Origin of the sequence: Salmonella sp. 741265116_PST, assembly GCF_046567715.1 — a bacterium.
In the GTDB taxonomy this organism is placed as follows: Bacteria; Pseudomonadota; Gammaproteobacteria; order Enterobacterales; family Enterobacteriaceae; genus Salmonella; species Salmonella enterica.
Map to the genome: position 1 here is coordinate 57672 of NZ_JBKFPH010000005.1, position 115343 is coordinate 173014.

The following is a 115343-nucleotide window of genomic DNA, read 5'->3' on the forward strand; positions in this document are numbered from 1 at the left end:
GGAGCGATACATCGCTCCCCCTTTCCTTCGTACTGGTTATGCCGGCGCGTTCAAACGCGCGCGCAACCAGCTATACCCCACCACTGCGGAGAGCAATGAACCAATCAAAATGCCCAATTTCGCCCAGTTAATCAGTTCCGGATCGACATTGCCAAATGCCAGGCTGGCGATAAAGATGGACATCGTAAAGCCAATGCCACACAAAATGCCGACCGCCATGATTTGCTGATAAGTGGTCCCCTGCGGCAGATGCGCCAGCTTGAAACGCAGCGCCAGCCAGCAAAACAGGCTAATCCCCAGCGGCTTACCAATCAGCAGACCGGCAATAATTCCCAGCGGCAGCATGGAGGTCAGACCGTCAATCGTGACGCCCTGAAGAGAAACGCCGGCATTCGCAAAAGCGAAGAGCGGCAGGATCAGGTACGCGACCCACGGGTGCAGAACATGCTCCAGACGCTTCGCCGGCGAGCGACCGTGTTTTTCTTTCAGAGGAATAAAGAAACCGACAATGACGCCTGCCAGCGTCGCGTGAACGCCGGACTTCAGTACCGCCGTCCACAGCACTGCCCCGACCAGAATATATACCCCTGTCCGCCTGACGCCGCACAGGTTCAGCAGCGCCAGCACGGCAATCGCGAACGCCGCCACGCCCAGCGAGACGATAGAAAGATCGCTGGTATAAAACAGTGCGATAATAACGATGGCGCCGAGGTCATCGATGATCGCCAGCGCCATCAGGAAAATTTTCAGCGCCAGCGGAACCCGGCTGCCCAACAGCGCCAGCACGCCCAGCGCAAAGGCGATATCCGTCGCGGCAGGAATAGCCCAGCCCTCGCGAGTGACCGGATCGGAGTAGTTAAAGGCCAGATAGAGCAATGCCGGTACAATCATCCCGCCGATGGCGGCAATCACCGGAAAAGCGGCCTGGCGCAGACTGGCTAACGAGCCTTGCATCAGTTCACGCTTAACTTCCAGACCAATCAACAGGAAAAACACGGCCATCAGCGCATCGTTGATCCACAACAGCATGTTTTTGTTGATTTCAAGCGCCCCAACCCGTAGCTGAACCGGCGTCTCCAGAAAATCATGATACCATCCACTGGTCGCGCCCATATTGGCCATCAGCATAGCCAGCGCAGCAGCGATGATGAGAATGATGCCCCCAGAGGCATCGCTGCTAAAAAATCGGTGCAGATGTTTCACTTTTTATTCTCTCAATCAGGTGAATTCTTCGAATCCACTATCTTACCTCGCCTGACTCATCGTTAAAATTAGATTATATATGATGAATAGCTCGTTTTTTACGAAATAAAGTCCGACTTACGCCGGACCTTTTTAGTGCAGTCAGTCATTGATGATAGACCGCTACGCGTACAGATCCATTTTATACACCCGGAAACTGGTAATATCGTAGCGATAGCCTTCCCCGTTCGTTTCCGCGTTTTTGTAGTAACCTGACGTCATGGTCGCTTCAAAAAGCACGGTTTTCTCCGTAGGCGCAATCTCCTGTAAAATTAGCAGCCCCATCGCCTCGCTGCCCGCCTGCGGATCGATAATATCGCTCTCGCCAGGCTGGCAAGAGATGGCGCGGCCATTTTCATCAAACGTGCAGTCGGCAAAATGCACCACAATATTGCCATTCTGCTGGATCGCTTTCGCGCTAACGCAGCTACTGTAGCCACGCGCGCCCAGCTCCTTGCCGTATTCAAATGGCCGCATAACGGTCATCTCATTCATATTCACCAAAAAATGGACAATGCGGCTGTAGTTATCCGGCGGTAACAGGCTTTTGCTGTCATCACGCGAACGGTAGTTACCGTTATCAAATACCATAAACTCCACTATACCCGGCGTATTATTGGCGATTTCAACGACGTTATGCTGGCCCCACGTCCAAAAGTCACGGTCGGCCGCGTCGATATCCTCCTGTTTGCTAAAGTCGTAAAGCGCCACACCTTCACTGTCGACCGGGGTTAAAAGATAAGGCTGATAAGCGTCGTCCCAGTCTTCATGCGTTGACAAAATAAAGCGTAACGCTTGCGTTTGCAGATCGACGCCAAACACCGCGCTCTGATGACGCCCGGACGCAATTAATAACTGATTCGTCTCATTCACGTAGCTCTGGTTTATATGCAGCCAGTCTTTAACCGTCGGGTCTTCTCCCGGTGCCGTACCTGAAGGACGGGAAACCCGCGTCGTATCCAGTACCTTCGCCATATCGTAGTAAGCGGTCTCCAGCCCGGTAGTCAGATCGACAACCGACACGCCGTCTTCATTGGTTTTCAAATCGTCGGGCCGACCCGAGGTATATTCAGAGGGCGCAACAATGGTATTGCTGTCCCACGGCCAGATAGAATGGTGAAATTGATTATCGAGATTATAGAATGTGTGAAGACGCCCCATCATGTCGAACTCATACATATCCAGATAGGTATTTTTCGCTTCTGAAGTGGTGAGGAAATGGCCATTATCAATTCGAACAAAATTATAAGATGGATAATCCTGAGTGACGTACCAGCGCACCAGACCATTCTGATCTAATGCATAATTATAGCGATCGAAATGCGTAATAAAATAAAACCCTGGCGCCATCTTGTCCGCATCGGTAGCAGGTTGCGTCACGTTGATAATCGGAAAACCTAATACGACCTCCGCGGAATCTACCGGCGGTAACGGCTGTGTGGTGAGCGTATAGACGGCAATTGGCGTATCTGCCTGAGAAAAGACAATATGGTTTTCAGTCTCCGCTACCAGCCCCAGAACCGGCAACAGATTTGCGCCTGGCGTAAGGGTGTAAAGATGTTCTATCGGCATCGCCGTTTTTGCCGCATCCTGGACCGTGACCATGATCTCAGCCGGTTCCAGACTCCAGACCCCGGCATAAGCGCTTAAAGGCGCCGTGCCGTAAGGGTCTAACAACATCAGCGCATTTTCTACCGTATTCTCTTGCGTGACCTGCGCAAGGCTATTTTCATAAATAGCAGTATGGTTAAGCACCATTTCATTATTGATATCGATACCCTGATTAATTGCCGGACGCGGCGCAGGAAGGACAACAGACGTTGCAGTCAACGTATTCATGATAAATCTCCAGTGTATTAATCTCATCGCCCCTCATGGGGATCACGAAAATTAATACTCTGGATTTTTAAGCCGTCCGAATAAAATACCGCAACAACACCTCATCACACCTTTTATTTTAGCAACTCAGTTACGTGAAGCGTTATATTCAAATTTTAGGTAATCCAGTACGGCAACAACATTGCCAGGAGACATCCGGTTAAGATGCGGCAGGAAGGGATGGTTGTGAACATAGCGAATAAACGCCGTCGCGCTATTTAACGTCGCATGGCGTAACAAACTCACCTTTTTATTTCCTGTGAGATTGCATACTGCCATCGCATAATCCCGTGTGGAAAATGTACGCCAGACGTTGTTGCGAATTCCTCCGCTCAAAAACAACCGCGGAGGAAGATCGCGTTTGGGCGGCGTAACGCCTCTTTCACGCACAAACGAAATATGGCAGCGACCCTGACGAAGATAGCTAAAATTCGCCATCATACAGCCGCCCAGAATGAAGCATTCGTGATCGAGATAATGCTGGACATTCAGGGAGCGCTCATCCGTCAACGCCTGAACCAACTCAAAATGGCGATAAGCAGGTAATACGGGTTTTACTAACATCCCCGGATCGTTTTTATATAAAATGGCGGGGCCGTAATCCACATCAAATAATACATTACGGCGCATGGTCATCGCCTCTTTTCGCTGCACCAGATGCGCCAGCGTGCCGGACGGGAGTCGTTCTTCGTAATCAGAATGATATTGATAATCCGCTTCCACCGGTTGGGCGGAGTAATTCGTTGAGATCGCGACGACCTTACCGCTCTCTTCTTCCGCCGTCACCAACACGTATAAGCTGCTGTCGCCGCCGTTAAATTTCACGCGAAACGCCCGCGTGCTCATAGCGATGTCAAACGCGGGAAACTCAAAATCGCGTTCCGCTTGATTAGCGCTACGGGACAGTTTTTGTAATTCGCGGCTAAAACCCGTGCTGTCTATCGCCAGCGCCGCGCGTATTTCAACTAGCGACGCTCCTTCGCCAATCAACGTGGCAAGGTTCTCTTGTCTGGCGTCGCTTCTGATAGCGGTATAGGAGATGAACGTTTTATTACACTGGCGGCAATACATACGCCGTTCACCTTTAGTGGAAAAACCATATTTTTTCAGCGACGTCCCGCCACAATGCGGACAGGACTTCACCAGACCTTTCCAGGATTGATTCGCCGCCTGGCGAAAAAGATTAAGCGATCTGGCTGATATAATGGGGAACAAAAAGCCGCACGCTCGACAGAGAACATTTTTCCCTTGCGGTAGATAGTCTGGACTCTCCAGAATCCCCAGATTTTTACAGCCGGGCGTTTTGCAAGCATCGACATTAATGTGAGAAAACATATTCACTCCCTGCGAATACTACCTTCAAACAAATATTGACTTTATTTCTGCAGGTGAGATGCCTTTTTCATACAGGGTTCGCATGGCACTCATCGCCGTCGCGGTATGCGAGAAAAAAGCCTGATAACCTGCACACAGATAGTTATGATTGGTTGCGCCTGACGCGGAGGGTAAAAAACGATGTTTCGGACAGCCGCCATAGCAGGCGAACTTCCATTGACAGCGATGGCACTCCTGCGCCATTGAACGCTGTTTATCGCTGCCGAACTGGCGATTTTGTTCGCCCTGATTCATTTGACGCAGCGTCTTCTGGTGGATATTCCCCAGTTTAAATTGCGGATAGACGAAGTGATCGCAGTTATAAACATCACCGTTCATTTCCATCGCAAACGCGCTGCCGCAGGTAGGAGCAAAAACGCAAACCTGCGGCGGCAGGCCGCACCAGGCCGCCAGCGTCTGTTCAAATAGCTGGATGCCGATATCGCCGATATCCTCACGGATCCAGATATCAAATACCGCATTCAGAAACTGACCAAATTGCAGGCTATCGACCGACCATGGCGTCATCGCGATGTGTTTATCCTGCGGCTGCGCCAGTCCATTTTCCCCGCAGCGTTCAACTAAAGGGATAAATTGCATATAGCGACTACCAATGCTTTTCAGGTAGCGATAGACCTGAACAGGATGATGCATATTGGTACGGTTAACTACCGTGAGGGTATTAAATTCTACGTCGTGTTGCGCCAGACAACGCACCGCATTTTCTACTTTTTCATGCGTCGGCTTTCCGGAGCGCGTCACTCGCCATTCATCGTGTAACGCGGCATCGCCATCAATAGAGACGCCAACCAGAAAATCATGCTCCCGGAAAAAGGTCGCCCAGTCGTCGTTGATCAGGATGCCGTTGGTCTGGAAGGTATTGACGATGGTTTTGCCGCCACAATAGCGCTGCTGAAATTCAACGGCTTTACGATAAAACGGGATGCCCATTAATGTGGGTTCCCCGCCCTGCCACGCAAAAATGACCTCATCAATATCCTGTGCGGCAATCTGCTGCCTGATGAAGAGTTCGAGGGTCTCTTCCGACATTTTGTAATGGTTTTTTCGATCCGGATAGAGCTTTTCTTTCTCCAGATAAAAACAGTACTTACAGTCAAGGTTACACACCGATCCGGTTGGTTTAACCATGACCTGACAACTTTTCCCAAACATCATTACCTTCCCTGAAATAAAAGAACCTGATCCGGCACAGAGTGACCGGATCAGGTGGGCATCGCCCTAAGTGGCATACTTAATTTTTTATAATTATTCCATTAGCCCCAGGTGACAGGCGTCGGCTTATCGCCACGGGCTTTCATCAGCGAATCGTTATCAATATCCTTTTTATACTTCAGGAACTTACCGTAAAGCTGTTTCTCAATCTGCGGCTGTTTACCAATTTGATTGAGCGTCTCGAAACGATCGGTTTTCAGGTTATAGAGATATTTAGGTTTATTCTGGCGATCGATGATCATCTTCCAGTCGCCGTCGCGGATCGCCCACTCATCCGTCGGATCGTCCTGGAACGGCATATCGATACCGAAGATCAGCGGTTTCTGGCGTTTTAAAGTCTTGTCCTTCAGGAGCGGAACTAAAGACTGACCATCGTAGGTACGATCGGTCGGGAGTTTAAAGTCCATCATGTTGGCCAGCGTCGGCAACCAGTCAAGACCATATACCGGCGTGTCCGTTACCATCCCCTGTGGAATGTGCTTGCCGTATTTGATAATTGCCGGTACACGAATGCCGCCTTCCCACAGATTGTCTTTACGTCCGCGCAGACCGTCGGTTTCCCCGGCCAGGTTCAGCTCGTACACTTTACGCGCTTCACGTGTGACAGGGCCGTTGTCGCTGGTAAAGATGACGATGGTGTTATCTTCTTCGCCCATCGCCTTAATTTTATCCAGCACTTTACCGACCTGCTCATCCATGTAGCTGATATTGGCGTAATATTCGCCGGTGCCGCGCCACGGTTTGTCTGCCCAGTCGCCGTAGAACAGATCCGGATGCTGCTTCTGGTAGTCGGTCATGTACTGCGAATACATATCAAGGTATTTTTTCGGCGACGCCAGCGGGCTATGGACTTCGGTAAAGGCGACATATAAGAAGAACGGATTATCGTCTTTTTTATTATCCAGCCAGTTCACCACTTCAGAGCTCACAAACTCGCCGCTCATCTTATCTGCGCGGCCAATATGTTGGCCATTACGAATCCACCCCGTAGGATGCACCACGCCATAGCGCGGGCGCTCCTTGGCGTTGTCCAGCGTAGCATCGGTGACAAATCCCGCCGGATTAACCAACGTATAGTCAAAGCCCATGTCTTTCGCCTGCGGCTGATCGGTGCGATCGCCGCCCGCATTCAGGTGTAATTTCCCCATCATCGCCGTATCGTAGCCCTGCTGTTTTAGCAGATTGGCGATAGTCAGTTCATTACGCCCCAGCGCAACATCTTTGCCTTCCGGTATCCAGGAACGGATTCCGGTACGGAACGGCATACGACCGGTTAACAGGCCCGCGCGGGAAGGAGAACACAGAGGCGCTGGCGCATAATAGTCGGTAAATTTCACCCCCTCCTGCGCCAGTTTGTCTATGTTAGGTGTTTTAACGATGCGGTGCCCGTAGGTGGCGAGATCGCCATACCCTAAATCATCCGCCAGAATAATGACTAAGTTAGGGCGCTTTGCGCTTGCCGCTTGTGCGGTTGATAATACGCTTCCAGCGCATAGCGCCAACCCTATCATACTGGCAACGACTGTTCTTTTCATTTCAACTCCTTTGAGTTATCGCACGGTCTGATTACGATATATTTGCCGATAGACCCGGCTGTGGAATACAGCCTAAATTAATTGCACTATATATATTCGATTTATCTTATATTTCTTCCATCAACATCGTTTTATCGCAGATAATTATTCACATGTATTATAATATTAATACCATAAATATACTTCGTGCTAAAGAAAACACGCCTGAAGCAGTCTATAAAAAAAGGAATCACGAACGAGTGACGCAGATCTCAAATATGGTCCATGTGTCAGAACCGCTATTATGATGTCAATATATGTTGCTACTTCAACGGTAACACCCTCATTTACTGGCAGTAAGTTGTCTTTGTGAGAAATTATCCCCATTCGAAGTTTCATTAATTTCATGCTATCCGGTGTGACTTTTACAACAGAGACATAAACTATAAATCAAATAGTTATCACACAACAAACAACATTATCTGACACGAATATTTGACGATTATATATCGCTGATATTTTTGAGACATCTATCACCTACGTATAAAAAGACACTCCTTAGAATTCGCTTCTTTACACAACATTTCACTGTGTTTTTACCTCATGGAGTTGAGCATGAAAAATAAGAAATATATTAATAGTCTACTCGCCGCATGTGTTCTTTTCTCTTGCTTTAATGGCCAGGCAGCGGAATTGAAACGCGTATACGGTAAACTTAGCTTCGGATATGGCGACTGGAATAAAGGCTTTGTCAATGTCGATCGCGGCGAAGTGTGGAAAGCGGTAGCCGATTTCGGCGCCGTGTTTGACAGGGGCGAATTTGCATCATTTTATGAAATGAACGTGCTCAACCATCCTGTAGAAGGCCGTAACCATGTTACCCAATTTCTGGGACATTATAGGGTGGTAGAAGGCTCTAACTTTACCGCAATGATGAAACTCTATATGTCGATGGAGAATAAATTCGGTGATGAATTAAACATGATGTACGGGGTAGGTTATCTGGGTTTAACCAGCCCATCAGGCTTTATTAAGCCCTATTTCGCTGTTCATAACTTATCGAACGATTATACCTCTAAAAAGTATGGACAGGCGACAGGCTTTAACGGTTATGTTCTCGGTTGGGTCGCGGCTTATAACTTCGATATGTTTAATGAAAAGTTCGTCATTTCAAACTGGAACGAAGTTGAAATGGATCGTAATGATGCCTACGCCGAACAACAGGGTGGGACGACCGGCCTGAACGGCGCGGTAACGTTTACATGGAAATTTATGCCGCGATGGACCGCCTCCGTCTCTTACCGTTACTTCAATAATAAATTGGGGTATGACGGCTACGGCGACCGTATGAATTACCTGATCGGCTTCGAGTTTTAATAATTAATAAACTTGATGAATATTACTTAATTTCCCCGGTTTGTAGTTGTGAATGACACGACTACAGACATCGTTTTTCTTTAATGTAGCGTAAATGGATGGTTTATATGAACAAAAAGTTTTCGATATCCCTATTGTCGCTGTGCATTGGTTTGACTTCAGCCATTTCCTTTTCAGCCGATGCGCGTGATATCACAATTTATTATACAAACGATTTACATGCCCATGTAACCCCAGAAATTATCCCCTATGTATCCAAGACACGTCCGGTAGGGGGCTTTGCACCCATCTCGAAAATTGTCAAAGATGCAAAAGCGAAAGAGAAAGATGTCTTTTTCTTTGATGCTGGCGACTATTTCACCGGACCTTTTATCAGTACGCTGACCAAAGGTGAGGCTATTATTGATATTTTAAATACCATGCCTTACGACGCCGTCTCTGTCGGTAACCATGAATTTGACCATGGCCATGAGAATCTGGTTAAACAACTCAGCAAATTGCAATTCCCGGTATTGTTGGATAATGTTTTTTACAGCGGCACAGATACGCCATTAATTAAAGAACCGTATACTATCGTGGAAAAAGATGGATTCAAGATCGGCGTCATCGGTATGCACGGCGTTTCCGCATTCTATGAAGCGATTGCCGCAGGCGTGCGTGAAGGCGTTGACTGCCGCGATCCGATTCCTTATGTGAAAAAACAGCTGGAAGAGTTAAAAGGGAAAGTTGACCTGACCGTGCTGCTCGCCCACGAAGGCGTGCCGGGTATGCAATCCAGCGCGGGCGAGGCTGATGTCGCACGCGCGCTGAAAACCGACGTTGATATGGCGAAATCGCTGGAAGGCTATGGACTTAACGTCCTGATTACCGGCCATGCGCATAAAGGTACGCCAGAACCGATTAAAGTGGGCGATACCCTTGTCGTTTCCACGGATGCGTACACCATCGAATTAGGTAAACTGGTGCTTGACTGGAACCCGGAAACCAAAAAAGTGGACAGCTACAATGGTAAGTTGATCACCATGTATGCGGATACTTATAAGCCAGATCCGGTCACGCAGGCCAAAATTGATGAATGGGATAATAAGGTTAAGAAAATTACCGATGAGGTGGTCGCGCACTCTCCGGAAGTGCTGACCCGTTCTTACGGTGAATCCGCGCCAACCGGCAACTTAATCACCGATGCCCTGATGGCTACCGTTCCTGGCGCCGACGCATCCTTCTATAATGCTGGCGGCATCCGTACCGAATTGCCTAAAGGTAATATCACCTATGGTGATGTGCTGAGTATGTATCCGTTCACCAACGATGTCATGAGCATGGAAATCAGCGGTAAGGACCTGAAATCCATCATGTCACACGCTGCCGATCTGAAAAACGGTATGCTGCACGTATCGAAAACCGTCCAGTTTAAATATGACAGCACCAAACCGCTGGGCCAGCGTATTGTTGAATTTGATATCAAAGGCAAACCGGTAGAAGACAATAAACTCTATACCGTCGCGCTGGATTCCTTTATCGGTAAAGGTGGTGGCGGATTTACCTTCACTAAAGGTAAAAATATCAAATATATAGGGATACAAACCGCACCGGCGTTGGTTAACTATATGAAGCAGGTTAACAATATTCAACCTGACCACACCATGCGCGTGGATGATATTAGCAAATAAGCCATAATGTTATGCGGTCGATAACCGGCCGCATAACATACTTAGTTATGCAAACAGCGGCATTTTGTATACCCGAAATGCAGAAATATCATAACGATAATTCGTGCCATTCGTCTCTTCGTTCTTGAAATAGCCCGACGTCACCATCGCTTCGAATAAGACCTCTTTCGTCTCTTTATTGATTTCTTGTAATACCAGTCGGCCTAACGCCTGTTGCCCTTCATCCGGATCGACAAGATCGCTGGAGCCTGGTTGCGCGGTAATGGTATGTTCAAACTCATCAACCGTCGTCGCGCCGAAGTGAATAACCAGGTGACCATTAGTCAATAAATGCTTAGCGCTCACAAAACTGCTATAGCCCCGGTTCCCGACTTCCGTTTTTCCATACTCATACGGACGCGTTACGGTCATCGTGTTTAGGTTTATTTTAAACTGAACCACCCGGCTGAAGTTATCGAGCGGTAACAGGCTGTTCGCATCTTCGCGTGAACGATAGTTACCATTATCAAAGACCATAAACTCCAGAATACCTGGCTCATCATTTGGAATTTCAACAATGTTATGCTGCCCCCAGGTCCAGAAATTCTTATCTGCCGCATCAATCCCTCCCGGCGAGGTAAGATCATACAGCGGGATACCATCATCATCGACAGGGGTTAATAAGTATTGCCTGAATTCGTCAGACCAATTCTCATGGTTCGCCATAATAAAGCGCAGTTCGCCGGAATCCACATTTACGCCAAAAATCGCGCTCTGATGTCGACCGGAACAGATCAGCAAATTGTTGGGTTCATTAATATAACTTTGGTTGATGTGCAGCCAGTCATCCATTGATACGTCCTGACCTGGCGCGCTTCCGGAAGGACGCGGCGATCTGGAATAATCCATCACATACAGCATATCGTAATAGGCGACTTCAAGCCCGGTAGATAAGTTAATAATAGAAACGCCATCTTTCCCGGTTGAGTAACCATCTGGCCGTCCATTGCTATATTCTGAAGGCGCAATCACCAGATTATTCTCAATGGGAAGAATGGAGTGATGGAACTCATTGTCGAGGAGATAAACCGTATAAACCCGTCCCATAATGTCAAATTCATACATATTCAGACAATGGTTTATTCCCTGTGACGTCGCCAGGAAATGGCCATTATCCATTCTGACAAAATTATAAGAAGGGATTTCCTGACTTACATACCACCGGACAATCCCGTTATGATCAAAAGCCAGATTATACCGATCAAAATAGGTGGAGAAATAAAGCCCTTCCTCCATCAGCGAGGCCTGCTGCGCAGGACAGGAGACGCTAATAATGGGGAAACCGAGGCTCACGTTAGCCGAATCCGTGGGCGGTAATGCGTCTGTCATGACTGTATATTGCCCGACAATTTGCGAGGCAAGGCGCAGGGTAATCTGATTATTCACCGCGGATACCATCCCACACACAGGAATAAGGTTAGCGCCCGGATGTACATCATATTGATAACGCACTGCCTCTGTCGTCGCTTCGCTGTCAACAACATTGATCTCAAGCGCGGCAGCTTCATCAATCCAAACCCCCAGGTAGAGACTCAACGGGGCGGTCCCATAGGGATTTGCGGTTACAATGGCCTTGTCACAGGTATTAGATTGTGTGATCTCCGCTAATCGTTGTTCATGTATAGCGTTATGGTTTAACACCAATGCGTTATTGGTGTCGATTTTCTGGTTAATCGGCTCACGCGGTGCAGGCAAGTTAACCATTGACGGATTTTTCTTATTCATACGTTTCTCCTGATTAATTCAGATACAGACAACGAACGGCCACAACATGCCAGCCAGTTGCGTAGCAAATAACCCTACTTAAACAAGAGAAATCGGTTTAGTAATTTAAAATAAAACATCCATAAAATAAAACCCAGACTAAAATTATTCTTTATCATCCGGTATTTTTATTTCCCCCGGCACTACTATAAAAGCATAACAATTATGTAGCATTAATGCATTGTGACCAATAGCCTATACCTTTTTAATGGTTGACATAGGCCTTGCGTCATAATTCAAATTATTTAACACCAACAATAAATCAATCAAAATACATCAATCTACTGATAAAAATTAACACTACTATCATTTTATTTTTAGAGTGACTAAAAATAAAATTTTAGCTTTTCTAAAAAACCATCATTTTTGTGACGCGATACGATTTTCTCTGGAAAAAAGACGCTATTACAGTCACGCCAGTTGATCCCTAAATTTAATATGCATATTATTATCGCCACCCCAATTAAACCCATAAAATAACATCATGACTATTTATTTAATTAACAGCACACACACTTACAATGATAAGACCAATGAGCTAAAAAACATAAAAACGGGAAAAATGATAAAAATTGCCGCAATGCGTATAAAGTGCCTGGAATATATGCTGAATCACGCGCAACAAGAGATTATTTATAAAAAACAACTCACTGATGAACTTTGGGGGGAAAGAAGTCAATTTATCAGCGACGCCAACCTGACCCAAGTATTATATCTACTACGGCGCGACCTTAAAGGCTTTGGCCTGAGCCAGTTTTTTTCCACGGTGCCCCGAACTGGTATTAAAGTTGATGCTAACATTATTATCAGCAATGAAAACAAAAACCTCCCATTTTCTTTAAAAAAAGAAGGAGATAAATATATGACATTATTTTTCGCTTTACTGACCATGGTCACAATGGTTATTTATTTAATACGATAATTTGTTACTAAACCGACAGACCGCATAAGGACGTGCTCCCTTCAACCAAAGCATCAGGCTGCTTTTCCTGGCTAAAAAGAAAGGTCGACTGAAATGTTGATATCAGTTTTTTGGCATTTTTATAATGGGTGTTGTTTGTAGCCAGATAAGCATAAACGGGTAATGTACGAAAAATTATTTCATCCGGCATACGTAGTATTTTTATATTATAACGTCGCACATCTTTAAAATAAGTAGCAATCTTCCCTGGCAAAATCGCAACCATATCGCTTTTTTCAACAACACCTATCACTCCAAATAGTGAATCACTATAATAACATATTTCCCTGCGCCCCGCATAAGGCGTACTGTTCTTGAATAAATCAATGCTATCAGCGGTGAAAGAAGAGAGCATATCTGAATGATAGACAGCATGTCTGGCAGCATAAAAATTATATAAAGAAATTTTTTCAAGCCCAACCAATGGACTTTTTTCACCACAAACACAAACAAAATCAGATAAATTATCAATAAGATAACTTTCGATCATCTCATTCTTAATTTCCAGAGTTCCCATGATGACATCCGCATAGCCATGCGTCAGCATGGAGGCTGGTGAGTATTCCCCTGTTTTTTTAATCGCATAGTGTTTAATAACATATCGGTTCACCAACATAATATCCAGCAATGCCGGAAAATAATAATTTTCAGTTATATCACTCCCCAGAACAATGAGTTCATTACTCTCCTGAGCATATGTGTTATCGCAAAGTGTGCTTTCTATAGATTCAATTGCCTGGCGAAATACCTTGTGGAGCGATTTACCTTTGCTGGACGGGACTAATCCTTTGCGGGTTCTGATAAATAACTCTTCACCATAAAGATTTTGTAAGCGAAGAAGAGCCTGAGAGATCGCCGCAGGCGTGACATCCAGCTTCCTGGCCGCCCTGGTTGCATTTCCTTCAGTAATAACCATATCGAATACTTTGATCAGATTGTAGTCAATTTTTTTAGCATTTTTTATTGGCCGCATATAGGTTATCCTGGCTGGTATAATCTGGCACCATCATTTAAGGCGCAGATTAACCTTACACCACATTTATTTCAATAAGTAAATCATTTCTTCTACCTGTTTGTTATTAAATTATAATTTTATTGGCATCATTTCAGTCTGTGTGAAATAAAAACATATAATACTATTTTATAAAAAAACATCAAAAACATCTGGCATACTTTATAAAAAAGTAAAAAAATATAATGTTATCCTATTTAATCACAAATGATTCTCTTATTTCTTTGAGGTTCTCTACGCTTATCCGTGCTGATGTAAGGAGTACTTTACCGCCAGTGAACACACTGACAGTGTCAAACTTACCTTATGAATATCAAAATGGAGTGAATTCATGAGACAATACACTATTAATAACGAATTTATTTATAATGAGTCGTTAAGAGAAATAATATCATTACATGATAAAAAAGTGCTAAAGATGACGCTAATGCGTGCGCGCTGTTTAAGCTACCTTATTGAAAATGCGTACAGAAAGTTGATTACGCGAGAAATGATTTCACACGCAGTTTGGGGAGAGCGAAGCCAATTTGTTAGCGATGCTAATCTGACGCAACTGCTTTATCTGCTGCGACGAGATTTACAACAAATCGGGCTTTTCGAACTGTTCGTCACGCTCCCCAGGCAGGGGATAAAAATCGATGAAAGATTTATCATAGACTCTGCTGACATGCCGCCACAAGCTATTCAACATCATACTCACCGATGTAATAAGATTATATCTATTGGTATTCCCACTCTTTTTTTATTGATCGTACTTTTCTTTTTAGCGCCGTTTATCTGAAGATAAAATCTGTAGACCGTGTCCCGGGAAGGTGAGAACATTTTTCATAATATCCTCACACGACACTGACGGGACACCATCTGCGGTCTGCTACGCGGTTCAGTCATAGACAATGCGTAGCACTGTTAATTGCTTATCTTCATCCAAATAATCGCGTTTTACCGTTGCATGAGGAGACGATATCGGCGTGATAATATTCTCGACAATAATATAACGTTCAATCCCCTCTTTATTATGGCATTGAATTTCTAAGGTTCCCACGTCATTCCAGCAGCCTGCCTCAACAACCGATCCCATAAAATGAATCTGAGCGGTCGGTTTCGCTGTCCCTTCATGAACGATAAAGGAAAGTAAAATCACCGGTATGACGCAACGCATAGACTTCATTTTACTTTCACTCCTGTGCGTTCTCCACTGAGCGAATATCACCCCTTCGCTTTCTGAATCGCCATTTGCAACATATCCTGAGTCGTGCTTCCCGGGATCACGGTCACCCGTTTTACATCACCGTTTTGCGTCTGAGGCATGACGACAAAAGCAGGCGTGCCGCTAAAGTCCATATGCTGCGCCAGTGCCTGGTTAGTGAGGAGCGCATCATGTACTGCACCGCTGCTTTGCGCTTCTTTTACGGCGGCCAACTGCGTTGGCGTTAGATAATGGTGCGCGAGCGTGTAGACATCCTGTTCGTTAAGCTGCCCTTCCACTTTGCCGGTAGCATACAGGGCATTATGCCAGTCGAGATATTTCGCCCCGCCCTGGGTGAGCCACACCTGCTCGCCGACTCTTGCCGCCAGTCCGGATACCGGCCAGCGGGAGGAAAAAATAGGAAACTCTTTGAAAATAAACCGAGTATCCGGGTTCGCCTTAATCAGGTTTTCGACCACAGGCGCCATTTTGCTACACCACGAGCACTGGTAATCAAAGAACATCACCACCGCCGCTTTTGCATCGTCGGGTCCAACGGAAGGACTGTTGCTACTGAGCAACTCAGCACGATACTGTAATGCCAGTTGAACATACGCCTGTTGTTGCGCAATCTGCTGACGCTGATGCAACGTCTCGCTGGCGGCGACCAAAAATTCAGGATGTTCGGCCAAATACGTTGCCACCACCTCTCCCACTTTATCCGGATGACTGACGATGTAGGCTTCCGCCGTCGGGCCAATTTGCGACGTCGGGACAGAATCGGCAGCGATTGCCGAGGCGGATACGGCAACGCCTGCCAACGTCAATATCGCCAGTCGGGAAAGTTTTAACGCGTGATAATACATAATAAAAGTCTCGCTCGATAAGTTCGGAAAGCCTCCCGCTATCGGGAGACGCCTGAAAAATAGGTTAATGCATACGCGTCAGATCCACGGTTTGCGCTGGCATTACCCGCCCATAGTCATTAATACTTTGCCAGCGCACAGTGCAGCGAACCGTATGCCGACACCAGTGCGTTTGGCGCGTTGCAAAGGGTGCCACGACCCCGGCGTTGTCCTGGGCGCGCTCGTTAGCGCGTAATAAAAAGAGCGTAACGTAATAGGGTGTAGGATTTCGTACCGTCGCGCCATCGGGGGTAAGCGACCAGACCAGATGCCGGTAGGCCTGCTGCGGATCGCCGGCGAGTCCCTCCGGGCGATAAATCAGCTTTAATGCAGAGCGGAACGCCATTTGTACACGGTTCACTTCCGGTTTACCGGAGGGAATAGCGGCGATACTCAAGGTAAACAGACTTTCCCTGTCCGCAGGTAGCGGTTCACCGGTATAAACCACCCGCAACGTGTTTTCCTGGCGCGCTGAAAGCATAAATAATGGCGGCGTGACCACGAAGGGCGTGATATTCCCTTCGTTTTGGGTTCCTGGCCAGCGACCGCCGGATAAAATATGCGTATCAATTAACCATGACGCGTCTGAATGGTTACTTACCGGTACGCTTAATGCCGGGGCGCCCGTATGATAGATAAAGCGAGTACCGCCAATCACCACGCCAGCCTGCGCCCATGATATGGGAAGCAAGCACCAACATATCGCGCAGCGTAAAAAGAACTTATTCATAGGCAAGAATGAAGGTTGCGGAGGCATTGGCGTCCCCAGGCGTTACCGTGCCGCCATCGGCAAGATAACGCGCGTAAAATTGCAGATGCGCCGACGCCTGGCCCGGGCTGAGCGTGACTACATCACTCTCCTGCCCCAGTGGGATTAAGGTTTTATTTTGGTCATAAAGCGCAATCCCAATGCCTGAAGCGTCGCTTTCCCCCGCTGTAAGCGCCAGTAAATCCGTATTACGACTGTCCGCCGCACCGCTAAAACTGACCGTTACACCGCTGGCAGTGCTGCCGCAGTTCTGTAAATCGATAGCAAAAAGTTGCCAGGCGGAACCGTCGCCCGCGCGATAAAACTGCCGTTGAGAAACCGCGCCCATCGCCACGTTGATATTTTCCGAGCCTGGAGAGAGCGAACACGTATTGTCCGTGATGGTTCCGGAGACATAGACCCGGCCATCGTGTGCCTGGACGCCGAATGCCGCCAGCAGCATCCCGATGCCGTACAGGATATCGTTACGCATAATTACGATGGCTCCTCATTCATACTGCATATCGAAATACATGACCGCCGTCGCGTTCCCGGACGTGACCGTCGGCCGGGTCGATTTATAGCGAATATAAAAAGACAGCGTGTTGCGTCCGGCTTTCAACGGATAGACCACCGAGTCGGCATTATTGATACTGACGGTATCCTGATCATCATTCAGAATTTCCACCCCTACACCGCTTGCTAACATACTTCCGCTTCCCATTCCGGTATCGGTGATCGCTAATAGCGCGGGATTGTCTGGATCGGGTTCGCCGGTAAACCAGATCTTCGCCCCGGCAATTCCTCGGGAACAATTTTTGAGGTTGATATTAAAGGGCTTAAATTTTGTTGTTGTTCCCGTCGAAGGAAAATCGCCGACCGCAAACTGTCCTAAATCAATACTTTGACTGAGACTGGAAATATCTATGTCGCAGGTTTGCGCCACAATAGTGCCGGTAAATTCGAGGTTATAAGCGAGGTCGTCAGCGCTGGCATTGATTTGTGGACACAGCATCAGTCCCATGGCAAAAAGAGCGCAGTGTGATCTGTTCATTTAGTCAAAGTCCACTCGCAGGCTGGCCAGCGCGGTAAACGCCCCTTCCGCTGGCGTTTCTCCTGTTGTACTCACCGGGTAGGCTTGCAATGTGATGTTAGCGCGTCCGGCGCTATCGGTGACAAAAGGCGCGACGCTCTGCACATCATTGGGGATAAGCGCGTTTCCTTCATCGGTTTCGACCACTACACCGACATCGGCATTATCCGAAGCGATAGCCTGGGGAACGTGGCTATCCGGCGTAGCGATAAGACGCATCGTTAAATTGACCTGCGAATCCAGGCCGCTACACTTTACCGGTACGCTGAATTTTTTCGCTCGTACCCCCTCCGGCTTTTGGCCTGCGTGGCTGAAATTGCCGCTGTATAATGCGCCGAAATTCACCAGAATCGTTTGTCCGGCGTTAATTTCGCAGCTTTGCGGTACGGTCACCGTTCCACTATAAAGAATGCTGTACACGACATCTGTCAGCGGATCGCCTGCGGCGGTCATGACATAAACATTGAACATAGTCTTTGGACTAATATTCACCGTGCCGACGAACGGTTTAACAATTTTGAGCTGAAACTCCAGATTTGAGTCACGAACGTAAAACGGTTGACCCGCTTTCACATTTTCATCATATCCCATCAGGACATTGTTTATTGGCGGATAAATATCACCCACCGCAGAATCCTCAATTCGCATTCCGCCTTCAAGATAGTCCGGGTCCAGCTTTAAATATTTCCAGTTACCGCTCGTTTCTACGACCGGATATTGCGACACATAGGAGCGATAAGTCTGGCTATAGGTCGCCGCGCCGGCGGGACATACCGCCTGTACATTGACTTCCTGGCTTTTTTCCAGTTGAACCGTCGTTCCCACCTGGTTTTGTTCTGCCGTCAGAGTGGTCGTTAAATCGTAATTAATACTGGAAGGTACACCGTTAACGTTTTTACACACGTCTGCGAATGCGTACTGCGATACGACACTTCCCACCAGCAGAGCAAATAAAAGAGGTATTTTCATTTAATGACACTCCGCATGTTGTCGACTCAGAATCTGACGGGAGGAAGAGAGATGATAGGACGCGACACACTGTTGATCCGGCAGGTTCCCCCAGCGAACGTGCAGAATGCCTTGCGCTGACAACCCGGAAAGATAGACTTCCCCGGCCTCGTCAACAATCGCCTCCGCATGGCGATCATTCACCGTCACCGTTGCGCCAAAGGGTACAGGCTTACCGTTATGATTCAGCGTTACCAGGGCACGCTCGCCGACTCGCGCTTTAAAGCTGGCCAGAACCAGCGCACCTTCGGTCGGCACAACGCGAGTCACCGCGTCATCAATATCGACATCATCAGCCATGGCGTTAACGTCCAGCGCCATACGGTTTTGGCGATATGTTGTCGCATACGGCACCACCGCATAGCCACGCGCGTCCGTATGAATACCCGGCTGGTCGACAACGCCGACATTAGCTGCGCCCGGCGCGGCAATCAAAATATTGGTATTGCCCAGCGGCTGGCTTAGCGTCACTCCATGCGCGTGCGCCACCAGGCCGCCGCTCAGGCCATAATTCACCTGCCGGTAATCGCCGTTATCGCTAACGTTATAGCCAATGTTGGCATTGCCTTTCGCCCCATCGTATTCCAGGCTGGCGGTACCGCTTTCGCCAATACCGTGATTCTGATAACCTTGCTGTATGTTGTAACTAAGATTGTTTTCGTCCAGCAGTGTGCCGCTAAGGCCCGCATTCTGCGTAACGTTATGCTGTTTATCCGTACTGGTGCTAAAGGTAGCGTAAACATTGTGATGGCGCGTAACCTCATCATCGTGTTGCAACCATTGACTTAGCGGCACCGAGATATTCAGCGCGAAAATTTGATCGCGCTCCGCATCGCCTGCGGATTTGTTATTGTTATACGAAACGCTCCACGCAATACCCGCCAGCGTATCGCTGTATCCCACCTGCAACAAAGAATCCTTTTCATCAGTGTGCCAGTAACTTTGCTGACTGCCAGTAATAAAAAGCGATCCCAACCCGCCTAGCTGTTGATTGATATCGAGTTGTACTTTCCCCCTCCTGGTATAATAAAGATTGTAATAATCCGCCCATTCCGGCCTGCTTTTATCGCTGTCAGTTCGATTGTCCTCGTCATAGCCGCTCATCCGTTTCCACGCGGTATCATCCAGCGTATAAAAGCCCGAGGTTGAATAGCGATAGCCCATAAGCTGTAAATTGGTTCCTGACTGTGCAAGCGATTTGGCATACAGGAAACGCAGCGATTGCCCCTGGTAGGTGTTATTATCCGCCAGCGTACTGGCGGCCTGGGTGACATCCAGCGACACCGCGCCCCAGTCGCCCAGATTTGCGCCGCTGCCGATCGCCAGCGCGTGATAATGACTGGAAAGCTGTGTTCCGCCATACAGCGTAAAACCATGCGGTAACCCCCATATCAAGGTCGCCTGACTGAATTTCACCTTCTCTTTTTGACTACTATCGCTGCGATACTCCGCCACCGTCGCCGCATACTTCAGCCGCCCTTCTCGTTGTAGAATCGGCACGGCGGAATAGGGCACGTTGTAGCGATTAATAGAACCGTCGGACTCTTTGACTTCAACAGTCAAATCGCCGCTGGCGGCGGTGGGATAGAGATCATTAATGGTAAATGCCCCAGGCGGCACATAGCGCTGATTGATGATGTAGCCGTTTTGCCGAATGGTCACTTGCGCGTTGCTTCTGGCAATGCCGTGAATGGTCGGCGCGAAGCCCTTCATGCTGTCTGGCAACATATTGTCGTCAGACGCCAGTTGTAGCCCGCGAAAAGGAAGGCTGTCGAATAATGCGGAGGGGGTATAACTATCGCCTGCCGTCAGTTCTCCCTGCAAAAAGTCCACATCACGTTCCAGATAAGTACTGATGTGCTGCCAGTCGCTGTCGCTATTCTGATCGCCGCTATTCGCGTTCCATGTGGAATAGTCGCGTAACCGCCAGGCCCCCAGATTAAGGCCGCTATTCAACCCAAGAAAATAGCTGTTCTCCGCACTGCCGCCTGCGCTCCGATCCTGACTATTCGCGCCGGTAAAGGTGTAATTCAATAGCAACGCGTTAATTCCTTCATCCCAGTATTGTGGCGGGATATAGCCTCTGGCGCTGGCAACCATCGCCGCCTGCGGGATGCTAATGTCGAGACGTTGCTGCGCAAAATCAAAGCGGGTCCGGGCGGCCGGTATCGCACTGGCAAGATCCGGGCAACTTCCCGCCGCCTTCGCCAACAGTGGAAACGCCCCGGTGTTTACCCCCATATTTTTAAGCATTTCAGGCGTCAGGCAGGCGCGTAATCCGCTGTCATCGGTGGGCGCGCTTTTTCCCGTCGTTTTCACCGCCTGGAAGGTAATGTCTCTGGTCGTGAGAAACGTATTGTTCAGGTAAACGTCAACGCGATACATTCCCGCCGCCTGGGCATTACGGGAAAAGGTCGATAAGTCGGCCACCGCAGACGGGTCGTCAGACAGAAATGCCGGGTTGAAATAGTTTTCCGCCCACCCCGGCACAGGCGTCAATGCGATAGCCAACGCCAGCGGGGTTAATACAGGTTTAGCTACGCTGGAGTAATATCGCGTCATGAAAAGCTGATTACGCATAACATCATGAAGCTGAACAAACGCGTGCTGGCGTCGTTGCGCCAAAATCATTTACCGTGCGCAAAGATACCTGGCCGGGCGACGCCGGGAGAGTGATCGCGCCTTTCGGCGGTACCATAGTATTCGGCAGTTTTTTCCCCGCGCTGTACAGTTCAACCATCGAAACGTAGTACGGCGAAGGGTTAGTAATCGTTAGCTGGCCGCGCTCGTTACGGCAGCGAAGCGTCGACGGGGCATGGGTTGGCGCCTCCGCCAGATTTTTCGGGCGGATAAATAGCTTAATCACACTTTGCGTCGCAATTTGCAGGGAGTTGCCGGTCAGTTTATTTTTATCGACAGAGGGTATCGCTTTACTGTTTAAATAAAATACGCTTTCGCGATCGGTCGGTAATGACGGCCCGACATACATAATACGTAATATATTTTCTTTTTTAGGCTGGATCACAAAGAGAGGCGGCGTAATGATAAAGTCCGTCGAGCGTGAACCATCGGCATTGGCGACCCATGACTGAATTAAAAAAACATTGCTGGCAGAAGAATTAATAATCGGCAAGGAGGTTTGCTTACTTCCCTGCGGATAAATCACCCTGGTCGCGCCCAGCGCAATGCCTCCCGCCTGCGCGGCAAACGACAGGCCGGCCGCCGACAGCAGTAGCAATAATCGAAGGAAAATCGGTACGTTTTTTTTCATCTGCGTAATATCCTGATGCCGTCGGTTTGTTACGCGCAGTAACGCGCGTAACGCCCCTTTCTCGCCTCCCAACAGACGAGAAAAAAATCCCGATAAGGAATCAGGAATAAACCATGCTAAATGTCGCCGTCGCGGTAACATTACCGGCAGTCGCCGTACCGGTAGCGATATAATCCACGCTAAGCGGAATAACGTTTTCGCCATCGTTCAACGTAACAGTACTGGACGATTCACCGATATTCAGCGCCTGGCCATCTGGTCCATAAAGTTGTAATGCCACATTCGTCGCCGAACCTGCCCCAGCGGTATTCGCCAGCGACCCCGGCTGGTTTGCGTCCTGCTGGCCATTAAAAATCACCGCCGCATTCTGGCTGGTCTGAGTATCGCAGTCTTCCAGTTTAATGGTGAAATCTTCTTTTTGATTCGCCACCATACCGGCCTCGGTTAATTTACTGGCGCGAACCTGGCCTAATGTCACGGTCTGATCGACAGAGTCAGCGGAAACAGAACAGGCGGCGTCAACGACCTGTCCGACAAAATTTACCGTACCGCCAGTGACGGTTGTAGTATCCGCTTGCGCGGTGGACAACATTCCGCCAAAGGCAATCGCAGAGACCATTAATGCTAGTACAGGCTTTTTCATTCAAGCTCCTTTTAAATATAAAAATGAGGGTAATCAGATTTTTTAACGAAACGGCTGCTGATATTTCTTCACAGCAATATCACGACTTTTTCTTATGCGAAAAAAAGCGTCTTCTTGTTCTGACATAAATGTCAGAAGCAATAAAACAGCCACTCAACGTCGTGAGTTAATCTTTACGTTATAATGAGATAACGATGTTATTAATTATTAGCAAGCCAACGGCAAGTTGCAATCATCGACATTTGGTTTTATAGGACCAGATATAACCTGTTGTTTTATATTAACTTTACACCAGTCGTTCGACTTATACCCTTTAGCCATGTTGACTTTTTAAAAACAGCCTTTACAACAACTTTCAATAGAACATTTTATTAACAATAATAGATAAATTCAATCGAGATATGTAAATATATCGTTGCATATAGTGCATTAATACGCCACTGGCAGTTTTCCGAGCGCCGTCAGCCGCCCATTATCAATATGGATATACCCGCCTTTTTTTAGTTCAGACAGAATCTTCATGGTCCGACTGCGCGATATCCCGGTACGTCGTTGAATAAAATTCAACACGATAATGTTTTCCCGGTAGTCCTGTGGATAAGCCCAGACTTCAGTCAGCAGCGCCCGAACTTTCAGGTAAGAATCGACGCCGACTAATTCACGATCGCGCGCGCTCATCACCATCAGACGGTAAGCCAGACAACGGGCCACGTCGTGCCACAAATCGCATTCATTGGCGATTTTTATAAAATCCGGCAGGCGAACAAATCTACCGGTACAAACCGTTTCTGCGAGCAAAAAGTGTTCCGGTCGCGCGGGGGCGTTATAGGTAGCGCCATAGCTGTCAACCATACCCACGACCGATGGCGCAAACGATGAAGATATATGGAGTCGGTTGTCATCACGACAGAAAGAAACAACGCCTGATTCCAGTAATACAATGTAGTTTTCATCATTTGCCTGTAAATAAAACTCATCGCCGATACCCAGCGTAAACGGTTGACCAAATGGCAACAACGCCGAAAATAAGGCATCAATCGCCGCGTGAGGTTTAGCCTGCTGAGAAAAAAGAAAAGAGTGTAATAAATTCTCATTATTATCTTTAGCAAAAGCGTCGTTCATCATTTTTTTCATTAACGATTGTCTACTCAATGTAGCGCCACAGTATAACCTCTAAAAAAGCGCTTAAATTAATAATAAATAACATCGCTATACAGTATTTCTGTATTCAAAAAGCACTAATACGCAATATTTTTAAAATTAAGATAATTCTTAATACAAAATAATTACAGAAAAGTAATAACGAATTACGCATAAAGAATGAGAGTTCAGGGGGCCGCAGGAAAAGAGATTCGAAAGAACGCACCTTCGAATCTCAAACTAATAGTCCAGATTAATGCAAATAAATAGTGATATTATCTAAAATAGCGAGGGGCAGCATAATACTCTACCATTTTATCCGCCAGCCAGCCGCCGTCTTCACCGTTAGAATGGATTGTCGTAATACTGATAGTGGAACCACCGCCCCATAAGATCGAAAAGACGTTAAAGTCCGGTAGGTTCAGCGCCTGCATCTGGCTCCAGTCATACCCTTTATCTTTACGTAAAAAGTCGCCGACGGTCGGGACGCCGTAAGTCGCGCTATTTAAGGCCGTATTGAGTAGCTGCAAAGAGAGCGTGTCAGGATCGCTGCCAATGCGGGCGTCACCCATAAAAAAGGTTCCGCCGGATGCAAAGTGCGCAGCGCTGATTTTACTGACGCCCTCTTCTACTGTAGGCATATGGCCGCCAGGGATTTGCCACAGCATGGCGGGCGTCAGCAGCACTTTCGTCACCTGTTTGACCATCGCCAGGTAATTAAGCCAGCATGTCGCATTCCAGCCATAGTGGGCAAGCGCATCAGGACTGAAACAGTCACGCTCAAATTTATCAAACGCAATAAAGTCCGGCGCATATTCTCCGCTATAAACCCCCAGTTCATGAATAAATCCGGCGATCGCCTGCCCTTCAGCTACCGGATCAGCGGTATCGCGCAGCACCCAGTCCGCCGTTCCTGTCGCCCAGACATTCGTCTGCCAGCCAAAAGCCACATCCGGGGCAAACTGACGAACAAGATAGTTCACCGCCTGAATATAGCCGTAGAGATCGTCGCTAAACGTCGGCAACGAAGGCGCGATAAAGCCAGCCATCGCCGGTAATGCTTGTATCGCCGCCGCCAGTTGGGCATTCACCGGCACACTGTTTTTTTGTCGCACTACGGTGTAGCCATACGGTCCTTGCTGTAGCGCCCCCAGAAAATCCGGGTTAAGCACAAAGGTGGCCGGGACAGGATGCGTCTCATCTTTGTATGACTGCGCCGCCAGACACTGGGTAATAAAGTTACCAAAATGGTTACGTAGCTTTTGCGCATCCTGTAAATCCGCCAGGGCGCTACCACCGCTGGCATTCGCGGTATAAATAACCATTACCGGCATAACGCTACGCCCGGCTTCTTTTTCTATCTGGCGCACCAACGCAACGGTTTTATGGATCGGTAACGTCGCGTAATCCAGAAAACCGTCCCCGTTCACGTCAACCTCTGCGGCCGGAACCGGATCGCCGCCGCCGTCAAAACCATCGTATTTAAACAACGCGCTAAACGGTATATCGCGATAAAGAGAAACCGTCTCTGGCGCGTTAACCGTCACGCCGCCATGAGCAAGGTAATCAGGCCAACCTTTTACCTGTAGCGTCACGCCGGGCAGAAACTCCAGCGCCACATGGTTGACCTTTTGCAACAACCGTAGCGGCCCGGCCTGTTCACAACGCCACGGCACGCTGTCGATGAAAATATCGTCCGTCTGAACATCATACAGCCCGGGCGCAAAACGTAATGCCAACGTCTGCCGATCGCTACCGCTCTCCAGCATTAATGAGTATTGATATTTACCGCTGCTGAACAGATAACGCTGCGGCGCAACGCCATCAGGCAGGCCCAGTAGAGTGGCATCCACCGTCACGAAACTCGCCGTATCGATCGCTGCCTGCTGGTAAGCGACAGCAACCTCGGCAACCTGCGCCGCGGCAGGGATAAAACTCGTAAGCTGTATGGGTGCCGATATAAAGCGGTTATTAATCATCGCAGGCTGCAGATTGACCGTATAATGATGCCCCGCCAGTAGCCGGGTGATTAACTGCGGTTGGTTGGCGATAAGCGTGACAGTACGCTCATCCGCTTGCGTAGCATCGGCGATCTCAACGGTCAATTTCGCATTACCAAGCACAGGGGCGTCAATCATCAGACGCGCGCTGGCATAACGGACAATCGGCAGACAGGATACCTGGACCTGCGCGACGGCATCGCCGGATTGCAGCGTAACGGTAAAAGAGGACTCGACTGGCGCGATTTGCATCTCATCATTCGCCAGTACCGGTACGGTAAGCCGATACGTTCCTGCGCTAAGATCGCCTATTGTCAGCACCTCTCCCCACTCACCGACAACGCGCCGGGTTTCGCCGGCAGGAAACAGCAGCTCAATCGCCGGTTTAAGCGCCACGGTCTGCGTCATGGCAGGAAAGTGAACGCAAATTTTTCCCTGACGGGCAGGGTCATGGGCCAACGTCGCGCTCAAATCGCTGATGGCAACTGGCGTCTGCGTGGCGGCCAGATAGCACTGTAATTCGGCGGTATCCCCCGCCGCCAGCATCAGCGCGCCGTCATGATTAATGGTGATGGTATTCTTCTCGATGGGCCATCCCCCATCGCTGGCCAGCGTTACGGCCTGATTCCCCAGCATTGTTCCCTGAAACGGACTGTAGGGATCGGGGTGCGCGCTGGCCGTAAAATTCAGTTGAAGCTGATTGAGATCTATCGCCTGGGCGTAGAGGTTGGTCAGCGTAAAGGTGACGCGTTGATACCAACTCGCGGTATTCAACTCGCTAACGTTAAGCGTAAGGCCGTGTTCCTGAAGGTCGTTATCCTTTTCCGGCACATCGGGTTCAGCGGGTTGTTCATCTGCGGCGGGTATCGCTGGCGCCTCCTCATCGGATAGGGTTTCAGACTCTGCGTCTTCGGATGAAGATGACGCCAGCGTCAAGGTAATGGCGGACATTTTTACCGGCACCTGCGTCGCCGCGAGGCTGAAAGAAAGCGTCCCACGTTCGCCCGGCTGAAGAAGTAATGCATCGCTGTTATTAATGATGATGTTGTTAGTTTCCAGCGTGCCATACGAACTATCATTCAGCGTAAGCGGCAGGTTCCCTTTGAGCGTACCGCCGCTATTTCCCCATGGATCGATGTGCCCGGAAGCCGTGAATGATATTGCGGCATGGTTCATATCGACCGGATTACCGCTCTCATTGATGAAGGTTAAGGTGATTTTTTGATACCAGCTGTTGACGTCAAATGCGCTGGCATGAATGGAAATGGTCATGGTCTACTCTTCCTCTGTCCCTGGTGGAGAAAAGCCCCGGAAAACCGGGGCTTGAATCATGAAGCCCAATACATCGTGTTTAATACCGTGTATTAGTAAGCGCCAAGATCGGTCCATGCACCGCCGGCACCGCAGTTCAGGTCAGGCTGGTTGCCCATAGACCACCATTTCACCTGATAGTTATGGCCTTTCCAGCTAACGATTTCGAAAGAACCCCAGTTTGCGCCATAAACGGTCAAAGCATCCCACTGCGCGTAAGGTGACGTTTTGTCATCTGCTGGCGTATCATCCTCAGCCGGCGTGGTATCTTCTTCCTCGTCCGGTACAGGAACGATAATCTCTTCTTCTTCCTCCTCCGGTTCCGGTTGAACCTGAGATAGCGCAGGCACAGCCGTCAGAACAAAGCGCTGTTGAGAGGACGGTTCGTTGTAGCAGTCGCGTACAAACAGGGTGAACTGAAAGGCTGTTTTTTCGCTAACTTCCGGTACCACAACCTCAATGATTTCTGCAGTTTTGTCTGCCACAGCGATTTGCGAAGGCACGCCCCAGCTAAAGGACAGCTCATCGTTATCTTCATCAGAAGAACCTGCGCCAGACAGCTGTACCGTAGATCCGCCTACGACCATCAGTTCAATCGCCGCTTTCGGCGCGTGGTTGACCTTCTGCTCGTCGTCGCTATCGCTCTGCTCTTCATCATTTTCTACATTGATACCTTCGAAGTAGAACGGTTCCATATCGATAACTTCAGATTCGATTTCATAACCCAGACCTTCACGCACGGCGTTAACCAGCACGCCATTGTCCTGATCGATAGTCCAGGTAAACACGCCACCCAGGCCCAGTTTCGCTGCATATTCGCCTTTTGCTTTGACAGTACGCGGCGTATCCAGGGATAAAAACAGTTTAGATTCCGGGCTATACAGGTAGTCAGCGTCAGCGACCTGGTCGGTGTAAACATTGAAACCATTACGGCCTTTCTGGTTTTCCAGATCCAGGTAGCTATAAATGACGTCATACCATTCGCTGGTGCCGGATTCGAAAGAACCTGTAGTGTCACCTGTTCCTGGGTTATAAGAACCTTTCAGCGGCGACAGGGATTCAATTTCTACCTGACGAGCGTTACGGGTATAGCCGGCATAACCGATGTTGATACGGTCAGCGGAGAAGCCTTCCGCCAGCAGGTGATCAACGATGGTTTCGACAGCCCAGCCGCCCTCTTCCAGCGCTTTGCGGTTGGTGTGGTGGCCCAGCGTTTCCGCCCACGGCGTACCGAAGAAGTCATAGGTCATCAGGTTGATGCCATACAGGCCGGCAGCCAACAGATCTTTTACTTTCGCATAGTCAAAAATGGTAGTGACAGCAGAAGCGGCAATAGAGATCTTCACATTGCTCAGACCAGCGGAATCCAGCTGTTTACGCAGTTCGGCAATCAGCAGCGCGTAGTTAGCGCCATCTTCCGGACCAAACGGGTTGCCCGCCCCTTCATCGTTCGGGTATTCCCAGTCAATATCCACTTCGCTGAACATCGGGAACTGTTTGAACAGTTTCACCACGCCTTTGGCGAAGGTTTTACGAGAGGAGTCAGAAGCGGCGGTTTCGTGGAACCCGTTACTCATGCTCCAGCCGCCGATACTCATGGAGAGCGCCAGCGTGTGACCTGCGGCTTTCGCTTTTGCCTGCATATCACGCAGCGCGCCCAGCATACCTTTGGCGTTAGCCTGGGTCACGGTTTTCGGATCAACATCCCAGCCACTGGTTTCAAAACCCAGGTTGATATAAGACTGGAAATCGCCCCATGGATCGAGGAAGGTCGGCTCATATTTCACTTTGCCACACAGCGCTGCCGCTTCTGCTACGACGTCGCGGTTTTCTTTATCAATTTTTCTGAAACCGGTGATACCAACAAAGCCAAAAATCAGTTTGTCATAAGCCGTCGGTGACACATTGGTTAAATCATAACCACGGCCCGGTTGGGACATATTGCCTTGCAGACGGCTGTCATACTGTGACCAGTCGGTGTAATAACCGAATACCTTCGGTTTAGTCGTGGAGTTTTTATATTTATTGTATACCGGTTTCGCAACACGAGCGGAAGTATAGCTTATTTTATCATCGCTTGTTGCAGGGTCAAAACCATTCGCTGCATGGGTAGTTTCAGTAAGCGTATCGCCTTGAATCAGTTTGCTTGTAGCCATTTTCAAATTTCCTTTTACGTTTCAAAATTGTCGCAGCTCGTTCTGCGGGGTCCATAATCGTGACAGACATAAAAAATAGCTAATCACAAAACATCATCTTTTTAGATGACATAAAAATCATAAAAATGAGGTTAACAACGCCGTCTGCCGAAGAGAAAACAACACCTCTCAACGCCCGCTTACTCCGTTCTGGTGAGAACATAGTAAATATCATTTATCATGTAATTAAATATCATTTAATTACAATGAAATAATGTGATTACACTCGCTATAGACAATGACAATACAATAAAACCAGTGACATTTATTGGATTAAGACATTTCTCATACAATATAGTCACCACAGACAACCAGGATGTACATTTCTAAAGGAAGACGTTATGAAAACTTATATCATTAATAGCAACTGCATTTACAATGAAGGTAAATATGAACTGAGAACGGTCTCAAATTCACAGGTTATTAAAATGACTGCGATGAGAGCCAAATGTCTCAGTTTCATCATCGAGAATGCTCATCTGGAGATTATCGAGCGACAAAAAATAACCACCGCGTTATGGGGAAGTCGAAGCCACTATGTTAATGATGCAAATCTAACGCAGATTCTCTATTTAATCAGACGTGACCTTAAAGCGCTTGGTATTAACGATCTTCTTATTACCATTCCAAGACAAGGCCTCAAAGTGAATAGTGATATCGCCATTATCGCGACGGATAGCGAAACAAAGGGAAGAAAAAAACAGATTGTACGGCAAACCATCGCCGCCCTGACGACCGTATTTTCAGTAACGTTAGGTTCTCTCATGTATCTGCATATTCACTAAGCGAAGGAAAGGGAAGATGAATCCAATTATAGATGGAATTATTGCGCTTGAAGGCGGTTACGTATTTAACCCTAAAGATAAAGGCGGCGCCACCCATTGGGGCATTACCGAAGCCACGGCGCGAGCGCATGGCTATGCTGGCGATATGCGGGATCTGACCCGCGCTGAAGCCTACGCGATTCTCGAAGAGGATTACTGGATAAAACCAGGCTTTGATGTCATCTCGACGCTATCGTGGCCAGTCTCCTTCGAGCTGTGCGATGCGGCAGTCAACATAGGCGCTTACCACCCCAGTGCGTGGCTGCAACGCTGGTTGAACGTCTTTAATCACCAAGGTAAACGCTACCCGGATGTTCATGTGGATGGCAATATTGGCCCGCGGACGCTTGCCGCTCTCGAACATTATTTGGCCTGGCGAGGCCAGGAAGGAGAAGCCGTTTTGGTGAAAGCCCTCAATTGCAGTCAGGGCACGTACTACTTAAACGTTGCTGAGAAAAACCACAATAACGAACAATTTATTTATGGCTGGATCAAGAATAGAGTGACCTGAATCAGGCTTAAAAAAGACGCGTAAAAGGCTCACGGATGAGCCTGATATTGCGAATGATAATTAATCTGAACTATTTCCTTCGATAATTTTTTTAATCCGCCGCCCAAGAATTTTTAAGATCGGACTCGCGAAAACACCGCCTAAGCCTGCCGCCAACAGAACAATGTTGAAACTGCATTCTTTTTCGATCGCAATCGCGCTTAACAAGAAGCTGGTGAAGCAGGAAATCACGATCTGCGTTAAGCAATATTTAATACTTTCATGAGAACTATTATATTCTGTCTTATCTTTGCGTAAAAGATAGCTGACAAAGCCTCCCCACGCGCCAATCGAAATAATAGTGAGTAAGATCTCTAGCTCCAATAGCACAACTTCCGTTGTCGACACATGGTTGGGAATAGACATTTTAACACTCCGAAATCATTATAAATGAATAATTAACACAAGGAGTGTAAGCGCCCTGTCAGGAGGGTGAAAATCAAAGCACATCATTTAAAACCATATTAAATCAAAGCGTAAAAATGAGGTGTATTAGCGACGAAATGAGGAAAGCGTTTGTAACATACTTACCATCTCATTAATCGTCGATATATTTCTACTATTTTTATTCCAGGATGCATAGACCTGAACTGACTTAAAAGCCAGTTCGGGCGGAGGCTGAATAAATTTAATGTCATATTTACGATGATTTTTATAAAAAAGCGCTAATTTCAAAGGCATCAATGCAATCAATGAGGTTCTTTCGATCATGCTCACCAAACCGTTAAGCGAATCACTGCGGTAGCCGACAATACGCCTGCCAGTATAGTAAAGCTCATCCTTAAATAACTCGCTATCATGATATATCACTGAAGCCCCCATCCCCGGCTGATATAACGCATGACGCGAAGAATAAAAATGATGTAGCGACAGTTGTGACAGAGTACTCAGCATGTGTTTACTGCTACAGATACAAACAAATGATTTAAAACTATCAATAATTTGATTCTCTATGCCGGACTCCAGCAAAGGTTCGGCACCAATCAACAGATCGCCTTGCGCAGTAAACAGAAGTTCGCTGATACGCTCCCGACTCATATTTCTGACAGTAAAATGATTTATCAAAATACGGTCAAATATATCGCTGTTATAGAGCTGAGAAAGATAATAGCTTTCAACAATATCACTGCCTAATAACGTTATCTGGAACGCTTCATCTTTTTTGCTATTACAGAGAAATGTGTCATCCACCAGTTTCATCACCTGACTGAAATTTTGGTGAATGTCGACAGCCTTGGCTGTGGGGATGAGCCCGCCTTTCCCTCTGCTAAACAGTTCTTCCGGGTAATAACTCTGCAGGCGCTTTAACGCCAGAGAGACGGCAGCCGGTGTAATGCCTAACTTTTTTGCCGCCATAGCCGCATTTCCTGACAAAATAACAGCGTCAAGAATTTTGATTAAATTATAATCAAAGCTCTTGTTGGCACCTTTCGATCCCATTCGCTGTCTGCCTCCGGAAACTAAAAAAAGCAATATAGATAATACTCAAGATAAATCAATTCACAGCATCTAAAAAAGCAATCGTTAATGTCATCACATCACGTTTTTTTAAAGAATGAGCGTATACAAACCTGCTGATTAACATCAATTTGTTTATCAGTAAAACAAAATACCAACAAATGAGAGGATACGATGCGTTTAGCAGAAGCCTGGGCGCGTACAGGCAGAAAAAAGCCCGGATAAACACCCGGGCTGAAGAAAAATACAACGGGAAAAAGGCTAGCGAGTCAAATCGTCAAAGAATTTTTTCACGCCGTCAAAGAAGCTTTTTGAACGCGGGCTGTTTTTCTCTCCCGTCGGGCCGCCAAAACTTTCCTGAAGATCTTTTAGCAATTGCTTCTGTTTTTCGCTCAGACCGACCGGCGTTTCAACCACCACACGGCACAGCAAATCGCCCTGCGCGCCACCGCGTACGGACTTCACGCCTTTGCCGCGCATACGGAACAGCTTGCCCGTTTGTGTTTCGCTCGGCACTTTCAGCATCACGCGACCATCTAACGTCGGCACTTCAATTTCACCGCCGAGCGCCGCCATCGCAAAGTTGATCGGCACTTCGCAATAAAGATTATTGCCTTCACGCTCGAAAATAGGGTGTTGTTTCACCTGGACCTGAACGTACAAGTCGCCTGCCGGTGCGCCATGCTCGCCCGCTTCGCCCTCGCCTGCCAGACGAATACGATCTCCGGTATCCACGCCCGCCGGGATTTTAACGGACAGAGTTTTGCTCTTTTCCACACGCCCATGACCGTGACATTTATGACACGGATCTTTGATCAGCGTACCGCGTCCCTGACAGTGTGGGCAGGTCTGCTGTACAGCAAAGAATCCCTGGCGCATCTGTACCTGACCAGAACCATGACAGGTCGGACAGGTTTGCGGTTGCGTGCCCGCTTTCGCGCCGCTGCCGTGGCAAACGTCGCACTCCTCCAGCGTCGGAATACGGATCTCTTTGGTCACGCCACGCACCGCTTCTTCCAGGGTGAGATCCATGTTATAACGCAAATCAGCCCCACGCGCCGCACGTTGGCGACCACGCCCGCCGCCAAAGATATCGCCAAAAACGTCACCAAAGATATCACTGAAATCAGCGCCGCCATTAAAGCCGCCGCCAAATCCGCCGCCCATACCGCCTTGTTCAAACGCGGCGTGACCATACTGATCGTAGGCTGCGCGTTTTTGCGCATCGGTCAGCACTTCATAGGCTTCTTTAATCTCTTTAAATTTAGCTTCGGCCTCTTTATCACCCTGATTGCGGTCCGGATGATATTTCATGGCCAGGCGCTTATACGCCTTTTTGATTTCACGCTCTTCCGCTGTTTTGGAAACGCCTAAAATCTCGTAGTAATCTCTTTTCGCCATCTCTTTTTATCTGCCCTTAACATGCATGCACGGGCGGAGAGGAAACCTCTTCGCCCGTGCCAGTAATTACCCGTTCAAAGGGCGATTATTTTTTATCTTTTACTTCTTCAAACTCAGCGTCGACAACGTCGTCATCTTTCGCGTTGTTTGCAGAAGCGTCAGCGGAGCCAGCCTGCTGCTGCGCATGTTGCTGCTGAGCGATTTCCATCAGTTTCTGGGAAACCTGCGCCAGTTCCTGCATTTTCGCTTCGATAGCGGCTTTATCTTCGCCTTTCAGGGCAGTTTCTAGCGCGCTCAGCGCAGACTCGATAGCGGTTTTGTCATCAGCCGGCAGTTTATCGCCTGCTTCTTCAACCTGCTTACGGGTGCTGTGTAGCAGATGGTCGCCCTGGTTACGGGTCTGAACCAGCTCTTCGAACTTGCGGTCGGATTCAGCGTTCGCTTCTGCATCGCGAACCATTTTCTGAATTTCTTCTTCGTTCAGACCGGAAGACGCCTTAATGGTGATCTTCTGCTCTTTACCGCTGTTTTTGTCTTTCGCGGAAACGTGCAGGATACCATCAGCATCGATATCGAAGGTGACTTCGATCTGCGGCATACCGCGCGGTGCCGGGCTGATACCGTCCAGGTTGAACTGACCCAGTGATTTGTTATCAGACGCACGTTTACGCTCACCCTGCAGCACATGGATGGTTACCGCAGACTGGTTGTCTTCCGCAGTAGAGAACACCTGGCTGTGCTTGGTCGGGATGGTGGTGTTTTTGGTGATAAGCGGAGTCATCACGCCACCCATCGTTTCGATACCCAGAGACAGCGGGGTAACGTCCAGCAGCAGTACGTCTTTCACGTCGCCGGTCAATACGCCGCCCTGTACCGCTGCGCCGATAGCCACAGCTTCGTCCGGGTTAACGTCTTTACGCGGCTCTTTACCAAAGAACTCAGCCACTTTTTTCTGCACCATTGGCATACGGGTCTGACCGCCGACGAGGATCACGTCGTTGATATCAGACACGGACAGGCCAGCGTCCTGCAGTGCGACTTTCAGCGGCTCGATAGAACGGTTCACCAGATCTTCAACCAGGCTTTCCAGTTTCGCACGAGTCACTTTGATGTTCATGTGTTTCGGACCGGTGGCATCTGCGGTAATGTACGGCAGGTTCACGTCGGTCTGCTGCGCAGAAGACAGCTCGATTTTGGCTTTTTCTGCGGCTTCTTTCAGGCGCTGCATGGCCAGCGGATCGTTACGCAGGTCAATGCCCTGATCTTTCTTAAACTCGTCAACGAGGTAGTTGATCAGGCGGGTATCGAAGTCTTCGCCACCCAGGTGGGTATCACCGTTGGTTGCCAGAACTTCAAAGGTTTTTTCGCCATCAACTTCGTCGATTTCGATAATAGAGATATCGAAAGTACCACCACCGAGGTCGTAAACCGCGATAGTACGGTTGCCGACTTCTTTATCCAGACCGTAAGCCAGCGCTGCGGCAGTCGGTTCGTTGATGATACGTTTAACTTCCAGCCCCGCGATACGACCAGCATCTTTGGTAGCCTGACGCTGCGCATCGTTAAAGTAAGCCGGTACGGTGATAACCGCTTCAGTTACCGGTTCGCCCAGATAATCTTCAGCCGTTTTCTTCATTTTCTTCAGCACTTCGGCAGAAATCTGCGGCGGTGCCATTTTCTGACCTTTCACATCAAGCCATGCGTCGCCGTTGTCGGCGCCGATGATTTTGTACGGCATGATAGAAACGTCACGTTGAACTTCTTCGTCCTGGAAGCGGCGGCCAATCAGGCGTTTAATCGCAAACAGGGTGTTTTGCGGGTTTGTCACTGCCTGACGTTTAGCCGGCTGACCAACCAGAGTTTCACCATCCTGGGTATAAGCAATGATAGAAGGCGTAGTGCGATCGCCCTCGGCGTTCTCCAGCACGCGTGCCTGCGTTCCATCCATAATCGCTACACAAGAGTTGGTAGTACCCAGGTCGATACCAATAATTTTACCCATCTAAACGTCTCCACTAAAAATTCGGTCATCATGTGGTTGTGAATCTGTAATAAGGGCGAAACGTGCGGTTTCAACTACCCTGAATCGTTTTTTTTCAGACTCACCACTGCGGTTGACTACAAGATGGGGTCGTAACCCACGTCATCAAGGGGGAGATGAAAAAATTTTTTAGTGACGAGAGGGCGCGATGGAAAACCAGACAGATAACCATTCATGAAATAAATTAAACAACGAATACTATTCACAGAAAAATTGTAATAAAAAGAAAAGATTACAAAACTGAATCGTTGTCATGAGCAGAGTATGATAGACGGTAATTGCTTATTGAACCCGTCAAAGAGAAATTCCATGCGATCTGTGTTAACGATTTCCGCCGGCCTGCTTTTCGGCCTGGCGTTAAGTAGCGTCGCGCACGCGAACGACCATAAAATACTGGGTGTTATTGCCATGCCCAGAAATGAAACGAACGATCTCGCGCTGAAAATTCCCGTCTGCCGCATCGTGAAGCGCATTCAACTCACGGCGGATCACGGCGACATCGAACTTAGCGGCGCATCCGTCTATTTTAAAACTGCGCGTAGCGCCAGCCAAAGCCTGAACGTCCCTTCCTCAATCAAAGAGGGCCAGACGACAGGCTGGATCAATATTAATAGCGATAACGACAACAAACGCTGCGTATCAAAGATTACTTTCTCAGGCCATACGGTAAATTCTTCCGATATGGCGAGACTTAAAGTCATTGGCGACGATTAATCGCTGTTATTTCTATTCCAAAAGCCAGACTGAAAATGAACGTCACCTATTTACACGACGAGGATTTAGACTTTCTTCAGCATTGTAGCGAAGAACAACTCGCCGATTTCGCCCGTTTGCTGACGCATAACGAAAAGGGCAAAGCTCGCTTGTCGAGCGTCCTTAGTCATAACGAGCTGTTCAAAGCGATGGAAGGTCACCCGGAGCAACATCGCCGTAACTGGCAGCTCATTGCCGGCGAGTTTCAGCATTACGGCGGTGACAGTATCGCCAACAAATTGCGCGGGCACGGAAAACAGTACCGCGCGATTCTGCTGGATGTCGCAAAACGGCTAAAACTCAAAGCAGATAAAAGCATGTCGACGTTTGAAATAGAACAGCAACTGCTGGAGCATTTTTTACGTCATACCTGGCAAAAGATGGACGCGGCGCATAAGCAGGAATTTCTGCAAGCCGTAGACGCCAAAGTTTCTGAACTGGAAGAACTGCTGCCGCTGCTCATGAAAGATCGCAGTTTGGCAAAAGGGGTCTCTCACCTGCTTTCCACCCAGCTTACCCGCATTTTGCGTACCCATGCCGCAATGAGCATCCTGGGTCACGGATTGCTGCGCGGCGCAGGTCTTGGCGGCCCGGTCGGCGCGGCGTTAAACGGCGTCAAAGCGATGAGCGGCAGCGCGTATCGCGTGACTATTCCGGCGGTGTTGCAAATAGCCTGCCTGCGACGAATGATGGCAGCCGTTCAGGCGTGAATGCCCTCACAGGGGGAAATATTTTCTTTTCCCCCTTATTAGATCATAGACAGTCCTCTTCCCCCTGATTATTATGCCGCGCCCAGAATACGGAACTCGTTATTTTGGGAAACTATTTCACCATTCAATTATGATGATTTTGAGGAATTATGGGCAACACTAAGTTGGCTAATCCGGCACCGCTGGGCCTGATGGGCTTCGGCATGACCACCATTCTGCTTAACCTGCACAATGCCGGTTTTTTCGCCCTGGACGGTATTATTCTGGCGATGGGGATTTTCTACGGCGGTATCGCGCAAATTTTTGCCGGTCTGCTGGAGTATAAAAAAGGCAATACCTTTGGTTTAACGGCCTTTACCTCTTACGGTTCGTTCTGGCTGACGCTGGTCGCTATCCTGCTGATGCCGAAAATGGGCCTGACGGATGCGCCTGACGCTCAGCTACTCGGCGCTTATTTAGGTCTGTGGGGCGTGTTCACGCTGTTTATGTTCTTCGGTACGCTGAAAGCCGCCCGCGCGCTGCAATTTGTTTTCCTGAGCCTGACCGTACTGTTCGCTCTGCTGGCGGTCGGCAATATCACCGGCAACGAAGCCATTATCCATATCGCAGGCTGGGTTGGTCTGGTTTGTGGCGCCAGCGCTATTTATCTGGCGATGGGTGAAGTGCTAAACGAGCAATTTGGCCGCACTATTCTGCCAATCGGCGAGGCGCACTAAGTCTCTTTTATTCCTCCCGCACCGGGAGGAATAACCCTACTATCAGTATCTTCCGGTCAGGATGACATATTCTCACGTCTGGCGCTCTTCGGACGGAAAGCGGCAACCACTTCCGGCGCGGTTTCGACATACGGCCCGTCAAGCAGCTGTATGCAATACGGCACGCTCGCAAAAATGCCCGGCACGCTAACGCTGCCATCGTCCGCTTTTACGCCTTCCAGCGTTTCTTTGATCGATTTTGGCTGTCCAGGCAGATTAAGAATTAACGCCTGTTTACGGATAACACCCACCTGGCGGGAAAGAATGGCGGTCGGCACAAAGCGCAGGCTGATCTGGCGCATCTGTTCGCCAAAACCTGGCATTTCACGGTCGGCGATGGCAAGGGTCGCGTCCGGCGTGACGTCGCGACGCGCCGGACCGGTACCGCCAGTGGTCAGCACCAGATGACAGCTCATCTCATCGACCAGTTCACACAACGTTTGCTCGATAATTTCCTGTTCATCAGGAATTAAGCGCCGTTGGACCTCGAAAGGCGTGGTCAGCGCAGAAGCGAGCCACTCCTCAAGCGCAGGAATGCCTTTATCCTGGTAAACGCCGCTTGAAGCGCGGTCGGAGATAGAAACTAAGCCAATACGTAAGGTATCCATAATTATTCCGTTTAAACAGTCTCGTTAAACAGAATGATACACTGCGAAGGGAAGGACAGACAGGTTTCAGAAGAGGTAGCGTGACCCATATCAGGGCCACGCGTTAATGATTACAGCAGATCGCCGATCATTTTTTCCAGTTTTTCCTGGTCTACCGCAAACTTACGGATACCGTCCGCCAGTTTGTCCACCGCCATGGGGTCCTGGTGATGCTGCCACAGGAACTCGGCTTCGGTAATGCGTTCCGGACGCGCTTTGACTTCGCCGGAGAAAGAGAGCTTACGCTCAATCGCCCCTTCGCTTTCCGCCAGTTCTTTCAGCAATGCCGGCGCGATAGTCAGACGGTCGCAGCCCGCCAGCTCCAGAATTTCGCCTACGTTACGGAAGCTTGCGCCCATAACGACGGTTTCGTAACCATGCTGTTTGTAGTACTCGTAGATTTCCGTTACGGAAACCACGCCCGGATCTTCAGCTGGCGCATAGTCTTTCTTGTCGGTATTGGCTTTATACCAGTCAAGAATACGACCTACGAACGGCGAGATCAGGTAGACGCCCGCTTCGGCGCACGCACGCGCCTGCGCGAAGGAGAACAGCAGCGTCAGGTTACAGTTGATGCCTTCTTTTTCGAGCTGTTCGGCTGCGCGAATGCCCTGCCAGGTGGACGCCAGCTTGATCAGGATACGATCGTTGCTGATACCCGCATCATTGTAGAGTTTAATGATACGTTTTGCTTTGGCGATAGACGCTCCAGTGTCATAAGACAGACGCGCGTCAACTTCGGTAGAAATACGCCCCGGCACCAGCTTCAGGATTTCCAGGCCAATATTCACCGCCAGCTTATCGGTCGCGTCAACAACCTGCTGCGCGCGGTCGCTGCTCTGCTGCTTCGCCCAGGCGACAGCATCGTCAATCAGCTTACGATATTCCGGGATTTGCGCTGCGTTAAGAATGAGAGAAGGGTTAGTTGTAGCATCCTGCGGCTGGTACAGCTTCATTGCCGCGATATCTCCGGTATCAGCCACTACGGTGGTGAACTGACGAAGGGAGGTCAATTTGTCCGTCATGATAGAGTTTCTCTTTAAACAGCTTGTTAGGGGATGTAACCGGTCTACCCTGATGATAACACGACGCACTCACAGCGCAACCGCCTACATGCACCTGGCTGCCCTTGTGGATTGTTTGCGTATCTGCCAATGGTTGATGCGCAATTAAAGGATGCCGCCGTATTTATGGTAAACTGCCGTCAATATTAGCCTGACAAGGTCATCTACATCATGGGTCACGCTTATACAGGATCATCAAAGCGTGCCGGCATCAACAAGAGGGACGTTAATGCCTGAGTTTTTCAGTTTTATTAACGAAATACTCTGGGGCTCGGTAATGATTTACCTGCTGCTCGGCGCAGGATGTTGGTTTACCTGGCGTACCGGATTCATTCAGTTTCGTTATATTCGCCAATTTGGCCGCAGTCTGAAAGGCAGCTTTAGCCCGCAGCCAGGCGGCCTGACGTCATTTCAGGCACTGTGTACCAGCCTCGCGGCGCGGATTGGCAGCGGTAATCTGGCCGGCGTGGCGCTGGCTATCGCCGCAGGCGGTCCCGGCGCGGTATTCTGGATGTGGGTCTCGGCCATCATTGGTATGGCGACCTCCTTCGCCGAGTGTTCGCTTGCCCAGCTTTATAAAGAACGTGACCCGACAGGCCAGTTCCGCGGCGGCCCGGCGTGGTATATGGCGCGCGGGCTGGGAATGCGCTGGATGGGCGTGGTTTTCGCCCTCTTTCTGCTCGTCGCCTACGGGTTGATTTTTAATAGCGTGCAGGCGAATGCCGTCTCACGCGCGCTCCATTTCGCCTTCAACATTCCGCCGCTTATCTCCGGCATTGCTCTGGCGTTCTGTGCCCTGTTAATTATCATTCGCGGCATAAAAGGTGTCGCCCGCCTGATGCAATGGCTGATTCCCATCATCGCGTTATTGTGGGTCGCCGGCAGCGTGTTCATTTGCCTCTGGCATATTGAGCAAATGCCTGGCGTTATCGCCTCGATAGTCAAAAGCGCATTTGGCTGGCAGGAAGCCGCGGCAGGCGCAGCCGGGTATACGCTCACTCAGGCTATTACCAGCGGTTTTCAGCGTGGGATGTTCTCTAATGAAGCGGGAATGGGGTCAACGCCTAATGCGGCCGCAGCGGCAACGTCGTATCCCCCTCACCCTGTCGCGCAGGGGATTGTGCAAATGATTGGCGTATTCAGCGACACCATTATCATCTGTACCGCCAGCGCGATGATTATCCTGCTGGCGGGGAATCACACGTCCCATTCGTCAACAGAAGGCATTCAGCTTCTCCAACATGCAATGGTTTCGTTGACCGGTGAATGGGGCGCCAGTTTTGTCGCGCTTATCGTCATTCTGTTCGCGTTCAGTTCTATCGTCGCCAACTATATTTACGCCGAGAACAATCTGTTTTTTCTGCGGTTACATAACGCAAAGGCCATCTGGCTATTACGCCTTGCGACGCTTGGCATGGTTATTGCCGGTACGCTTATCAGTTTTCCGCTGATATGGCAGCTCGCAGACATGATCATGGCCTGTATGGCCATTACCAATCTGACGGCGATTTTGTTGCTCTCACCGGTGGTGTATACCCTCGCCAGCGATTATCTGCGACAACGGAAACTGGGCGTAAGACCGCAGTTCGATCCGCGGCGCTTCCCGGATATCGAACCACAACTGGCGCCAGATACCTGGGATGCGGCATCGCGCGATTAAGCCGACAATCGCAACCATCGGTCAACTCTGCGGCGTTTTTTTGCTAAAGTCGCAGAAAATTCCCTGCAAGGACTGGATATGCTGATTCTGATTTCACCTGCAAAAACGCTTGATTATCAAAGCCCGCTGGCCACGACCCGCTATACCCAGCCGGAGCTATTGGATCACAGCCAGCAGCTTATTCAACAGGCCCGCCAGCTTTCGGCGCCGCAAATTTCCAGGCTGATGGGAATTAGCGACAAACTGGCGGATCTCAACGCCACGCGTTTTCATGACTGGCAGCCTCATTTTACGCCGGATAATGCACGCCAGGCGATTCTGGCGTTCAAAGGCGATGTTTATACCGGTCTACAGGCGGAAACGTTCAACGACGCGGATTTTGATTTTGCTCAACAACATCTGCGTATGCTCTCTGGCTTGTATGGCGTATTGCGCCCGCTGGATTTAATGCAGCCTTATCGTCTGGAGATGGGGATTCGCCTGGAGAATCCGCGCGGCAAAGATCTTTATCAATTCTGGGGCGATATCATTACCGATAAGCTCAACGAAGCGCTTGAGGCGCAGGGCGATCGGGTGGTGGTGAATCTGGCCTCCGAGGAATATTTTAAATCGGTTAAGCCGAAGAAACTGAATGCCGAACTGATTAAGCCCGTGTTCCTTGATGAGAAAAACGGCAAGTTTAAGGTGGTAAGCTTCTACGCCAAAAAAGCGCGCGGACTGATGAGCCGTTTTATTATTGAAAACCGCTTAACGAAGCCGGAACAGCTTACCGCGTTTGACCGTGAAGGGTATTTCTTTGATGAAGAAACCTCCACACAAGACGAGCTGGTCTTTAAACGCTACGAGCAGTAACGGCATCGCCGGATGGCGGCTACGCCTTATCCGGCCTACAAATCGACACCACCCCATAGGCCCGGTAAGCGACAGCGCCACCGGGCGCAATGGTTACTGGCGGGTCATCATCAGCTTACGCAGGGCGGCAAAATCCGCAGGCAGATGATGTGAAAGTAGCGGCAGATCGGCGCGTTCGGCGAGCGCTTCAGGCAAGGCCAGCGTTTCTCCCAGAATGGACTCCACGCTTTCTTTAAACTTCGCCGGATGCGCCGTGCCGAGAAACAAGCCATGCTCGCCAGGGTTTAACTGGTCGCGTAATGCCCGATACGCTACCGCCGCATGAGGTTCCGAGATATAACCTTTCGCTTTCAGCTCGCGCATCGTCTGCTGTGTCGTAGTGTCATCCACCGCCGCATAGCCCAACTCAGTCAGACGCCAGATTTTACGGCGGAACAGCTCCTCCACGCGCGGCCAGTTATTCGGCTGGCTGACATCCATCGCATTCGACAGGGTCGCCTGCGTCGCTTTCGGCGCCCACTTTCCGTCATGCAGAAAACGCGGCACCGTATCGTTAATGTTGGTAGCGGCGATAAAGCGTTTCACCGGTAGGCCTAACGACTTCGCCAGCAGCCCTGCAGTCAAATCGCCAAAGTTGCCGCTGGGGACGGAGATCACCAGTTGGTTACGCGCCTCCTGCGGCAGTTGCGCCACGGCTTCAAAGTAGTAGCAAATTTGCGCCAACAGGCGGCTGATATTAATCGAATTAGCTGAATTCAGCCCCAGCGCCGTTTTCAGATCTTCGTCATCAAATGCCTGTTTCACCAGCGCCTGGCAAGCGTCGAAATCGCCGTCGATCGCCACGGTTTCAATGTTGCCGCCCAGCGTACAGAACAGTTTTTCCTGCAACGGACTGATTTTACCGCGCGGGTAGAGAATGACGACCCGCACATTTTCCAGGCCATAGAACGCGTGAGCCACCGCCGCGCCGGTATCGCCTGACGTTGCGGTCAGAATCGTCACCGGTTTGTCGCCGCTGATATGCGTCAGCATTTGCGCCATAAAACGCCCGCCGAAGTCTTTAAAGGCCAGCGTCGGACCATGGAACAGCTCCAGGCAGCCGACATCGCTTTCTACCTGCGCTACCGGTGCCGGGAACGCAAACGCCGCGCGGACGCGCTCTTCCAGAATGTGCTGCGGTATTTCATCGCCAATAAATGCCGAGAGGATCTTTGCGCTACGGCTGACAAAGTCCTGGTTGAGCATCTCATCAATTTCCGTCAGGCTAAACTCCGGCAGTTCGTGCGGAAAAAAAAGTCCCTGCTGTTTGCCCAGTCCTTGCGTGACGGCCTGCGCAAAGCTGACCTGCTCATTATGGTCTTTCAGATTATAGAGTTTCATTGATTATCCCACTACTCGTGCGCCCGCCGTATCCAGCCGGCAAATATGAACGAAGCCTTCCTGATTTTGCAGATAATGTTTGCTCAGCCAGTCCGCGACGCGCTGTGCCGTCTCCGGTTTATCGCATAGCGCAAACAGCGTCGGCCCCGATCCAGAAATCCCGCTCGCCAGCGCGCCGATCTCCGACACCGCCTGCCGCGCCTGGCTAAAGCCCGGCAGTAAACGCGCGCGGTATGGTTCGGCAATAACATCTTTCATCAGCGCGGCGGCAAGCTGCGGCTGCCGCGAGTAACAGGCGTGAATAAAACCGGCCAGATGCCGTCCATGCGCAATGCAATCCTGACGGCGATACTGCGCGGGCAAAATAGCCCGCGCTTCTGCGGTGGAAACTTTAATGCCCGGATAAGCCAGTACCCATAGCCACTCATCAAAGCCCGGCACCTGCTGACTAATAATGCCGTTTTCTTCAATCATCAACTGCATACCGCCAAGAAAGCACGGCGCGACGTTATCGTAATGGATGCTGCCGGAGATACGGCCTTCCAGCTCGCCCATCAGCGCCAACAGACGCGTGTCGTTTAACGGTTTGCCGCAGTGCTCATTCATCGCGACCAGCGCAGCGACGACGGAGCAGGCGCTGGACCCTAACCCGGAACCAATCGGCATATTTTTTTCCAGCGTCATCGCCACCGGGATGGATTTCCCCAATGCCTGGCAAAAACGTTCCCAGCACTGATAAACAATATTTTCACGCGGCTCCGGCGGCAATTTATCGGCAAATCGCCCCAGGTTATGCAGACGGAAATGGTCCGCTGCTTCAACGGATACCACATCGCCCAGCAACGTGCCGTCAACGGGTGTGACGGCCGCGCCCAACACGTCGAAACCGACGCTCATGTTCGCGCTGGAAGCCGGGGCATACACTTTCACCATGTTAAACTCCTAACTTCCATGAGAGGGTCCGTAACAGATCGGCAAACACGCCCGCCGCCGTCACATCATTGCCTGCGCCGTAGCCGCGCAGCACCAACGGCAAGGGCTGATAATAGTGGCTGTAGAACGCCAGTGCGTTTTCACCGTTTTTCACTTTGAAGAGCGGATCGTTACCATCAACTTCGGCAATCTTCACGCGGCACACGCCATCCTCTTCGATATTGCCCACATAGCGCAATACCTTACCTTCATCACGAGCTTTTGCCACACGGGCGGCAAACGCATCGTCAAGCTGCGGCAGATGCGCCATAAAGGTGGTCACATCGCCGGAGGCGTCAAACTCGTCCGGCAACACCGGTTCAATCACGATATCGGAAAGCTCCAGCTCGCGACCCGTCTCGCGGGCAAGGATCAACAGTTTCCGCGCCACATCCATACCGGAAAGATCGTCGCGCGGATCGGGTTCGGTATAGCCCATCTCGCGCGCCAGCGCGGTCGCCTGTGAGAGACTCATCCCCTCTTCCAGTTTACCGAAAATAAAAGAGAGCGACCCGGAAAGAATGCCGGAAAATTTTTGCAGTTCATCACCCGCATTCAGCAGGTTTTGCAGGTTTTCGATCACCGGCAAACCGGCACCGACGTTGGTGTCATACAAGAATTTGCGCCGTGATTGCGCGGCGGCGAAACGTAGCTGATGGTAGTAGTCCATCGACGAGGTGTTCGCTTTCTTGTTTGGCGTCACCACATGGAATCCTTCACGCAGGAAGTCGGCATACTGGTCGGCCACCGCCTGACTGGAGGTACAATCAACAATCACCGGATTGAGTAGATGATATTCTTTCACCAGGCGAATTAAGCGTCCCAGATTGAACGGCGCGTTCGCTTGCGCCAGTTCCGCCTGCCAGTTGTCCAGATTCAGGCCATGCACATTGGTTAGCAACGCCTTTGAGTTCGCCACGCCGCACACGCGTAGATCGATGTGCTTGTTCTTCAGCCAGGTTTGCTGACGTTTAAGCTGTTCCAGTAGCGCACCGCCGACGCCGCCGACGCCAATGACAAACACTTCAATCACCTGATCGGTATTGAACAGCATCTGGTGCGTTACCCGCACGCCGGTGGTGGCATCGTCGTTATTCACCACCACAGAAATGGAACGCTCAGAAGATCCCTGAGCGATCGCCACGATATTGATATTGGCCCGCGCCAGCGCGGCGAAGAATTTCGCTGAAATGCCGCGTAGCGTGCGCATACCGTCGCCGACAACAGAGATAATCGCCAACCGCTCAGTAACCGCCAGCGGCTCCAGCAGCCCCTCTTTCAGCTCCAGATAGAACTCATCCTGCATCGCACGGCGGGCACGCGCGCAGTCACTCTGCGGCACACAGAAGCTGATGCTGTACTCAGAGGAGGACTGGGTAATGAGCACCACCGAGATCCCGGCGCGAGACATGGCGGCGAAAACACGCGCCGCCATCCCAATCATCCCTTTCATTCCCGGGCCGGAGACGCTAAACATCGCCATGTTGTTAAGGTTAGAGATCCCTTTAACCGGCAGATTATCATCGTCGCTGGACGCGCCGATCAGCGTTCCTGGCGCCTGCGGATTGCCGGTATTTTTAATCAGACAGGGGATCTGGAACTGGGCGATAGGCGTTATGGTGCGAGGGTGAAGGACTTTGGCGCCGAAGTAAGAGAGTTCCATAGCTTCCTGGTAGGACATCGATTTCAGCAGCCTGGCGTCCGGCACCTGACGCGGGTCACAGGTATACACGCCATCGACGTCAGTCCAGATTTCACAGCAGTCAGCGCGTAAACAGGCGGCCAGCACGGCGGCGGAATAGTCGGAACCATTACGGCCCAGCACCACCAGTTCACCCTTTTCATTACCGGCGGTAAAGCCCGCCATCAGGATCATGTGATCAGCTGGGATCTGGCTGGCGGCGATACGGCGAGTCGATTCCGCGATATCGACGGTAGATTCAAGGTAATGGCCCACCGCCAACAGTTTTTCTACCGGATCGATCACCGTGACGCGATGTCCACGCGCCTCCAGGAGGCCCGCCATAATCGCGATCGACATTTTTTCGCCACGGCAAATCAGCGCGGCGTTGATGCTGTCCGGGCACTGACCCAGCAAGCTGATACCATGCAAAACATGTTTGATCTGAGCGAATTCTTGTTCGACAACCATTTTCAACCGTGCAAGCGGGAATCCCGGCTGCGCGTTGGCAAGTCCTGCGAGCAGGTCAGAAAAAATACGTTCGGCATCACTGATATTCGGCAAAGCATCCTGGCCGCCGATAGTTTTTTCAATCATTGCCACCAGATGGTTGGTAATTTTCGCGGGGGCGGAAAGTACGGTCGCTACCTGCCCTTGCCTGGCATTGCTTTCCAGAATATCGGCAACACGCAGAAAACGTTCTGCATTTGCCACTGATGTACCGCCGAACTTCAACACTCGCATGGTTGTTACCTCGTGATCTCTGGTCAAAAAAAAAGCCCGCACTGTTCAGGTGCGGGCTTTTTTCTGTGTTTCCTGTACGCGTCAGCCCGCACCGTTACCTGTGGTAATGGTGATGGTGGTAATGGTGGTGGTGCTGATGCGGTTCATGGATGTTGTGTACTCTGTCATTTTTATTTGTCTGTCTTGTATTCCTATATTGGTTAAAGTATCTGCCCGCCTAAGTCAATAAATTTTTAAATTGATCACATTCCGAAACTTGTTCATGTGCTGCTGGCGATATATTTATTTTCGACCAATTCCCCTGTCACGGTCTCTTGCAACCAGACGTAATCTCTTATTATTTTAAAAATTACAGCACGTTATTTTGTTAGTTTTTTTTCAATATCATGGACCAAACGGTGCAACATTACCGTATCTCGCTGTCCCAGCAGGCCGATTCGCTGTTGTAGCCAGTCGGTTAATTTGTGGTCATCGGCCGCCTCCAGAGTCGTTAGCAGGCGTAAAAGGCGCGCGCGTAACGCCTGTAACTGCGATTCATCAGCAATATCAACGGATTCTGTGGTCTGTTGCATTAAACCTGCTAATTGATAGCAATACACCATGACTGCCTGACCCAGATTGAGCGAAGGGTAATCCGCCGCCATCGGCACGCCGGTCAATACATCCGCCAGCGCCAGCTCGTCATTGGTCAGACCGGAATCCTCACGGCCAAAAACCAGCGCGGCATGACGCATCCAGCGTGATTTTTCCTGTAATAAGGGAACCAGTTCAGCGGGCGAAGCGTAGTAATGAAATTTTGCCCGGCTGCGGGCTGTCGTCGCTACGGTAAAATCAACATCGTGGAGTGCGTCGGCAAGGGTGTGGAAAACCTCAATATTATCAATAATATCTCCAGATCCATGTGCGACCCAACGGGTGGCGGGCTCCAGGTGTGCCTGGCTGTCGACAATACGCAGGTCAGTAAATCCCATGGTCTTCATAGCCCGGGCGGCTGCGCCGATATTTTCCGCTCTGGCGGGAGCGACAAGAACGATTGTTACACGCATTTCATTACTCTTTTTTGACTAATTTACAGGAAATTAGCTGGCGTTTGTAAGCATATTACGCTTCGCAAATTTACAAAATTTTAACGGATATCACTGAAAAAGCATTTTTGATTTCGTAAAAGACGCTACACTATTGCGTATCTGTACTATTGCTGTTTATGTTAACAGAACATCGTTATCCTGCTGTTTATTTAGGATAATTTAATTTAAAATAGATCCTGCTCTTTGGATTCATCGCATTTATTAGTTGGCTTACGTAACTAGTTGGAATATTGCAAATTTGTGATGAAAGCTAGCATTTAGCTACGATGATTTCATCAAACTGTTAACGTGCTACAATTGAACTTGATATATGTCAACGAAGCGTAGTTTTATTAGGTGTCCGGTACGTCTTAGCCTGTTATGTTGCTGTTAAAATGGTTAGGATGACAGCCGTTTTTGACACTGTCGGGTCCAGAGGGAAAGTACCCACGACCAAGCTAATGATGTTGTTGACGTTGATGGAAAGTGCATCAAGAACGCAATTACGTACTTTAGTCATGTTACGCCGATCATGTTAATTTGCGACATGCATCAGGCAGGTCAGGGACTTTTGTACTTCCTGTTTCGATTTAGTTGGCAATTTAGGTAGCAAACATGCAGACCCCGCACATTCTTATCGTTGAAGACGAGTTGGTAACACGCAACACGTTGAAAAGTATTTTCGAAGCGGAAGGCTATGATGTATTCGAAGCGACAGATGGCGCGGAAATGCATCAGATCCTCTCTGAATATGACATCAACCTGGTGATCATGGATATCAATCTGCCAGGGAAAAACGGTCTCCTGTTAGCGCGTGAACTGCGTGAACAGGCTAACGTTGCGCTGATGTTCCTGACGGGCCGCGATAACGAAGTCGACAAAATTCTCGGCCTCGAAATCGGCGCGGATGATTACATCACCAAACCGTTTAACCCACGCGAATTGACCATCCGTGCCCGCAACCTGCTGTCCCGTACCATGAACCTGGGTACCGTCAGCGAAGAGCGTCGTAGCGTTGAAAGCTACAAGTTCAACGGTTGGGAACTGGATATCAACAGTCGTTCACTGATCGGCCCGGACGGCGAGCAGTATAAACTACCGCGCAGCGAGTTCCGCGCGATGCTTCACTTCTGCGAAAACCCTGGCAAAATTCAGTCGCGCGCAGAGCTGTTGAAGAAAATGACCGGCCGCGAGCTGAAGCCGCATGACCGTACTGTTGACGTTACCATTCGTCGTATTCGTAAGCATTTCGAATCCACGCCGGATACGCCGGAAATCATCGCCACCATTCACGGCGAAGGTTATCGCTTCTGCGGCGACCTGCAGGATTAATTCGGCCCAGGCGCCAAACCGTAAAAACAGTCGGTAAGTTATTCTTACTGGCTGTTTCTTATGCCCCCCTCCGCTAAGCGGCTTCGCTTTCCCTCCTGACCTGCCGTTATGACGTACTCTTTTACATAAAAATTGTCGTATAGCTCTGTTTATCTCAGCTTGCGAAAGTTAAGGTAGTTTGTGTATTTACATTAAAGAGTAATACACGGGATTTGTTGGTCCCCAAAAAATAAGGGGATGCTCACAGGACGTGAGGTTTCACAGGATGAAAAAATCACCATTATGCTGCTACCTGTTTTGTGCAGCGATGTCAGCTTCATCAGCCGCGCTGGCTGCTACCGCGCCGGTCTCCGCAGGCGTTATTCATTTCAAAGGCCAGATTGTCGAATATGGTTGTAATCTTGCGCCTCACGATCGCAATATCGAGGTATCATGTTTGCGGAATAATATCCCCCATTTGCAGACAGTCGCCACACCGTCTGGAAACGCTATTTCGTTGATGAATGGAATCGCCACGGTACGGCACGTGTCGTTAAAAGATCATCCGGAGATTCAAAGTTTGATCGTCCAGTACCGCTAACCGCTTATGGCTCCCGCCGGGAGGAATTTCGGCAGGCGACGATTTCGCTCAGTAAAGCGCCGCCCGCCTGCATTTTGTACTTTTCTCTCATTCGTATCCTCCAACAGCGATGTTCATCGCTTCGCTATCCTGTACGCTATACGCGCTTGTTAAGCACTGTACCTATGATAGCTGTCATAAAATGATTGCAAATAAAATCATCATATTTACTATGGTTAACCTTAAAAACAGCGTTATCGCTCATACATTGATAAGGTGAATGCATTGACTTAAATATTCTTGTTGGCTATTTCAATCTACTTAATTATAATTTAAGTGAATATTAAATTTATGTTTACCTTTTAATAGTCAACCACTTTATCATTCATATAATGGGGAAGATATGAAGCAATTAAACGGCGGGAATGCGTATCGTCCCACAGGGAAAGAAAAAAACCTGGAAGCTATTTTAAATATTCATCGGCACGTTATTCAAGACATTTCCCCTGTCACTATTACGGCCGGTAAAACACTGGATATCAAGATTGATAATCAATCCCACATCCTGTTAATCACTAAAGGTGCTATTAAAGTATGTCGGCGTATCGACAGCATTGTAATGGGCAGCGGTGTCTCACCAATGATTTTAGGCCTTGTAGATGCCTATGCTGACTTATACCAGTTAGAAGAGAATTCAGACGTCTTTTTTATCGCCGAAACCACCTGTGAATATTATCCTGTCCCAGTAAAAGATTTTGTGAAAATAGCCGATGAAAAGCATCTCTGGCGTGACATTTCGAACATCCTGATGTATCGCATTGCCTTCATGACTAACCGTGACAGAAACCTTATCGGGCAGGACGCCTATAGCCAGATAAAAGCGCTGTTACTTGAACTGTGGTCGTATCCTGAAAGCTCACGATTTGAGATCAACGCACAGAACTTCATACAGCAGAGAACCGGGCTTTCACGCAGCCGTATCATGCAGGTACTTTCAGAACTAAAAGCGGGGGACTATATAAAAATACTGCATGGAAGACTGTTAGAGCTTCGAAACCTGCCGGTTTCATTTTAAACAGACAAGCGTCGTATATTATTAGAAATAAAGCCATGTAGAGTTAAATAAATTCCCCCAGAAATAATAACCATTATCAAAAAAAAGATCTTGTTCTATAAATCCAGTCATCAATCGTACTTCTTTAGTAGTATTTTATTAAACTTTGTTACCGGGTCCGAAACTGGACTGCCGTTCAATATTGCATCAGAATTTCTATTGAGTTCATAGTTGTTATACGTAGAATAGCCGCCTGCTTATCTACAGAACAGAAAGAAGCGCATACAGAGTAAAATATAATATATTATTTTATATGGCTATCTTTATTTTCCAGCAAATAGAATCAGGCAACAATTAATATGTTTAATAAGAAAATTATCATCCTGGCAATGTTAACTGCCGTAGCATCCACACCGGTATTTGCCCAGAACACGATTACGTTCAATGGCAAAATTTACGATCAGGCGTGTACGGTTCAGGTTAATGGCTCCACGGATACCACCATTGATTTGGGTAATTACAGCAAAGAACGCATCGCGGAAAAAGGCGCCACCACCGATTACGTGCCGTTTACCGTAAGCCTGGTTAGCTGCCCGGAAGCAGGGACCGGCGTACCAACCCAGGCCATGTTCCGCTTCCACGGCGCAACAGATGATTCCAACCCAACGTACTTCAAAAACGCGGACGAAGGATCGGAAACGGGCGCCGCGGGTGTCGGTATTTCTATTCAGAACGCTTCGCATAGCGATGTGACAAATAACGCGGATGATGCCGCAGTGAACCTGCCAACCGACGGCTCGAATGCAAACTTTACCTATTACGCCGCCATGGCAAACGATGGTTCCGCAACCGTAACAGGTGGAGATGTTAGCACTCAGGTTACGTATACCGTCTCGTATCAGTAAGGCATTCTCATCCTGATGTGGACAGGCAGGACGCCAGTCCATAGTGTAAAACATCTGTACAGAGTAAAAAATGAAACACATAAAGAAATCCGTGTTGGTCGTATTACTGACAAGCCATGTTGCCCATGCCAGCATTGTTGTTGGCGGAACCCGACTGGTTTTCGACGGCAATAATGATGAGTCGTCAATCAATGTAGAGAATAAAGACAGTAAAGCGAATCTTGTTCAGTCATGGTTATCGGTTGCCGATCCCCAGGTCACAAATAAGCAGGCGTTTATTATCACCCCGCCTCTTTTTCGCCTTGATGCCGGGCAAAAGAACAGCATTCGGGTTATTCGCTCCGGCGCCCCTCTACCTACAGATCGGGAATCTATGTACTGGCTCAATATTAAGGGTATTCCTTCTATTGATGATAATGCCTCCGCGAACCGCGTGGAAATCTCTATTAATACCCAAATAAAGCTTATATATCGGCCGCCAGCATTAACAAAATCGACGCCTGATAGCCAGAGCCAACAATTAAAATGGCAGACGGCAGGTGATGTTATTACCGTAAATAACCCCACTCCCTATTATATGAACTTTGCCAGTGTGACGCTTAACAGCCATGAAGTGAAATCAGCGACCTTCGTTCCGCCAAAATCATCAGCGTCATTTAAATTGGGTTCTACTGCCGCCCCTCATGGCACGGTAACGTGGCGATTAATCAGCGATTATGGGATGAGTTTAGAGCCGCATTCCGGTTCATTCTAGCCATTAACGACTTCACTTTACTTTTACCCTTTCAGGACTTTTACTGTGCAATTCTCCAGAGTAGAGCCCCGTTCTCAATTAGCGTTATCGTTTCTGTTTATATGCTGTTCCATAAAACCAGCGTTAGCGCATGATCATTTTAATCCATTATCGTTGGAAAATGATGAACCGGGCGTGGAGAATGTCGATCTATCGGTTTTCGAAAAGGGGGGGCAGGCAGAAGGCACCTATAACGTTGATATTTATATTAATAATACCAGTGTTGAAACAAAAAATATTGCCTTTAAAAATAAAAAATCAGCAGATAATAAGCTCTCCCTACAGCCGTGTCTTAGCGTTGAACAACTCAAGCAGTGGGGCGTAAAAACAGAAAACTTCCCCGAGCTTAAAAATGACCCAAACGGGTGTACCGATCTTAGTCTGCTGGCTGGCGCTGTAGCAAAGTTCAATGTCATCGGTAACCGGCTGGATTTAGCGATCCCTCAAATCGCGTTGATCGCCGCCCCGCGAGAATTCGTCCCTACCAGCGAATGGGATGAAGGCATTAATGCTTTTTTGCTGAACTACAGTTTTACCGGATCGCAGGATCACGATATTGATGAAAACCGGACGGAAAATAGCGAATACGCTAACCTGCGCCCAGGTATTAACATTGGCGCATGGCGTTTTCGTAACTACTCAACCTGGAATCATGATAGCGATGGGCAAAATAGCTGGGATTCTGCCTACACCTATGTTTCTCGCGATATCGAATTTTTAAAAGGACAGCTGATCGCCGGGGAAAATAACACGCCCGCGGACGTCTTTGACAGTATTTCATTTAAGGGCGTACAGATCTCTTCTGATGACGATATGTTGCCGGACAGTATGAAAGGGTTCGCCCCGGTCATTCGCGGGGTGGCCAAAAGCAGCGCGCAGGTGACCGTTGAGCAAAACGGTTATACCATCTACAAAACTAACGTTCCGGCGGGTCCATTCGCCATCAATGATCTTTATCCAACTGGCGGTTCAGGCGACCTGTACGTTACCATCAAAGGATCCGATGGTTCTGAACAGCATTTCATTGTGCCCTACGCCAGCGTTCCGGTATTACAGCGTGAAGGCCACCTGAAATACGACCTGACGGTAGGCCGCACACGTTCATCAGATACGCATTCCGCACAACAGAATTTCGCAGAACTGACGGCCTTATACGGATTAGCAGGCGGCATAACCGCCTATGGCGGAATAGAGAGTACGCTGAGCAATGATATTTATCATGCGGCGCTCATCGGGACAGGTTTAAACCTTGGCGATCTGGGCGCATTGTCTTTAGACGTCACCAACTCATGGTCAAAAATTAAAGCAGGCGATGTGGTTAGCGATACGCTTACCGGACAGTCCTGGCGTATTCGTTACAGCAAAGATATTCAGTCAACAGGCACCAATTTCACTGTCGCCGGCTACCGTTATTCGACCAAAGATTACTACGCTCTTGAGGATGTGCTGGATACCTATAGCGATAATAGTCACTATGATCATGTACGTAATCGCACCGACCTGTCGTTATCGCAAGACATTATCTACGGTTCCATTTCACTCACTTTATATAATGAAGATTACTGGAATGACACTCATACCACATCATTAGGTATTGGCTATAACAACACATGGCATAACGTAAGCTATGGCATTAACTATTCTTATACGCTGAACGCCGATAATTCTCAGGATGAAGACGACGATACGGAAGACAGTAATGACCAGCAAATTTCCATCAATATTAGTATTCCGTTAGATGCCTTTATGCCGTCAACGTATGCCACCTACAATATGAATTCCGCGAAAGACGGCGATACCACGCATACTGTCGGTTTAAACGGAACAGCGCTGGCACAGAAAAATCTCTCATGGAGCATTCAGGAAGGTTATTCCTCTCAAGATAAAGCCACCAGCGGTAATGTGAGCGCAACCTATAACGGGACGTATGCGGATATTAACGGCGGGTATAGCTACGATAATCATATGCGTCGCCTGAATTATGGCGTTCAGGGCGGCGTACTGCTACATCGAAATGGCCTGACATTATCACAACCTATGGACGACACCATCATATTGGTTAAAGCCCCTGGCGCAGCGGGTGTCCCCGTGAATAACGAAACGGGCGTGGACACCGATTTTCGGGGTTATGCCGTCGTACCTTATGCTTCGCCTTACCATCGTAATGAAGTGTCTTTAGATACGACAGGCATTAGAAAAAATATTGAGCTCATTGATACCAGTAAAACGCTGGTGCCTACCCGTGGCGCGGTGGTCAGGGCTGAATATAAAACCAATATTGGTTACAAGGCATTGATGGTATTAACCCGCATAAACAATCTGCCTGTTCCTTTTGGCGCGACCGTCTCGTCTTTAACAAAACCAGACAATCACAGCAGTTTTGTTGGTGATGCGGGGCAAGCCTGGTTAACCGGGCTGGAAAAACAAGGGCAGTTATTAGTGAAGTGGGGGCCAACAGCAGCAGACCAGTGTCAGGTCTCTTATCGTATACCGAGCTCCCCCTCCGCTTCTGGCGTAGAAATCTTACACGAGCAATGCCAGTGATTCTGGTGGGATAAAAGATGAATATGAACAGATTTGCTGCATTAGCCGCCCTGTTAACGTTCACGGGTCTGGCATTATGGTCGCCATCGAGCAGCGCGGCATACAATACCGCAGATGCCGTAGACATTAACGTTACGGGATTAATTTATGCCGATCCGTGTACCGTGACGGTCCCCGACACGCTCTCTCTTGGACAATATGCCCGGGCGGATATCGCTGTGGCCGGTGGCAATACCGCCACCATTCCTTTCACCATAAAAATGACGAATTGCCCGGCAACGACCACAAAAGCCGCGATTTCATTTAATGGCGTACCTTATCCCGATCCAAATTATGCTTCTGCGATTTATGCAAACAGCGCGGCCAATCCGGCGCAGGATTTAGGATTACAGCTTTTTAACCTGGACGGCAAAAGTCTGGTCAATCTGGCCAACAACGTCACTTACACGGTGGATATCAACAGTAATACCCATGAAGCCAATTTGCCTGTCGCCGCAAGGATGTATACCCCGTATGGAAAAGTCACGGCAGGGGATTTCACGTCCGTTGTGACGATCACTATCGCATGGCAATAACATCTTTCTATTTCACCTGGTATAAAAGCAGGAATTTTTCATGAGAAGGTTATATCTGGCGCTTATTCTGCTGTTCGCGTGTTCCGGTCATAGTTACGCCTCCTGTAAACGTTCCGGAAATGAAGGCGCGATCACTATCACCCCGCCGTCGCAGCTTGTGGTGGATAGCCACGCCTATACCGCAGGCGAAGTGTTGTGGCAATCGGGCTGGGTTTCCACCTCCGAAGTCACAATGGATGGCTGTAGTCGCGATTATAAGGTCGGTTTTTTATATGAACCCGGTAGCGCGCAGTCAAATACATCAGCGACAATCAATGCGAATGACGGGAACAACACGCCGGTATTTAGCACCGGGATTTCCGGCGTGGGCATTGCGATTAAAACCCAAACGAATGCTGGCCCTTACGATAATGTCATGCCAATCGATAATACCTACCATAATGGCGATGGCAATAAAACACACCATGCGATGGCTCCCGCCTACAATGTTGAACTGGTCGCCTTAGGCGGTCCGATCACCTCCGGTACCGCGACATTCCAAAGTCCACTGGCGCGCGTATCTTTTCGCGATAGCGCAACGGAAGACTCCGGCGGCGATATCCTGACCCATCTGTATTTGGGGAATACGCAATTGATTATGAAAGCGATGGGATGTCGGGTAGAAACACCTGCCATCACCGTTGATTTAGGCAGCGTTAATTTAGGCAGTTTCACTAACAGTCAAACCGCGGGCACAGGCGAGCAGGATATCTTATTGACCTGCGAACAAGGCACCGCTATTTCCGCATCGTTAAGCGCCCAACCTGCCAGCGGAAATAACCCTGATAATTCAGTCATCCAGTTGAGCAATGCGAGCGCGCCAACCAGCGCAACCGGCGTTGGCGTACAGTTGGGTATTCAGGCGCCGGACGCCGGTTTCTTTACCGACAGTTTGCCAATCAATCAAAAAATTGATCTCTTTACTCACACGATTACCACTAATGCCGATGGCAGCCAGACGGTTAGCGGCGGAACCATGAATATGTCGACCACCCTGAAAATTAGCGCGCGCTACTATAAAACCGCCGCCACGGTAACGGCCGGGCAAGCGAATGCCACGGCAACATTAAACCTGACCTATAACTAACGGCATCACATTTTCTGGCGCTGCGCGGGAAAACGTTAACGCGCGCGCCCGTTAGATTTATTTCCACAAACGTAATTCGTCATCTTTTACTGGCGGTAATGACTTACGTTGCTGACAAGAGAGCGAATACCAGTCCAGATGGCGCGTCAGGAACATCACGCCGCCAAGCGCCAGTAGCAGAACGCCGGTACCCAGAAGCAACGAGCTATCTTCCGAACGCAGCAATCCCCACATTACGCCATCCAGCGCCAATAACGCTAACGTAAACAGCACGCTATTGCGCCATCCTTTCAGCACCGCCTGCAAATAAACGCTATTCATCAACGCGCCCACCAGGCTTGCGGCGATCCAGGCTGGCGCTCACTTCGCGCGGCGAGAATGGCTTGGCGACATAATCATCTGCGCCGATCTCCAGACCAAGCAATCGATCCACTTCATCGCTACGGGCTGTCAGGAAAAGAATCGGCAGCGCAGGATGGCGTTCCAGCAACTGCCGACACAGCTCAAAGCCGCTGATATCCGGTAGTCCCACATCGAGAATCACCGCATCTGGCCGTTGCTGACGCGCTTTTTCCAGCGCGGGCAGCCCGCGAGCGAATAGCTCAACGGTAAACCCTTCCAGTTGCAGGGTGTAGATAGCGTATCGGCGATTCCCTGTTCATCCTCGACTAACCAGACCTGCGGTTGCTGCATACGCTTTCCCTGTTATTGTCGCCACGGCATGACCGGCACCGCGCTGATGGCGTTCTTCGGCGACCCGTCGACCACTTTGTCGGAGTAGGCCAGATACGCCAGCGTGTTGCGTTTCTCATCATAGAAACGCACGACCTGCAATGACTTAAATATCAATGAGGTGCGTTTTTTGAAAACCACCTCTCCCTGCACCTTACCGTTCTTAATTTTGTCGCTCAGTTCAATAGGCCCGACCTGCTGGCAAGAGATGGCGGCGTCAGACGTATCTTCCGCCAGCCCTAATCCGCCTTTTATGCCGCCCGTTTTCGCCCGGCTAACATAGCACGTCACATTTTTGACATCAGGATCATCAAAAGCTTCCACCACGATTTTATGGTCAGGACCGAACATTTTAAATACCGTATCGACTGAACCAATTTGTTCCGCGCGGGCGCTCTGCCCCAGCAGCAACAAAATTGAGAAAAGTACTAAGCTCTTGTATTTCATATTGTTACCATTCATAAAAGTTACATTGCGTAATTATTAGACATTCTAAAATAAAATGGTTATAGATCACAGGATTAGAATAATTACGTGTCACGTTGCCTAAAAAAAGCACTTAAGCTCAAAAAAAACACTGAATGCTAAAAGAACAAAAAATGCTATTATCCTCTTACCTGATATCGGGTGCTCGTTGTTGAAAGGATGGGGATATTTTATGGATCAGGCTGGCATAATTCGCGACCTGTTAATCTGGCTGGAAGGTCATCTGGATCAGCCGCTGTCACTTGACAATGTGGCGGCAAAAGCAGGCTATTCCAAGTGGCACCTGCAGAGAATGTTTAAGGACGTGACGGGCCACGCCATTGGCGCTTACATCCGCGCCCGTCGTTTATCGAAATCAGCGGTGGCGCTGCGTTTGACCGCACGTCCAATTCTGGATATTGCTCTTCAGTACCGCTTCGATTCTCAGCAAACCTTTACGCGCGCCTTTAAGAAACAGTTTTCCCAGACGCCGGCGCTGTATCGTCGCTCCCCGGAATGGAGCGCCTTTGGCATTCGCCCGCCATTACGGCTGGGCGAGTTTACCGTGCCGGAACATCAGTTCGTTACGCTGGAAGATACGCCGCTCCTTGGCGTCACGCAGAGCTATTCCTGCTCGCTGGAACAGATTTCCGACTTCCGCCACGAAATGCGCGTGCAATTCTGGCATGATTTCCTCGGTCATTCGCCAACCATTCCGCCAGTGCTTTATGGGCTTAATGAAACGCGCCCCAGCATGGAGAAAGACGATGAGCAGGAAGTATTCTATACCACCGCACTGCCGCAAGAGCAGGCCGATGGCTATGTTCAGTCGGCGCATCCCGTGCTGTTGCAGGGCGGTGAATACGTCATGTTCACCTATGAAGGGTTAGGAACCGGCGTGCAGGATTTTATCCTGACCGTTTACGGCACCTGTATGCCAATGCTGAATCTGACCCGTCGTAAAGGACAGGATATAGAGCGATACTACCCGTCAGAAGATACCAAAACCGGCGATCGCCCTATCAACCTGCGCTGCGAATTTCTGATCCCGATTCGCCGTTAACGCTGTAGTTCATCCAACGCAGGGGCGTCCAGATGCGAAACGTCCCCTGCGGTTTCTACCACCCACCCAGACGCCAGCCACTGACTTTCCTGGTAATCGATGCGGGAAATAGAGCAGTTGCGCAAACGTAACCGGCGTTCCGCCCAGGCGGGTAGTCCCAGTATAGTACTGACCAGACAGCCCAACGCGATACCGTGACTGACCAATAAAGGTCGGCTGCCCTGCGGTAGCTCCAGACAGGACGCCAGCGCGGCATGAACGCGATCGCTCAACTCCTGCATCGATTCCCCGCCGGGAATGCGGCCATCCTGCGTGCCGTTGACCAACTGACGACGCCAGCCCTCTTCTTCTTCCGTCAGCGAATCGATCTGGCGCTTTTCCAGCACGCCCATATCCAGCTCGCGCAGGCGGGAGTCAAAGGTGATATCACACCCGCACGCCTGGGCGATAATCTCCGCCGTGCGTTTTGTGCGGCCTAAATCGCTGCTGATGATATGGGTGATGCCGAGACTGCGGGCGCGTTCTCCTACCTGCATGGCCTGCTGCTCGCCTTTTGCTGTCAGGGGACTGTCCGATTGGCCCTGAATACGTCGCTCGGCGTTCCACTGCGTTTCACCGTGGCGAACAAGGTATACCTGTAACATATTTTTTTTCCGTTATACTGCGATAAATTTTTAAAACTGAGCTTAATTATGCACCAGGTTATCTCTGCGACCACCAATCCTGCCAAAATTCAGGCAATTCTACAGGCATTTGAAGAGATTTTCGGCGAAGGATCGTGCCATATTACGCCCGTCGCCGTCGAGAGCGGCGTACCGGAGCAGCCCTTCGGAAGCGAGGAAACGCGTGCTGGCGCACGAAATCGCATCGCGAATGCGCGTTTGCTGTATCCGGAAGCCGACTTTTGGGTCGCCATCGAAGCGGGTATTGATGATGACAGCACCTTCAGTTGGGTGGCGATCGAAAACGTCGAACAGCGCGGCGAGGCGCGTTCCGCGACGCTGCCCCTGCCAGCTATTATTCTTGAAAACGTGCGTGCCGGCGCGGCTCTCGGCCCGGTGATGTCCCACTATACCGGTATTGACGAGATTGGTCGCAAAGAGGGCGCCATTGGCGTATTTACCGCCGGAAAATTAACGCGCTCCAGCGTTTACTACCAGGCGGTGATTCTGGCGTTAAGCCCGTTTCATAACGCGGTGTATCGATAATTATTTGCGCTATGTTGTAGGCCTGATAAGCACAGCGCCATCAGGCATTTCGCGGCGATGTTGCCGGATGGCCGCTTCGCCTTATCCGGCCTACGAGCAAATCAGGCGCTTTTCAGCAGTACATTCTCAAGCCAATGACGCAGTTCAACCGGCGCGGATTTCAGGCTGTTTGACCCGCGCGTGATGGTGGCGATGCCCGCCCCCAGCTCGGTTTTCAACTCGCGCTGGCTCATTTCGCCACGCAGCAACTCCTCAATAATGCGCACGCGCGTTCCCAGCGCTTCACGCTCGTCCGGCGTAAGCATCAGTTGTAATAAAGGCAGATGCAGATCCTCTGCATATGCCTGACGGAGTAACTCCACAAAACGAAGCCACTCCTGATTACGTTGTTCGGCGATAGCCGATGAATAAGGGGAATGCTGGGTCATGTTATGCCGCCGTTTGTACTGTTACACGAGTACAAATGATAACATAACCCGTCTGCATTAATACCGTCGCTGCCACTCAGAGTCGCTCATTAAGGCCTCTTTCTGCCCCATAAAGTGGCGATAGTAAGCGTCATAGGCCAGAACGTTTTTCACGTAGCCGCGCGTTTCCGAAAAGGGAATGCTTTCGACAAACGCTACGGCATCAATACGCCCGGCGCTATTGCCAAGCCAGGTGCGCACGCGTCCCGGCCCGGCGTTATACGCCGCCGAGGCGAAAATGCGGTTATTGCCAAACTGCTGATAGACATACTGCAAATAGCTGGTGCCAATGTTGATGTTGGTCTCCGGCTCCAGCAGTTGGCCGGGGCCGCGGTAGTCCGGAATCGAAAACATTTTCACCGTATGGGTGGCCGTTCCCGGCATAATCTGCATTAAACCGCTGGCCCCTACCGGTGATTTTACTTTCGGGTTCCAGGCGCTCTCCTGGCGGGCAATCGCCATGGCATAGCTTTGTGAGATATCTTTTCCGCGGGTATAGCGGGTAAAAAGATCGTTATATGCCAGCGGGAAACGCTCCTCCAGATGATCCCACAGTTTTCCGGCGATCGTCGCCTGTACGCTCAGATCCCACCAGTGCTGGTTAAACGCATAGCGCGCCAGCTGCGCCTGTTCAGATTTACTACGGCTTTTTACCAGATTCGCCCATTCGCTGCGCGCCGTGTTATCCAGGTTCCAGTACATCAGCTCCCGTACACGCGCCATCTCCGGCCCCTGCGTCAACGCGCTGTTTACGCCGGCGGGCGCTTTATCGATTTTAAGCGTGTACTCTTCGCCTAAACGCTGCGCCGCGACCATCGGATAAAAACCGCGCTTCTGCATTAAAGCATGAAGGATCTCTTTCGCTTCGGCGTCACGACCGCGCTCCAGCAATAAATCCGCCTGCCAGTAACGCCACTCGTCTTTCTCTTTCGCCTCCATCGGCAGTCGGGCAAGCCAGGTATTGAGACCGCGACGATCGCCCATCCCCAGCGCCATACGCACGCGCCGCTCAATAAGCGACGTCGATTGCGAGCGCATAATCGCGTCATCGCGCCATTTCGCCTGCGCATCGGTCACATCGTTGCCCATCAGTCGCCAGGCAACGATATCGCGCAGCGCCTGCGTTTGTTCCTCATTAAGTTTCTGCGCCTGTACCAGCGAGGGGATCATCAGACGCGCATTTTCCGCGTCCTGGCGGGCGACGCTGGCAAACGCGACTTCCGCCATCTGGCGGGTAAAATCGGTGGCGCCGGTGGTGCGTGCGAAGGTCAACACGTTATTAGGATCATTAGCGAGGGTAATGATCGCTGAGGCGATCGTTTGATATTCCGCCGGCATCTGTCCGGCCAGCACCGTAACCAACCCCGTATTCCCGGCTTTCATCGCCAGCCGAATACGTTCCAGATACGCCAGCGGGTCTTGCTTGCCGGAGGCCCGCCAGACGCTGAACAGTTTATCGCAGGCATTCGGCTGACTTTTGCCGGTCAGCCAAAGGTCTTTCGCGCCCTGCCAGGCCGCTTCCGTTTGCCCGGTACTCCATTTCGCGTAGTAATAGTTACATTGCGCTTCCGTGGTGCCGGGTTTCTCCGGGCTAAACGCCAGCAAGCCGCGCCAGTCTTCACGACGCGCCAGCTCATTGACGAAGCGTGATTGCAGCGTACGCGCAGGCGGAAGCGTAGGATTGGCGCGCACAAACTGCGTGACAGCAATCGCCGGTTGGTTCATCAAATCGTCGGTGATCTTACGGTATTCCAGATACGGGTAGAGCGGATAATCTTTCAGACCCGGCATCATCTGCTCTACCACATCCATCTGGCGGTTGTCCCAGGCCTGCTTAATCTGCGCATAGCGGTTACGCTGCTCTTCCAGTGAGTCGGCCCGCGCGAGGTGACAAAAGGTCAGCAGGCATACGCTGGCGGCGACGAGACGCCAGACAAATGGTTTGGCTCTATCCACAAGCTCTTCCTCAATTGTTATCCAATGCAGCATCATGCCGCGTAATGAATTTATGCTAACCAGTCATAGCCATTTGCGCCACGTTACGGACACTTTTTTACTTTTATTGCGAGTGCGATCTGCTGGCTGGGCTTAGGCAGGGAAAAAGGCTACACTTCGCCTTTGAAATCTATTCACCATCACGATAAACATAGAGGCGAAGTCCAACGTGGCTCAATTCGTTTATACCATGCATCGTGTCGGCAAAGTGGTTCCGCCGAAACGTCATATTCTGAAAAACATCTCGCTGAGCTTCTTCCCTGGCGCCAAAATCGGCGTGCTGGGCCTTAACGGCGCCGGTAAGTCCACCCTGCTGCGCATCATGGCGGGTCTCGATAAAGATATCGAGGGCGAAGCGCGCCCGCAGCCCGGCATTAAGATTGGCTACCTGCCGCAGGAACCTCAGCTAAACCCGGAACATACGGTACGCGAGTCGATTGAAGAGGCCGTTTCGGAAGTGGTTAACGCCCTCAAACGTCTGGATGAAGTGTACGCGCTGTATGCCGATCCGGATGCCGACTTCGACAAGCTGGCGGCAGAGCAAGGCCGGCTTGAAGAGATTATCCAGGCGCACGACGGTCATAACCTGAACGTGCAGCTTGAGCGCGCTGCTGACGCCCTGCGTCTGCCGGACTGGGATGCCAAAGTCGAAAAACTGTCCGGCGGCGAGCGCCGCCGCGTGGCGCTGTGCCGTCTGTTGCTGGAAAAGCCGGACATGCTGCTGCTCGACGAACCCACCAACCACCTGGATGCCGAATCTGTTGCGTGGCTGGAACGTTTCCTGCACGACTTCGAAGGCACCGTCGTGGCGATTACCCACGACCGTTACTTCCTCGATAACGTCGCCGGTTGGATTCTGGAACTTGACCGCGGCGAAGGTATTCCGTGGGAAGGCAACTACTCCTCCTGGCTGGAGCAGAAAGATCAGCGTCTGGCGCAGGAAGCGTCTGCCGAAGCGGCGCGCCGTAAATCCATTGAGAAAGAGCTGGAGTGGGTGCGTCAGGGCGCGAAAGGCCGTCAGTCGAAAGGTAAGGCGCGTCTGGCTCGCTTTGAAGAACTGAACAGCGTTGAGTATCAGAAACGTAACGAAACCAACGAACTGTTTATTCCACCAGGACCGCGTCTGGGCGACAAAGTCATTGAAGTCAGCAACCTGCGTAAATCCTACGGCGACCGCGTACTGATCGATGACCTGAGCTTCTCTGTGCCGAAAGGCGCTATCGTCGGGATCATCGGGCCAAACGGCGCGGGTAAATCGACCCTGTTCCGCATGATGTCCGGTCAGGAGCAGCCTGATAGCGGCACCATTACGCTGGGTGAAACCGTCAAGCTGGCCTCGGTCGATCAGTTCCGCGACGCGATGGACAACAGCAAAACCGTCTGGGAAGAAGTGTCCGGCGGGCTGGATATCATGAAGATCGGCAATACCGAAATGCCAAGCCGCGCCTATGTAGGCCGCTTCAACTTCAAAGGCGTCGATCAGGGCAAACGCGTTGGCGAACTGTCCGGCGGTGAGCGCGGTCGTTTGCACCTGGCGAAGCTGCTGCAGGTGGGCGGCAACGTCCTGCTGCTCGACGAACCGACGAACGACCTGGATATCGAAACCCTGCGCGCGCTGGAAAACGCCCTGCTGGAGTTCCCTGGCTGCGCGATGGTTATCTCGCACGACCGTTGGTTCCTTGACCGTATCGCCACCCACATTCTGGATTATCAGGATGAAGGTAAGGTGGAATTCTTCGAAGGCAACTTTACCGAATACGAAGAGTACAAGAAACGCACGCTGGGCGCCGAGGCGCTGGAGCCGAAGCGTATCAAGTACAAGCGTATTGCCAAATAAATGTCTGAATGCCGGGTGGCGCTTGCGCTTACCCGGCCTACAAACCCAGCGATTCCAATACGTTGTGAAACTGTAGGCCTGATAAGACGCGGTAAGCGTCGCATCAGGCATTGGTTCTTATCCCTGCTCGCCCATCATCTCTTTCACCAGTTCCACACAGCGCAAAAAGCGACCATCGTAATCAGCCTCTTTAACGTGAACGAACTCAATGTTGTTTTCTTTCAGCATCTCGACCAATAGGCTCTGGAACGCTTTACGATCCACTGAACTGCCCAGGCTTCGCAGTCCGTCAGCTACCCACGGCGTATTATTCTCCAGCAAAATCACCAGGTCGAAGCGATACTCGTCGATCAGCGCCTGGACAAAGGGATGCTCGCGCCCTTCGTATTTTTTGCAAAATGCCTGGGTGGTGACGAAATCGGTATCGATAAACGCCACTTTATTCGCATATTTCACTGCGAAATCAATATATTGCGCATGGCCCAGCGCAATTTTATCGTAGTCGGAATACTGTAACGCCATCTCATCGCCGCCCAGATGCGAAAAGACATAGTCGCGGCCATATTCCCAGGCGCTGGTGGTATTAAAAATATTGGCGAGCTTATTGACCAGCGTAGACTTGCCGCTTGATTCCCCGCCCAGAATCGCGACGGTACGCACGAAAAACGGCTTCACTTCGGTAGGAATATATTCCCAGTAACGAAACGGATTTTCGCGGATTTGCGCTCCGCTGATATTCATAAACGTGCGTTCAGGATCGACCAGCACCGTCTCAATCCCTAAATGCTCAAGATACTGCGGCGCATCAGCCTCTTCGGAAGTGTAGATCCAGCTCGGCTGTATTCCCTTCTCTGCCATAAACGCTTTAATGCCGTTGCTCCAGACGTCCCAGCCATGCGGATAAGGCTCCATCCCCTCTTCATTAAAGGCGTGGATGCGAATATTTTTTTGGTATTTGAAGGTTTGCAATAACCAGCGCAGGCGATCCGACACGGTGGGCTGCTGCGACATGGCGCTATCCTCAAACAGCCCGCGGTCGCGCGTATCGTCATATCCCATAATGATGTGCAACTCATCCACCTGGCTACAGGCGCGCTGGATCAAGTAGATGTGTCCGGTATGCAATGGATAAAATTTACCGAACACCACGCCAATGTTTTTCTGTCGGCGGGGAAACTCCAGCCCGAGAAAACGGTGTAGCGCCTCCAGTTTTTGCGCGCTGGGGCTTTTGATTTTGGCGTTAAGTAACTGACTCAGATACCCCTTGGTCATACCGCTGGCGTCAGCCACCTGTTGCAGAGTGCAACCTTGCTGCTTAATCGCGGTTTTGAGATAGTCGAACGATGACACAAGAGCCTCCTGCTGGAAAAATCGCATAACACTGCCTGATGGCGCTTCGCTTATCAGGCCTACAACATCAATCCGTATCAATCCGTAGGCCGGATAAGACGCATTGCGTCGCCATCCGGCAAATTATACAACATCACTGCATACAGCGAATTATAAGTCGTCAAACACGCTTAACGCATCTGCGAGCTTTTTAACACCGAACACCTGCATTCCTTCCGGCGGCTTTTTCGGTACGTTGGCGGCAGGCACAATCGCCCGACGAAAACCGTGTTTCGCCGCCTCGGAAATACGCTCCTGCCCGCTCGGCACCGGACGAATCTCGCCTGCCAGCCCCACTTCGCCAAACACCACCAGATCCTGCGGCAACGGCCTGTCACGCAGGCTGGAGACCATCGCCAGCAGTAAAGCCAGATCCGCGCTGGTTTCGGTGACTTTCACGCCGCCGACCACGTTGACGAAGACGTCCTGATCCGACATTTGCAGACCGCCGTGTCGGTGCAGCACCGCCAGCAGGATTGCCAGACGGTTTTGTTCCAGACCGACCGCCACGCGTCTGGGGTTCGCCATCATCGAGTGATCGACCAGCGCCTGAATCTCCACCAGCAACGGTCGCGTACCTTCCCAGACGACCATCACTGAACTACCGGAAGTGACCTCATCGCCGCGGCTTAAAAAGATGGCGGACGGATTGCTCACTTCGCGCAACCCCTGTTCGGTCATGGCGAAGACGCCCAGCTCATTGACTGCGCCAAAGCGGTTTTTGTGGCTGCGCAGCGTGCGGAAACGAGAATCGGCGTCGCCGTCGAGCAATACTGAGCAATCGATACAGTGTTCCAGCACTTTCGGCCCCGCCAGCGACCCGTCTTTGGTGACGTGGCCGACCATCACGATCGCCACGCCGCGCGTTTTGGCGAAGCGCGTCAGGTAGGCGGCCGTTTCGCGGACCTGGGCGACGCTGCCTGGCGACGACTGGATGTCCGCCATATGCATCACCTGTATGGAGTCGATCACCATCAGTTTCGGCTGTTCTTCTTCGGCAATCAGGCAAATTTGTTCGATGCTGGTTTCCGACAGCATATTCAGATTCGCCGTCGGCAGGCCAAGCCGATGCGCGCGCATCGCCACCTGCTGTAGCGATTCTTCGCCGGTGACGTACAGCGTTTTCATCTGCTCGGCGAGCTTGCACAGCGTTTGTAGCAGCAACGTTGATTTGCCCGCGCCGGGATTACCGCCAATCAAAATGGCGCTGCCGGGTACCACCCCGCCGCCCAGCACGCGGTCAAACTCTTTAAAACCGGTAGAAAAGCGCGGCAGTTCCTCAAGACTGATGTCAGACAGTTTCTGCACTTTTGATACGCCCGCACTGCCGGCGTATCCGCTCAGACGTTCGTTACGCGCCACCGTCGGCGATGCGGCAAGGCGCACCTCGGTAATGGTGTTCCAGGCATGGCAGGCGCTGCATTGCCCCTGCCAGCGCGGGTAATCGGCCCCACATTCATTACAAACAAAGGCGCGTTTTGGAGCTTTTGCCACGTTTTACCTCTTTCGTTAACGCTGTTGCCGGATGGCGCTGGCGCTTATCCGGCCTACGGTCGCCTTGCCATTGGGCAGGTTAATCATTTCTGGTTCATGCTGCCGGAGAGAATGCAAAACACGCCCATCAGATCAGCGTGGCGGATCGTAATCTCCGTCTTTTCGTTTACTTTTGGCTTGGCATGGAAGGCAATACCTAACCCTGCCGCTTTGATCATTGGCAGATCGTTAGCGCCGTCGCCAATCGCCACCGTCTGCGCCAGCGGGATGTCATGCTCTTGCGCCAGACGAAGCAAGGTATTGGCTTTACACTCAGCATCCACAATATCGCCGATAACGTGGCCGGTAAATTTACCGTCCATGATCTCCAGCTCATTGGCGACTGCCGCCGTCAGACGTAGCTGGTCACGCAGATAGTCGGCGAAGAAAGTGAAGCCGCCGGAGGCGATAGCGATTTTCCAGCCAAGCGCTTCCAGTTTTAGCACCAACTGCGTTAATCCTGGCATTAGCGGCAGATTCCCGCGCACCTGGCGCAAAATATCGGCATCCGCGCCTTTCAGCGTCGCCACGCGGCTGCGCAGGCTGGCGGTAAAATCAAGCTCGCCGCGCATCGCGCGCTCCGTCACTTCAGCCACCTTCTCACCGGTACCGGCCAGCTTCGCGATTTCATCGATACACTCAATTTGGATCGCCGTGGAATCCATATCCATCACCAGCAGCCCCGGCGTGCGCAGATGCGGAATTTTACCCAGCGGCGCGACATCCAGCTGCGCCTCATGCGCCAGCCGCGTCGCACGCGGCGTCAGCGACCCCGCCAGACGAATGACCTGATAATCCTCCACGCACCAGGCGGCGACAATCACCATTGCGGCGCCCAGTTTGGTCTGATATTGAGTTAAACGCTGCTTATCCAGCCCGCGCCCATACAGCAGCCAACCGCTGCGGCCTGCATGGTAATCCAGAGGCATCACCTCGTCGCCGCTTAAAGAAAGAGGCAAACCAGGCCATAAAGAGACATCTTCAGGCAGATCGCACCAGGTAATGTTAGGCATTAAAGCTCCTGTAAATCGTTCAGGCCGGTAACCGCCCCGCGGAAAATAACGCATGAGGCTACCTTGTAACCATCGCTTCTGGCAACATTAAGCCTCAAATTTTCAGCAGGTGGAATATGGCTCGCGCAAAACTGAAATTTCGGCTGCATCGTGCAGTCATTGTATTGTTCTGTCTCACACTGCTCGTCGCGCTTATGCAGGGCGCGTCCTGGTTCAGTCAAAACCACCAGCGACAGCGCAATCCGCAGCTGGAAGAGCTGGCCCGCACGCTGGCGCGCCAGGTGACGCTCAACATCGCCCCGCTGATGCGCAGCGAAACACCGGATGAAAATCGCATCAACGCCGTGCTGCGTCAGCTCACGCAAGAGAGCCGTATTCTGGATGCCGGCGTCTATGATGAACAGGGCGATCTTATTACTCGCGCTGGCGAAAGCGTCAATGTGCGCGACAGGCTGGCGCTGGATGGCAAAAAAGCGGGCAGCTATTTTAACCAACAAATTGTCGAGCCTATCCAGGGGAAAAACGGCCCCTTGGGTTACCTGCGTCTGACGCTGGATACCCACACGCTGGCCACCGAAGCAAAACAGGTCGATAACACCACCAACATTCTACGCCTGATGCTGCTACTCTCGCTGGCGATAGGCGTGGTGCTGACGCGTACCTTGCTACAAGGTAAACGCACCCGCTGGCAGCAGTCGCCCTTCCTGTTAACGGCCAGCAAGCCTGTTCCGGAAGAGGAAGAGCGTGAGGAAAAAGAGTAAAATGACGGCTTAATAAAGGTAAGGAAAACCACCATGACAACATTACGCCTGCTTATTTCTGACTCTTATGACCCCTGGTTTAACCTGGCGGTCGAGGAGTGCATTTTCCGCCAGATGCCCGCCACCCAGCGCGTGCTGTTCCTGTGGCGCAACGCGGATACGGTGGTCATTGGACGCGCGCAAAACCCGTGGAAAGAGTGTAATACGCGGCGTATGGAAGAAGATAACGTCCGTCTGGCCCGCCGTAGCAGCGGCGGCGGCGCGGTATTCCATGACCTCGGTAATACCTGCTTTACCTTTATGACCGGTAAACCGGAATACGATAAAACCATCTCCACCCATATTGTGCTCGCGGCGCTGAATTCGCTGGGTGTCATGGCCGATGCTTCGGGACGCAACGATCTGGTCGTAAAAACGCCGGACGGCGATCGCAAAGTCTCCGGTTCAGCCTATCGCGAAACCAAAGATCGCGGCTTCCATCACGGTACGCTGCTGCTGAACGCCGACCTCAGCCGTCTGGCGAACTATCTGAATCCGGATAAAAAGAAACTTGCGGCGAAAGGGATTACCTCCGTTCGCTCCCGCGTGGCTAATCTTACCGAGCTATTACCGGGTATCACCCATGAACAGGTCTGCCAGGCGGTCACGGAAGCCTTTTTCGCCCATTACGGCGAACGCGTCGACGCGGAAGTGATCTCACCGGATAAAACGCCGGATCTACCGAATTTTGCCGAAACCTTTGCGCGCCAGAGCAGTTGGGAGTGGAATTTCGGCCAGGCCCCGGCGTTCAGCCATCTACTGGACGAGCGTTTCACCTGGGGCGGCGTCGAGCTGCATTTTGACGTCGAGAAAGGTGTGATTACCCGCGCACAAGCGTTTACCGATAGCCTGAACCCGGCACCGCTGGAAGCCTTAGGCGAGCGTTTACAAGGCTGCCAGTATCGAGTGGATGTGTTGGAGCAGGCCTGCGAATCTTTAATTGCTGAATTCCCGGCTCAGAAAGGTGAGCTGCGGGAACTGGCTGCGTGGATGGCTCAAGCTGTACGCTAAGCGTCTACGCCAGCCGCCCGATGGTCTGCGCGGCTAACTTCAATTTTCCCACCATCGCGCGGGCAATCTCCTGAAAGCCCGCGCTGATGCGTTTATCATCAGCGACCAGCACCCAAAAGCGCTCGGCCAACGGCAAGGCAAATTCCCACGCTTTCTTATCGATTGTGGCCTCCACACGAAGGTCGACAGGCGCGTAGCGCAACATGCCCGATGCCGCCGGAGCGTAAGCCATCGGCAACATATCATAGACAGGCGCGAGCGCCATCGGGGCATCGGAGTAATAAAACGAGAGGTTACCCGCATGCATATCGCTGTTGGCGATAAGCCGACCAAACGCCCAAATTTTCTCAATTTGCTGATGGGCAACAGCATCTATAATGCCCTGCCCGGCAAGCCGATGCGTGACCACCGGCCAGATGCCTGGCGAAGATGCATACTCGCCTTGCAACGCCTCCAGGGAAACAATTTGCCGACGACCACGTATCCCGGTGCAGTCGAAGCGAATGCTTTCCAGAAAGACCTGTCCTCCCTCGCTGCAAATAGCCGTGGCTGAGCTGGCGTTGATGCTGGCAGCAGAAAGCACGGCTAATGCGATGGACTCGGCAATCAAGAGGTCGCTCCAGCGTTCAGAAACGGCGTTCCTTTCACGCGCGCTGAATTTCACCAGTACGTTCTGATTGCCCCATCTTGTTTCTGCAAAACAGGCAAATTTAGGCTGCTCACCACCAGCTGAAGAGCCGATGACCTCACCTGCGAGCGCATCTTCCGCCAGTTGTTGATAGCGGTTGAGTTTTTCGGCCTGCATAATCGCCGTCGCATCCGGCGCGGTCACCCAACGCTGGTAATTTTCCTCACCCACGATCCAGCCGCCCGCATTCTCACCCTGATACGCCCGCAGCGCATACAGGACTTCATCCTCTTGCCACAACCGGATGTCATCAGGCAAATGCGCATACCCAGCCACGGCCCTTCCCCAGGCTCGCCCAAGGAATCCCTGTGGCCGAAGATCGGTCAGATACCATGGCAGGCTGTCAAACCATTGCCATTCACCTGTATCAAGCGCAACCAGGCAACTCCCCTGAGGCCAACACGGATAAAGAACGCCAAACTTAGCGGCCTGCCCTTGTGCATTGACCTTCCAGAGGGGAAAGGCCGCGACGCCGCGAACAGGCCGAACAAGCGCGTAGCGCGTTGCACGAGCTTTACCAAACTGGATGACGTCCTGATGCGCGGAAACCAGACGAGAGAACGTCGCCTGACTAATGGCCAGCGATGATCTTAATTCAGCGGCGGAACTCGGCCCCTGTAAGAGCAAATCGGTTAATGCGCTCATAGATGAATAGATTAATGAATAGATACTTGAATGGATTTAAGGACACAGACCTTTGATTGTCAATACAAACAAAGAGAGAGCGAGAGGAAAGATGAATAGATTATCAGAAGAGATTTGATATAACGCTGACATTACCCGGACCAGGCCTTGACGCACCTCGTCCGGGTCGATTTACTGCTTACTCCTGGTCGCCCAGCAACACAGATTCCAGCGCGATTTTGATCATGTCGTTGAAGGTCGTCTGACGCTCAGCGGCAGTGGTCTGCTCGTGGGTACGGATGTGGTCGGACACGGTGCAGATAGTCAGCGCTTTCGCACCGAACTCAGCCGCAACGCCGTAGATGCCCGCCGCTTCCATCTCTACGCCCAGTACGCCGTATTTTTCCATCACGTCGAACATTTCGCCGTCCGGAGAGTAGAACAGGTCTGCGGAGAACAGGTTGCCCACGCGCGCATCTACGCCCAGCGCTTTCGCCGCGTCAACCGCGTTACGTACCATGTCGAAGTCAGCGATAGCCGCGAAGTCATGATCTTTAAAACGGATACGGTTCACTTTGGAGTCGGTGCAGGCACCCATACCGATCACCACGTCGCGCAGTTTGACGTCCATGCGCACAGCGCCGCAGGAGCCGACGCGAATGATTTTCTTCACGCCGAAATCGGTGATCAGCTCTTTGGTGTAGATGGAGCAGGACGGGATACCCATACCGTGGCCCATCACGGAGATCTTACGGCCTTTGTAAGTCCCGGTGAAACCTAACATGCCGCGAACGTTGTTCACTTCGCGGACATCTTCGAGGAAAGTCTCAGCAATGTGCTTCGCACGCAGCGGGTCGCCCGGCATCAATACGACGTCAGCGAAATCACCCATTTCTGCATTAATATGTGGAGTTGCCATCTTCAGTTCCCTTTAAATTTGTTGTTATTGCCTGATGGCGGCTACGCCTTATCAGGCCTACAAAACGGTTCCTCGTAGGCCGGATAAGCGTAGCGCCATCCGGCAACGGGTATCACAGCATGTTTTTACCGTAGTCCATTGGCGATGTACCAAAGTAGGTCGCCAGCGTCTGGCCGATATCCGCGAAGGTTTCACGGTGACCTAAAGAGCCAGGTTTGACTTTTGGACCGTAGACCAGCACCGGAATGTGCTCACGGGTATGGTCAGTACCGGTCCAGCTCGGGTCACAGCCGTGGTCAGCGGTCAGGATCAGAATGTCATCTTCACCCACCAGCTCCATCAGCTCCGGCAGACGGCGGTCAAACAGCTCCAGACCTGCGGCGTAGCCCGCGATGTCGCGACGGTGGCCCCAGGAAGAGTCGAAGTCAACGAAGTTAGTGAAGACGATGGTTTTATCGCCCGCTTCTTTCATCTCTTTGAGGGTCGCGTCGAACAGCGCGTCCAGACCGGTCGCTTTCACTTTCTTAGTGATGCCGCAGTTGGCGTAGATGTCGGCAATCTTACCGACGGACACCACGTGGCCCTGTTTTTCATCGACCAGTTTCTGCAGCACGGTCGGCGCTGGCGGTTCTACGGCCAGGTCGTGACGGTTGCCGGTACGCTGGAAGTTACCGGCCTTGTCGCCGATAAACGGACGCGCGATCACGCGGCCAATGTTGTAGCCGCCTTCGGTCAGCTCTTCACGGGCGATTTCGCACAGCTCGTAGAGTTTATCCAGGCCAAAGGTCTCTTCGTGGCAGGCAATCTGGAACACGGAGTCAGCGGAGGTGTAAAAAATCGGCTTGCCGGTTTTCATGTGCTCTTCGCCGAGCTGGTCCAGAATGACCGTACCGGAAGAGTGGCAGTTACCGAGATAGCCCGGCAGGTTGGCGCGTTTTACCAGCTTATCCAGCAGTTCCTGCGGGAAGCTGTTTTCGTGGTCGCTGAAATAACCCCAGTCAAACAGAACCGGAACACCGGCGATTTCCCAGTGGCCAGACGGCGTATCTTTCCCGGAGGACAGTTCGTGCGCCCATGCGTATGCGCCAATAACGTCCGCGTTGCCGTCCATGCCGGCGGCAATTTTACCGGTAGAGCCTTCATGCGCTTTCACCAGCCCCAGACGAGTCAGGTTAGGCAGATTCAACGGGCCCTTACGGCCATTGTCAGCTTCGCCTTTGGCGCAAGCTTCTGCGATGTGGCCCAGAGTGTCGGAACCTACGTCGCCAAAACGATCCGCGTCTTCAGTAGCGCCGATGCCGAATGAGTCCAGCACCATAATAAATGCACGTTTCATATCTTCTCCGTACTTAGTGCTTCAAAAATAATTGATCAGATCAGTATACAACTATTCAGTAATTCGACGATAGACCGAAGGTGTGCTTGCTGGCGCTTTATCGTCAAGGATAATTGCCGCTTTGACGGCCTTCGCCGCTTCCTGCCAACTGGCTTCGTCTTTGGCATGAATCACCGCCAGCGGGCGCTGCCCGTCGATGCTGTCGCCCAGACGGGCCATGTCGGTAAAGCCAACGCTGTAATCAATGGTATCAGACGCCTGACGACGGCCGCCGCCCATCGAGACGACCGCCATCCCCAGCGCACGCGTATCCATTGCGCTGATAAACCCTTCGGTATCAGCATATACCGCTTTGCTCAACATGGCGGTCGGCAAGTATTTATCGTAGTTCTCAACGAAATCGCTTGGCCCTTTCTGCGCGGCCACCATACGACCAAAGACTTCTGCCGCTTTACCGTTATCCAGCACCGCCTGTAATTTCGCACGCGCTTCGGCGTCGTCTTTCGCCAGCTGGCCGGAGATCAGCATCTCCACACATAGCGCCATAGTGACGTCAAACAAGCGCGGATTGCGGTATTCACCGGTCAGGAACTGCACGGCTTCACGCACTTCCACCGCGTTACCGGCGCTCGAAGCCAGCACCTGGTTCATATCGGTTAACAACGCCGTAGTGCGAACTCCCGCGCCGTTTGCCACGCCGACAATCGCTTCAGCAAGGGCTTCAGAAAGTTCATAGGTCGGCATAAACGCGCCGCTGCCGACTTTGACGTCCATTACCAGCGCATCCAGTCCTTCGGCCAGTTTCTTGGCGAGGATGGAACCGGTGATCAGCGGAATAGAGTCCACCGTCGCGGTAATATCGCGGGTGGCGTAAAAACGTTTGTCCGCCGGTGCAAGCGAGCTGGTTTGCCCAATAATCGCCACACCCACGTCTTGAATAATTTCGCGGAAACGGTTGTCGTCCGGGAAGATATCGAAGCCCGGGATCGCTTCCAGTTTGTCGAGCGTACCGCCGGTATGTCCGAGACCGCGACCGGAGATCATCGGCACATAACCGCCGCAGGCCGCTACCATTGGCCCCAACATCAGAGACGTCACGTCCCCTACGCCGCCGGTCGAATGCTTATCGACAATCGGGCCATTGAGATTCAGGCTTTTCCAGTCAAGGACAGTACCGGAATCCCGCATCGCCATGGTCAGCGAAACACGCTCCGGCATGGTCATATCGTGGAAGAAGATGGTCATCGCCAGGGCGGCAATCTGCCCTTCAGAGATAGTATTGTCACGAATACCATTGATAAAGAAACGAATTTCTTCGTCACTCAACGCATGACCATCACGCTTTTTACGAATAATTTCTTGTGCGAGAAACACGGTACCCTCCTGAGGGAAAAGAGTAGAAGGCTTACATCGCCGGATGGCGGCTAACGCCTTATCCGGCCTACAGGCCTGGATTTGTAGGCCGGATAAGCGCAGCGCCATCCGGCAAATCAGAGCTTAGTAGCTGCTGGCGCTCTTACCGTCGCCGTGACCCAGCGCTTTCAGCAGGCTTGCCAGCAGGCTGGATGCGCCAAAGCGGTAGTGACGAGAATCTGCCCAGTCAGCGCCAAACAGTTCGTCTGCAATCGCGAGGAATTTCTGCGCGTCTTCCGCCGTACGTACGCCGCCCGCCGGTTTGAAGCCAACGGTTTTGGAAACGCCCATGTCGCGGATCACTTCCATCATGATGCGCGCGCTTTCCGGCGTAGCGTTTACCGGCACTTTACCGGTAGAGGTTTTGATGAAATCCGCACCGGCTTTGATGGAGATTTCAGAGGCTTTGCGAATCAGCGCCTCTTCTTTCAGCTCGCCGGTTTCGATGATCACTTTCAGCAATACGTTCGCTGCGGCACAAGCGTCTTTACAGGCTTTTACCAGGTCAAAACCCACCTGCTCGTTACCGGCGATCAACGCGCGGTACGGGAATACCACGTCCACTTCGTCAGCGCCGTAGGCGATCGCCGCACGGGTTTCCGCCAGCGCAATATCGATGTCATCATTGCCATGCGGGAAGTTAGTCACCGTTGCAATGCGGATGTCCGGCGTACCTTGTTCTTTCAGAGTTTTACGCGCAATCGGGATAAAACGCGGGTAAATACAAATCGCCGCCGTATTCCCGACCGGGGTTTTTGCCTGATGACACAACGCGATCACTTTTTCATTGGTGTCGTCATCGTTCAGAGTGGTCAGATCCATCAGTTTGAGCGCACGCAGGCTGCTTGCTTTTAAATCAGTCATGACATTCTCCAACGGCATTGCCGTATAAAATTTCACCTTGCGAGTCTGTTAATATTCTAACATTCACTCGCGATTACACTTCGATATACATCACAGTTAATGAAAACTACGTACAAATTTGCATTACTGTAATGAGATCTGAATCAAATTATCCCGCCGTCATCGTCTGTTCTTCGGGCGATAAGCGCATCAGGATCAAAGTCGGTTTGCCGCCATTTTCTACAATAGCGCATCATCCCGGCATAAAGAGGAAACGAAGATGCCTGCCTCATGCGAAACTGCGCTCCAGCAGCGTTGCCAGCAAATTGTGACCAGCCCGGTGCTCACGCCTGAACAAAAACGCCATTTTCTGGCGCTGGAAGCTGAAAACGCCCTGCCTTATCCCACCCTGCCGGAAGATGCCCGCCAGGCGCTGGATGAAGGCGTCATTTGCGATATGTTTGAGGGGCACGCCCCCTTCAAACCGCGCTACGTGTTGCCCGATTACGCCCGATTTCTGGCTAACGGTTCACAGTGGCTGGAACTGGAAGGCGCGAAAGATCTGGATGATGCGTTATCCCTACTCACCATTCTGTATCATCACGTTCCTTCCGTGACGTCCATGCCGGTTTATCTCGGCCAGCTTGATGCGTTGCTGCAACCGTATGTTAGAATTCTAACACAAGATGCGATCGATATTCGAATAAAACGTTTCTGGCGTTATCTCGACAGAACGCTGCCAGACGCCTTTATGCATGCCAATATTGGCCCTGCCGATACGCCTGTCACACGAGCAATTTTGCGCGCTGATGCCGAGCTAAAGCAGGTGGCGCCTAACCTGACGTTTATCTACGATGCGGAAATTACGCCGGACGATCTGCTGCTGGAGGTCGCAAAAAACATTTGCGAATGCAGTAAGCCACACATTTCCAATGGCCCTGTAAATGATAAAATTTTCACAAAAGGCCATTATGGCATCGTCAGTTGTTATAACTCGCTACCGCTTGGCGGCGGCGGCAGTACGCTGGTACGTCTCAACCTGAAAGCCGTGGCAGAACGCAGTACGTCTGTCGATGACTTCTTTTCACGCACGCTACCGCACTACTGCCGACAGCAGATCGCCATCATTAATTCACGATGTGAATTCCTCTATGAAAAGTCACATTTCTTTGAGAATAGCTTTCTTGTACAGGAAGGTTTGATCGATCCCGAACGTTTTGCGCCGATGTTCGGTATGTACGGGCTGGCGGAAGCCGTGAACCTGCTGTGCGAAAACGCGGGCCTGACCGCCCGTTACGGCAAGAATGAAACGGCGAACGAGCTGGGCTACCGTATCAGCGCCCAACTGGCGGATTTCGTCGAAAATACGCCAGTGAAGTATGGCTGGAAGCAACGGGCGCTGCTCCATGCCCAGTCTGGCATCAGTTCCGATATCGGCACTACGCCGGGCGCGCGTCTGCCGTATGGCGATGAACCGGACCCTATCACCCATTTGCAAACCGTCGCACCGCACCATGCCTTTTATCATGCCGGGATCAGCGACATTCTGACGCTGGACGAAACCATCAAGCGTAATCCGCAGGCGTTGGTCCAGCTTTGTCTTGGCGCGTTCAAAGCCGGGATGCGGGAATTTACCGCCAATGTCAGCGGTAACGATCTGGTGCGCGTCACCGGTTATATGGTGCGCCTGTCGGATCTGGCGAAATTTCGCGCCGAAGGCTCGCGCACGAATACCACCTGGCTGGGAGAAGAAGCCGCACGTAATACCCGCATCCTGGAACGACAGCCACGCGTAGTCAGCCATGAACAACAGATGCGCTTTAGTCAGTAAGATCATTGCGTTTTCCTGCGTCGATGGGCCAGGCAGCCGCCTGGCATTATTCTTACAGGGCTGCAATTTGCGCTGCAAGAATTGCCATAACCCGTGGACGATGGGACGCTGTAACGACTGCGGGGAATGCGTATCGCAGTGTCCGCACCACGCCCTCAGCGTTGATGGCGGGAAAGTGGTATGGCGGTCGGACGTCTGCGAGCAGTGCGATACCTGCCTGAAAATGTGCCCACAGCAGGCAACGCCAATGGCGCAAACCATGAGCGTTGACGATGTGCTGCGTCATATTCGTAAAGCATCGCTGTTTATTGAAGGTATTACCGTCAGCGGCGGAGAGGCGACCACGCAATTACCGTTTATTGTGGCGCTATTTACGGCGATCAAAGCCGATCCACAGTTACAACGGCTGACCTGTCTGGTGGACAGTAATGGTCAGTTAAGCGAGACCGGCTGGCAAAAACTACTGCTGGTTTGTGACGGCGTAATGCTCGATCTGAAAGCCTGGAAGAGCGAGTGTCATCACCGTCTGACCGGACGTGATAACACGCATATTAAGCACAGTATCCGCTTTCTTGCTGCGCGGGGAAAACTGGCGGAGCTGCGGTTGCTGGTTATCCCGGGTCAGGTGGACTATGCGGCGCATATCGATTCACTGGCGGCATTTATTACTTCGCTGGGCGAGGTTCCGGTGCGTCTGAATGCCTTTCATGCGCATGGCGTCTATGGCGAAGCGAAAGCCTGGCCAGGCGCGACGCCGCAAGAGGTGGAACGGCTGGCTGACGGATTGCGCGCGCGTGGGGTGGCGAAGCTGATTTTGCCGGCGCTATATTTGTAAGCGTCGCCTGCCAGATGGCGGCTGCGATGCCCTCAGAGCCGAAACAAGGTAATGGTATTGCGATACAGCGTATCGGCTATCACCTCTGCGGGCTCCGGACGTAATTCACAGAGCGCATCAAATACGCGCGCCGCCTGCTCCGGGCGGTTCGGCTGCCCCTGAAACCCCTTTAGCGGCATATCCGGCGCATCGGTCTCCAGCAACAGCGCGTCCAGCGGCAACCGCGCCATAACATCACGGGTTTTACTGGCGCGCGGGTAGGTGATGGTGCCGCCGACGCCGATTTTATAGCCCAGTCGCACAAAGCGTTCGGCCTGTTGCAGACTGCCGGCAAAACCATGCACCACACCGGTTCGCGGCAGATCCTGGCGCTTTACGTGCATCGCCAGTTTGTCATGCGTGCGCCGCGAGTGCAGGATCACCGGCAGATCGTAGCGTTTTGCCAGTTGCAGTTGCGCGTCTAAAAATCGCTCTTGCCTGGCGAACTGCGGATCGTCGCGATAGAGATCGAGACCGATCTCGCCTACCGCCACGACGTTCTGTTGTTGCGCCAGCGCCTGTTGTAGCTTATCAGGATCGTCATCGGCATGACGCTCAATCACAATGGGGTGCAATCCCAGCGCAGCATAAAGCGACGGGAAACGCGCCGCCAGCGCCAGCACGCGGGGGAAGTGAGCCGCCTCGGTCGCCGGCACGATGATTTTTTCAACGCCCGCTTCACAGGCACGCTGAATACTGGCGCGCTCATCGCCCGTAAAGGGCGGGAAATCAAAGTGGCAATGCGTATCGATAAAGCGCCAGCTCACGCCAGATCCTCGTCGGTAAATGTGGTGTCGTTTGCCTGCGGCGCGCTAATGACCTCCGCCACATGCGTATCATTGGCCACCGGCGCCGGAGGCACGACCACCGTTTCCGGCACAGCAATCCGCGACTTATGGCGCAAGAGAGGCGGCGTTGCGGCGAGCAATTTACCAACGGTGGCAAGGAAATAACGCCCGCATAATTGCCCGGTTTTGTAATCCTCACGCAGCGCCGGGATACGGCTGCCCAGCGCCATGCTGTGCAGCGGTTTCGGCGGATAAATTTCAATGATCCGCAGCTTACCCGGCGGCTTTTCAATAAATTGTTGGATCGCGCTGTAGGACGTTTCATGATGCTGCACCAGGTTGACCAACGGCTGTAGACTGCTCTCTCCCAGCCAGCGCTCCATACGCTTAAACCACTGCGGCGTGTAATACATTTGCGAGGGTACGGTGCGGATCACCACAATGGTTTTCGCCCCCCGCTTTGCCGCCTCCTGAACCGGAATGGCGTCGCTAATGCCACCGTCCAGATAGTTGATGCCCTCTAACGTAACGCCGGTACGGTAGAAACCCGGTATGGCGCTGGAGGCGCGAATGATATCAAGCCAGTTTTGTTTTGTCGGCGAGAAATAGCCCGGCGTGTAATCATCCCCCCGGCAGGCGCACATATAAAAGGATTTTCCGCTGTCGAACAGGCGCGCTGCGGTATCCATCTGCAGCGGCATTCGGGCGGCGGTGGACTCCACCAGCCAGTCGAGGTCAATAAGGTTTCCTCCGCGTACAAATCGCAGCGGATCAAAAAATTCGCGCCTGGTGGTATAGCGCATAATGACTTTGCGCCCGTAGCCGGGCTGGTTGCAGAGATACGCCGAGAGATTTTGCGCACCGGCTGATGTGCCGAAGTAGAGATGGAAAGGATTAAACTGCGCGCGCATAAACTCATCCAGCACGCCTGCGGTAAAGATGCCCCGCTGCCCGCCACCCTCGCAGACCAGCGCCATACGGCCTGGCCGGAACGGTGTTAATGATAACGGCGCAATATTGCCGAGCGTAACCGGTATTCGCTGGCCCACCTCTGCCTTCCTGTTTTTCATTTTTTTTCCAGGCTGACAAGGTAACGCAAAACGTTAACGGCTAAAACCGTAAAAGCCAGTCCGCTGGACTGGCTTGATAGCAATATATCTTTACAGCTGCCTGCTAGGGTCGTTTACGGCCCATGAACAGGCTGACCAGGAAGAGCACGATCCCGACGACGAAGACGATTTTCGCCGCGCCGGCAGCCGTACCAGCCAGTCCACCAAAACCCAATGCGGCGGCAATTAACGCGATAACCAGAAATATGATGCCCCAACGAAACATAAGCCTCTCCTTTACCATAGTTAATGTCGACCGCTAAATATGAGCGCTCAGGCTACTCATTCGCGATATTTTTAGTGTGGTGCACATTACGCCTCCCGACAAACGTCGGGAGGACGAATTACGACGAATTACTGAACTTTCAGATCGTTTTTAACACTTTTTACGCCATCAACGGCTTTCGCGATGCTTTCAGCGCGGTCGCTTTGTTCCTGAGTTTCAACGGTACCGGAGAGCTGTACGACACCATCGGTCGTTTCCACTTTCACTTTACGGGAAGGGACGAGATCGTCCGCCAGCAACTTGGCTTTGACTTCACTGGTCGTGGCCGTATCGCCGGCATAGCCTTTCATGGAACCTTCTTTATTGTCGCGAACATGAAGTTTGTCGCTAACGGAGGTCACGCCTTCTACGCCTTTCGCCACTTTCACGGCGGCTTCAGCCTGCGCCTGGCTTTCTACAAAGCCGCTCAGGGTGACGACTTTCTGATTGGTTTCGACAGAAATATCGGTGCTTTTAATATTGTCATGGTCTACCAGCGCAGCTTTGACTTTCGCAGTGATGGCGCTGTCATCCATGAAGTTACCGACTTTATTCATAGAGCTATCGACTTTTTGCCCTGTGGTTTCGGTTCCGCTTTGCGCCTTGTCCGTTGTTGCGTTTTCTGCAAAGGCAGAACCTGTCGCAACAGCAGAGGTCAACATTACGGCCAGCAGAGTTTTAGAAATCTTCAGTCTTGTCATAGTCATCGATTTTGTCCTGTATAGTTTGCTCGTAATTTGAGCTCAGGCAACACGAGGTTGCATTGCTGAATGCGGTGAAACTCACCGGTTTCTGAAGTCAATGACTGGCATCACATTCGTGAATTTGTAACGACGCGTCGCCTGCCACCCTTCCGTTTCAGTTATTAATATCGTGACTGAAACAAATCTCAGCTTTAAGCTCTCATATTCACGCATTGAACAGGCATTAAAGCCGACATTTATGTCATCACTTTGTTAAATATAGATCACAATTTTAAAATCGCTTGTCGGTGCGTATAAAAAACAGGCAGATCGGAGAAAAAACGCGGGATTTAAGAACATTCCGTAAGCGGTTAAAAAGGCAGGGAAAGTACGAAGGCGCGGCGGATGCCGCGCCCGGAAAGGGATCAGTGTTCGCGCGTTTTACGGAACTGAACGTCAGGGTAACGTTCCTGGGTCAGGTTCAGGTTAACCATCGTGGGGGCGATATAGGTAAGGTTGTCGCCGCCATCCAGCGCCAGTTGCGTTTCATTCTTACGCTTAAACTCTTCGAATTTCTTCGCATCGGCGCTTTCCACCCAGCGCGCCGTCGCCACGTTGACGGATTCATAAATCGCCTCAACGTTGTATTCGCTTTTCAGGCGCGCGACAACAACGTCAAACTGCAAAACGCCCACGGCGCCGACAATCAGATCGTTGTTGGAGATGGGACGGAATACCTGAACCGCCCCCTCTTCAGAAAGCTGCACCAGCCCTTTCAGTAGCTGCTTCTGCTTGAGCGGATCTTTCAGGCGAATACGACGGAACAGTTCCGGCGCAAAGTTCGGGATACCGGTAAACTTCATCATCTCGCCCTGAGTGAAGGTATCGCCGATCTGAATGGTGCCGTGGTTATGCAGACCCAAAATATCGCCCGGGTACGCTTCTTCAACGTGCGAACGGTCGCCCGCCATAAAAGTTAACGCGTCGGAAATCACCACATCTTTGCCGGTACGGACCTGGCGTAGCTTCATGCCCTTCTCATACTTACCGGAAACCACGCGCATAAACGCCACGCGGTCGCGGTGTTTCGGGTCCATATTGGCCTGAATTTTAAAGACAAAACCGGTGAATTTCTCTTCCGAGGCTTCCACTGTGCGGGTATCGGTTTGACGCGGCATCGGCGCGGGCGCCCACGCCACTAAACCATCCAGCATATGGTCAACGCCAAAGTTACCCAGCGCGGTACCGAAAAATACCGGGGTAATTTCCCCTGCCAGGAACAGCTCTTCATCAAACTCGTTAGACGCGCCCTGCACCAGTTCCAGCTCGTCGCGCAGCTGTTGCGCCAGATCTTCACCGACGGCGGCATCCAGATCCGGGTTATTCAGCCCTTTAACGATGCGCACTTCCTGAATGGTGTGGCCCTTACCGGTCTGATACAGATAAGTTTCATCTTTATAAAGGTGATAAACGCCCTTAAACAGCTTGCCGCAGCCAATCGGCCAGGTGATCGGCGCGCAGCCGATTTTCAGCTCATTTTCCACTTCATCCAGCAGCTCCATCGGGTCGCGGATGTCACGGTCGAGTTTGTTCATAAAGGTCAGGATCGGCGTATCACGCAGACGGGTAACTTCCATCAGCTTACGAGTCCTGTCTTCAACACCTTTTGCGGCGTCGATCACCATCAGACAGCAGTCCACCGCCGTCAGGGTACGGTAGGTATCTTCGGAGAAGTCTTCGTGCCCCGGGGTGTCCAGCAGGTTCACCAGACAGTCGTGATACGGGAACTGCATCACCGAGGTGGTGATAGAGATACCACGCTGTTTTTCCATCTCCATCCAGTCAGATTTTGCATGTTGGCTGGAGCCACGGCCTTTTACCGTACCGGCGGTCTGAATCGCCTGTCCGAACAGCAACACTTTTTCGGTAATGGTGGTTTTACCGGCGTCCGGGTGAGAAATAATGGCAAAAGTGCGGCGTTTGGCCACCTCTTGCAAATAAGGAGACAACGTCATAGTCAAATCTTCTTGAGTAAGCGCGGCGTTTGACCACGCATGTTGAATACGAAAAATGCGGCTATTTTACCCATCAACCTGGGGGAGGCAATCAGTGTTTACACAGGAGCTGCTCCAGTTCGCTTAATGACGCCACAGTCCAGGTTGGATGGATACCCGCGGGCTGCTCGCGATGATGCGCGTTAAGCCAGCAGGTCGACAGTCCGGCGTTAATGCCGCCAAGAATATCGGACTCCGCGGTATCGCCAACCATTAATACGCGCGAGCGGTCAGGATTCCCCGCCTGCTCCAGGGCGTAGTTAAAGATTTTCGGATCGGGCTTCGCGACGCCAACCTGCTCGGAAATCACCAGCAGATCGAAATACTCGCGCAGCCCGGTGCGCTCCAGACGAGTTTGTTGTAGCGCGGTAAAACCGTTAGTAATAATACCGATTTTAGCCTGCCCGCGAATCGCATTAAGTAGCGAAACGGCGCCCGGCAAAGGAGAACAGATCTCCGCCATCGCACTAATAAAAGCGTCATTCAGCAGCCCCGGCGCAACGTTTAGCCGTTCAGCCCAACTTTGAAAGCGCGCGTGCTGCAATTGTAATGAAGTAATCGCGCCGTTCTGATAATCCACCCATAGCGGCTTATTCACGGCCTGGTAATCCTGGAAATCCTCAGCGGTAAAGGTGACGCTATAGTCAAGGAACATCCGCTGTAAGCCGGTGAAAGAATCAAACGTAAACAGCGTTTCATCGGCATCAAAGAAAATCCAGTCCCACTTCATCATTACACCTTGCCTCTTTTATTACATGCTTATCGGTAACGCCATGATGATGGCGTCCTCATGCCCTTGTGCCGTGGGATAGTAATTGCGGCGAATCGTCGCCTCGTTAAACCCCAGACTTTCATACAGCGCGATGGCGGCAGCGTTAGAGGCGCGTACCTCCAGCCATAGCGTTACAACCCCACGTTTTTCCAGTTCATCAATCAGATGCTCAAGCAGCATACGCCCCAGCCCCCGACGCTGAAAATCCGGATCGACGGCAATATTAAACAGCGTCGCTTCGTCCAGCACCACCTGTGTAATGGCAAACGCGGCCATTCTGTCAGCAGCAGTCAGCTTAAGGTTGAGATACCGTTCGCCCTGGTTGCCGAAAAACGTTTTTTCGCTCCACGGAAACGCATGAGCGCGTTGCTCAATCTGCCAGGCTGCGGGGAGATCGGTCGTGCTGAGGATAGAAATCGTGTTCATGTTCGCAGATTTGTTGCCATAGTGCGGCGCGTGCCGCCGGGTTTGCCCGGAGTTCATTAAACGCCGGCGTCGTGACCTGAGCGCCTTCGAGTTGGAGCGGCGCGTCAGTTCCTAACCGCCAGCTATTACAACGGCTGCCCTGCGGCAGCATGGCGACGCGCTCAGGCGCCAGGGGTAAAACCTGATCGGGACTCACGGTCAACGCGCGTAAAATATCGCGCATTAGCGGCTCGTTCAGCGCGGGTAATTCCTCTGCAACCACGATCAGACGAACGTGCGCGGGAAGGGAAATCGCAATCTCGCCCTGTAGCGCGCCAGGACGTCGCAGCGCCCACTGCGTAATACCCAGTTGCTGTAACTGCCAGTCTCGTCGGGATGTCATAGCGAAACGCTCCTGTAATCAGGGGCGCAAATATAGCAAATCTGTCGAATCTCCGCCATCAAACTACTATAATCGCCGCCAGTCTGAATTAAGGAGCATTCCATGTCTGCTTTTACCCCGGCAAGTGAAGTCTTGCTGCGCCACAGTGATGATTTCGAACAAAGCCGTATTCTTTTTGCCGGAGATTTGCAGGATGACCTGCCCGCGCGCTTTGAATGCGCCGCCAGCCGCGCGTATACGCAACAGTTTCACCACTGGCAGGCGTTAAGCCGCCAGATGGGCGATAACGTCCGTTTTAGCCTGGTCGCGCAAGCCAGCGATGTCGCTGACTGCGATACGCTGATCTACTACTGGCCGAAAAATAAACCCGAAGCGCAGTTCCAGTTGATGAATATTTTGTCGCTGATGCCGGTGGGCAGCGATGTTTTTGTTGTGGGTGAGAACCGCAGTGGCGTACGCAGCGCCGAACCGATGCTGGCGGACTATGCGCCGCTGAACAAAGTAGATAGCGCGCGACGTTGCGGCCTTTACCATGGTCGTCTGGAAAAGCAGCCGCAGTTTAGTCTTGAATCCTGGTGGGCCGAGTACAACATCGACGGGCTGACCATCAAAACGTTGCCGGGCGTATTCAGCCGCGACGGACTGGATGTTGGTAGCCAACTGCTGCTGTCTACGCTGGCGCCGCACACCAAAGGTAAAGTGCTGGATGTCGGCTGCGGCGCTGGCGTGCTTTCCGCCGCGCTGGCCAGCCATTCGCCGAAAGTGCGCCTGACGCTGTGTGACGTCAGCGCTCCGGCGGTGGAAGCCAGCCGCGCCACGCTTGCCGCTAATGGTCTTGAAGGCGAGGTATTCGCCAGCAACGTCTTTTCGGAAGTCAAAGGACGTTTTGACATGATCATCTCCAACCCGCCGTTCCACGACGGAATGCAAACCAGCCTCGATGCGGCGCAAACGCTCATTCGCGGCGCAGTGCGCCATCTGAACAGCGGCGGAGAGTTACGCATCGTGGCGAACGCCTTTCTGCCCTATCCTAAGATTCTGGATGAGACTTTTGGCTTCCATGAAGTCATCGCGCAAACCGGGCGCTTTAAGGTTTATCGTACTGTGATGACCCGTCAGGCGAAGAAATAGTTGGCCTGATAAGCGCAGCGCCATCTGGTTGCATGTGCCGGATGGCGATGCAAAGCGTCTTATCCAACCTGCGTCTCGCGCCCATTTTTGCAGCAATCAATCTATCCCATGCAATTAACTATTGACGAATAGCTGAAAACCACTAGAATGCGCCTCCGTGGTAGTGATTCTTTTCAAGAATCGATGGTATGCGAAGGTGGCGGAATTGGTAGACGCGCTAGCTTCAGGTGTTAGTGTCCTTACGGACGTGGGGGTTCAAGTCCCCCCCCTCGCACCAATTATCTTATCCTTCCTTTGTCTCTTCATTTTCATCCCTGATTCCAGTTCATCATTGCCAACATCATGCCGCCAATAAGCGCCATACACGATGGCAACAGTACAAAATGCCGTAATTGTTTGTGATACAACATCAGTGCAGACAGTAGCAATCCTGATACAATCAACAGCTTCAGCGCATCAGCTGACAGGCCGATAAACGCCAGTCCAACGATAATCACTCCAGGCAATAACACGCCCCATCCGCTGCCTAACGTCCGCTGCAACATGGTTTCACCCCTGGAATTGATAATGATAACCAATATCATATGATATATTTTCTCATTTGTCAGCCAGGGAGAAAGCTAAAGAGATGAGTTTTACTTAACGGTTGATGACACGTATTCAGTAAGGTGATAAATTGTCCGACTGTTAACGTAAAAACAACAACACCTCGCTTTAGGCGACCTTTTCTCATACGTTATTTTCATGTTGGCGCCCGATTCCGTGTATATCACCGATAAATAACGACAATTACCCATGACAACACCATCCTGGCGGTCGCTTCGTATTAAGAAGTATCAGTTTTCTTTACGTCTTTTCTTGTTTCTCAACGCCGTGTCGGCGCTATTTACTCTCGTTTTCCCCCTTTATCAAATCAATGTATTTTGCACGCCAATGATAGGGATAGTGGTCCTGAGCGTATTACTGTTGATATGGCATGGGAAACATGGACAAAAAAGAATTAATCTCCCCTTTATCTCCCTACTCTTTGGGGGAATATGGGCGGCGCATATTGCGCTAAAGTATCCGGCGTTAGGCCATTATGATTTCTCTTTTTTACTGATTTCCCTGCTTAGCGTTCTGTTTATCGGCTCGATAGCCTTTGCCGCGAATATCGTCGCGTTTACGCTCTATTCGCTACCGCCAGTCGCGGTCTGCCTGTGGCTGAACGGTAATGAACAAGGTTTGCGAATTCTCTATTTGCTGGCCCTGCCAATGGTGGGAATCGCTATTCAACATGTTATCCAGAAACGCTACGATAATTTTGCCCAACAGCTCATGTTTAAGCTGCTGGCCGAGCGGGAAACCCTCAATGGCCTGAGTATGCTTGATCCATTAACCGGCTTATATAACCGCCGTGGCCTGCAAAATCGGCTGGATACGTTACAGGCGCCGGGCAGCCATGAACACTACGTCCTGCTATTGGATATCGATCATTTCAAAGCGTACAACGATCACTACGGTCATATGATGGGCGATCAGGCGTTAATCCGCGTCTCAGCGGCAATTCGGGACGCCGTGCGATCGCGCGATGTCGTCTGCCGTTTTGGCGGGGAAGAATTTCTGGTGTTGCTGACCACCGCCGAACCACAGCAAGCCCGCGCTACCGCAGAACGTATCCGACAGGAAGTATACGATCTTAAAATCCCGCATATGTTTAACGAAAGCGTCGCCACCAATGTCACTATCAGTATCGGCATTGCGCCCCTGACGGATCGCAATATCGGAGACGCTATCGAAAAAGCGGATAAAGCGCTCTACGAAGCCAAGCATCTTGGACGTAACCACATTCTGGTCAGCGACGACATGCGCGCCCTATGAATCCTGTTGGCGTAATCGTGCTACGCCAACAGCGTTAACCATAAACCGCTTGCCATCGTTTATCGCTATCGATAGGATTAGCAATCATTATCATTTAGATTAACATCATTAAACTGCGCTATGGCCTACCGTTCCGCACCGATTGCTGACGATATTATCTGGCGAGCCGCTCCCCAGCCGGAAGACGCCTCGCTGGCGGACGCAGTACGCGAGACGATCGCCTCTACCCGTGAGCACCTGTTGAACTTCATTCGGCTGGATGAAACGCCGCCGCCAACGGCGATGACTCTTGCCCAGTGGACGCGCCCCGCGACGTTTCGTTCATTGCTGGCCGCCTATTCCGATCACATCTATCGCCACACGCCAGGCCTGCCACGTGAAAATAAGCCGTTACTCTCCCTGTGGGCGCAATGGTATATCGGGCTGATGACGCCGCCGCTGATGCTGGCATTACTGACGCAAGCGCGCGCTATCAATGTCTCGGCAGAACATATTCACGTTGAATTTCATGAAACCGGGCGCGCCGCGTGTTTCTGGCTTGATGTGCATCAGGATAACCTGACAACGGGGCGTTCCCCGGAAGAACGAATGGAAACGCTGGTAGTCTCCGCACTACAGCCGGTCATTCAGGCGCTGGAGGCGACTGGCGACATCAACGCGAAACTTATCTGGAGCAATACCGGTTATTTAATCAACTGGTATCTGACTGAGATGAAACCGCTGCCTGGCGAAGCCCTGCTGGCAACGCTACGCCAGCGCTGTTTTTTTGAAAAGCAGCTATCCGACGGTCAGGATAACCCGCTGTGGCGGACCGTCGTAATGCGCGACGGTCTTCTGGTACGCAGAACCTGCTGCCAACGTTACCGCTTACCTGACGTACAGCAGTGCGGCGACTGCACGCTAAAGTAAACCGCTTTACGTTGCCTTCAGTTATCGTCACGGCTTACTGCTGCTGGCCTGTCACATTATTATATTTACAGCGGCGCTCTCCGTATGCCAAATTACGTTTTGCCATTTTTGGGTCTACCGTGGCTATTGGTAAGGTCTCAGGAGAGAAGAATGAGTCTGCAATCTGTACGGCAATTTCTGGCCGATCATGCTCCCGATATTGAAATTATCGAATTAAATCAAAGTACAGCGACTGTCGAACTGGCAGCCAAAGCGCACAACGTAGAGCCAGGGCAGATAGCTAAGACGCTCTCGCTTAAAGTAAAAGACACCATTATCCTGGTGGTCGCGAAAGGCGATGCCCGCCTGGATAATAAGAAGCTTAAAACCACTTTCGGCGCAAAAGCCCGTATGTTGAGCAGCGATGAAGTGGTCAATGCAACCGGACATCCTGTCGGAGGCGTATGTCCCTTCGGGCTGGAGCACCCGCTGCCCGTTTATTGCGATATATCTCTGAAGGGGTATAACGAAGTCTTGCCTGCCGCAGGCGCCACGCACAGCGCGGTACGCATCACGCCGGAAAGAATGGCTGAACTGACATCGGCGACCTGGGTAGACGTGTGCCAATAACGTGCCTGACACCCGGATTCCCCGAACAAGCACGGCGCATCCGGCACGGGCTATACCCGATGCTGGAGCGCGGTAGCATCTCCGGCGCGCAGATATAACAGAATATCCGCCGCATCGAGTAACCCGGCATCAGAACTCACGCCCAGCTTGGACATCACATTAAACTTATGCGCCCGGATAGTCTTAATGTTACGTTCTAACTGGACGGCAATTTGCGGCATTGAGTAGCCGTTCGACATAAAACGCAGAATCTCCCGCTCGGTTGGACTAAGCATACAATTCTGGTGAAGTTCCCAAAGATTGTCTGTACGCTCCGTTGTCCGCCGGGCGCTATTAAGCGATGTAAATAAGGCATCCTGTAAAACATCCAACGGAGACGCTTTGCTGATGACTCCATCCAGCGGCAGCGGGGATAGCGCGCTGATTAAGCGGGCTTCAGCATCATCATCGGCAATCACCAGACGTCGCATATGGGGATAATTTATCGCCAGTTCCGTCAGGCTGGATAATCCTGTCCGGCGTTCAGTTCTTAACGCAGAAAGAGAAAAAATAACGGCAGAAAACGGCGTCTTTAGCGCAGCCTTATAAAACGCGGATGGTTTTGAAAAAATATGAAGCGTATGTCGGCAATCCGGCATTGCATCAAATAGCCCTTTAATACCAATGGTGCTCATCACGCATTTTTCTACGAGCGCAACATTTCTCTTGCTGATTCTGTTTTCCATTCCATGGTTTCTCCATATACCGAAGGTAGGTTCAATTCTCTGGCTCCCTGAGAACTGTTTATCCATGCATACATCTCTGCATTACTGTGTATTGATAAGCGTCGCATGGCGCTATTTTTTTGGGCGCTAATTGTTTTATTACTTTTTTTAAGTAATGCCGCAATTTGGTTAATGCCCCACCCTTTTCCTAAAAGGCGTAATACTTTTCGTTCAGACAGCGTAAGGACAATCGGCCTGTCGTGGGACTGCTGAATTTCAGACGGTACCTGAGGCGATAATAACGTTTTGCTTATTCTTTCTGAACGAGCGTTTCCCGCATGGATAACGCTAATAAGATTCTCGATTGGCTCTTCGTCTGAAAGCAAGGTGCTGACGGGGCCCATCAGGAGATCAACCGCATGTGGATAGCTGGATTTAGGAACCAGAAATACCCAATGTATGTCGCGATATTGCGAGAGTAAGCTATAAAAATATTCGCAGATAGCACGGGGAGAGGCATTGTTAACTGCTAAATCAGCAATAACTAAATTACTTCGACGTAGTTGTAGCAGCGTTAGCTCTTCTATCGTACGGCAATACGCCAGTTTATAATCGGGGAAATTACCTGTTATAGCCCCTTTAAGGCCTTCCTGTATAAGGGGGGTTTTACTGATAATAAGTCCATTTTTGCAGCATCCTGGCAGCATAATTCCTCCGCACCCACGCCGCCCCTTTTCATTGTCCCATTAATAAAAATACTATTAACAATGAGCGCAAAGAAATATAAGCCGAGTGGATTAATTATCCTTGTTTTATTTTTAAAAATATAACATTGATTGCGCTACAATCCACATAGCACAAAAACATGAAATCACTATCGCATAGTTACTCATAAAACCAGAAGCAAGACAATTAAATTAACTAAATTTGCACATTAGTAATTCTAACGAAACTCATCATATTAATAAATTTAAAATATGAGTTCGTCCTTCATTCATATTGCTGAATCCTGAAATAAAAGCCCAACAATACTGACTGTCACCCATAAAATCCATGTAATATCTGCAAATTACACTAAGTCACGCCTATTTTTACACCTGCTTCTCACGCCATTGTTGTAAAACGATTAATGCATATCGTTGATAAAATTCACCACATCATTGATTCAAAAATGAACGGCCAGGCTGGCATAATGTCTCTATTCTGGAAACGGACATACGAGAACCGTCGCCCATAAGGATATCCTGCCTGTGACGAAGCGCACGTCTCAGAAAGCTTATGCGTTGCGTCTGGCGGTTGACGTTTTTATCAACAAGAAATTGATCTTAACCAACGCCATCATGCCTGCGCTTCGTGTTAAAAAGGAAGCCTCTGTCATAGTGGCGGCGCATAAAATGTCTTTTCGGACAGGACGAGTCATGCAAGAAGAGCAATCAATTCAACGAGCAGTAACACGGTTATGTATTCAATGCGGGCTGTTTTTATTGCAGCACGGGGCGGAAAGCGCACTGGTTGATGAGCTTTCCACCCGCCTCGGTTTGGCGCTCGGTATGGATAGCGTCGAAAGCGCGATCTCCTCTAACGCCATTGTCCTGACGACCATTAAAGACGGACAATGTCTGACATCGACACGTAAAAACCAGGATCGCGGCATTAATATGCACGTCGTCACGGAGGTTCAGCATATCGTTATCCTCGCGGAACATCGTCTGCTGGATTACAAAGGCGTGGAAAAACGCTTTAGCCAGCTCCGCCCGCTGCGTTATCCGCGCTGGCTGGTGGCGTTTATGGTCGGTCTCTCCTGCTCCTGCTTTTGTAAGCTGAATAATGGCGGCTGGGATGGCGCGGTTATCACCTTTTTCGCCAGTATGATAGCCATGTATATTCGCCAGATGCTGGCGCAGCGGCATTTACATCCGCAGATCAATTTTTGCATTACCGCCTTTGTCGCTACCACGATTTCCGGACTGATGCTCACCCTTCCCGCCTTTAGCCAGACGCCCACTATCGCCATGGCGGCGAGCGTACTGCTACTGGTGCCGGGCTTTCCGCTGATTAATTCCGTCGCAGATATGTTTAAAGGACATATTAATACCGGGCTGGCGCGCTGGGCTATCGCCAGCCTGTTGACACTGGCCACCTGTGTGGGCGTAGTGATGTCAATGACAGTATGGGGGCTACGAGGATGGGTATAATCGACTTTTTACTGGCGCTAATGCAGGACATGATCTTGTCTGCGATCCCCGCCGTCGGGTTTGCGATGGTCTTTAATGTTCCCCACCGGGCACTTCCGTGGTGCGCGCTACTGGGGGCGCTGGGTCATGGCTCGCGTATGCTGATGATGAGCGCTGGCTTTAATATCGAATGGTCGACGTTTATGGCTTCGCTGCTGGTCGGCAGTATTGGTATTCAGTGGTCACGCTGGTATCTCGCTCACCCTAAAGTGTTTACCGTCGCGGCCGTGATCCCGATGTTTCCGGGGATTTCCGCCTATACCGCGATGATTTCCGCAGTAAAAATTAGCCATCTGGGCTATAGCGAACCGATGATGATTACGCTGCTAACTAATTTTCTGAAAGCCTCTTCCATTGTTGGCGCGCTCTCAATTGGCCTCTCTGTACCGGGATTATGGCTGTACCGCAAACGCCCCCGCGTGTGATCGGTGGAACGCCGCCTGCTGTTCTTACAGGTCTGTGTGGTACTATAAAAACAGTCGCCCTTCTCGGTTGTTGTTCCATATTGAGAAACATTATGTCTTCCAGAATTTTAACGTCGGACGTCATCGGTATTGACGCCCTTTTACACGATCATCATGCTGTGCTGGCGAAGTCAACGGGCGGCGCGGTAGCGGTATTCGCTAATAATGCGCCTGCGTTTTATGCCGTGACGCCTGCACGCATGGCTGAACTGCTGGCGCTTGAAGAAAAGTTATCACGTCCGGGAAGCGATGTGGCGTTAGACGCGCAATTTTACGAAGAACCCGAAGCCGCCCCCGTGGCGATTCCCTGCGGAAAATTCGCCATGTATCCCGCCTGGCAACCGGATGCGGATTTTCAGCGTCAGGCTGCCCTTTGGGGCGTGGCGCTTCGGGAGCCGGTCACCGCAGAAGAGCTGGCGGCGTTTATCGCCTACTGGCAGGCGGAAGGCAAGGTTTTTCACCATATCCAGTGGCAGCAAAAGCTGGCGCGCAGCGTGCAAATCAGCCGTTCCAGCAATGGCGGAATGCCGCAGCGCGACATCAATAGCGTCAGCGAACCTGACAATCATATTCCACCAGGTTTTAGGGGGTAACGATGAAAAATGTTGGCGACCTGATGCAGCGTCTACAAAAAATGATGCCTGCGCATATTACACCGGCGTTTAAAACGGGCGAAGAACTGCTGGCCTGGCAGAAAGAGCAAGGCGAGATCCGGGCGGCGGCGCTGGCGCGGGAAAATCGGGCGATGAAAATGCAGCGCACCTTTAACCGTTCCGGCATTCGACCGCTGCATCAGAACTGCTCGTTTGATAACTATCGGGTTGAGTGCGACGGACAAATGAACGCGTTAAGCAAAGCCCGACAGTACGTTGATGAATTTGACGGCAATATCGCCAGCTTTGTCTTTTCCGGCAAGCCGGGAACCGGTAAAAACCATCTCGCCGCGGCTATTTGTAACGAGCTGCTGCTGCGCGGAAAGTCGGTACTGATTATCACCGTAGCGGATATTATGTCAGCGATGAAAGACACGTTCAGCAATCGGGAAACCAGCGAAGAGCAGTTGCTTAACGATCTGAGTAACGTTGATCTGCTGGTGATCGACGAGATCGGCGTGCAGACCGAATCCCGCTATGAAAAAGTGATCATCAATCAAATTGTCGATCGTCGTTCCTCGTCAAAACGTCCCACCGGCATGTTGACGAACAGCAATATGGAAGAGATGACGAAAATGCTTGGCGAACGCGTCATGGACCGTATGCGTCTCGGCAACAGTTTATGGGTTAATTTTACCTGGGACAGTTACCGCAGCCGGGTGACAGGTAAAGAGTATTAAATTGCAACGTGCTCCAGGGCGAGACTACGCCTGGCAGGCATAACACAGGTGATTACCATGAATACAGCGAAACATGTTCTGTGCTGCGCGGCGGTCGCCTGCGTACTGTTTTCCACCAGCGGTATCGCCGCCTCCTGGCAGGATTCGCTTTCCAGCGCCGCCAGTCAGTTAAGCGCTCAGGGCGCGAACTCACAGCAGGGCGGGATGTCGCTTTCGGCGCTAACCGGTCTGCTCAGCAACGGCGCCCAGTCGCTCAGCGCCGATAATATGAATAATGCCGCCGGTATTTTGCAGTACTGCGCCAAACAGAAGCTGGCGTCCGCTACCAACGTGGAAAACGTTAAAAATCAGATTCTGAACAAGTTGGGGTTGGATACTACACAGCAGGAGCAGGACACTAACTACCTGAACGGCCTGCAAGGGTTGCTCAAGACGAAGGACGGCCAGCAGTTGAACCTCAATAATATCGGCAGTACGCCGCTGGCGGAAAAGGTGAAAACCAAAGCTTGCGATCTGGTGTTGCAGCAAGGGCTGAATTTCCTTTCCTGACTGCGTTTTTCTGACCGTGCGCCACGCTGGGACGTCCTGATAAAAGCCGTGTTTTGGCCCTTTACCCGCCAGCACGGCATTAACCCGACTTTTCCTTTCGTCTTTTCCTGTTATTAACCGCTATGTCAGGAAGTGATGCCGATCAAAAAAACAACTTTCTAAACTCATTCTAAATAATAGCGCCGTGTAAAGTCATTAGAATTGCAGCAATGTGACATCGCTATTACATTGTTAGAAATTTTTTCCTGCCAGCGATAAGCCTGGTTTATTGAGGATCGTCAGTTGTCCGAGTTGCTCTCTGTCGCTCTGTTTCTCGCCTCTGTGCTGATATATGCCTGGAAGGCGGGCCGTAACACCTGGTGGTTTGCCGCCACTCTCACGGTGCTGGGACTTTTTGTCATTCTGAATATTACCCTGTATGCCAGCGACTATTTTACCGGCGACGGGATCAACGACGCAGTGCTTTATACGCTGACGAATAGTCTGACGGGAGCGGGAGTCGGCAAATATATTCTGCCGGGAATCGGCATTGCCCTGGCGTTAGTGACGGTATTCGGCGCGCTGGGATGGGTACTACGCCGCCGCCGTCACCATCCGCATCATGTCGGTTACAGCCTGCTGGCGTTACTGCTGGCGTTGGGTTCGGTCGACGCCAGTCCGGCGTTTCGCCAGATTACCGAACTGGTAAAATCACAAATGCGCGATGGCGATCCGGATTTTGCCGTTTATTATAAAGAACCAGCAAAAACCATTCCTAATCCGAAGCTCAATCTGGTCTATATCTACGGCGAGAGCCTGGAACGGACCTATTTTGATAATGACGCGTTCCCCAATCTCACGCCAGAGTTGGGCGCGCTGAAAAATGAGGGGCTGGATTTCAGCCATACCATGCAACTGCCGGGAACGGATTACACCATCGCCGGGATGGTGGCTTCCCAGTGTGGTATTCCGCTGTTTGCGCCGTTTGAGGGCAATGCCTCAGCGTCGGTGTCCAGCTTCTTTCCGCAGAATATCTGCCTCGGCGATATTCTGAAAAACTCCGGCTACCAGAACTATTTCGTGCAGGGCGCTAACCTGCGTTTTGCCGGGAAAGACGTGTTCCTGAAATCACACGGATTTGATCATCTGTACGGCGCTGAAGAGCTGAAAACGGTGGTGGCAGACCCGTCTTATCGTAACGACTGGGGCTTCTACGACGATACGGTGCTTGATGAGGCATGGAAGAAATTTGAAGCGCTTTCCCGCTCAGGCCAGCGTTTTTCGCTGTTTACGCTGACCGTAGATACTCACCACCCGGACGGATTTATCTCACGCACCTGCAACCGCAAACGCTACGATTACGACGGCAAGCCCAACCAGTCCTTTAGCGCCGTAAGTTGCAGCCAGGAAAACATCGCCGAGTTTATCAACAAAATCAAAGCGTCACCGTGGTTTAAAGATACCGTTATCGTCGTCTCTTCCGACCATCTGGCGATGAACAATACCGCCTGGAAATACCTGAATAAGCAAGATCGCAACAATCTGTTTTTCATTCTGCGCGGCGATAAACCGCAGCAGGAGACGCTGGCGGTCAAACGCAACACGATGGACAACGGCGCAACGGTGCTGGATATTCTCGGCGGCGATAATTTTATCGGTCTGGGACGTAGCAGCCTTTCCGGGCAGTCGCTGTCGGAAGTGTTCCTGAATGTAAAAGAGAAAGTGCTGGCGATGAAGCCGGATATTATTCGCCTGTGGAATTTCCCGAAAGAGATAAAAGATTTTACCGTCGATCGGGACAAAAACATGATCGCGTTTTCCGGCAGCCACTTCCGCTTACCGCTGCTGTTGCGGGTATCGGATAAGCGCGTCGAGCCGTTACCGGAAAGTGAATACTCCGCTCCGCTGCGGTTCCAGTTGGCCGACTTCGCCCCGCGCGATAATTTCGTTTGGGTCGATCGCTGCTACAAGATGGCGCAGCTATGGGCACCGGCGCTGGCGCTCTCTACCGACTGGTGCGTCTCGCAGGGGCAGCTTGGCGGGCAGCAAACCGTACAGCATGTCGATAAAGCACAGTGGCAGGGTAAGACGGCGTTTAAAGACACGATGATCGATATGAAACGCTACAAAGGCAACGTCGATACCTTAAAGATTGTCGATAACGATATTCGTTATAAAGCTGATAGCTTTATCTTTAATGTGGCGGGCGCGCCGGAGGAGGTGAAGCAGTTTAGCGGTATTTCCCGGCCGGAGTCCTGGGGGCGCTGGTCAAATGCGCAGTTGGGCGATGAGGTTAAAATCGAATATAAAGCGCCGCTGCCGAAAAAGTTTGATCTGGTGATCACCGCCAAAGCCTTCGGCGACAACGCGAATCGGCCGATTCCGGTACGCGTCGGCAACGAAGAGCAGACGCTGGTGCTGGGTCACGATGTGTCCACTATCACCCTGCATTTCAACAATCCGACGGACGCGAATACCTTAGTCATTGCGCCGCCCGCTCCCGTCTCCACCAACGAAGGTAATATTTTGGGCCATTCGCCGCGCAAATTGGGGATTGGCATGGTGGAGATCAAAGTGGTGAATGTTGAGAGTTAAAAGAGAATGTCATATATGCCGGGTGGCGGCTGCGCCTTACCCGGCCTACACATCATATTTATCAATAAACTGGCGCGTAGGCCTGATAAGCGCTACGCCATCAGGCAAAAGTGTGAATATCTCATCCGGCCTACGGTCATCTGTAGGCCGACTGTTCACCATACGCCCTTAAAACGTTTCCCAATTATCGCTGCCGTCGGCCACAGCGGCCTTTGCTGACGACACGGCTGCCGGGGTTTTTACCGCTGCCACTTCACGCGCACGCTGCTGTTGCTGTTGAATACGGAACACCGCGACGGCCTGGGTCAGACGGCTGGCTTGCTCTTCCAGCGCCGCAGCCGCAGCGGCGGACTCTTCCACCAGCGAGGCGTTCTGCTGCGTTACGCGATCCATCTCCGCTACCGCCAGGCCCACCTGGTCGATACCACGGCTTTGCTCGTCAGACGCCGAGGCAATCTCGCCCATGATATCGGTTACGCGGGTCACTGCATTGACGATCTCATCCATGGTTTCACCTGCGCTTTCGACCAGCGTCGACCCCACATCAACACGGCTCACGGAATCCTCAATCAGACTCTTGATCTCCCGTGCCGCCTGCGCGCTACGCTGGGCCAGATTACGGACTTCACCGGCTACCACCGCGAACCCGCGTCCCTGCTCGCCTGCGCGCGCCGCTTCTACCGCCGCATTCAGCGCCAGAATATTGGTCTGGAAAGCAATACCGTCGATTACGCTGATAATATCGGCGATTTTCTGCGAACTGGAGGCGATATCGCGCATTGTTTGTACGACGTTATCCACCACTTTGCCACCTTTTTGCGCTGTTTCAGAGGCGCTCAATGCCAGGTGACTGGCCTGACGGGCGTTTTCGGCGTTCTGTTTCACGGTGGCGGTCAGTTGTTCCATACTGGCGGCGGTCTCTTCCAGAGACGCTGCCTGCTGCTCAGTACGGGAAGAGAGATCGTTGTTGCCCATCGCAATCTCGCTGGCGCCGCTGTAAATGGCGTTGGCGCCATTGCGCACATCGCCCACGGTACGCACCAGTTCGCTCTGCATATGACGTAAGTTGTCTGCCAGTTGCCCCATTTCGTTAGAGCCTTCCACATCAATACGTTTCACCAGATCGCCGCTGGCGATATGGCGAATACTTTCAATCAGACGATTCATCGGGGCGATAAGCGACAGTTTGATGCCGAACCAGACGGCGATAATGACCACCAGAACGGCAATCAGCACACTGACCAGTACCCACATCGCCTGGTTGTAGGAACTGTTGTTATCCTCAACAGCACTATCGTACAGACGATCGTTTTGCTGCATATAGGCCATGTACTGCTTCTCAAAAGCGTCCTGATAGCTTTGAGTCGGTTGATCAAAAAACTCGTTAATCTTACCCGCGCCAAGAAGCTGAATAAGCTCCGCCAACGCGCCGTGGTAGATATCATAGGTTCGTTTGATCTCAAGGAAAGCCGCCTCGCTCTGACGTGGATCGCGCGGTAACGACTCATACTGCGCCCAGTTTTTTTCGGTCAGTTTCAGCGCATTGGTCGCCCCCTGCATCAGTTCAGCGACAGTTGCGCCACTGCCAATATTGCTCTGGTCCATCATCCAGCGGATACCCGCGCGATTCAGGGTATTACGCGTTTGCAACAGCTCCACCCAGGTTGCATTCAGGGCAGACTGCTGCTGACGAATGGTTTGCAATACGGTGAAGTTTTCTTTGTCATTCTTCAGCGAGTTGAAGAACAGCCCGCCGGATGTCAGTTGTAAAAGGCCAAATAGCGCCAATACCAGCAGTAAGCTGGTAACAATTTTAATTCGCTTTAACATGTTTTCTCTTTCCGCTAGACAGATACAGAATTTTCGGCCTGGAAAGGGAAAACTTTATGGGATGCGCGCCATTAATATCACGATTAGCTCAGTGAAGTCGTTATGACGCCCCGCGCAACAAGGATCGTCCCATTTTATATCGTGATCTCAATCACATAAAATAGCCCACGCCCTCCTCTGCGAAACCGCTTACCGGTACGTCCGACCGCTTAAACCGCCATACAACCACTCACTGATTTACCTAACTTTACGCGCGCGATGATCTGGCAAGATCCTCTCAGCATAGCAGTCAATCTACCTCCTCAAACACGAACTCAATGTCCACCCAGCTTCGGCTGATAATTAAACTTACAACCAGGTTTTACTATGGATACGAAAAAGATATTCAAGCACATACCCTGGGTGATTCTCGGAATCATCGGTGCTTTCTGCCTCTCGGTCGTTGCCCTACGTCGGGGTGAACACGTGAGCGCCCTGTGGATCGTGGTCGCTTCCGTTTCCGTCTATCTGGTGGCTTATCGCTACTACAGCCTGTACATCGCCCAGAAGGTCATGAAACTCGACCCGACGCGCGCGACGCCGGCGGTCATAAATAACGACGGCCTGAACTACGTGCCGACTAACCGCTACGTGCTGTTTGGTCACCACTTCGCCGCCATCGCCGGCGCAGGCCCGCTGGTCGGGCCGGTATTGGCCGCGCAGATGGGCTATCTGCCGGGGACACTGTGGTTGCTGGCGGGCGTGGTGCTCGCGGGCGCAGTGCAGGACTTTATGGTGCTGTTTATCTCTTCCCGCCGTAACGGCGCCTCTCTTGGCGAGATGATCAAAGAAGAGATGGGTACCGTTCCAGGCACCATCGCGCTGTTCGGCTGCTTCTTAATCATGATCATCATCCTCGCGGTGCTGGCATTAATCGTGGTTAAAGCGCTGGCCGAAAGCCCGTGGGGCGTCTTTACCGTCTGCTCCACGGTGCCGATTGCGCTGTTTATGGGCATCTACATGCGCTTTATCCGTCCGGGACGCGTAGGCGAAGTCTCCGTTATTGGTATCGTGCTGCTGGTGGCGTCTATTTATTTCGGCGGCGTGATTGCCCACGACCCGTACTGGGGCCCGGCGCTGACCTTTAAAGACACCACCATTACCTTCGCGCTGATCGGCTACGCCTTTGTTTCCGCGTTGCTGCCGGTATGGCTGATCCTTGCCCCGCGCGACTATCTCGCTACCTTCCTGAAAATCGGCGTGATCGTCGGTCTGGCGCTGGGGATTGTGATCCTCAACCCGGAACTGAAAATGCCGGCGTTGACGCAGTATGTCGACGGTACTGGCCCGCTGTGGAAAGGCGCTCTGTTCCCGTTCCTGTTCATCACCATCGCCTGTGGCGCCGTCTCTGGCTTCCACGCGCTCATCTCTTCCGGTACCACGCCGAAACTGCTGGCCTGTGAGACCGATGCGCGTTTTATCGGCTACGGCGCGATGCTGATGGAGTCCTTTGTTGCGGTGATGGCGCTGGTGGCGGCCTCGATCATTGAACCGGGTCTCTACTTCGCGATGAACACCCCGCCGGCGGGTCTGGGCATTACCATGCCAAACCTGCACGAGATGGGCGGCGAGAACGCGCCGCTGATTATGGCGCAGTTGAAAGACGTTACCGCACATGCAGCGGCGACCGTCAGCTCCTGGGGCTTTGTGATTTCCCCGGAACAAATCCTGCAAACTGCGAAAGATATCGGTGAACCATCAGTATTGAACCGCGCAGGCGGCGCGCCAACGCTGGCAGTAGGTATCGCGCATGTGTTCCACAAAGTCCTGCCGATGGCGGATATGGGCTTCTGGTATCACTTCGGTATTCTGTTCGAAGCGCTGTTTATCCTGACCGCACTGGATGCGGGTACCCGTTCCGGCCGCTTTATGTTGCAGGATTTGCTGGGTAACTTCGTCCCGTTCCTGAAAAAAACCGATTCTCTGGTCGCGGGTATCATCGGTACCGCAGGCTGCGTCGGTTTGTGGGGCTATCTGCTATATCAGGGCGTGGTCGACCCGCTGGGCGGCGTGAAGAGCCTGTGGCCGCTGTTCGGTATCTCTAACCAGATGCTGGCCGCCGTGGCGCTGGTGTTGAGCACCGTGGTACTGATCAAAATGCAGCGTACCAAATACATCTGGGTGACGGTAATTCCGGCGGTATGGCTGCTGATCTGCACCACCTGGGCGCTGGGCCTGAAACTGTTCAGCGCCAACCCACAGATGGAAGGTTTCTTCTACATGGCAAACCTGTATAAAGAGAAGATTGCCAACGGCACCAACCTGACCGCGCAGCAGATTGCCAACATGAACCATATCGTGGTGAACAACTACACTAACGCTGGTTTGAGTATTCTGTTCCTGGTGGTGGTGTACAGTATTATCTTCTACGGTTTCACCACCTGGATGAAGGTACGCAACAGCGATAAACGTACCGATAAAGAAACCCCGTATGTGCCCGTGCCGGAAGGCGGCGTGAAGATCTCTTCACACCACTAAAACTGATGCCGGGTAGCGCGCAGCGATCCCGGCTAGTGTAGGCCGGATAAGGCGCAAGCCGCCATCCGGCTTTATTCATTAACAGGACGGCAGAATGTTTGATACTTTAGGTCAGGCAAAAAAATATCTCGGCCAGGCGGCAAAAATGTTGATTGGTATTCCGGACTACGACAACTATGTCGAGCACATGAAAACCAATCATCCCGACAAGCCGTACATGACCTATGAAGAGTTCTTCCGCGAACGTCAGCAAGCACGTTACGGCGGCGATGGCAAAGGCGGTATGCGCTGTTGTTAATGGAGAGACTATGACCCCGATTGCAGTTACCCTACTCACCGGTTTTTTGGGCGCGGGCAAAACCACCCTACTACGCCATATCCTCAACGAACAACATGGTTTTAAAATCGCCGTTATCGAAAACGAATTTGGCGAAGTCTCCGTTGACGATCAACTGATTGGCGATCGCGCCACACAGATCAAAACCCTGACTAACGGCTGCATCTGCTGTACCCGCTCCAACGAGCTGGAAGATGCGCTATTAGACCTGCTCGACAGCCGCGACCACGGCGATATTGCTTTCGACCGTCTGGTGATTGAATGCACCGGCATGGCCGATCCTGGCCCGATTATCCAGACCTTTTTCTCTCATGACGTGATTTGCCAGCGTTACCTGTTGGACGGCGTGATAGCGCTGGTCGATGCGGTACACGCCGATGAACAGATGAATCAGTTCACCATCGCCCAGTCACAGGTAGGTTACGCCGATCGTATCCTGCTGACCAAAACCGACGTGGCAGGCGACAGCGAGAAACTGCGCGAGCGGCTGGCGCGTATCAATGCCCGCGCCCCGGTTTACACCGTGGTACACGGCAATATTGACCTGAGTCAGTTGTTTAATACCAGCGGCTTTATGCTGGAAGAGAACGTGCTGGCAAGCCAACCGCGTTTCCACTTTATTGCCGATAAACAGAACGATGTGTCGTCAATTGTGGTGGAGCTGGATTACCCGCTGGATATCAGCGAGGTGTCACGGGTGATGGAGAATCTGCTGCTGGAATCAGCGGATAAACTGCTGCGTTACAAAGGGATGCTGTGGATCGACGGCGAACCCAACCGCCTGCTGTTCCAGGGCGTGCAGCGTCTCTACAGCGCCGACTGGGACAGACCGTGGGGCGACGAAACGCCACACAGCACGCTGGTATTTATCGGGATCCAGTTGCCGGAAGATGAGATCAGAGCGGCGTTTGCGGGGTTAAGGAAGTAACCATTAAGCGCTTATCTGGCCTGGCGGAATTTGTAGGCCGGATAAGGCGCAGCCGCCATCAGGCATCTTCTGGCTATTTCTTATTTTGCTCTCGCAGCATCGCTTCGCGCAGAATGGCATTGAGCCGCGTCTGGTAGCCTTTTCCTGGCCGTTTCAGCCACTCCATCACATCGGCGTCAATACGCACCGAGGCCTGCGTTTTTAACGGGCGAAAAAACTTACCACGCACTGCTTCAGACCACTGCCCATCCTCCGAAGCGGGAATGTCGCTGTAATCAATCTCATCATCTGATTTTTTCACCAGCGCCTTCAGTTCAGCCTCATGCTGAGCACTCAGCGCGGATGCGTTGCCGCGTTTATGTTTAACCATGCTCATAACGATTCCTCTCTTTTCTGTCTGCCTTGCGGGCGCTGATGATACGGATAACTTCAAAACCACTTTCGAACCGAACGCTATGAGCAACCAGAATGACCACAATGCCATGAACAAGGCCGAGGGTCTGCCAACGATATTCTCCATTCTCATAACGCTCCTGACGTGACAGGTGTCGGGGATCGTCAAACACCAGTACCGCATCCTCAAAGCGGACACCGTGCTTCCTCAGGTTGCTTTTAGCCTTGTTCGCATTCCATTCAAACTCCATCGGCATGTGTTTTCCCTAATTGTATACACAAAAATGTATATACAATTATCTTACGATTATACCTGGATTGTTGGAAATAGCTTCACAATTTGCGTATTCGAGATAAAAGAAAATTGACCAGAAGAGTAGGCCGCAGAAGGCGCAGCCGCTATCCGGCATGGGTTTAGGCTGATACGCAGCCATAAAAGTCATGTGATTTCTGGGCGAGAGGAAACACGGATGCCCACAACATGCTCCATCACCATTACCCGCAATCAGGTTCCAGCGTTACCACTACTCAAAGTAATCCATATCGAGCTTTGGCAACTTGAGTAAACGTGAGGATACGCCAATATCATTATCAATCATCAGGTGTACCAGCCTGTCGCCATCTACCAGCACCAGACCTTCGACTTTGTTAGCATAGTCTCTGGCATGTGCCGTAAAGCCTGAGGTGGTAATAAAGACGCCACGTTTCACTTTTTGCTCAGGCAATGCACCATAAAAGCCTCTGACTTCAGCGCTCCCAACGGTGCCTTTCCAGCGCTTGGCCTGAACGTAGACTTTTTCCAGCCCGAGCTTATCGAGAGAGATAATACCGTCAATGCCGCCATCGCCGGTTCCCCCTACGCGCTGCAAATCACCGCGATGACCGCCATATCCCAGGCGGTGCAACACATCTAACACAATCACTTCAAAACGCGCCGGCGAAACCTGAAGCAGGTTCTCCAGCAATTCTTCGGCAACAGATTCACGAATCTCATTGAGCGCTTGCTCCAGGCGATCGTCCGGGCTGCTGCGGGCAAGTTCACCTTCCTCAATCGATTCTGGCTGTGGATCTAACGCCACCGCATCCGCCGACTTACTGAGCTTTACGCCGTTGAAATCACAAGCAAAATGACTCACTTCCTGCTCGGTCATCGACTGCGGATGCGAGGCAACCCAGCTTATTCCCGCGGGTGTTAAACACCATTTCCCCCGGGATAGGCTCTGCGATAACCCGGCACGTTTAAGGCGATCGTGCGCCCAGCCGGTGCGGTTCTGGTACGTCAGTTGTCCACTGGTAATCACCTCTGCACGCTGCTGCTCATCTAACCCAAGCATTTCGGCTGCAGCTTCACGCACTTCTCTGACCAAAGCGCCCTCGGGTCGAGTGGCCAGAAAACGCAACACTGGTTCAATAAATTTGTCATATGTTGGAACAGCCATAAATCCATCCCTGCTATTGATATAGATTAGATACCCCGCCGGAGAACGATACTCTTCAGGAAAACATTAGGAAAGAAGCAGTTACTCTCTGATTGTTCGTTGATCACACACAATATGAAGTCTACCATGGGTCTGTTATTTTCCCTTTACAGCACAGGGTAATAACGTCTTCCCGCTCAGGAACCGGATAGATAAAAATGAACAAATCTAACTTCGACTTTCTCAAAGGCGTCAACGACTTCATTTACGCCATCGCCTGCGCGGCGGAAAACAACTATCCGGACGATCCTAATACCACTCTGATAAAAATGCGCATGTTTGGCGAAGCCACCGCGAAACATCTCGGCCAGTTGCTGGATATACCCGCCTGCGAAAACCAACATGACCTGCTGCGCGAACTGGGCAAGATTGCGTTTATTGATGACAGCATTCTTGCCGTTTTCCATAAACTGCGCCGTATCGGTAACCTCGCCGTCCACGAATATCATAACGATCTGGACGATGCCCAAATGTGCCTGCGGCTCGGGTTCCGTCTCAGCGTCTGGTACTACCGGCTGGTGACCAAAGATTACGATTTCCCGGTGCCGGTTTTTGTGATGCCTGAGCACGGCGAGGATCGCTACCACGCCGAAGTCCTCACTCTCAAACAGCAGCTGGAACGTCAGGCGCAGGAGAAAGTGCAAAGCCAGGCCGAGCTGGAAGCTCAGCAGCAAAGGCTGGTTGCGCTCAACGGCTACATTGCCATCCTTGAGGGCAAACAGCAGGAAACCGAAGCTCAGACCAAAGCGCGTCTGGCTGCGCTGGAGGCACAGCTTGCGGCAAAAGATGCCGAACTGGCGAAGCAAACCGAACAGGAACGTAAGGCCTATCACAAAGAGATCACCGATCAGGCGATCAAACGCACGCTGAATCTCAGCGAAGAAGAGAGCCGCTTCCTGATTGACGCCCAGCTTCGTAAAGCGGGCTGGCAGGCCGACAGTAAAACGCTGCGCTTTGCCAAAGGCGCTCGCCCGGAACCGGGCGTCAATAAAGCGATTGCCGAGTGGCCGACGGGCACAGATGAAACGGGTAAAACAGGCTTTGCCGATTACGTGCTGTTCGTTGGCCTGAAGCCCATCGCCGTCGTTGAAGCAAAACGCAAAAATACCGATGTCTTCAGCAAGCTCAACGAGTCTTATCGCTACAGCAAATACTTCGATAACGGGTTTTTACGCGATACGCTGCTGGAGCACTACGCTCCCGACGACGTACACGAAGCCGTGCCGGAGTATGAAATCAGCTGGCAGGACACCAGCGGCAAACAGCGCTTTAAAATCCCCTTCTGCTACTCCACCAACGGGCGCGAATACCGCGCGGCGATGAAGACCAAAAGCGGTATCTGGTATCGCGACGTCCGCCACACCACCAACATGTCGAAAGCGTTGCCGGAATGGCATCGCCCGGAAGAACTGCTGGCAATGCTGGGCAGCGACCCGCAGAAACAAAACCAGTGGTTTGCTGAAAACCCCGGAATGAGCGAACTGGGCCTGCGCTATTACCAGGAAGATGCCGTCCGCGCGGTGGAGAAGGCTATCGTTGACGGTCAGCAAGAGATCCTGCTGGCGATGGCGACCGGTACCGGTAAAACCCGTACCGCCATCGCCCTGATGTTCCGCCTGATCCAGTCGCAGCGTTTCAAGCGCGTGCTGTTCCTGGTCGACCGTCGCTCGCTCGGCGAACAGGCGCTGGGATCGTTCGAAGATACGCGCATTAACGGCGACACCTTTAACAGCATTTTTGATATCAAAGGCTTAACCGACAAATTCCCGGAAGACAGCACCAAAATTCACGTTGCCACGGTTCAGTCGCTGGTCAAGCGCACGCTGCAATCCGATGAGCCGATGCCGGTTGGCCGCTACGACTGTATCGTCGTTGATGAAGCACATCGCGGCTACATTCTCGATAAAGAGCAGACCGAAGGCGAGCTGCAGTTCCGCAGCCAGCTGGATTACGTTTCCGCCTACCGTCGCATTCTCGATCATTTCGATGCGGTAAAAATCGCCCTGACCGCCACGCCAGCACTGCACACGGTGGATATTTTCGGCGAGCCGGTTTACCGCTATACCTACCGTACGGCGGTGATCGACGGATTCCTGATCGACCAGGATCCGCCGATTCAGATCGTCACCCGCAACGCGCAGGATGGGGTCTATCTTTCCGAGGGAGAACAGGTGGAACGCCTGAACCCACAGGGCGAGCTGATCAACGACACGCTGGCCGACGATCAGGATTTTGAGGTCGCCGATTTTAACCGTGGCCTGGTGATCCCGGCCTTTAACCGCGCGGTATGCGGCGAGCTCACCAACTACCTGGATCCTACCGGGCAGCAAAAAACGCTGGTGTTCTGCGTCACCAATGCCCATGCCGATATGGTGGTTGACGAGCTGCGTACCGCATTTAAGAAAAAGTACCCGCAGCTTGAGCACGACGCGATCATCAAGATCACCGGTGATGCCGATAAAGACGCGAAGAAAGTGCAAAGCATGATCGTCCGCTTCAACAAAGAGCGGCTACCCAATATCGTGGTCACCGTCGACCTGCTGACCACCGGCGTGGATATTCCGTCTATCTGTAATATTGTGTTCCTGCGCAAAGTCAAAAGCCGCATTCTCTACGAGCAGATGAAAGGGCGCGCCACGCGTCTGTACCCGTCAGTAGGGAAAACCAGCTTTAAGATTTTCGACTGCGTCGATATCTACAGCTCGCTGGAAAGCGTCGACACCATGCGTCCGGTGGTTGTGCGTCCGCAGGTGGAACTGCAAACGCTGGTCAATGAAATTACCGACTCAGAAACCAACAAAACCATCGAAGCGGATGGCCGCAGTTTTGCCGAACACAGCCATGAACAGCTGGTCGCTAAGCTGCAGCGAATCATCGGCCTCGCCACCTATAACCGCGATCGCAGCGAAACGGTGGATAAGCAAGTACGTCGTCTGGACGAGCTGTGCCTGGATGCCGCAGGCGTCAACTTCGGCGGCCTGGCTTCGCGCCTGCGGGAAAAAGGGCCGCACTGGAGCGCCGAGATTTTCAATAAGCTCCCCGGCTTTATCGCCCGCCTCGAAAGGCTGAAAACCGACATCAACGCCCTGCGCGATGCACCGATCTTCCTCGATATTGACGATGAGGTGGTGAGCGTCAAATCGCTGTACGGCGATTACGACACGCCGCAGGATTTCCTCGAAGCCTTCGATGCGCTGGTGCAGCACGCTCCGAACGCCCAGCCCGCGCTGCAGGCGGTGATCAATCGCCCGCGCGACCTCACCCGTAAAGGGCTGGTGGAATTGCAGGAGTGGTTTGACCGCCAGCATTTTGAAGAGTCTTCCCTGCGCAGCGCGTGGAAAGCGACGCGCAATCAGGATATCGCCGCCCGCCTGATCGGCCATATCCGCCGCGCGGCGGTGGGCGATGCGCTCAAACCGTTTGACGAGCGTGTCGATCACGCGCTGGCGCGTATCAAGGCCGAGAACGACTGGAGCGACGAGCAGATAAACTGGCTCGACCGTTTAGCGCAGGCGCTGAAAGAGAAAGTGGTGCTCGACGACGACGTCTTCAAAACCGGCAATTTCCACCGTCGAGGCGGTAAGCCAATGTTACAGCGCACCTTTGATGACAACCTCGACAGCGTGCTGGATAAGTTCAGCGATTACATCTGGGACGAACTGGCTTAAGAGGGTATCATCCCCGTTTTCGCCGGATGGCGGCGATGCCTTATCCGGCCTACACCTAACCCTGTAGGCCTGATAAGCGAAGCGCCATCAGGCATCTGAAACGCTCAATCACTTTTGCGACCCACAATGGTGGTCGCCATGTCAAATAGGATCTTCAATGAACAATAACGATCTGGTCGCCAAGCTGTGGAAACTGTGCGACAACCTGCGTGACGGCGGCGTCTCCTATCAAAACTACGTCAATGAACTCGCCTCGCTGCTGTTTTTGAAAATGTGCAAAGAGACCGGCCAGGAAGCGGACTACCTGCCGGAAGGCTACCGCTGGGATGACCTGAAATCGCGCATTGGTCAGGATCAGATGCAGTTCTACCGCAACCTGCTGGTTCAGTTAGGCTCAGATGAGAAAAAACTGGTGCAGGCGGTATTCCATAATGTCAGCACCACCATTGAGCAACCTAAACAGTTGACCGAGCTGGTCAGCTATATGGACGCGCTGGACTGGTACAACGGCAATCACGGTAAGTCTCGCGACGATTTCGGCGATATGTACGAAGGCCTGCTGCAAAAGAACGCCAACGAAACCAAATCCGGCGCGGGTCAGTATTTCACCCCGCGTCCGCTGATCAAAACCATTATCCATCTGCTGAAGCCGCAGCCGCGTGAAGTGGTGCAGGATCCGGCGGCAGGTACGGCAGGCTTTTTGATTGAAGCCGACCGTTACGTTAAATCACAAACTAACGATCTGGATGACCTTGATGGTGACACCCAGGATTTCCAGATCCACCGCGCGTTTATCGGCCTTGAACTGGTGCCCGGCACCCGCCGTCTGGCACTGATGAACTGTCTGCTGCACGATATTGAAGGCAACCTCGACCACGGCGGCGCCATCCGTCTGGGCAACACGCTAGGCAGCGACGGTGAAAACCTGCCGAAGGCGCATATTGTCGCCACCAACCCACCGTTTGGCAGCGCCGCGGGCACCAACATTACCCGTACCTTCGTGCACCCGACCAGCAACAAACAGCTGTGCTTTATGCAGCACATTATTGAAACCCTGCACCCCGGCGGTCGTGCGGCGGTGGTGGTGCCGGATAACGTGCTGTTTGAAGGCGGCAAGGGCACCGATATTCGTCGCGACCTGATGGACAAGTGCCATCTGCACACCATCCTGCGTCTGCCGACCGGCATCTTTTACGCCCAGGGCGTCAAAACCAACGTGCTGTTCTTTACCAAAGGTACGGTCGCCAATCCGAACCAGGATAAAAACTGCACCGACGACGTGTGGGTGTATGACCTGCGTACCAATATGCCGAGCTTCGGCAAGCGCACGCCGTTTACCGAGCAGCACCTGCAGCCGTTTGAAACCGTCTACGGTGAAGATCCGCACGGCTTAAGCCCGCGCGCCGAGGGTGAGTGGAGCTTTAACGCCGAAGAGAGCGAAGTCGCCGACAGCGAAGAGAACAAGAACACCGACCAGCACCAGGCCACCAGCCGCTGGCGCAAGTTCAGCCGCGAGTGGATCCGCACCGCCAAATCCGATTCGCTGGATATCTCCTGGCTAAAGGATAAGGACAGCATTGACGCCGACAGCCTGCCGGAGCCAGATGTGCTGGCGGCAGAGGCGATGGGCGAACTGGTACAGGCGCTGGGCGAACTGGATGCGCTGATGCGCGAGCTGGGCGCGGGCGATGAAGCGGATGCTCAGCGTCAGTTGCTGAATGAAGCGTTTGGCGAGGTGAAGGCATGAGTGGGGGGAAATTGCCGGAGGGGTGGGCTACAAGCACAATCAATGAAATGTGCAACCTCAATCCCAAACTTAAACTTGATGATGATTTAGATGTTGGATTTATGCCGATGGCCGGTGTTCCAACAACCTATTTAGGTAAATGTAACTTTGAAACCAAAAAGTGGAGTGAAGTAAAAAAAGGATTTACTCAATTTCAGAACGATGATGTTATTTTTGCCAAAATCACGCCATGCTTCGAAAATGGAAAAGCTGTTGTAATCAAAGAATTCCCTAACGGCTATGGTGCCGGTAGCACTGAATATTATGTTCTTCGGTCTATTAATGGGTTAATTAATCCCCATTGGTTGTTTGCTTTAGTTAAAACTAAAGATTTTTTAACTAATGGAGCACTTAATATGTCCGGTTCAGTCGGACATAAACGTGTTACTAAAGAATTTCTTGAGAACTATGGTGTTCCTGTCCCACCTCTTGCCGAACAAAAAGTCATCGCCGAAAAACTCGATACGCTGCTGGCGCAGGTAGACAGCACCAAAGCACGTCTTGAGCAAATCCCACAAATCCTGAAACGTTTTCGCCAATCAGTGATAGTTGCAGCAGTAAACGGGCAACTGACAAAAGAACTTCATAAAAAAAATAAATTCAAGTTAACAGAATTGAATATTTCTATTCCATCTTTATGGAAAATCAGTGAGATTGGTCAATTTGCTGATGTCAAAGGTGGCAAGAGATTACCTAAAGGTGAATCATTAATAGCTGAGAATACAGGGTTTCCATATATTAGAGCAGGGCAGCTAAAAAATGGAACTGTTCTTCCTGAAGGACAACTATACTTAGAAGAATATATACAAAAAAGTATTTCTAGATATACAGTCTCATCTGGAGATCTTTATATAACTATTGTTGGTGCATGTATTGGTGATGCTGGTATAATTCCAGATGTTTATAATAATGCAAATTTAACTGAAAATGCTGCCAAGATATGTAATTTAAACGAAAATATTTTCAATAGATTTCTTTCTTTATGGCTGAGAAGTAGTTATCTTCAGGATATTATCAATTCAGAAATAAAATCAGGAGCTCAAGGGAAGTTGGCTTTGGCAAGGATAAAATCACTCCCATTGATACTACCACCACTCCAAGAACAACACGAAATCGTCCGCCGTGTCGAACAACTCTTCGCCTGGGCCGACACCATTGAAAAGCAGGTCAACAGCGCCCTGACCCACGTCAACAGCCTCACCCAGTCGATCCTGGCGAAAGCCTTCCGCGGCGAGTTGACCGCCCAGTGGCGTGCGGAAAACCCAAGTCTTATCAGCGGTGAAAACAGCGCTGCCGCCCTGCTGGAAAAAATTAAGGCCGAACGCGCCGCCAGCGGCGGTAAAAAAACCTCGCGTAAAAAAGCCTGACGCTTATTTTCAAGCGCGCCTGACCGGTGCGCTTTTTATTATTTCCCCGCAATCATAACTATCAAAAATATATCCAACCCCTTCCTGAACATTCCCATTACAGTCTATTTTCAGCTGGACTTTTCTTTTATTTACTGATGTTATGTACAGGTATTTAGCGCGATATGGCCGTGCGGGAACACGGCCATATCACTCATCACAATCACTATTCCAGGAGAATAGCCATTATGACTACCGTCCATTCTATTGCAGAATTCACCAATCCAGAAGTCTCCCCGGCAAATAACCGTAAAGGCACCGTCAGTTATGCGAGCCGCTTTGAAGATCACCAGCATATTCCGGCGATTATCATGAAAGGCCAGTGGCTGGAAGCCGCCGGTTTTGCCACCGGCACCAAAATCGATATCAAAGTGATGGAAGGCTGTATCGTACTGACCGTGAAACCACCAGAGCCTGAGCTGGTTGAGTCTTTACGGCAAGTAAGCAAGCTGTCAGTATGTAAACAAAAGCAAGTTCAAACGTTTATCCGCGTGATTTCTTCTAAATAGGCAGGAAACCCAGGTGCGATTTAATTCGTACCTGGGTTGCAGTATCAGACATCAATCTCGTCTGTTGCTGTCTCTAATTCAGCAACATCATCCTGACTAATATTTTTTCCCATTGCCGCTTCGATCAATTTCAGCAATTGTTTTTTTCGATCGGCAAAAAATGCCTCGAAACTATCCTGCCGTAACAACGAAGGCTCAATAAAGTGGCTGCGTAGGATCGCATCCATCTCGGCATTCTCCAGACCTACCTGCGGATGCGTCTGGATCTGCGACAGATACTCAGCCGGAGATCTCCCACCAATCATTCGATTGGCCTTATAGGAGATTGATGTTTTATTAATGATAGAGTTATACACTGCTGGACTAATATTATTAGTCTCGCACCATATCTTGGGGAAAATATGGTGAATATCAAGTGCAATCTCACCATAATCTAACTTTTGGATCGTCGACTTCCAGAAAAAGTCTTGAGCACCATTGCGTAGGATCAACACGCTTAGCGCTTTATACGCGGCGCTCAATCGGGAGCGTAACGTCAATAAACGCCCAGGCTGGAATGAGGCTTCATAAATCGTACGGGGCTCTTCACCTTCCCCCTCAATCCAGTTTAATAACTCTTCCACATCATTCGCAATACGTGTTTCTACCGCGCCGCCGTACAGTTCCCCCAGAACACCGCACCAGAACCAGCGCGCCAGTTTGTCATAAATTTTGGGTTCCAGCCAATTGCCTTGTAATTGCGATAACACTGCTGCCAGCGGCACAAGCTGCGTACGGTAAGGCAGATCCCATGAGTGCATAAAACATTCATGATGGAGAAATTTAGCGGCAAGTAAGAAGCCTTTTTCCACATCGTCGGCCCAGCAATGATAATCTTCAAGAGAAAGCGCTAATACTGAAACACGTTTAGCACTTACTGCAGTAACTGATTTCCCTGTCTTCCCTTCGGCCAGATCGGCACGCCGTTTTTTTAGCGTATTCAATATGCTGATAGCCTGTAAAAAGTCAGTCGGCTCTACGCCCTGTAGGATAGCTTCTTTATTCAGTACATTTCGGCGGCCAAATTTTTGACGCAAATTACTGCCAAACCAGTCATCCCGAAGATTAAACCCATCAGCCGCAAAACTGGCGGTCACCAGTTCAAATACGGATAGTGGAACACCACCGGTATTAACCTTTTCAAACACCAGGCAAACGGCCTCTTTGCTAGTTGATTTACCCAATTTAATAACAGGCAGCAAATAGTTCCTAAAGGCATTCAGAATTTTTTCACGGAACTGCATATAAGTGAAAAATTTTTCTTGTGAACACTTATATAAATGACTTTCCCATGCATCAGAGTTGATAATTTGGTTACAAGGGAAAAATAATGCTTCGCACTCTTTTTGCACGGTAGAAAAATCCATTTCAACCGTTTCCCCAAATGAGTTAACAAAAGTTTTTATATCACGACCAAAATTCATCGTTACTTTTTTAGACTTTTCAACAGAAATAAAAGCTTCATCAAGCCTATTGTCCAGAGCGGCCTCAATATCAATATAATAAAAACGGTCTATCTGCTTTCCTTTCTCGTTAAAAGTCTTAACGGGCGTATCCAGCATCAGGACTTGAGTCAAGGATGTTAAACGTTGCTGGCCATCCAGAATCAACATCTCAGGCTCGGTTTTCTGCAATTCTACATTTTCAACGGGACGCACCTGGAAGCGAACTTCTCCCCCAGTCTCCAGCAGCATAACCGCACCAACGGGAAAAGAACGGGCAATACTGACCAGCAAAGACCGCACATGCTCATCATCCCAAACCCAACCACGCTGGAAATCAGGCAACTGTACCCGTCCATCAGTAATCTGCCCCAGGATATCTTTTAAAGCAATTTTCGTCGTGTCAAACGTACTCATTCTGGCGCTCCTGCCATTTTCTCTTTTCAAATTAATAAATTACCACAAATAACATATCCTCAGACTCAATTTTATGCTTTCTGATTCTACTCTGTGCAATATCATACCCGGTAATATGAAATTCAGGAGGGATCCATGAGCGATATCCAGCTTTTCCGCCTCGGTGGCGGGAAAGTACAAGAACTGCCGGGCAAAGCCGCGGCCATTGAAAAAGATCTGCAAATGCTGATCGAATCCCATATGGAAAAATTCCTTGGCGTCCGCTTTCTCGAGACCGAATACCGCACGGGTAAAACCCATCGTGGGCGAATTGATTCCCTCGGCCTCGATGAAAATAACTGCCCGGTGATTATTGAATATAAGCGCCACAGCAATGAAAACGTCATTAACCAGGGGCTGTTTTATCTCGACTGGCTGCTCGATCATAAAGCGGAATTTCAGTTGCTGGTGATGGAAAAAATAAGTAAAACCGCGGTCAAAGCCATTGACTGGTCCGGCACACGGTTAATCTGTATTGCCGCCGATTTTAATAAATACGACGAACATGCCGTTCAGCAAATCAACCGCAATATCAACCTGATTCGCTACAAGCTTTTTGCCGACGACCTGTTAATGCTGGAACTGGTTAACGCCGTGGTCGAAAATAGCCCTCAGTACATCATCGCGAACGGTTCCGCCAGCAGCGGTAAACGCCA

At 51.2% G+C, this 115343-nt stretch carries 103 protein-coding genes, 1 tRNA gene, 2 pseudogenes and 1 other annotated feature (1 of these 107 only partly in view); of the genes and pseudogenes, 45 read left to right on the forward strand and 61 right to left on the reverse strand.

Annotation, left to right across the window (positions count from 1 at the left end; all coding sequences use genetic code 11):
• Nucleotides 1-36: 36 nt before the first annotated feature.
• From nhaA to ACLD11_RS05370, 5 genes are all read right to left on the reverse strand, one after another.
• Nucleotides 37-1203: a Na+/H+ antiporter NhaA gene (nhaA, locus tag ACLD11_RS05350; RefSeq protein WP_000681340.1), complete on the reverse strand. Its 1167-nt coding sequence runs from the start codon at nt 1201-1203 to the stop codon at nt 37-39.
• 162 nt (nt 1204-1365) lie between these two features.
• Nucleotides 1366-3081 (reverse strand): aryl-sulfate sulfotransferase, encoded by a 1716-nt coding sequence (locus tag ACLD11_RS05355; protein WP_411014637.1) that lies wholly within the window; start codon nt 3079-3081, stop codon nt 1366-1368.
• Between the two features lie 126 nt (nt 3082-3207).
• Nucleotides 3208-4461, reverse strand: a complete 1254-nt coding sequence (locus ACLD11_RS05360; RefSeq protein ID WP_411014638.1) for a transposase — start codon at nt 4459-4461, stop codon at nt 3208-3210.
• Nucleotides 4462-4479: 18 nt separating this feature from the next.
• Nucleotides 4480-5670: an anaerobic sulfatase maturase gene (locus tag ACLD11_RS05365; RefSeq protein ID WP_000971148.1), complete on the reverse strand. Its 1191-nt coding sequence runs from the start codon at nt 5668-5670 to the stop codon at nt 4480-4482.
• Between the two features lie 98 nt (nt 5671-5768).
• Entirely contained in the window at nt 5769-7262 is a 1494-nt protein-coding gene (locus ACLD11_RS05370; RefSeq protein ID WP_411011605.1) for a sulfatase, read from the reverse strand.
• 594 nt (nt 7263-7856) lie between these two features.
• Between ACLD11_RS05370 and ACLD11_RS05375 the strand changes: the two genes are divergently transcribed.
• Both ACLD11_RS05375 and ACLD11_RS05380 read left to right on the forward strand, forming a co-directional pair.
• Nucleotides 7857-8618, forward strand: a complete 762-nt coding sequence (locus tag ACLD11_RS05375) for an outer membrane protein OmpK (RefSeq protein WP_000791534.1) — start codon at nt 7857-7859, stop codon at nt 8616-8618.
• A gap of 98 nt (nt 8619-8716) precedes the next feature.
• Nucleotides 8717-10288, forward strand: coding sequence for a bifunctional metallophosphatase/5'-nucleotidase (locus ACLD11_RS05380; protein ID WP_411011606.1), 1572 nt, complete (start codon nt 8717-8719; stop codon nt 10286-10288).
• A gap of 45 nt (nt 10289-10333) precedes the next feature.
• Here ACLD11_RS05380 and ACLD11_RS05385 read toward each other — a convergent pair whose 3' ends face one another.
• Nucleotides 10334-12052, reverse strand: a complete 1719-nt coding sequence (locus tag ACLD11_RS05385) for an aryl-sulfate sulfotransferase (protein WP_411011607.1) — start codon at nt 12050-12052, stop codon at nt 10334-10336.
• Between the two features lie 523 nt (nt 12053-12575).
• On the opposite strand from ACLD11_RS05385, the gene ACLD11_RS05390 reads away from it, so the two are divergent.
• On the forward strand, nt 12576-13013 hold the full coding sequence (locus ACLD11_RS05390) for a transcriptional regulator (RefSeq protein WP_183059800.1): 438 nt from the start codon (nt 12576-12578) through the stop codon (nt 13011-13013).
• Nucleotides 13014-13020: 7 nt separating this feature from the next.
• On the opposite strand, the gene ACLD11_RS05395 is transcribed toward ACLD11_RS05390, so the two are convergent.
• Nucleotides 13021-14025 (reverse strand): LysR family transcriptional regulator, encoded by a 1005-nt coding sequence (locus tag ACLD11_RS05395; protein ID WP_183059801.1) that lies wholly within the window; start codon nt 14023-14025, stop codon nt 13021-13023.
• 370 nt (nt 14026-14395) lie between these two features.
• Between ACLD11_RS05395 and ACLD11_RS05400 the strand changes: the two genes are divergently transcribed.
• Nucleotides 14396-14845 (forward strand): transcriptional regulator, encoded by a 450-nt coding sequence (locus ACLD11_RS05400; RefSeq protein WP_183059802.1) that lies wholly within the window; start codon nt 14396-14398, stop codon nt 14843-14845.
• A gap of 99 nt (nt 14846-14944) precedes the next feature.
• On the opposite strand, the gene ACLD11_RS05405 is transcribed toward ACLD11_RS05400, so the two are convergent.
• The 12 genes from ACLD11_RS05405 to ACLD11_RS05460 form a co-directional block, all read right to left on the reverse strand.
• Nucleotides 14945-15232, reverse strand: coding sequence for a hypothetical protein (locus ACLD11_RS05405; RefSeq protein WP_000839831.1), 288 nt, complete (start codon nt 15230-15232; stop codon nt 14945-14947).
• 38 nt (nt 15233-15270) lie between these two features.
• Nucleotides 15271-16116: a DsbA family protein gene (locus tag ACLD11_RS05410; RefSeq protein WP_183059803.1), complete on the reverse strand. Its 846-nt coding sequence runs from the start codon at nt 16114-16116 to the stop codon at nt 15271-15273.
• Nucleotides 16117-16180: 64 nt separating this feature from the next.
• Complete coding sequence (locus ACLD11_RS05415; protein ID WP_183059804.1) at nt 16181-16912, reverse strand: pili/flagellar-assembly chaperone; 732 nt, start codon at nt 16910-16912, stop codon at nt 16181-16183.
• Nucleotides 16878-17396 (reverse strand): fimbrial protein BcfF, encoded by a 519-nt coding sequence (locus tag ACLD11_RS05420; protein WP_411011608.1) that lies wholly within the window; start codon nt 17394-17396, stop codon nt 16878-16880. Before ACLD11_RS05420 ends, ACLD11_RS05415 begins: the two co-directional genes overlap by 35 nt.
• Before the next feature lie 15 nt (nt 17397-17411).
• Nucleotides 17412-17957 (reverse strand): fimbrial protein BcfE, encoded by a 546-nt coding sequence (locus tag ACLD11_RS05425; RefSeq protein ID WP_023182482.1) that lies wholly within the window; start codon nt 17955-17957, stop codon nt 17412-17414.
• On the reverse strand, nt 17958-18965 hold the full coding sequence (locus ACLD11_RS05430; RefSeq protein ID WP_183059806.1) for a fimbrial protein BcfD: 1008 nt from the start codon (nt 18963-18965) through the stop codon (nt 17958-17960).
• Nucleotides 18966-21584, reverse strand: coding sequence for a fimbrial usher BcfC (gene bcfC, locus ACLD11_RS05435; RefSeq protein ID WP_411014639.1), 2619 nt, complete (start codon nt 21582-21584; stop codon nt 18966-18968). It abuts the gene before it with no gap.
• A gap of 4 nt (nt 21585-21588) precedes the next feature.
• Nucleotides 21589-22275 (reverse strand): fimbrial biogenesis chaperone BcfB, encoded by a 687-nt coding sequence (gene bcfB, locus ACLD11_RS05440; RefSeq protein WP_411014640.1) that lies wholly within the window; start codon nt 22273-22275, stop codon nt 21589-21591.
• Nucleotides 22276-22375: 100 nt separating this feature from the next.
• Nucleotides 22376-22918 carry a fimbrial protein BcfA gene (locus ACLD11_RS05445; protein WP_000743357.1) on the reverse strand — a complete coding sequence of 181 codons (543 nt, stop codon included), beginning with the start codon at nt 22916-22918 and terminating at the stop codon, nt 22376-22378.
• Nucleotides 22919-23347: 429 nt separating this feature from the next.
• Nucleotides 23348-24052 (reverse strand): helix-turn-helix domain-containing protein, encoded by a 705-nt coding sequence (locus ACLD11_RS05450; RefSeq protein ID WP_411011612.1) that lies wholly within the window; start codon nt 24050-24052, stop codon nt 23348-23350.
• Between the two features lie 281 nt (nt 24053-24333).
• Complete coding sequence (locus tag ACLD11_RS05455) at nt 24334-27330, reverse strand: chitinase (RefSeq protein ID WP_411014641.1); 2997 nt, start codon at nt 27328-27330, stop codon at nt 24334-24336.
• Nucleotides 27331-27422: 92 nt separating this feature from the next.
• A complete protein-coding gene (locus ACLD11_RS05460; protein ID WP_183059811.1) occupies nt 27423-29525 on the reverse strand; it encodes a glycosyl hydrolase family 18 protein in 2103 nt (700 codons plus the stop codon).
• Nucleotides 29526-29905: 380 nt separating this feature from the next.
• Between ACLD11_RS05460 and ACLD11_RS05465 the strand changes: the two genes are divergently transcribed.
• Both ACLD11_RS05465 and ACLD11_RS05470 read left to right on the forward strand, forming a co-directional pair.
• The gene (locus tag ACLD11_RS05465; RefSeq protein WP_183059812.1) at nt 29906-30349 is read left to right on the forward strand and encodes a transcriptional regulator; all 444 of its coding nucleotides are present in this window, start codon (nt 29906-29908) and stop codon (nt 30347-30349) included.
• Between the two features lie 16 nt (nt 30350-30365).
• Nucleotides 30366-30899 (forward strand): glycoside hydrolase family 108 protein, encoded by a 534-nt coding sequence (locus tag ACLD11_RS05470; RefSeq protein WP_001068135.1) that lies wholly within the window; start codon nt 30366-30368, stop codon nt 30897-30899.
• 60 nt (nt 30900-30959) lie between these two features.
• Here the strand turns inward: ACLD11_RS05470 and ACLD11_RS05475 are convergent, their stop codons facing one another.
• The 4 genes from ACLD11_RS05475 to dnaK all read right to left on the reverse strand — a co-directional run bounded on the left by ACLD11_RS05475 (nt 30960) and on the right by dnaK (nt 35799).
• The gene (locus ACLD11_RS05475; protein WP_183059813.1) at nt 30960-31304 is read right to left on the reverse strand and encodes a phage holin family protein; all 345 of its coding nucleotides are present in this window, start codon (nt 31302-31304) and stop codon (nt 30960-30962) included.
• A gap of 126 nt (nt 31305-31430) precedes the next feature.
• Complete coding sequence (locus ACLD11_RS05480) at nt 31431-32378, reverse strand: LysR family transcriptional regulator (RefSeq protein ID WP_183059814.1); 948 nt, start codon at nt 32376-32378, stop codon at nt 31431-31433.
• 279 nt (nt 32379-32657) lie between these two features.
• Nucleotides 32658-33797 (reverse strand): molecular chaperone DnaJ, encoded by a 1140-nt coding sequence (dnaJ, locus tag ACLD11_RS05485; RefSeq protein ID WP_001119009.1) that lies wholly within the window; start codon nt 33795-33797, stop codon nt 32658-32660.
• Between the two features lie 85 nt (nt 33798-33882).
• Nucleotides 33883-35799: a molecular chaperone DnaK gene (gene dnaK, locus ACLD11_RS05490; protein WP_411014642.1), complete on the reverse strand. Its 1917-nt coding sequence runs from the start codon at nt 35797-35799 to the stop codon at nt 33883-33885.
• A gap of 348 nt (nt 35800-36147) precedes the next feature.
• Between dnaK and ACLD11_RS05495 the strand changes: the two genes are divergently transcribed.
• The 3 genes from ACLD11_RS05495 to satP all read left to right on the forward strand — a co-directional run bounded on the left by ACLD11_RS05495 (nt 36148) and on the right by satP (nt 38017).
• Entirely contained in the window at nt 36148-36552 is a 405-nt protein-coding gene (locus tag ACLD11_RS05495) for a DUF2541 family protein (RefSeq protein WP_001258084.1), read from the forward strand.
• A gap of 35 nt (nt 36553-36587) precedes the next feature.
• Nucleotides 36588-37301, forward strand: coding sequence for an acidic protein MsyB (msyB, locus tag ACLD11_RS05500; protein ID WP_001103477.1), 714 nt, complete (start codon nt 36588-36590; stop codon nt 37299-37301).
• A 149-nt stretch (nt 37302-37450) separates the two neighbouring features.
• Complete coding sequence (gene satP / locus ACLD11_RS05505) at nt 37451-38017, forward strand: acetate uptake transporter (RefSeq protein WP_000528525.1); 567 nt, start codon at nt 37451-37453, stop codon at nt 38015-38017.
• Between the two features lie 56 nt (nt 38018-38073).
• Here the strand turns inward: satP and mog are convergent, their stop codons facing one another.
• Nucleotides 38074-38664, reverse strand: a complete 591-nt coding sequence (gene mog, locus ACLD11_RS05510) for a molybdopterin adenylyltransferase (protein WP_000380373.1) — start codon at nt 38662-38664, stop codon at nt 38074-38076.
• A gap of 110 nt (nt 38665-38774) precedes the next feature.
• Entirely contained in the window at nt 38775-39728 is a 954-nt protein-coding gene (gene tal, locus ACLD11_RS05515; protein WP_183059816.1) for a transaldolase, read from the reverse strand.
• A gap of 268 nt (nt 39729-39996) precedes the next feature.
• Between tal and ACLD11_RS05520 the strand changes: the two genes are divergently transcribed.
• Both ACLD11_RS05520 and yaaA read left to right on the forward strand, forming a co-directional pair.
• The gene (locus tag ACLD11_RS05520) at nt 39997-41427 is read left to right on the forward strand and encodes an alanine/glycine:cation symporter family protein (RefSeq protein ID WP_411014643.1); all 1431 of its coding nucleotides are present in this window, start codon (nt 39997-39999) and stop codon (nt 41425-41427) included.
• 78 nt (nt 41428-41505) lie between these two features.
• Nucleotides 41506-42279, forward strand: a complete 774-nt coding sequence (gene yaaA / locus ACLD11_RS05525) for a peroxide stress protein YaaA (RefSeq protein ID WP_000906175.1) — start codon at nt 41506-41508, stop codon at nt 42277-42279.
• A gap of 93 nt (nt 42280-42372) precedes the next feature.
• Here yaaA and thrC read toward each other — a convergent pair whose 3' ends face one another.
• The 6 genes from thrC to yjjY form a co-directional block, all read right to left on the reverse strand.
• A complete protein-coding gene (gene thrC, locus ACLD11_RS05530) occupies nt 42373-43659 on the reverse strand; it encodes a threonine synthase (protein WP_411014644.1) in 1287 nt (428 codons plus the stop codon).
• A 3-nt stretch (nt 43660-43662) separates the two neighbouring features.
• Entirely contained in the window at nt 43663-44592 is a 930-nt protein-coding gene (gene thrB, locus ACLD11_RS05535) for a homoserine kinase (RefSeq protein ID WP_183059819.1), read from the reverse strand.
• A gap of 1 nt (nt 44593) precedes the next feature.
• Nucleotides 44594-47056, reverse strand: coding sequence for a bifunctional aspartate kinase/homoserine dehydrogenase I (thrA, locus tag ACLD11_RS05540; protein ID WP_411014645.1), 2463 nt, complete (start codon nt 47054-47056; stop codon nt 44594-44596).
• A gap of 25 nt (nt 47057-47081) precedes the next feature.
• Nucleotides 47082-47202: a sequence feature (Thr leader region), on the reverse strand.
• The gene (thrL, locus tag ACLD11_RS05545) at nt 47138-47203 is read right to left on the reverse strand and encodes a thr operon leader peptide (protein WP_001575544.1); all 66 of its coding nucleotides are present in this window, start codon (nt 47201-47203) and stop codon (nt 47138-47140) included. Its footprint overlaps the feature before it by 65 nt.
• A gap of 212 nt (nt 47204-47415) precedes the next feature.
• Nucleotides 47416-48102, reverse strand: a complete 687-nt coding sequence (locus tag ACLD11_RS05550; protein ID WP_001266769.1) for a tRNA/rRNA methyltransferase — start codon at nt 48100-48102, stop codon at nt 47416-47418.
• A gap of 400 nt (nt 48103-48502) precedes the next feature.
• A complete protein-coding gene (gene yjjY, locus ACLD11_RS05555) occupies nt 48503-48643 on the reverse strand; it encodes a protein YjjY (protein ID WP_001541509.1) in 141 nt (46 codons plus the stop codon).
• Nucleotides 48644-48738: 95 nt separating this feature from the next.
• Between yjjY and arcA the strand changes: the two genes are divergently transcribed.
• The 8 genes from arcA (at nt 48739) to sthE (ending at nt 57011) form a co-directional block, all read left to right on the forward strand.
• Nucleotides 48739-49455, forward strand: a complete 717-nt coding sequence (gene arcA / locus ACLD11_RS05560; RefSeq protein WP_001194359.1) for a two-component system response regulator ArcA — start codon at nt 48739-48741, stop codon at nt 49453-49455.
• Nucleotides 49456-49720: 265 nt separating this feature from the next.
• On the forward strand, nt 49721-50035 hold the full coding sequence (locus ACLD11_RS05565) for a hypothetical protein (RefSeq protein WP_000749515.1): 315 nt from the start codon (nt 49721-49723) through the stop codon (nt 50033-50035).
• Nucleotides 50036-50417: 382 nt separating this feature from the next.
• Nucleotides 50418-51089, forward strand: coding sequence for a winged helix-turn-helix transcriptional regulator (locus ACLD11_RS05570; protein WP_080198011.1), 672 nt, complete (start codon nt 50418-50420; stop codon nt 51087-51089).
• A gap of 338 nt (nt 51090-51427) precedes the next feature.
• Nucleotides 51428-51973: a fimbrial protein gene (locus ACLD11_RS05575; RefSeq protein WP_183059821.1), complete on the forward strand. Its 546-nt coding sequence runs from the start codon at nt 51428-51430 to the stop codon at nt 51971-51973.
• Between the two features lie 70 nt (nt 51974-52043).
• On the forward strand, nt 52044-52727 hold the full coding sequence (gene sthA, locus ACLD11_RS05580) for a fimbrial biogenesis chaperone SthA (protein WP_000680525.1): 684 nt from the start codon (nt 52044-52046) through the stop codon (nt 52725-52727).
• A 45-nt stretch (nt 52728-52772) separates the two neighbouring features.
• Nucleotides 52773-55310, forward strand: a complete 2538-nt coding sequence (locus tag ACLD11_RS05585; protein ID WP_411014646.1) for a fimbrial outer membrane usher protein — start codon at nt 52773-52775, stop codon at nt 55308-55310.
• A gap of 17 nt (nt 55311-55327) precedes the next feature.
• Complete coding sequence (locus tag ACLD11_RS05590; protein WP_080205609.1) at nt 55328-55885, forward strand: fimbrial protein; 558 nt, start codon at nt 55328-55330, stop codon at nt 55883-55885.
• Nucleotides 55886-55925: 40 nt separating this feature from the next.
• A complete protein-coding gene (sthE, locus tag ACLD11_RS05595) occupies nt 55926-57011 on the forward strand; it encodes a fimbrial major subunit SthE (RefSeq protein WP_411014647.1) in 1086 nt (361 codons plus the stop codon).
• A 57-nt stretch (nt 57012-57068) separates the two neighbouring features.
• Here the strand turns inward: sthE and ACLD11_RS05600 are convergent.
• The 3 genes and pseudogenes from ACLD11_RS05600 to creA all read right to left on the reverse strand — a co-directional run.
• Nucleotides 57069-57368: pseudogene (locus tag ACLD11_RS05600) on the reverse strand (inner membrane CreD family protein); the annotation flags it as partial.
• Nucleotides 57367-57704: pseudogene (locus ACLD11_RS05605) on the reverse strand (response regulator); the annotation flags it as partial. The pseudogenes ACLD11_RS05600 and ACLD11_RS05605, both read right to left, overlap by 2 nt.
• Before the next feature lie 12 nt (nt 57705-57716).
• Complete coding sequence (gene creA, locus ACLD11_RS05610) at nt 57717-58190, reverse strand: protein CreA (protein WP_183059824.1); 474 nt, start codon at nt 58188-58190, stop codon at nt 57717-57719.
• A 211-nt stretch (nt 58191-58401) separates the two neighbouring features.
• On the opposite strand from creA, the gene robA reads away from it, so the two are divergent.
• On the forward strand, nt 58402-59271 hold the full coding sequence (robA, locus tag ACLD11_RS05615) for an MDR efflux pump AcrAB transcriptional activator RobA (protein ID WP_000371679.1): 870 nt from the start codon (nt 58402-58404) through the stop codon (nt 59269-59271).
• Here the strand turns inward: robA and gpmB are convergent.
• Nucleotides 59268-59915, reverse strand: a complete 648-nt coding sequence (gpmB, locus tag ACLD11_RS05620) for a 2,3-diphosphoglycerate-dependent phosphoglycerate mutase GpmB (protein ID WP_000942363.1) — start codon at nt 59913-59915, stop codon at nt 59268-59270. The genes robA and gpmB overlap by 4 nt on opposite strands.
• A 48-nt stretch (nt 59916-59963) precedes the next feature.
• Here gpmB and yjjX point away from each other — a divergent pair, with 48 nt between their 5' ends.
• The gene (yjjX, locus tag ACLD11_RS05625) at nt 59964-60479 is read left to right on the forward strand and encodes an inosine/xanthosine triphosphatase (RefSeq protein ID WP_411014648.1); all 516 of its coding nucleotides are present in this window, start codon (nt 59964-59966) and stop codon (nt 60477-60479) included.
• A 101-nt stretch (nt 60480-60580) separates the two neighbouring features.
• Here yjjX and trpR read toward each other — a convergent pair whose 3' ends face one another.
• Complete coding sequence (trpR, locus tag ACLD11_RS05630; RefSeq protein ID WP_000192004.1) at nt 60581-60907, reverse strand: trp operon repressor; 327 nt, start codon at nt 60905-60907, stop codon at nt 60581-60583.
• Nucleotides 60908-60964: 57 nt separating this feature from the next.
• On the reverse strand, nt 60965-62902 hold the full coding sequence (gene sltY / locus ACLD11_RS05635; RefSeq protein ID WP_411014649.1) for a murein transglycosylase: 1938 nt from the start codon (nt 62900-62902) through the stop codon (nt 60965-60967).
• Nucleotides 62903-63110: 208 nt separating this feature from the next.
• Between sltY and ettA the strand changes: the two genes are divergently transcribed.
• Nucleotides 63111-64778 carry an energy-dependent translational throttle protein EttA gene (ettA, locus tag ACLD11_RS05640; RefSeq protein WP_000046770.1) on the forward strand — a complete coding sequence of 556 codons (1668 nt, stop codon included), beginning with the start codon at nt 63111-63113 and terminating at the stop codon, nt 64776-64778.
• A 117-nt stretch (nt 64779-64895) separates the two neighbouring features.
• On the opposite strand, the gene nadR is transcribed toward ettA, so the two are convergent.
• The 3 genes from nadR to serB all read right to left on the reverse strand — a co-directional run bounded on the left by nadR (nt 64896) and on the right by serB (nt 68713).
• Entirely contained in the window at nt 64896-66128 is a 1233-nt protein-coding gene (gene nadR / locus ACLD11_RS05645) for a multifunctional transcriptional regulator/nicotinamide-nucleotide adenylyltransferase/ribosylnicotinamide kinase NadR (protein ID WP_001519486.1), read from the reverse strand.
• 150 nt (nt 66129-66278) lie between these two features.
• Complete coding sequence (gene radA, locus ACLD11_RS05650) at nt 66279-67661, reverse strand: DNA repair protein RadA (protein WP_001029710.1); 1383 nt, start codon at nt 67659-67661, stop codon at nt 66279-66281.
• A gap of 83 nt (nt 67662-67744) precedes the next feature.
• Nucleotides 67745-68713 carry a phosphoserine phosphatase gene (gene serB / locus ACLD11_RS05655; RefSeq protein ID WP_411014650.1) on the reverse strand — a complete coding sequence of 323 codons (969 nt, stop codon included), beginning with the start codon at nt 68711-68713 and terminating at the stop codon, nt 67745-67747.
• 116 nt (nt 68714-68829) lie between these two features.
• Between serB and ACLD11_RS05660 the strand changes: the two genes are divergently transcribed.
• A complete protein-coding gene (locus ACLD11_RS05660; RefSeq protein ID WP_000090067.1) occupies nt 68830-69474 on the forward strand; it encodes a YtjB family periplasmic protein in 645 nt (214 codons plus the stop codon).
• 33 nt (nt 69475-69507) lie between these two features.
• Nucleotides 69508-70524, forward strand: coding sequence for a lipoate--protein ligase LplA (gene lplA / locus ACLD11_RS05665; protein WP_411014651.1), 1017 nt, complete (start codon nt 69508-69510; stop codon nt 70522-70524).
• A 4-nt stretch (nt 70525-70528) separates the two neighbouring features.
• Here lplA and yjjJ read toward each other — a convergent pair whose 3' ends face one another.
• From yjjJ to deoC, 5 genes are all read right to left on the reverse strand, one after another.
• Nucleotides 70529-71857 (reverse strand): type II toxin-antitoxin system HipA family toxin YjjJ, encoded by a 1329-nt coding sequence (gene yjjJ, locus ACLD11_RS05670; protein ID WP_411014652.1) that lies wholly within the window; start codon nt 71855-71857, stop codon nt 70529-70531.
• 178 nt (nt 71858-72035) lie between these two features.
• Nucleotides 72036-72755, reverse strand: a complete 720-nt coding sequence (gene deoD / locus ACLD11_RS05675) for a purine-nucleoside phosphorylase (RefSeq protein ID WP_000224865.1) — start codon at nt 72753-72755, stop codon at nt 72036-72038.
• A gap of 112 nt (nt 72756-72867) precedes the next feature.
• Nucleotides 72868-74091, reverse strand: coding sequence for a phosphopentomutase (deoB, locus tag ACLD11_RS05680; RefSeq protein WP_411014653.1), 1224 nt, complete (start codon nt 74089-74091; stop codon nt 72868-72870).
• 51 nt (nt 74092-74142) lie between these two features.
• Complete coding sequence (deoA, locus tag ACLD11_RS05685) at nt 74143-75465, reverse strand: thymidine phosphorylase (RefSeq protein WP_000477838.1); 1323 nt, start codon at nt 75463-75465, stop codon at nt 74143-74145.
• Between the two features lie 123 nt (nt 75466-75588).
• The gene (gene deoC, locus ACLD11_RS05690) at nt 75589-76368 is read right to left on the reverse strand and encodes a deoxyribose-phosphate aldolase (RefSeq protein WP_001519713.1); all 780 of its coding nucleotides are present in this window, start codon (nt 76366-76368) and stop codon (nt 75589-75591) included.
• A gap of 259 nt (nt 76369-76627) precedes the next feature.
• On the opposite strand from deoC, the gene ACLD11_RS05695 reads away from it, so the two are divergent.
• Both ACLD11_RS05695 and ACLD11_RS05700 read left to right on the forward strand, forming a co-directional pair.
• Nucleotides 76628-78178: a YjjI family glycine radical enzyme gene (locus tag ACLD11_RS05695; RefSeq protein ID WP_001111690.1), complete on the forward strand. Its 1551-nt coding sequence runs from the start codon at nt 76628-76630 to the stop codon at nt 78176-78178.
• Nucleotides 78150-79013: a YjjW family glycine radical enzyme activase gene (locus ACLD11_RS05700; protein ID WP_411014654.1), complete on the forward strand. Its 864-nt coding sequence runs from the start codon at nt 78150-78152 to the stop codon at nt 79011-79013. The genes ACLD11_RS05695 and ACLD11_RS05700 overlap by 29 nt, the downstream gene beginning before the upstream one ends.
• A gap of 32 nt (nt 79014-79045) precedes the next feature.
• On the opposite strand, the gene ACLD11_RS05705 is transcribed toward ACLD11_RS05700, so the two are convergent.
• The 8 genes from ACLD11_RS05705 to ACLD11_RS05740 all read right to left on the reverse strand — a co-directional run bounded on the left by ACLD11_RS05705 (nt 79046) and on the right by ACLD11_RS05740 (nt 85531).
• Nucleotides 79046-79819 (reverse strand): metal-dependent hydrolase, encoded by a 774-nt coding sequence (locus ACLD11_RS05705; protein ID WP_079966174.1) that lies wholly within the window; start codon nt 79817-79819, stop codon nt 79046-79048.
• Nucleotides 79816-80889 (reverse strand): patatin family protein, encoded by a 1074-nt coding sequence (locus tag ACLD11_RS05710; RefSeq protein WP_411014667.1) that lies wholly within the window; start codon nt 80887-80889, stop codon nt 79816-79818. The genes ACLD11_RS05705 and ACLD11_RS05710 overlap by 4 nt, the downstream gene beginning before the upstream one ends.
• A 124-nt stretch (nt 80890-81013) precedes the next feature.
• Nucleotides 81014-81175, reverse strand: coding sequence for a DUF1328 domain-containing protein (locus ACLD11_RS05715; protein ID WP_000490276.1), 162 nt, complete (start codon nt 81173-81175; stop codon nt 81014-81016).
• Between the two features lie 128 nt (nt 81176-81303).
• The gene (gene osmY, locus ACLD11_RS05720) at nt 81304-81921 is read right to left on the reverse strand and encodes a molecular chaperone OsmY (protein WP_411011628.1); all 618 of its coding nucleotides are present in this window, start codon (nt 81919-81921) and stop codon (nt 81304-81306) included.
• 401 nt (nt 81922-82322) lie between these two features.
• Nucleotides 82323-83912, reverse strand: coding sequence for a peptide chain release factor 3 (gene prfC / locus ACLD11_RS05725; protein ID WP_000175965.1), 1590 nt, complete (start codon nt 83910-83912; stop codon nt 82323-82325).
• A gap of 91 nt (nt 83913-84003) precedes the next feature.
• Nucleotides 84004-84681 (reverse strand): pyrimidine 5'-nucleotidase, encoded by a 678-nt coding sequence (gene yjjG, locus ACLD11_RS05730; RefSeq protein WP_000870686.1) that lies wholly within the window; start codon nt 84679-84681, stop codon nt 84004-84006.
• 21 nt (nt 84682-84702) lie between these two features.
• Complete coding sequence (gene rimI, locus ACLD11_RS05735; protein WP_001092434.1) at nt 84703-85149, reverse strand: ribosomal protein S18-alanine N-acetyltransferase; 447 nt, start codon at nt 85147-85149, stop codon at nt 84703-84705.
• Nucleotides 85094-85531 carry a DNA polymerase III subunit psi gene (locus ACLD11_RS05740; RefSeq protein WP_000203996.1) on the reverse strand — a complete coding sequence of 146 codons (438 nt, stop codon included), beginning with the start codon at nt 85529-85531 and terminating at the stop codon, nt 85094-85096. Before ACLD11_RS05740 ends, rimI begins: the two co-directional genes overlap by 56 nt.
• Nucleotides 85532-85633: 102 nt before the next feature.
• Between ACLD11_RS05740 and rsmC the strand changes: the two genes are divergently transcribed.
• A complete protein-coding gene (gene rsmC / locus ACLD11_RS05745) occupies nt 85634-86662 on the forward strand; it encodes a 16S rRNA (guanine(1207)-N(2))-methyltransferase RsmC (RefSeq protein WP_023219088.1) in 1029 nt (342 codons plus the stop codon).
• A gap of 190 nt (nt 86663-86852) precedes the next feature.
• Nucleotides 86853-86939 (forward strand) — tRNA-Leu (locus tag ACLD11_RS05750).
• Between the two features lie 31 nt (nt 86940-86970).
• Here the strand turns inward: ACLD11_RS05750 and ACLD11_RS05755 are convergent.
• Nucleotides 86971-87207 carry a DUF1435 domain-containing protein gene (locus tag ACLD11_RS05755; RefSeq protein ID WP_000941877.1) on the reverse strand — a complete coding sequence of 79 codons (237 nt, stop codon included), beginning with the start codon at nt 87205-87207 and terminating at the stop codon, nt 86971-86973.
• 250 nt (nt 87208-87457) lie between these two features.
• Here ACLD11_RS05755 and ACLD11_RS05760 point away from each other — a divergent pair, with 250 nt between their 5' ends.
• The 3 genes from ACLD11_RS05760 to ACLD11_RS05770 all read left to right on the forward strand — a co-directional run bounded on the left by ACLD11_RS05760 (nt 87458) and on the right by ACLD11_RS05770 (nt 90040).
• The gene (locus ACLD11_RS05760; RefSeq protein ID WP_411014655.1) at nt 87458-88522 is read left to right on the forward strand and encodes a GGDEF domain-containing protein; all 1065 of its coding nucleotides are present in this window, start codon (nt 87458-87460) and stop codon (nt 88520-88522) included.
• 120 nt (nt 88523-88642) lie between these two features.
• A complete protein-coding gene (gene fhuF, locus ACLD11_RS05765; protein WP_183059834.1) occupies nt 88643-89431 on the forward strand; it encodes a siderophore-iron reductase FhuF in 789 nt (262 codons plus the stop codon).
• A 150-nt stretch (nt 89432-89581) separates the two neighbouring features.
• Nucleotides 89582-90040 carry a YbaK/EbsC family protein gene (locus ACLD11_RS05770; RefSeq protein ID WP_000058276.1) on the forward strand — a complete coding sequence of 153 codons (459 nt, stop codon included), beginning with the start codon at nt 89582-89584 and terminating at the stop codon, nt 90038-90040.
• Between the two features lie 50 nt (nt 90041-90090).
• Here the strand turns inward: ACLD11_RS05770 and bglJ are convergent, their stop codons facing one another.
• Complete coding sequence (gene bglJ / locus ACLD11_RS05775) at nt 90091-90765, reverse strand: DNA-binding transcriptional activator BglJ (RefSeq protein ID WP_000431546.1); 675 nt, start codon at nt 90763-90765, stop codon at nt 90091-90093.
• A complete protein-coding gene (locus tag ACLD11_RS05780) occupies nt 90726-91451 on the reverse strand; it encodes a response regulator transcription factor (protein ID WP_000936659.1) in 726 nt (241 codons plus the stop codon). Before ACLD11_RS05780 ends, bglJ begins: the two co-directional genes overlap by 40 nt.
• A 711-nt stretch (nt 91452-92162) precedes the next feature.
• On the opposite strand from ACLD11_RS05780, the gene ACLD11_RS05785 reads away from it, so the two are divergent.
• The 6 genes from ACLD11_RS05785 (at nt 92163) to opgB (ending at nt 97898) form a co-directional block, all read left to right on the forward strand.
• The gene (locus ACLD11_RS05785; RefSeq protein ID WP_001674846.1) at nt 92163-92939 is read left to right on the forward strand and encodes a threonine/serine exporter ThrE family protein; all 777 of its coding nucleotides are present in this window, start codon (nt 92163-92165) and stop codon (nt 92937-92939) included.
• A complete protein-coding gene (locus ACLD11_RS05790; protein ID WP_000511329.1) occupies nt 92930-93403 on the forward strand; it encodes a threonine/serine exporter in 474 nt (157 codons plus the stop codon). The genes ACLD11_RS05785 and ACLD11_RS05790 overlap by 10 nt, the downstream gene beginning before the upstream one ends.
• 92 nt (nt 93404-93495) lie before the next feature.
• The gene (dnaT, locus tag ACLD11_RS05795) at nt 93496-94035 is read left to right on the forward strand and encodes a primosomal protein DnaT (RefSeq protein ID WP_000098573.1); all 540 of its coding nucleotides are present in this window, start codon (nt 93496-93498) and stop codon (nt 94033-94035) included.
• Between the two features lie 2 nt (nt 94036-94037).
• The gene (dnaC, locus tag ACLD11_RS05800) at nt 94038-94775 is read left to right on the forward strand and encodes a DNA replication protein DnaC (protein ID WP_000799924.1); all 738 of its coding nucleotides are present in this window, start codon (nt 94038-94040) and stop codon (nt 94773-94775) included.
• Nucleotides 94776-94832: 57 nt separating this feature from the next.
• Entirely contained in the window at nt 94833-95324 is a 492-nt protein-coding gene (locus ACLD11_RS05805; protein WP_024797791.1) for a DUF2501 domain-containing protein, read from the forward strand.
• A gap of 282 nt (nt 95325-95606) precedes the next feature.
• Nucleotides 95607-97898 (forward strand): phosphatidylglycerol--membrane-oligosaccharide glycerophosphotransferase, encoded by a 2292-nt coding sequence (gene opgB / locus ACLD11_RS05810; protein ID WP_411014656.1) that lies wholly within the window; start codon nt 95607-95609, stop codon nt 97896-97898.
• Nucleotides 97899-98066: 168 nt separating this feature from the next.
• Here the strand turns inward: opgB and tsr are convergent, their stop codons facing one another.
• Nucleotides 98067-99728, reverse strand: coding sequence for a methyl-accepting chemotaxis protein (gene tsr, locus ACLD11_RS05815; protein WP_411014657.1), 1662 nt, complete (start codon nt 99726-99728; stop codon nt 98067-98069).
• A gap of 366 nt (nt 99729-100094) precedes the next feature.
• On the opposite strand from tsr, the gene btsT reads away from it, so the two are divergent.
• The 3 genes from btsT to yjiA all read left to right on the forward strand — a co-directional run bounded on the left by btsT (nt 100095) and on the right by yjiA (nt 103510).
• Nucleotides 100095-102245: a pyruvate/proton symporter BtsT gene (gene btsT, locus ACLD11_RS05820; RefSeq protein ID WP_411014658.1), complete on the forward strand. Its 2151-nt coding sequence runs from the start codon at nt 100095-100097 to the stop codon at nt 102243-102245.
• A gap of 94 nt (nt 102246-102339) precedes the next feature.
• Nucleotides 102340-102543: a YbdD/YjiX family protein gene (locus tag ACLD11_RS05825; RefSeq protein ID WP_000460616.1), complete on the forward strand. Its 204-nt coding sequence runs from the start codon at nt 102340-102342 to the stop codon at nt 102541-102543.
• 10 nt (nt 102544-102553) lie between these two features.
• Nucleotides 102554-103510 (forward strand): GTPase, encoded by a 957-nt coding sequence (yjiA, locus tag ACLD11_RS05830; RefSeq protein ID WP_411014659.1) that lies wholly within the window; start codon nt 102554-102556, stop codon nt 103508-103510.
• Nucleotides 103511-103583: 73 nt separating this feature from the next.
• Here the strand turns inward: yjiA and ACLD11_RS05835 are convergent, their stop codons facing one another.
• From ACLD11_RS05835 to ACLD11_RS05845, 3 genes are all read right to left on the reverse strand, one after another.
• Nucleotides 103584-103886 carry a BrnA antitoxin family protein gene (locus ACLD11_RS05835; RefSeq protein WP_000063143.1) on the reverse strand — a complete coding sequence of 101 codons (303 nt, stop codon included), beginning with the start codon at nt 103884-103886 and terminating at the stop codon, nt 103584-103586.
• A complete protein-coding gene (locus tag ACLD11_RS05840) occupies nt 103873-104160 on the reverse strand; it encodes a BrnT family toxin (protein WP_183059840.1) in 288 nt (95 codons plus the stop codon). Before ACLD11_RS05840 ends, ACLD11_RS05835 begins: the two co-directional genes overlap by 14 nt.
• Nucleotides 104161-104427: 267 nt before the next feature.
• The gene (locus ACLD11_RS05845; protein ID WP_183059841.1) at nt 104428-105342 is read right to left on the reverse strand and encodes a restriction endonuclease; all 915 of its coding nucleotides are present in this window, start codon (nt 105340-105342) and stop codon (nt 104428-104430) included.
• A gap of 197 nt (nt 105343-105539) precedes the next feature.
• Between ACLD11_RS05845 and hsdR the strand changes: the two genes are divergently transcribed.
• The 4 genes from hsdR to symE all read left to right on the forward strand — a co-directional run bounded on the left by hsdR (nt 105540) and on the right by symE (nt 112750).
• Entirely contained in the window at nt 105540-109049 is a 3510-nt protein-coding gene (gene hsdR, locus ACLD11_RS05850) for a type I restriction-modification system endonuclease (protein ID WP_411014660.1), read from the forward strand.
• 157 nt (nt 109050-109206) lie between these two features.
• Nucleotides 109207-110796, forward strand: coding sequence for a type I restriction-modification system methyltransferase (gene hsdM, locus ACLD11_RS05855; RefSeq protein WP_411014661.1), 1590 nt, complete (start codon nt 109207-109209; stop codon nt 110794-110796).
• Nucleotides 110793-112202, forward strand: coding sequence for a restriction endonuclease subunit S (locus ACLD11_RS05860; protein WP_411014662.1), 1410 nt, complete (start codon nt 110793-110795; stop codon nt 112200-112202). Before hsdM ends, ACLD11_RS05860 begins: the two co-directional genes overlap by 4 nt.
• Before the next feature lie 227 nt (nt 112203-112429).
• Nucleotides 112430-112750, forward strand: a complete 321-nt coding sequence (gene symE / locus ACLD11_RS05865) for an endoribonuclease SymE (RefSeq protein WP_411014663.1) — start codon at nt 112430-112432, stop codon at nt 112748-112750.
• Nucleotides 112751-112794: 44 nt separating this feature from the next.
• Here symE and ACLD11_RS05870 read toward each other — a convergent pair whose 3' ends face one another.
• A complete protein-coding gene (locus tag ACLD11_RS05870; RefSeq protein WP_023221000.1) occupies nt 112795-114648 on the reverse strand; it encodes a DUF262 domain-containing protein in 1854 nt (617 codons plus the stop codon).
• A 135-nt stretch (nt 114649-114783) separates the two neighbouring features.
• Here ACLD11_RS05870 and ACLD11_RS05875 point away from each other — a divergent pair, with 135 nt between their 5' ends.
• Nucleotides 114784-115343 carry the 5' portion of a DUF5655 domain-containing protein gene (locus tag ACLD11_RS05875; RefSeq protein ID WP_411014664.1) on the forward strand. The gene runs 361 nt beyond the window's last position, so the window shows 560 of its 921 coding nt (coding positions 1-560); it begins with the start codon at nt 114784-114786; its stop codon lies beyond the right edge, outside the window.

What these genes read in the sequence shown, in the direction of transcription:
- ACLD11_RS05590 (WP_080205609.1), top strand. Translation starts at nt 55,328, where the DNA reads ATGAATATGAACAGATTTGCTGCATTAGCCGCCCTGTTAACGTTCACG.
- rsmC (WP_023219088.1), top strand. Translation starts at nt 85,634, where the DNA reads ATGTCTGCTTTTACCCCGGCAAGTGAAGTCTTGCTGCGCCACAGTGAT.
- dnaK (WP_411014642.1), bottom strand. Translation starts at nt 35,799, where the DNA reads ATGGGTAAAATTATTGGTATCGACCTGGGTACTACCAACTCTTGTGTA.
- serB (WP_411014650.1), bottom strand. Translation starts at nt 68,713, where the DNA reads ATGCCTAACATTACCTGGTGCGATCTGCCTGAAGATGTCTCTTTATGG.
- dnaC (WP_000799924.1), top strand. Translation starts at nt 94,038, where the DNA reads ATGAAAAATGTTGGCGACCTGATGCAGCGTCTACAAAAAATGATGCCT.
- ACLD11_RS05700 (WP_411014654.1), top strand. Translation starts at nt 78,150, where the DNA reads ATGAACAACAGATGCGCTTTAGTCAGTAAGATCATTGCGTTTTCCTGC.
- thrB (WP_183059819.1), bottom strand. Translation starts at nt 44,592, where the DNA reads ATGGTGAAAGTGTATGCCCCGGCTTCCAGCGCGAACATGAGCGTCGGT.
- ACLD11_RS05870 (WP_023221000.1), bottom strand. Translation starts at nt 114,648, where the DNA reads ATGAGTACGTTTGACACGACGAAAATTGCTTTAAAAGATATCCTGGGG.
- sthE (WP_411014647.1), top strand. Translation starts at nt 55,926, where the DNA reads ATGAGAAGGTTATATCTGGCGCTTATTCTGCTGTTCGCGTGTTCCGGT.
- creA (WP_183059824.1), bottom strand. Translation starts at nt 58,190, where the DNA reads ATGAAATACAAGAGCTTAGTACTTTTCTCAATTTTGTTGCTGCTGGGG.
- ACLD11_RS05660 (WP_000090067.1), top strand. Translation starts at nt 68,830, where the DNA reads ATGGCTCGCGCAAAACTGAAATTTCGGCTGCATCGTGCAGTCATTGTA.
- ACLD11_RS05380 (WP_411011606.1), top strand. Translation starts at nt 8,717, where the DNA reads ATGGTTTATATGAACAAAAAGTTTTCGATATCCCTATTGTCGCTGTGC.
- ACLD11_RS05495 (WP_001258084.1), top strand. Translation starts at nt 36,148, where the DNA reads ATGCGATCTGTGTTAACGATTTCCGCCGGCCTGCTTTTCGGCCTGGCG.
- ACLD11_RS05385 (WP_411011607.1), bottom strand. Translation starts at nt 12,052, where the DNA reads ATGAATAAGAAAAATCCGTCAATGGTTAACTTGCCTGCACCGCGTGAG.
- bglJ (WP_000431546.1), bottom strand. Translation starts at nt 90,765, where the DNA reads ATGGAAAACAGAATCAGCAAGAGAAATGTTGCGCTCGTAGAAAAATGC.
- thrA (WP_411014645.1), bottom strand. Translation starts at nt 47,056, where the DNA reads ATGCGAGTGTTGAAGTTCGGCGGTACATCAGTGGCAAATGCAGAACGT.
- ACLD11_RS05460 (WP_183059811.1), bottom strand. Translation starts at nt 29,525, where the DNA reads ATGGCTACAAGCAAACTGATTCAAGGCGATACGCTTACTGAAACTACC.
- ACLD11_RS05425 (WP_023182482.1), bottom strand. Translation starts at nt 17,957, where the DNA reads ATGAACAGATCACACTGCGCTCTTTTTGCCATGGGACTGATGCTGTGT.
- ACLD11_RS05790 (WP_000511329.1), top strand. Translation starts at nt 92,930, where the DNA reads ATGGGTATAATCGACTTTTTACTGGCGCTAATGCAGGACATGATCTTG.
- ACLD11_RS05575 (WP_183059821.1), top strand. Translation starts at nt 51,428, where the DNA reads ATGTTTAATAAGAAAATTATCATCCTGGCAATGTTAACTGCCGTAGCA.
- ACLD11_RS05450 (WP_411011612.1), bottom strand. Translation starts at nt 24,052, where the DNA reads ATGAAAAAAATGATGAACGACGCTTTTGCTAAAGATAATAATGAGAAT.
- ACLD11_RS05420 (WP_411011608.1), bottom strand. Translation starts at nt 17,396, where the DNA reads ATGCGTAACGATATCCTGTACGGCATCGGGATGCTGCTGGCGGCATTC.
- ACLD11_RS05520 (WP_411014643.1), top strand. Translation starts at nt 39,997, where the DNA reads ATGCCTGAGTTTTTCAGTTTTATTAACGAAATACTCTGGGGCTCGGTA.
- ACLD11_RS05475 (WP_183059813.1), bottom strand. Translation starts at nt 31,304, where the DNA reads ATGTCTATTCCCAACCATGTGTCGACAACGGAAGTTGTGCTATTGGAG.
- ACLD11_RS05355 (WP_411014637.1), bottom strand. Translation starts at nt 3,081, where the DNA reads ATGAATACGTTGACTGCAACGTCTGTTGTCCTTCCTGCGCCGCGTCCG.
- sthA (WP_000680525.1), top strand. Translation starts at nt 52,044, where the DNA reads ATGAAACACATAAAGAAATCCGTGTTGGTCGTATTACTGACAAGCCAT.
- ACLD11_RS05805 (WP_024797791.1), top strand. Translation starts at nt 94,833, where the DNA reads ATGAATACAGCGAAACATGTTCTGTGCTGCGCGGCGGTCGCCTGCGTA.
- tsr (WP_411014657.1), bottom strand. Translation starts at nt 99,728, where the DNA reads ATGTTAAAGCGAATTAAAATTGTTACCAGCTTACTGCTGGTATTGGCG.
- ACLD11_RS05445 (WP_000743357.1), bottom strand. Translation starts at nt 22,918, where the DNA reads ATGAAAAAGCCTGTACTAGCATTAATGGTCTCTGCGATTGCCTTTGGC.
- rimI (WP_001092434.1), bottom strand. Translation starts at nt 85,149, where the DNA reads ATGAACACGATTTCTATCCTCAGCACGACCGATCTCCCCGCAGCCTGG.
- gpmB (WP_000942363.1), bottom strand. Translation starts at nt 59,915, where the DNA reads ATGTTACAGGTATACCTTGTTCGCCACGGTGAAACGCAGTGGAACGCC.
- hsdM (WP_411014661.1), top strand. Translation starts at nt 109,207, where the DNA reads ATGAACAATAACGATCTGGTCGCCAAGCTGTGGAAACTGTGCGACAAC.
- ACLD11_RS05860 (WP_411014662.1), top strand. Translation starts at nt 110,793, where the DNA reads ATGAGTGGGGGGAAATTGCCGGAGGGGTGGGCTACAAGCACAATCAAT.
- ACLD11_RS05835 (WP_000063143.1), bottom strand. Translation starts at nt 103,886, where the DNA reads ATGAGCATGGTTAAACATAAACGCGGCAACGCATCCGCGCTGAGTGCT.
- ACLD11_RS05465 (WP_183059812.1), top strand. Translation starts at nt 29,906, where the DNA reads ATGAAAACTTATATCATTAATAGCAACTGCATTTACAATGAAGGTAAA.
- ACLD11_RS05400 (WP_183059802.1), top strand. Translation starts at nt 14,396, where the DNA reads ATGAGACAATACACTATTAATAACGAATTTATTTATAATGAGTCGTTA.
- hsdR (WP_411014660.1), top strand. Translation starts at nt 105,540, where the DNA reads ATGAACAAATCTAACTTCGACTTTCTCAAAGGCGTCAACGACTTCATT.
- yaaA (WP_000906175.1), top strand. Translation starts at nt 41,506, where the DNA reads ATGCTGATTCTGATTTCACCTGCAAAAACGCTTGATTATCAAAGCCCG.
- ACLD11_RS05470 (WP_001068135.1), top strand. Translation starts at nt 30,366, where the DNA reads ATGAATCCAATTATAGATGGAATTATTGCGCTTGAAGGCGGTTACGTA.
- mog (WP_000380373.1), bottom strand. Translation starts at nt 38,664, where the DNA reads ATGGATACCTTACGTATTGGCTTAGTTTCTATCTCCGACCGCGCTTCA.
- yjjG (WP_000870686.1), bottom strand. Translation starts at nt 84,681, where the DNA reads ATGAAGTGGGACTGGATTTTCTTTGATGCCGATGAAACGCTGTTTACG.
- yjjX (WP_411014648.1), top strand. Translation starts at nt 59,964, where the DNA reads ATGCACCAGGTTATCTCTGCGACCACCAATCCTGCCAAAATTCAGGCA.
- ACLD11_RS05370 (WP_411011605.1), bottom strand. Translation starts at nt 7,262, where the DNA reads ATGAAAAGAACAGTCGTTGCCAGTATGATAGGGTTGGCGCTATGCGCT.
- ACLD11_RS05755 (WP_000941877.1), bottom strand. Translation starts at nt 87,207, where the DNA reads ATGTTGCAGCGGACGTTAGGCAGCGGATGGGGCGTGTTATTGCCTGGA.
- btsT (WP_411014658.1), top strand. Translation starts at nt 100,095, where the DNA reads ATGGATACGAAAAAGATATTCAAGCACATACCCTGGGTGATTCTCGGA.
- ACLD11_RS05845 (WP_183059841.1), bottom strand. Translation starts at nt 105,342, where the DNA reads ATGGCTGTTCCAACATATGACAAATTTATTGAACCAGTGTTGCGTTTT.
- ACLD11_RS05365 (WP_000971148.1), bottom strand. Translation starts at nt 5,670, where the DNA reads ATGATGTTTGGGAAAAGTTGTCAGGTCATGGTTAAACCAACCGGATCG.
- ACLD11_RS05695 (WP_001111690.1), top strand. Translation starts at nt 76,628, where the DNA reads ATGCCTGCCTCATGCGAAACTGCGCTCCAGCAGCGTTGCCAGCAAATT.
- yjjY (WP_001541509.1), bottom strand. Translation starts at nt 48,643, where the DNA reads ATGACTAAAGTACGTAATTGCGTTCTTGATGCACTTTCCATCAACGTC.
- ACLD11_RS05565 (WP_000749515.1), top strand. Translation starts at nt 49,721, where the DNA reads ATGAAAAAATCACCATTATGCTGCTACCTGTTTTGTGCAGCGATGTCA.
- ACLD11_RS05405 (WP_000839831.1), bottom strand. Translation starts at nt 15,232, where the DNA reads ATGAAGTCTATGCGTTGCGTCATACCGGTGATTTTACTTTCCTTTATC.
- ACLD11_RS05570 (WP_080198011.1), top strand. Translation starts at nt 50,418, where the DNA reads ATGAAGCAATTAAACGGCGGGAATGCGTATCGTCCCACAGGGAAAGAA.
- ACLD11_RS05415 (WP_183059804.1), bottom strand. Translation starts at nt 16,912, where the DNA reads ATGCCTCCGCAACCTTCATTCTTGCCTATGAATAAGTTCTTTTTACGC.
- dnaJ (WP_001119009.1), bottom strand. Translation starts at nt 33,797, where the DNA reads ATGGCGAAAAGAGATTACTACGAGATTTTAGGCGTTTCCAAAACAGCG.
- ACLD11_RS05825 (WP_000460616.1), top strand. Translation starts at nt 102,340, where the DNA reads ATGTTTGATACTTTAGGTCAGGCAAAAAAATATCTCGGCCAGGCGGCA.
- thrC (WP_411014644.1), bottom strand. Translation starts at nt 43,659, where the DNA reads ATGAAACTCTATAATCTGAAAGACCATAATGAGCAGGTCAGCTTTGCG.
- ACLD11_RS05550 (WP_001266769.1), bottom strand. Translation starts at nt 48,102, where the DNA reads ATGCGTGTAACAATCGTTCTTGTCGCTCCCGCCAGAGCGGAAAATATC.
- ACLD11_RS05375 (WP_000791534.1), top strand. Translation starts at nt 7,857, where the DNA reads ATGAAAAATAAGAAATATATTAATAGTCTACTCGCCGCATGTGTTCTT.
- msyB (WP_001103477.1), top strand. Translation starts at nt 36,588, where the DNA reads ATGAACGTCACCTATTTACACGACGAGGATTTAGACTTTCTTCAGCAT.
- ACLD11_RS05760 (WP_411014655.1), top strand. Translation starts at nt 87,458, where the DNA reads ATGACAACACCATCCTGGCGGTCGCTTCGTATTAAGAAGTATCAGTTT.
- ACLD11_RS05430 (WP_183059806.1), bottom strand. Translation starts at nt 18,965, where the DNA reads ATGAAAATACCTCTTTTATTTGCTCTGCTGGTGGGAAGTGTCGTATCG.
- osmY (WP_411011628.1), bottom strand. Translation starts at nt 81,921, where the DNA reads ATGACTATGACAAGACTGAAGATTTCTAAAACTCTGCTGGCCGTAATG.
- ACLD11_RS05390 (WP_183059800.1), top strand. Translation starts at nt 12,576, where the DNA reads ATGACTATTTATTTAATTAACAGCACACACACTTACAATGATAAGACC.
- symE (WP_411014663.1), top strand. Translation starts at nt 112,430, where the DNA reads ATGACTACCGTCCATTCTATTGCAGAATTCACCAATCCAGAAGTCTCC.
- satP (WP_000528525.1), top strand. Translation starts at nt 37,451, where the DNA reads ATGGGCAACACTAAGTTGGCTAATCCGGCACCGCTGGGCCTGATGGGC.
- fhuF (WP_183059834.1), top strand. Translation starts at nt 88,643, where the DNA reads ATGGCCTACCGTTCCGCACCGATTGCTGACGATATTATCTGGCGAGCC.
- yjiA (WP_411014659.1), top strand. Translation starts at nt 102,554, where the DNA reads ATGACCCCGATTGCAGTTACCCTACTCACCGGTTTTTTGGGCGCGGGC.
- ACLD11_RS05410 (WP_183059803.1), bottom strand. Translation starts at nt 16,116, where the DNA reads ATGTATTATCACGCGTTAAAACTTTCCCGACTGGCGATATTGACGTTG.
- ACLD11_RS05740 (WP_000203996.1), bottom strand. Translation starts at nt 85,531, where the DNA reads ATGACATCCCGACGAGACTGGCAGTTACAGCAACTGGGTATTACGCAG.
- lplA (WP_411014651.1), top strand. Translation starts at nt 69,508, where the DNA reads ATGACAACATTACGCCTGCTTATTTCTGACTCTTATGACCCCTGGTTT.
- ACLD11_RS05715 (WP_000490276.1), bottom strand. Translation starts at nt 81,175, where the DNA reads ATGTTTCGTTGGGGCATCATATTTCTGGTTATCGCGTTAATTGCCGCC.
- prfC (WP_000175965.1), bottom strand. Translation starts at nt 83,912, where the DNA reads ATGACGTTGTCTCCTTATTTGCAAGAGGTGGCCAAACGCCGCACTTTT.
- deoB (WP_411014653.1), bottom strand. Translation starts at nt 74,091, where the DNA reads ATGAAACGTGCATTTATTATGGTGCTGGACTCATTCGGCATCGGCGCT.
- deoC (WP_001519713.1), bottom strand. Translation starts at nt 76,368, where the DNA reads ATGACTGATTTAAAAGCAAGCAGCCTGCGTGCGCTCAAACTGATGGAT.
- arcA (WP_001194359.1), top strand. Translation starts at nt 48,739, where the DNA reads ATGCAGACCCCGCACATTCTTATCGTTGAAGACGAGTTGGTAACACGC.
- ACLD11_RS05395 (WP_183059801.1), bottom strand. Translation starts at nt 14,025, where the DNA reads ATGCGGCCAATAAAAAATGCTAAAAAAATTGACTACAATCTGATCAAA.
- ACLD11_RS05840 (WP_183059840.1), bottom strand. Translation starts at nt 104,160, where the DNA reads ATGCCGATGGAGTTTGAATGGAATGCGAACAAGGCTAAAAGCAACCTG.
- bcfB (WP_411014640.1), bottom strand. Translation starts at nt 22,275, where the DNA reads ATGAAAAAAAACGTACCGATTTTCCTTCGATTATTGCTACTGCTGTCG.
- robA (WP_000371679.1), top strand. Translation starts at nt 58,402, where the DNA reads ATGGATCAGGCTGGCATAATTCGCGACCTGTTAATCTGGCTGGAAGGT.
- dnaT (WP_000098573.1), top strand. Translation starts at nt 93,496, where the DNA reads ATGTCTTCCAGAATTTTAACGTCGGACGTCATCGGTATTGACGCCCTT.
- bcfC (WP_411014639.1), bottom strand. Translation starts at nt 21,584, where the DNA reads ATGCGTAATCAGCTTTTCATGACGCGATATTACTCCAGCGTAGCTAAA.
- ACLD11_RS05770 (WP_000058276.1), top strand. Translation starts at nt 89,582, where the DNA reads ATGAGTCTGCAATCTGTACGGCAATTTCTGGCCGATCATGCTCCCGAT.
- ACLD11_RS05480 (WP_183059814.1), bottom strand. Translation starts at nt 32,378, where the DNA reads ATGGGATCGAAAGGTGCCAACAAGAGCTTTGATTATAATTTAATCAAA.
- trpR (WP_000192004.1), bottom strand. Translation starts at nt 60,907, where the DNA reads ATGACCCAGCATTCCCCTTATTCATCGGCTATCGCCGAACAACGTAAT.
- yjjJ (WP_411014652.1), bottom strand. Translation starts at nt 71,857, where the DNA reads ATGAGCGCATTAACCGATTTGCTCTTACAGGGGCCGAGTTCCGCCGCT.
- ACLD11_RS05780 (WP_000936659.1), bottom strand. Translation starts at nt 91,451, where the DNA reads ATGCTGCCAGGATGCTGCAAAAATGGACTTATTATCAGTAAAACCCCC.
- ACLD11_RS05785 (WP_001674846.1), top strand. Translation starts at nt 92,163, where the DNA reads ATGCAAGAAGAGCAATCAATTCAACGAGCAGTAACACGGTTATGTATT.
- tal (WP_183059816.1), bottom strand. Translation starts at nt 39,728, where the DNA reads ATGACGGACAAATTGACCTCCCTTCGTCAGTTCACCACCGTAGTGGCT.
- ACLD11_RS05455 (WP_411014641.1), bottom strand. Translation starts at nt 27,330, where the DNA reads ATGACCATTTCCATTCATGCCAGCGCATTTGACGTCAACAGCTGGTAT.
- deoD (WP_000224865.1), bottom strand. Translation starts at nt 72,755, where the DNA reads ATGGCAACTCCACATATTAATGCAGAAATGGGTGATTTCGCTGACGTC.